This is a genomic window from Streptomyces sp. NPDC052023 (genome assembly GCF_044548465.1).
In the GTDB taxonomy this organism is placed as follows: domain Bacteria; phylum Actinomycetota; class Actinomycetes; order Streptomycetales; family Streptomycetaceae; genus Streptomyces.
Window position 1 is genome coordinate 217010 of sequence record NZ_JBIUBW010000008.1, and the last position, 80889, is coordinate 297898.

Annotated in this window: 62 protein-coding genes, 1 rRNA gene, 1 other RNA gene and 1 pseudogene; 22 read left to right on the forward strand and 43 right to left on the reverse strand. The window is 71.6% G+C overall.

Annotation, left to right across the window (positions count from 1 at the left end; all coding sequences use genetic code 11):
• The 9 genes from ACIHCM_RS19090 to ACIHCM_RS19130 form a co-directional block, all read right to left on the reverse strand.
• Nucleotides 1-2251, reverse strand: a 2251-nt coding sequence (locus tag ACIHCM_RS19090) for a xanthine dehydrogenase family protein molybdopterin-binding subunit (protein ID WP_399897006.1), incomplete at its 3' end; no start/stop codon positions are given.
• Nucleotides 2248-3885, reverse strand: a complete 1638-nt coding sequence (locus ACIHCM_RS19095) for a 2Fe-2S iron-sulfur cluster-binding protein (protein ID WP_399897009.1) — start codon at nt 3883-3885, stop codon at nt 2248-2250. The genes ACIHCM_RS19095 and ACIHCM_RS19090, both read right to left, overlap by 4 nt.
• Nucleotides 3882-4775 carry an FAD binding domain-containing protein gene (locus tag ACIHCM_RS19100; protein ID WP_399897012.1) on the reverse strand — a complete coding sequence of 298 codons (894 nt, stop codon included), beginning with the start codon at nt 4773-4775 and terminating at the stop codon, nt 3882-3884. The genes ACIHCM_RS19095 and ACIHCM_RS19100 overlap by 4 nt, the downstream gene beginning before the upstream one ends.
• 309 nt (nt 4776-5084) lie before the next feature.
• Complete coding sequence (locus ACIHCM_RS19105) at nt 5085-6719, reverse strand: beta-N-acetylhexosaminidase (protein WP_399897015.1); 1635 nt, start codon at nt 6717-6719, stop codon at nt 5085-5087.
• A 1-nt stretch (nt 6720) separates the two neighbouring features.
• Nucleotides 6721-7566: a carbohydrate ABC transporter permease gene (locus ACIHCM_RS19110; protein ID WP_399897018.1), complete on the reverse strand. Its 846-nt coding sequence runs from the start codon at nt 7564-7566 to the stop codon at nt 6721-6723.
• Complete coding sequence (locus tag ACIHCM_RS19115; protein WP_399897021.1) at nt 7563-8519, reverse strand: carbohydrate ABC transporter permease; 957 nt, start codon at nt 8517-8519, stop codon at nt 7563-7565. Before ACIHCM_RS19115 ends, ACIHCM_RS19110 begins: the two co-directional genes overlap by 4 nt.
• Before the next feature lie 5 nt (nt 8520-8524).
• Nucleotides 8525-9817 carry an extracellular solute-binding protein gene (locus ACIHCM_RS19120; protein ID WP_399897024.1) on the reverse strand — a complete coding sequence of 431 codons (1293 nt, stop codon included), beginning with the start codon at nt 9815-9817 and terminating at the stop codon, nt 8525-8527.
• Between the two features lie 216 nt (nt 9818-10033).
• Entirely contained in the window at nt 10034-10327 is a 294-nt protein-coding gene (locus tag ACIHCM_RS19125) for a DUF3039 domain-containing protein (RefSeq protein ID WP_399897027.1), read from the reverse strand.
• Nucleotides 10328-10378: 51 nt separating this feature from the next.
• Entirely contained in the window at nt 10379-10951 is a 573-nt protein-coding gene (locus tag ACIHCM_RS19130; RefSeq protein ID WP_399897030.1) for a YqgE/AlgH family protein, read from the reverse strand.
• A 318-nt stretch (nt 10952-11269) separates the two neighbouring features.
• Between ACIHCM_RS19130 and murA the strand changes: the two genes are divergently transcribed.
• Nucleotides 11270-12610 carry a UDP-N-acetylglucosamine 1-carboxyvinyltransferase gene (murA, locus tag ACIHCM_RS19135; protein ID WP_399897033.1) on the forward strand — a complete coding sequence of 447 codons (1341 nt, stop codon included), beginning with the start codon at nt 11270-11272 and terminating at the stop codon, nt 12608-12610.
• Nucleotides 12611-12772: 162 nt separating this feature from the next.
• Here the strand turns inward: murA and ACIHCM_RS19140 are convergent, their stop codons facing one another.
• From ACIHCM_RS19140 to ACIHCM_RS19185, 10 genes are all read right to left on the reverse strand, one after another.
• Nucleotides 12773-13054, reverse strand: a complete 282-nt coding sequence (locus tag ACIHCM_RS19140) for an HU family DNA-binding protein (protein WP_393104614.1) — start codon at nt 13052-13054, stop codon at nt 12773-12775.
• A 367-nt stretch (nt 13055-13421) separates the two neighbouring features.
• The gene (locus tag ACIHCM_RS19145; protein ID WP_399897038.1) at nt 13422-14855 is read right to left on the reverse strand and encodes an NAD-dependent malic enzyme; all 1434 of its coding nucleotides are present in this window, start codon (nt 14853-14855) and stop codon (nt 13422-13424) included.
• 412 nt (nt 14856-15267) lie between these two features.
• Nucleotides 15268-17565 carry a HelD family protein gene (locus tag ACIHCM_RS19150; protein WP_399897041.1) on the reverse strand — a complete coding sequence of 766 codons (2298 nt, stop codon included), beginning with the start codon at nt 17563-17565 and terminating at the stop codon, nt 15268-15270.
• Between the two features lie 139 nt (nt 17566-17704).
• Nucleotides 17705-18475 (reverse strand): anti-sigma factor family protein, encoded by a 771-nt coding sequence (locus tag ACIHCM_RS19155; RefSeq protein WP_399897044.1) that lies wholly within the window; start codon nt 18473-18475, stop codon nt 17705-17707.
• A 50-nt stretch (nt 18476-18525) separates the two neighbouring features.
• A complete protein-coding gene (locus ACIHCM_RS19160; RefSeq protein ID WP_196462372.1) occupies nt 18526-19110 on the reverse strand; it encodes a sigma-70 family RNA polymerase sigma factor in 585 nt (194 codons plus the stop codon).
• A 269-nt stretch (nt 19111-19379) separates the two neighbouring features.
• Complete coding sequence (locus tag ACIHCM_RS19165) at nt 19380-19973, reverse strand: CGNR zinc finger domain-containing protein (RefSeq protein WP_399897047.1); 594 nt, start codon at nt 19971-19973, stop codon at nt 19380-19382.
• Nucleotides 19974-20395: 422 nt separating this feature from the next.
• On the reverse strand, nt 20396-21568 hold the full coding sequence (locus ACIHCM_RS19170) for a uroporphyrinogen-III synthase (protein WP_399897050.1): 1173 nt from the start codon (nt 21566-21568) through the stop codon (nt 20396-20398).
• 121 nt (nt 21569-21689) lie between these two features.
• Entirely contained in the window at nt 21690-23066 is a 1377-nt protein-coding gene (locus ACIHCM_RS19175; RefSeq protein WP_399897053.1) for a nitrate/nitrite transporter, read from the reverse strand.
• Between the two features lie 155 nt (nt 23067-23221).
• Complete coding sequence (locus ACIHCM_RS19180) at nt 23222-24061, reverse strand: hypothetical protein (protein ID WP_399897056.1); 840 nt, start codon at nt 24059-24061, stop codon at nt 23222-23224.
• Nucleotides 24062-24175: 114 nt separating this feature from the next.
• Entirely contained in the window at nt 24176-25141 is a 966-nt protein-coding gene (locus ACIHCM_RS19185; RefSeq protein ID WP_399897059.1) for a LysR family transcriptional regulator, read from the reverse strand.
• Nucleotides 25142-25224: 83 nt separating this feature from the next.
• Here ACIHCM_RS19185 and ACIHCM_RS19190 point away from each other — a divergent pair, with 83 nt between their 5' ends.
• Entirely contained in the window at nt 25225-26466 is a 1242-nt protein-coding gene (locus tag ACIHCM_RS19190; protein WP_399897063.1) for an MFS transporter, read from the forward strand.
• Here ACIHCM_RS19190 and ACIHCM_RS19195 read toward each other — a convergent pair.
• The 6 genes from ACIHCM_RS19195 to ftsE all read right to left on the reverse strand — a co-directional run bounded on the left by ACIHCM_RS19195 (nt 26433) and on the right by ftsE (nt 31425).
• Entirely contained in the window at nt 26433-27416 is a 984-nt protein-coding gene (locus ACIHCM_RS19195; protein ID WP_399897066.1) for an alpha/beta hydrolase family esterase, read from the reverse strand. The genes ACIHCM_RS19190 and ACIHCM_RS19195 overlap by 34 nt on opposite strands.
• Nucleotides 27417-27523: 107 nt before the next feature.
• Nucleotides 27524-27892, reverse strand: a transfer-messenger RNA (tmRNA) gene (ssrA, locus tag ACIHCM_RS19200).
• 115 nt (nt 27893-28007) lie between these two features.
• The gene (gene smpB / locus ACIHCM_RS19205) at nt 28008-28487 is read right to left on the reverse strand and encodes an SsrA-binding protein SmpB (protein WP_399897069.1); all 480 of its coding nucleotides are present in this window, start codon (nt 28485-28487) and stop codon (nt 28008-28010) included.
• A gap of 59 nt (nt 28488-28546) precedes the next feature.
• Entirely contained in the window at nt 28547-29710 is a 1164-nt protein-coding gene (locus tag ACIHCM_RS19210) for a S41 family peptidase (protein ID WP_399897072.1), read from the reverse strand.
• Nucleotides 29711-29777: 67 nt separating this feature from the next.
• Nucleotides 29778-30695: a permease-like cell division protein FtsX gene (gene ftsX / locus ACIHCM_RS19215; RefSeq protein WP_399897075.1), complete on the reverse strand. Its 918-nt coding sequence runs from the start codon at nt 30693-30695 to the stop codon at nt 29778-29780.
• Between the two features lie 40 nt (nt 30696-30735).
• Nucleotides 30736-31425 carry a cell division ATP-binding protein FtsE gene (gene ftsE, locus ACIHCM_RS19220; protein ID WP_189699163.1) on the reverse strand — a complete coding sequence of 230 codons (690 nt, stop codon included), beginning with the start codon at nt 31423-31425 and terminating at the stop codon, nt 30736-30738.
• 228 nt (nt 31426-31653) lie between these two features.
• Here ftsE and ACIHCM_RS19225 point away from each other — a divergent pair, with 228 nt between their 5' ends.
• Complete coding sequence (locus ACIHCM_RS19225; protein WP_399897079.1) at nt 31654-31845, forward strand: hypothetical protein; 192 nt, start codon at nt 31654-31656, stop codon at nt 31843-31845.
• A gap of 72 nt (nt 31846-31917) precedes the next feature.
• Here ACIHCM_RS19225 and ACIHCM_RS19230 read toward each other — a convergent pair whose 3' ends face one another.
• From ACIHCM_RS19230 to ACIHCM_RS19245, 4 genes are all read right to left on the reverse strand, one after another.
• A complete protein-coding gene (locus ACIHCM_RS19230) occupies nt 31918-32529 on the reverse strand; it encodes an LPXTG cell wall anchor domain-containing protein (RefSeq protein ID WP_399897082.1) in 612 nt (203 codons plus the stop codon).
• Between the two features lie 298 nt (nt 32530-32827).
• A complete protein-coding gene (gene prfB, locus ACIHCM_RS19235; RefSeq protein WP_399897085.1) occupies nt 32828-33934 on the reverse strand; it encodes a peptide chain release factor 2 in 1107 nt (368 codons plus the stop codon).
• Between the two features lie 123 nt (nt 33935-34057).
• Complete coding sequence (locus tag ACIHCM_RS19240) at nt 34058-35293, reverse strand: serine/threonine-protein kinase (protein WP_399897087.1); 1236 nt, start codon at nt 35291-35293, stop codon at nt 34058-34060.
• Nucleotides 35294-35401: 108 nt separating this feature from the next.
• The gene (locus ACIHCM_RS19245; RefSeq protein WP_399897090.1) at nt 35402-37087 is read right to left on the reverse strand and encodes a protein kinase; all 1686 of its coding nucleotides are present in this window, start codon (nt 37085-37087) and stop codon (nt 35402-35404) included.
• A 376-nt stretch (nt 37088-37463) separates the two neighbouring features.
• Here ACIHCM_RS19245 and ACIHCM_RS19250 point away from each other — a divergent pair, with 376 nt between their 5' ends.
• From ACIHCM_RS19250 to ACIHCM_RS19270, 5 genes and pseudogenes are all read left to right on the forward strand, one after another.
• Nucleotides 37464-41078: an FHA domain-containing protein gene (locus ACIHCM_RS19250; protein WP_399897189.1), complete on the forward strand. Its 3615-nt coding sequence runs from the start codon at nt 37464-37466 to the stop codon at nt 41076-41078.
• A 153-nt stretch (nt 41079-41231) separates the two neighbouring features.
• Nucleotides 41232-42614, forward strand: coding sequence for an ABC transporter substrate-binding protein (locus tag ACIHCM_RS19255; RefSeq protein ID WP_399897093.1), 1383 nt, complete (start codon nt 41232-41234; stop codon nt 42612-42614).
• Nucleotides 42615-42621: 7 nt separating this feature from the next.
• Complete coding sequence (locus tag ACIHCM_RS19260; RefSeq protein ID WP_399897096.1) at nt 42622-43971, forward strand: carbohydrate ABC transporter permease; 1350 nt, start codon at nt 42622-42624, stop codon at nt 43969-43971.
• Nucleotides 43968-44843, forward strand: a complete 876-nt coding sequence (locus ACIHCM_RS19265) for a carbohydrate ABC transporter permease (RefSeq protein ID WP_399897099.1) — start codon at nt 43968-43970, stop codon at nt 44841-44843. Before ACIHCM_RS19260 ends, ACIHCM_RS19265 begins: the two co-directional genes overlap by 4 nt.
• Before the next feature lie 424 nt (nt 44844-45267).
• Nucleotides 45268-45762, forward strand: a pseudogene (locus tag ACIHCM_RS19270) (glycosyltransferase family 2 protein); the annotation flags it as partial.
• Nucleotides 45763-46320: 558 nt separating this feature from the next.
• Here ACIHCM_RS19270 and ACIHCM_RS19275 read toward each other — a convergent pair.
• Complete coding sequence (locus ACIHCM_RS19275; RefSeq protein WP_393105131.1) at nt 46321-46734, reverse strand: organic hydroperoxide resistance protein; 414 nt, start codon at nt 46732-46734, stop codon at nt 46321-46323.
• 119 nt (nt 46735-46853) lie between these two features.
• Between ACIHCM_RS19275 and ACIHCM_RS19280 the strand changes: the two genes are divergently transcribed.
• The 3 genes from ACIHCM_RS19280 (at nt 46854) to ACIHCM_RS19290 (ending at nt 49396) form a co-directional block, all read left to right on the forward strand.
• A complete protein-coding gene (locus tag ACIHCM_RS19280; protein ID WP_399897102.1) occupies nt 46854-47321 on the forward strand; it encodes a MarR family winged helix-turn-helix transcriptional regulator in 468 nt (155 codons plus the stop codon).
• 145 nt (nt 47322-47466) lie between these two features.
• On the forward strand, nt 47467-48447 hold the full coding sequence (galE, locus tag ACIHCM_RS19285) for a UDP-glucose 4-epimerase GalE (RefSeq protein WP_399897105.1): 981 nt from the start codon (nt 47467-47469) through the stop codon (nt 48445-48447).
• A gap of 10 nt (nt 48448-48457) precedes the next feature.
• Nucleotides 48458-49396, forward strand: coding sequence for an ADP-ribosylglycohydrolase family protein (locus ACIHCM_RS19290; RefSeq protein ID WP_399897108.1), 939 nt, complete (start codon nt 48458-48460; stop codon nt 49394-49396).
• A 33-nt stretch (nt 49397-49429) separates the two neighbouring features.
• Here ACIHCM_RS19290 and ACIHCM_RS19295 read toward each other — a convergent pair whose 3' ends face one another.
• Nucleotides 49430-50056, reverse strand: coding sequence for a TetR/AcrR family transcriptional regulator (locus ACIHCM_RS19295; RefSeq protein WP_399897111.1), 627 nt, complete (start codon nt 50054-50056; stop codon nt 49430-49432).
• A gap of 189 nt (nt 50057-50245) precedes the next feature.
• On the opposite strand from ACIHCM_RS19295, the gene ACIHCM_RS19300 reads away from it, so the two are divergent.
• Both ACIHCM_RS19300 and ACIHCM_RS19305 read left to right on the forward strand, forming a co-directional pair.
• Nucleotides 50246-51175 (forward strand): ABC transporter permease, encoded by a 930-nt coding sequence (locus ACIHCM_RS19300; RefSeq protein ID WP_399897113.1) that lies wholly within the window; start codon nt 50246-50248, stop codon nt 51173-51175.
• Entirely contained in the window at nt 51150-52025 is an 876-nt protein-coding gene (locus ACIHCM_RS19305) for an ABC transporter ATP-binding protein (RefSeq protein ID WP_399897192.1), read from the forward strand. Before ACIHCM_RS19300 ends, ACIHCM_RS19305 begins: the two co-directional genes overlap by 26 nt.
• A gap of 72 nt (nt 52026-52097) precedes the next feature.
• Here the strand turns inward: ACIHCM_RS19305 and ACIHCM_RS19310 are convergent, their stop codons facing one another.
• The gene (locus tag ACIHCM_RS19310) at nt 52098-57023 is read right to left on the reverse strand and encodes an NAD-glutamate dehydrogenase (RefSeq protein WP_399897116.1); all 4926 of its coding nucleotides are present in this window, start codon (nt 57021-57023) and stop codon (nt 52098-52100) included.
• A 619-nt stretch (nt 57024-57642) separates the two neighbouring features.
• Here ACIHCM_RS19310 and ACIHCM_RS19315 point away from each other — a divergent pair.
• On the forward strand, nt 57643-58209 hold the full coding sequence (locus ACIHCM_RS19315) for a DJ-1/PfpI family protein (protein ID WP_399897119.1): 567 nt from the start codon (nt 57643-57645) through the stop codon (nt 58207-58209).
• A 128-nt stretch (nt 58210-58337) separates the two neighbouring features.
• On the opposite strand, the gene ACIHCM_RS19320 is transcribed toward ACIHCM_RS19315, so the two are convergent.
• Together ACIHCM_RS19320 and ACIHCM_RS19325 are read right to left on the reverse strand one after the other, a co-directional pair.
• The gene (locus tag ACIHCM_RS19320; RefSeq protein ID WP_399897122.1) at nt 58338-59003 is read right to left on the reverse strand and encodes an HAD family hydrolase; all 666 of its coding nucleotides are present in this window, start codon (nt 59001-59003) and stop codon (nt 58338-58340) included.
• 97 nt (nt 59004-59100) lie between these two features.
• Complete coding sequence (locus tag ACIHCM_RS19325) at nt 59101-59616, reverse strand: DUF6912 family protein (protein WP_399897125.1); 516 nt, start codon at nt 59614-59616, stop codon at nt 59101-59103.
• 328 nt (nt 59617-59944) lie between these two features.
• Here ACIHCM_RS19325 and ACIHCM_RS19330 point away from each other — a divergent pair, with 328 nt between their 5' ends.
• Nucleotides 59945-60442 carry an Rv3235 family protein gene (locus ACIHCM_RS19330; protein WP_399897128.1) on the forward strand — a complete coding sequence of 166 codons (498 nt, stop codon included), beginning with the start codon at nt 59945-59947 and terminating at the stop codon, nt 60440-60442.
• 110 nt (nt 60443-60552) lie between these two features.
• On the opposite strand, the gene secA is transcribed toward ACIHCM_RS19330, so the two are convergent.
• A complete protein-coding gene (gene secA, locus ACIHCM_RS19335; protein WP_399897131.1) occupies nt 60553-63363 on the reverse strand; it encodes a preprotein translocase subunit SecA in 2811 nt (936 codons plus the stop codon).
• Nucleotides 63364-63703: 340 nt separating this feature from the next.
• On the opposite strand from secA, the gene ACIHCM_RS19340 reads away from it, so the two are divergent.
• Together ACIHCM_RS19340 and ACIHCM_RS19345 are read left to right on the forward strand one after the other, a co-directional pair.
• Complete coding sequence (locus ACIHCM_RS19340) at nt 63704-64282, forward strand: GNAT family N-acetyltransferase (RefSeq protein WP_399897134.1); 579 nt, start codon at nt 63704-63706, stop codon at nt 64280-64282.
• A gap of 73 nt (nt 64283-64355) precedes the next feature.
• Nucleotides 64356-65552 carry a winged helix-turn-helix domain-containing protein gene (locus ACIHCM_RS19345; RefSeq protein WP_399897137.1) on the forward strand — a complete coding sequence of 399 codons (1197 nt, stop codon included), beginning with the start codon at nt 64356-64358 and terminating at the stop codon, nt 65550-65552.
• Nucleotides 65553-65589: 37 nt separating this feature from the next.
• Here the strand turns inward: ACIHCM_RS19345 and ACIHCM_RS19350 are convergent, their stop codons facing one another.
• From ACIHCM_RS19350 to mtnA, 7 genes are all read right to left on the reverse strand, one after another.
• Nucleotides 65590-66336, reverse strand: a complete 747-nt coding sequence (locus tag ACIHCM_RS19350; protein WP_393104541.1) for a response regulator — start codon at nt 66334-66336, stop codon at nt 65590-65592.
• A gap of 209 nt (nt 66337-66545) precedes the next feature.
• Nucleotides 66546-67238 carry a ribosome hibernation-promoting factor, HPF/YfiA family gene (gene hpf / locus ACIHCM_RS19355; protein WP_399897140.1) on the reverse strand — a complete coding sequence of 231 codons (693 nt, stop codon included), beginning with the start codon at nt 67236-67238 and terminating at the stop codon, nt 66546-66548.
• Between the two features lie 312 nt (nt 67239-67550).
• Nucleotides 67551-68420, reverse strand: coding sequence for a ComF family protein (locus ACIHCM_RS19360; RefSeq protein ID WP_399897143.1), 870 nt, complete (start codon nt 68418-68420; stop codon nt 67551-67553).
• A gap of 473 nt (nt 68421-68893) precedes the next feature.
• Nucleotides 68894-70732, reverse strand: a complete 1839-nt coding sequence (locus ACIHCM_RS19365) for an LpqB family beta-propeller domain-containing protein (protein ID WP_399897147.1) — start codon at nt 70730-70732, stop codon at nt 68894-68896.
• Nucleotides 70722-72791, reverse strand: a complete 2070-nt coding sequence (gene mtrB, locus ACIHCM_RS19370) for an MtrAB system histidine kinase MtrB (RefSeq protein ID WP_399897150.1) — start codon at nt 72789-72791, stop codon at nt 70722-70724. The genes ACIHCM_RS19365 and mtrB overlap by 11 nt, the downstream gene beginning before the upstream one ends.
• A 1-nt stretch (nt 72792) precedes the next feature.
• Nucleotides 72793-73482, reverse strand: coding sequence for a two-component system response regulator MtrA (gene mtrA, locus ACIHCM_RS19375; protein ID WP_187281934.1), 690 nt, complete (start codon nt 73480-73482; stop codon nt 72793-72795).
• Between the two features lie 280 nt (nt 73483-73762).
• Nucleotides 73763-74902: an S-methyl-5-thioribose-1-phosphate isomerase gene (gene mtnA / locus ACIHCM_RS19380; protein WP_399897153.1), complete on the reverse strand. Its 1140-nt coding sequence runs from the start codon at nt 74900-74902 to the stop codon at nt 73763-73765.
• A gap of 140 nt (nt 74903-75042) precedes the next feature.
• Here mtnA and ACIHCM_RS19385 point away from each other — a divergent pair, with 140 nt between their 5' ends.
• From ACIHCM_RS19385 to ACIHCM_RS19405, 5 genes are read left to right on the forward strand one after another with little or no spacing between them, the layout of a single operon-like run.
• Nucleotides 75043-76389 (forward strand): glycerophosphoryl diester phosphodiesterase membrane domain-containing protein, encoded by a 1347-nt coding sequence (locus ACIHCM_RS19385; RefSeq protein WP_399897156.1) that lies wholly within the window; start codon nt 75043-75045, stop codon nt 76387-76389.
• 4 nt (nt 76390-76393) lie between these two features.
• Nucleotides 76394-77206 (forward strand): DUF4129 domain-containing protein, encoded by an 813-nt coding sequence (locus tag ACIHCM_RS19390; protein ID WP_399897159.1) that lies wholly within the window; start codon nt 76394-76396, stop codon nt 77204-77206.
• A complete protein-coding gene (locus ACIHCM_RS19395; RefSeq protein WP_399897162.1) occupies nt 77203-78393 on the forward strand; it encodes a DUF4350 domain-containing protein in 1191 nt (396 codons plus the stop codon). Before ACIHCM_RS19390 ends, ACIHCM_RS19395 begins: the two co-directional genes overlap by 4 nt.
• The gene (locus ACIHCM_RS19400; protein ID WP_399897195.1) at nt 78393-79382 is read left to right on the forward strand and encodes an AAA family ATPase; all 990 of its coding nucleotides are present in this window, start codon (nt 78393-78395) and stop codon (nt 79380-79382) included. Before ACIHCM_RS19395 ends, ACIHCM_RS19400 begins: the two co-directional genes overlap by 1 nt.
• Nucleotides 79382-80692, forward strand: coding sequence for a DUF58 domain-containing protein (locus tag ACIHCM_RS19405; protein ID WP_399897165.1), 1311 nt, complete (start codon nt 79382-79384; stop codon nt 80690-80692). The genes ACIHCM_RS19400 and ACIHCM_RS19405 overlap by 1 nt, the downstream gene beginning before the upstream one ends.
• A 102-nt stretch (nt 80693-80794) precedes the next feature.
• Here the strand turns inward: ACIHCM_RS19405 and rrf are convergent.
• Nucleotides 80795-80889: ribosomal RNA gene (gene rrf / locus ACIHCM_RS19410) — 5S ribosomal RNA — on the reverse strand; the annotation flags it as partial.

Consider the following 80889-nt stretch of genomic DNA (forward strand, 5'->3'; position numbering starts at 1 on the left):
CCGTCGCCGCCCGCACCGCGGACGCGATCGCCGCCGGCGACGCCACCACCGGCGCCGCGCTGACCGCCTTCGCGCCGAACGGCGCGACCACGTCCCGCTCCTCGACCAGCTTGACGATCCGGATGTCGGGCGCGTCCAGCGCCGTCGGCAGGGCATACCCGGTGAGGTCGGGGTGCCGTATCACGCCACGCGGCGTGCGCAGGTTCTCCGTGAGGGCGATGCCGACGCCCTGCGTGACGCCCGCCTCGATCCGTGCCGCCAGCTGCGCCGGGTTCAGCACCCGGCCGACGTCCTGCGCGACGGCCAGCTCCACCACCCGTACCGAGCCGATCTCGATGTCGACGTCCACCACCGCGCGCACGGCGCAGAACGCGAGCCCCACGAAGGCGTCGCCCTGCCCGCTCGCGTCCAGCGGCTCGGTGGGGTGGGGCCGGCACTGCGCGGTCGCCCACAGCTCCTTGCCGTCCAGCGCCTCGGTGACGGTCGTCGACAGCACGCCGTCGTAGGACGTGATCTTGCCGTCGGTGATCTGGAGCAGCTCGGTGGACATGCCGAACTTGTGCGCCAGCGGCTGGAGCAGTTGCGTACGGACCATCTTCGCCGCGCGTTCCACGGCGCCGCCGGACACCCAGGTGTGCCGGCCGCGGCAGCCCGCGCCGGCGGGCGGCTGGTCGGTGTCGACGGGCGCCACGTGCACCTCGTCGACACCGAGGGTCTCCTGGACGATCTGCCGGGCCAGCGTGGCGAAGCCCTGCCCGGTCTCGACGGCCGCGCAGAGCACGGTCGCCACGCCGTCCTGGACCTTCACGGTCGCCGTGGACACCTCGTCGGCGCCCTCCGCGCCGAGCATGTGCACCATGCCGATGCCGTAGCCGACGCCCCGGCGCACCGCGCCCGGTTCGCCCGCGCCCTCGGGGCCGCCGGGCAGCAGCCACTCGTCGGCCGGCGTGTCCTTGGGGAGCTTGGGGAGCGGGAAGTCCCGTACCGCCTGGAGGAGTTCCGCGACCGGGGCCGGGCACGTCACCGTCTGGCCGGTGGGCAGCACGTCCCCGGTCGCCATGACGTTGCGCAGGCGCAGTTCGGCCGGTTCGAGACCGAGCTTCTTGGCCAGCTTGTCCATCTGCGCCTCGTAGGCGGCGCACACCTGCATCGCGCCCTCACCGCGCGCATGGCCGGAGGGCGGGTTGTTGGTGCGGACGGCCCAGCCCTCTATGAAGGCGTTCGGGACGACGTAGGGGCCGCAGGCGAAGGCCACCGCCGCGGCCAGTGCCTCCGCCGAGGTGTCGGCGTACGCGCCCGCGTCGAGCAGGATCTGCGCCTCGACCTTGACCAGCCTGCCCTCGGCGTCGGCGTGGTGGCGGTAGCGCAGCAGCGTGGGGTGGCGGTGCGTGTGGCCCAGGAAGGACTCCTCGCGCGTCGCCGCGAGCTTCACCGGGCAGCCGGTCTTCAGCGCCAGCAGGCCCAGCGGGAGCTGGAAGCCCGGGTCTTCACGGTCGGCGGTGGCCCCGGGCACGCCGGTGACGACGACCTTGACGCGTTCGGGCTCCAGTCCGAAGCAGGCGGCGGCCCGGTCGCGGTCGGCGTGCGGGTCCGTGGACGCCAGGTACAGCTCGACGCCGCCGTCGGGACGCGGCACGGCGAGGCCCGCCTCGGCGCCGATGGGGGCCGGGTCCTGACGGCCGATGCGGTACAGGCCCTCGACGACGACCTCGCCCTGCACCTCGGGGTCACCGTGCAGCAGCGGGATGTGCCGGATCAGGTTGCCGTCCGGGTGCAGCGGCTCGGCCTCGAAGGCCTGCTCGGGATCGGTCACCGGGTCGAGCACCTCGTACTCGACGATGACGGCGGCGGCCGCCATCCGCGCGGTGTCCGGGTGGTCGGCCGCGACGGCGGCGATGGGCTCACCGTGGTGGCGTACGACCTCGGAGGCGAACACCGGGCGGTCGGCCTTGCCCCGTCCGTGCAACGGGGTGCCCGGGACGTCCTCGTGGGTGACGACGGCCCGTACGCCGGGCATCTCGCGCGCGTGGGTGGTGTCGATCGACACGATGCGCGCGTGCGGGTGCGGTGAGCGCAGCACGGCCGCCCAGAGCAGGCCCTCGGCCCACAGGTCGGCGGCGTACGGGAAGGTGCCCTCGGCCTTCGCGCGGGAGTCCGCGGCGGCCAGGGAGGCGCCGAGGCCGTGCGGGAGCGGTTCCGCGGCGGGCACGGCCTCCGCGGTGGTGGTCGCGGTGGCGGCTTCGTTGCTCACGCCTGGCCTCCGTCCTGGCCCTGTCCGTACGGCTGGTCATGCGGTCCGGGCGGTGTCCCGGGGGACTCGAACGCCGACGGGTTGACGCCGCCGGCTCCCGGGCCCGCCTGGTGCGGGATACGCGGCTGGTCGGCGCCGGGTTCGGGCGCCTCGGCCGCGGCGTGCGCCTCGCGTTCGGCCACGACGTCCTTGACGGCCTCCAGCACGGCCCGGTAGCCCGAGCAGCGGCACAGGTTCCCGCACAGCGCCTGGCGGGTCTCCAGCTCGGTCGGCGCCGGGTTGCCCTCCAGCAGGTCGTGCACGGTCATCGCCATGCCGGGCACGCAGAAACCGCACTGCACCGCACCGCACTTGGCGAGCGCCCGCTGCACGTCCGAGGGCTGCCCGTCGTCGGCCAGGCCCTCCACCGTGCGCACCTCGCTGCCGGCCGCGGTGACCCCGGGCACCAGGCAGGAGGCGACGAGCCGCCCGTCGACCTGGACGTTGCAGGCCCCGCACTCGCCCTGGGAGCAGCCGTCCTTGGCGCCCGCGAGGCCGAGCCGCTCCCGCAGCACGTAGAGCAGCGACTCGCCGATCCACGCGTCGGTGACGGGGCGGTCGGCGCCGTTGACGCGCAGCACGTAGGAGGCGAGGGGGTGGTCGTCGTGCGAGGAAGCGGCGGACGGTCCGGCCGCGCCGTCCGGCTCGCCGTCGGCGGTGGCGGGGGCCTGCTCCTCGGCGCGCTCCGGCCCGGCCTCGGCGTCCGCGAGCGGCACGGGCCCTTCGGCAGGGCTCTCAGGCCCCTTGGACGGGCCCTCAGGGGCGTCTGCGGAGCCGGGCGTGCCCGGCACGGCCTTGCGCGCCTCGGCGGCCCTCCCGGCCGCCTCCACGGCCTCCTGGGCGCCGGGCGGCCCGTAACCGCCTCCGGCCCCCTCGACGCCCTCGGGAGCGCCGTCCGACGGGTGCTCCGCGGGTGCGCCGGCAGGGAACTGCTGCCCGTCGGGGTGTTCCCAGTGCTGTTCGGCCGGGCCGGTGGCCCAGGGCGCTGCCGCGCCGCCGGGGAGCGTGGCCGGGGGCGTGCCGCCCCACTGCTCGACCAGGGCCGATGTCGTGAACTCGCCCGACTCGTCCGGAAGATCGCCGTTCGCGACGGGAATCGACCACTGTCCGGTCACGTCGTGACCCGGCGCGGGGGCCGCCTGCGGCGGCCCGGCCTGGGGGTGGCCCGGGTGCGCGTGCCCGGCCCCGGGGTGCCCGGCACCAGGGTCGCCGGCGTCCTGGTGAGCAGCCTCCGGCCGGGCGTTCCCCTCGAAGTTCCACTGCCCGGTCGCCCCGGAGTCGTACGAGAACCGGTCCTGTCCGCCGCCCTGGGGCATCCCGTTCGGGTCGGGCCACTGCGCGCCCCCGGAGGGCACGCCCCAGGCGCCGGTGGCCGCGGGGTCGGTGCCGGTGGCGGGCGTGACCGTTATCGGCGGCGGGACGTAACCGTGGCCGGGCGCGGCGAGCGGGCTGTCGGCGGCGGCCAGGAGCGCGTCGATGCCGCCCTCGGGGAGTTTCACGAAGGCGGTGGCGCCGTCGTCGTAGTCGCCCTGGGGCAGCGGGTCCCAGCGTCCACCGCCCTGGGGCGTGCCCTCTCCGTGCTGGTCGTCGGTCACGACAGCGCCCTCCCCAGTGCTCGTCGGGCCAGCGCGGCGACGGTGCGCCGCAGGTGCAGTACGGCAGGCGGAAGCTGCGGCACCGATCCGTCCTCGGCCGGTGGCGCGTCGGGGATGCAGGCCGCGGCGACGTACTCGCCGAAGGCGGTGAGCGCCTCGGGGACGATCGCGCGGTTGTTGTCCCAGTCGATGAGCTGCGCGACCCACTGCTCGGCCTCCAGGGGCCGCAGCGGCATCGGCGCTATGGCGCCCACGGCGCACCGCACGCCGCGCCGGGCCGGGTCGAGGACCAGCGCCACGGAGGCGACGGCCCGCCCGGGGCCGGTGCGGCCGGTCGCCTTGAGGAAGACCTGCGGGGCGTGCAGCAGCGGCACGCGCACGTACCCGATGAGTTCACCGGCGCGGAGCATCTCCACGCCCGCCAGCAGATGCGACACCGGGATCTCCCGGCGGGCTCCGCCCTGGCCGGCGATGACCAGCGTCGCCTCCAGGGCGGCCAGCACGGGCAGCGCGTCGCCCGTGGGGGCGGCGGTGGCGATGTTGCCGCCCAGGGTGCCGGCGTTGCGGATGTGCGGCGGGCCAGCGGCGCGCGCGGCGGCGGCGAGCGCCGGAATCAGGGCGGCGAAGTCGGGACGGCCCATACGCGCGTGCGTGAGGCCGGCGCCGAGCAGGGCGTGGCCGTCCTGGTATTGCCAGCCGCGGATCTCGCTGATCCGGCCGAGGCCGACCAGCGCGGCCGGCCTGAGCTGACCGGAGTTGACGGCGGCCATCAGATCGGTTCCGCCGGCCACGGGCACGGCGGCGGGCATGGCGGTGAGCGCCGCCACGGCCTCGTCCAGCGTTGCGGGCAGCGTGACGGACTGCGCCGCCTGCGGTGCGTGCGTGGTCAAACCGGCTGCCCCTTCCCGCTGCCCCACCTGGTCCCGCCTGTGTGGCCGTACGGTACGTGCCGACAGGGCGGACGTGGCAACTCTGGCACATCTTCGCAGGACCCGAGGACGGGGGTCCGCTAGGAGGCATTCGCCCACCTCATCAGGGAGATGGCCCGATTTGTACGTACATCGACGCGCATCAGCGGTCAGCAGGAATTGCCACTCTTCGGTGACCCTTGTCCGCTTTTTTTCCCGCCTGTTCGAGGCCTGCCCGCTTTCGCACCGGGGGACCTGCCTGCTCGGCGGCGCCCTTTCGCACCGGCGGGCCTACCTGCTCGGCGGCGCCCCCTCGATCGGGCGGCCGAGCACCCCGGGGCGACGTTGCCAGGGCCGTGGTCCGGTGGGTGGGCGGTAGCCGACGCCGAGGGCGTCAAGTCGCCGGTAGTGGGTGGCCATCCGGCGTTCGAAGCCTGCGAAGTCCCGTTCCGCCGGGGCAGGCAGCTCGCTCCAGGCGACCTCGGCGAAGGCGGCGAGCCTCGGAAAGGCCTGGTAGTCGACCCGGGCCTGGTCCTCCATCACCTCGGTCCACAGGTTGGCCTGGGTGCCCAGAACATGCCGGGCCTCGGCCTCGGTGAGCTGTGGGGGAACCGGCTCGAAACGGTAGACGTCCTCCAGGGTGCGCACATAGCCGATCGGTACGGGCTCGTCCGGGCCGCCGGCCTGGCGGTGGTCGAGGTAGACCTGCTGCTCGGGGCACATCACGACGTCGTGACCGGCCCGGGCGGCGGCGATGCCGCCCGCGTATCCGCGCCACGAGGACACCGTCGCCCCGGCGGCGAGCCCGCCCTCCAGGATCTCGTCCCAGCCGATGAGGCGGCGCCCGCGCGCGGAGAGCCAGGTGTCGAAGTGGCCGATGAACCACGACTGCAACGCGTCCTCACCGGCCAGTCCCAGTTCCCTGATCCGCGCCTGCGCGGAGGGGGACTGCCGCCACTGGTCCTTCGGGCATTCGTCGCCGCCGACGTGAATGAACTCCGAGGGAAACAGCTCGAGGACTTCCTCGAACACGCCTTCGTAGAAGCGCAGGGTGTTGTCGGTGGGGGCGAGTACGTTCGGTGAGACCCCCCAGTTGTCCCACACGGAGAGTCCGGTGCCCCGCGCCATGGATGCGGGGACGTCGGTGTTGCCGAGTTCCGGATACGCGGCGACGGCGGCCTGCGAGTGCCCCGGTACGTCGATTTCCGGGACGACGGTGATATGCCGCTCGGCGGCGTAGGCGACGATCTCCCGGATGTCGTCGTGGGTGTAGTGGCCACCGTGCGGCTTCTCCTCCCACAACGGCGAGGCCCGGTGGCCGAATTTGGTGCGGGACCGCCAGGAGCCCACCTCGGTCAGCCTCGGGTGCCGCTTGATCTCCAGACGCCAGCCCTGGTCGTCCGTCAGATGGAAGTGGAAGACGTTGAGTTTGTGCGCGGCCATCAGATCCAGATAGCGCAGCACACCGTCCTTGGGCATGAAGTGCCGCGCCACGTCGAGCATGAGACCGCGCCAGCGGAATCGGGGTGAGTCCTCGATGATCCCGTGCGGGACGCCGAGGGCGCGGTCCGGACGGACGGGCGCGCGCCGGAAGGCCTCCGGGCCCAGCAGCTGACGCAATGTCTGCGCGCCCCAGAAGACGCCCGCCGGGTCACCACCACGGATCTCCACGCCCCGCTCGGCGGCGACGCTCAGCCGGTACGCCTCCGGCCCCAGCGAGTCGTCGAGCAGCAGACGCACGCCCCCTCGGGCGTCGCGCGGGCCGGGGCGCAGCGGCAGCCCCAGGGCCGCGCCGAGCGTGGCCCGCAGCCAGCGTTCGGTCGTCCCGGTGCCCGGGGCCGCCCACAGGATGGTGTCCCCTTCCAGCAGGACCCCGCCCCGGTGGAGGCCCTCGACGGCGCGCGGCGCCGGAATCAGTTCGCTCATCTCAGTCCTTCACCGCTCCACCCAGCCCCGACACAAGCCGGCGCTGCACCAATACGAAGAACACCAGCACCGGAATCGTCATCACCGTGGACGCCGCCATCACGCCGCCCCAGTCCGGTTCCTCCGGCTTGTAGAAGACCAGCAGCGCCATCGGCAGCGTGGACTGCGACGTGTCGCTGATGATGAAGGACTTGGCGAACAGGAAGTCGTTCCAGGCGGAGATGAAGGAAAACACGCTCGTGGCCACCAGCCCCGGGAAGACCAGCGGGAAAAGGATCTGCCACAGGAATCGCGCCCGGCTCGCCCCGTCGATGTACGCCGCCTCCTCCAGCGCCTCGGGCACCGCTTTCACGAACCCCCGCAGCATCCAGATCGCGAAGGGCAGGGAGAAGGCGATGTGCGGAAGGATCAGCGAGCCCAGCGTGTTCAGCTGTCCGAAGTCCCGCATCAGGAAGAACAGGGGGATCGTCAGTGCCTCCACGGGCACCATCTGGGCCACCAGGAACATGATCAGCAGCGTGGTCCGGAAGCGGAACCGGAATCGCGTCACGGCCGTTGCCGCGAGAAACGCGATCAGTGCCGAGACGATCACGACGGTGCACGCGACGACGAGGCTGTTGACGAAGTACCGGCCGAATTCCTGCTGCCCGAAGACCCTCCGGAAGGAATCCAGGGACGGGGTGAGGGTCCATGGCCGAGGGGTCACCGACTCGATCTCCCCGGCCGGTTTGAAGGCGCTGAGGACCATCCAGTAGAGGGGGAAGGCGACCACCGCGGCGATCAGCAGCGCCGCCGCCTCGGCAGCGGTCCGCCACGGCCTGCGCGCCATGCCGCTCAGAAGATTCACAGCTCCTCCCCCTGCCTGCGCAGCAACCGCAGATACCCGAGCGTCACCACGAGCAGGATCAGCAGCATCACGACGCCGATCGCCGAGCCGAGGCCGTACTGCGAGGACGCGAACGCCTGCTGGTAGGCGTAGACGTTCAGGACGAGGTTCTGTCCCGCGATGCCGCCGCCGTTCGTCATGACGTAGATCTGGGTGAAGACCTTGAAGTCCCAGATGACCGACTGGATGGTGACGATCACCAGGATCGGGCGGAGCATCGGCGCCAGCACCGAACGCCAGATCCGCCACTGTGAGGCGCCGTCGAGCGCGGCGGCCTCCAGCACCTCCGCCGGTACGGCCCGGATGCCCGCGTACACCGTGACCATCACGAACGGGAAGGAGCACCAGACCACTTCGAGCAGGACGAGGCAGAAGGCGCTCAGCCGGCCGTAGGTCCAGGAGTGGTCGCCGAGCCCGAGGATGTGGTTGACCGGGCCGAAGTCCGGGTCGAACAGCAGCAGCCAGACCGTGGAGCCGGTGACCGCGGGGGTCGCCCACGCCCCCAGCGCCGCCAGCATCAACGCGAGCCGCGGCACCGCCCGCACACGCGTGAGCAGCACGGCCAGCGCACAGCCCACGGCGAGCGTGGCGACGACGCAGGCCGCCGCGAAGACCACGGTGGCCAGCAGCACCTGCCAGAACTGCTCGTCACCGAAGAGCCGCGTGTAGTTCCCGAACCCCTGGAAGGAGGTCGGTTCCCCTCCGCTGACCTGGGCCTGGGTGTACTCCAGGAAGGAGATCAGGCCCAGTTGCCAGACGGGGTAGACGAGCAGGCCACCGATGACGGCGAGAGCCGGGGCGAGGTACAGCCAGGGCGCACCCCGGCGCCGGGAGGGGCGCGGGGAACTGCGCGAAAGGCCCCCACGGACCCCGGGCCGCCCACGAGCCGCGGCCGCCGCGCTGTCGGGCGTCACCGGCGTCACCCGGCGGAGCCGAACGCGGCGTCCATCTTCTTCGCCGCGTCCCCCGCGGCGGCACCCACGTCCTTCTTGCCGCTGACGATCTCCTGGAACATCGTCGGCAGCACCAGCGAGGAGTCGATCTGTGCCCACGCGGGCGACGCCGGCACGAACTTCGTCCCCGCGGCCAGCGTCTCGACGAACGGCTTCACGAACGGCTCACGCTCCGCCACCTGGTCCCGCACGTCCGTGAAGGTCGGCAAGAAGCCCATGGCGTCGAAGAGTTCACCTTGTGTCTGCTTGGAGGCGAGCCGCCGCATCAGGTCGACGGCGAGGGTGCGGTGCGAGGTGCTCTTCAGTACGCCGATGTTGTTGCCGCCCGCGAACGCCGGTGCTGTCGAGCCGGGCGCCACCCCCGGCAGCGGCACCACCGCGTACTTGCCCTTCACCGACCCGGCCTCCACGGCCTGGTGGCTGAAGTCGCCGCCGATCGCCATGCCCGCCTTGCCCGACGCGAACGCGGTGACGGTGTCGTTGCCCGTCATGCCCGCGCACTTGGCGGCGGGGCAGTTGTCGTCGCCGAAGAGCGAGGTGTACGCGGTGATGCCCTTGCGCGCTTCCGGGCTGTCGATGGCGGAGGCGTAGGAGCCTCCCTTGCCGGTGGCCAGTTCACCGCCGTTGGCCCAGATGAACGGCATCGCGCCGTAGGTGTAGGCGCCGCCCACCGCCAGGCCGTACAGGCCGGGCTCGGCCGCGCGGATCCGCTTCGCCGTCTCGATCAGTTCGGCCTGCGACTTCGGTACGTCCAGCCCGAGTTCGCCGAAGACGTCGGTCCGGTAGTACAGGGCGCGCACGCCCACGAAGTAGGGGGCACCGTAGATCTTGCCGTCCACCGTCACCGACTGCCTGGCGGTCGGGTCGGTGTCCTTGGCCTCGCTCCAGGAGGTGAAGTCCTCCGTGACGTCCTCCAGGCCGCCGTCCTTCACATAGCCGGCGGTGTCGGTGTTGCCGTACTCGATGACGTCGGGAGCGCTCCCGGGGTCGTTGAAGGCGGCCTTGATGCGCTGGGCGCGGGTCTCGACCGGGATGTACTCGACCGTGACCTCGGTGCCCTCGTGCGCCTGCTCGAAGCCGTCGACCACGGACTGGACGACCTGCTCCTTCGGCTTGTTGTTGACCTCCTGGAAGAGCCAGACGCGCAGCGTGCCGGTCTGCTCGTCCTTGCCGGAGCCGGAGTCGCCGGATGTCTGCGGGGCGCAGGCGGCGGTGACCAGGACGGCCGCGACGGCGGCCAGTCGGACGGACAGCTTCATGGAGTGCCTCCACGGGGTGTCGCACCAAGCCGTTGCAACATGTGCAACGACAGTTTCGCTCTGCACAACAAGCCGGAGGCTATGAACTACATGAACATGTCCACAAGAGGTCTCCACCACTTCGTGACATGAAGAGAGCCGGAACGAAGAGGCCCCCGGGGCGCGCCGCAGCGCACCCCGGGGGCCTCCCGAGCCGGACGGAGAACGATCAGGCGGTCACTTGTCGCCGCCCTTGCCACCCTTGCCCTTGTCGTCCCCGCCGACGCCCATGGACTCGTAGATCTCCTTGCACATGGGGCACACGGGGTACTTCTTCGGATCGCGACCGGGCACCCAGACCTTGCCGCAGAGCGCGACGACGGGCGTACCGTCGAGGGCGCTCGCCATGATCTTGTCCTTCTGGACGTAGTGGGCGAAGCGCTCGTGGTCACCGTCGCCGTGGGAAGTCTGCGGCGTGGGCTCGACGAGGGTCCCCGTACCAGTCCCGCGCTCGGGCTCGAGAGTGCTCATAGGGCCAAGGGTACTGAAGCCCGCAGGCAACGGTTGCGCGAAGGGCGTCCGTCAGTTGAGGGAGGGGTCGTCGGGGTACGTGGCCACCATCGCCAGCTCGTTGCGCTGCCGGCGCAGCACCTCGCGCCAGAGCCGCTCGGGGAACGGCGAATAGACGTCGCCGGGCTCGGACTCCACGACGTACCAGGCGCCCTCGGCCAGTTCGTCCTCCAGCTGGCCGGGCCCCCAGCCGGCGTACCCGGCGAAGATCCGCAGCGAGCCGAGGGCCGAGGCCAGCAGCTCGGGCGGCGCCTCCAGGTCGACCAGGCCGATCGCGCCGTGCACCCGCCGCCAGCCGAGCGGGGCGACGTCGCCGGACGCGCCACCGGGGATGACCGCCACACCGAGGGCGGAGTCCAGCGAGACCGGGCCGCCCTGGAACACGACGCCGGGCTCCCCTGCCAGGTCCGCCCAGCCCTCCAGGATGTCGCCGACGTCCACCGGGGTCGGCCGGTTGAGTACGACGCCCAGCGAGCCCTCCTCGTCGTGGTCGAGAAGGAGCACGACCGCACGGTCGAAGTTCGGGTCCGCCAGGGCGGGGGTGGCCACGAGCAGCCGCCCTGTGAGCGAGGACACCTCGGTCATGCCAGACATGATCCCGCATCTTCGCCTCAGGTGGGGAGCCAATGCGGCGGGGGGAGTGAACGCGGCCATGATTCAAGGTGTGGCCTGGTGAGGCCTCGTTCGAGGGTGGTGGCGGGAGACGGGAGGGCGGACGGGAGCGCCCCCGGCGCACGGGCTCCGTTCCGGCGGCCCCCGTGACCCCATGTGCCCGATACCGAACGGTTCGTGTTGTGACAGAGCTATGACAGTGCTGAGCGGTCCTCGGGCTTACGGCAGGGGGGTCGGCGGCTATTAGTCTGTCTCTCCGGCCCTTGCCCAACTCATCGGAACGCGAGATACATGACCGTCAACGACGATGTCCTGCTTGTCCACGGCGGAACCCCGCTGGAGGGCGAGATCCGTGTCCGCGGTGCGAAGAACCTCGTACCGAAGGCCATGGTCGCCGCCCTGCTCGGCAGCGCGCCGAGCCGGCTGCGCAACGTCCCGGACATCCGTGACGTCCGCGTGGTCCGTGGGCTGCTCCAGCTGCACGGCGTGTCGGTGCGCCCGGGCGAGGAGCCGGGCGAACTGGTGCTCGACCCGACGCGGGTGGAGAGTGCCAACGTCGCCGACATCGATGCCCACGCGGGGTCGAGCCGCATCCCGATCCTCTTCTGCGGCCCGCTGCTGCACCGCCTCGGCCACGCGTTCATCCCCGGCCTCGGCGGCTGCGACATCGGCGGCCGGCCCATCGACTTCCACTTCGACGTGCTGCGGCAGTTCGGCGCGACGATCGAGAAGCGCGCGGACGGCCAGTACCTGGAGGCCCCGCAGCGGCTGCGCGGTACGAAGATCTCGCTGCCCTACCCGTCCGTGGGCGCGACCGAGCAGGTGCTGCTGACCGCCGTCCTCGCGGAGGGCGTCACGGAGCTCTCGAACGCGGCCGTGGAGCCGGAGATCGAGGACCTGATCTGCGTCCTGCAGAAGATGGGTGCCATCATCGCGATGGACACCGACCGGACGATCCGCATCACCGGTGTGGACCAGCTCGGCGGTTACACCCACCGCGCCCTGCCGGACCGGCTGGAAGCCGCCTCCTGGGCCTCCGCGGCCCTGGCGACCGAGGGCAACATCTACGTCCGGGGCGCGCAGCAGCGGTCCATGATGACGTTCCTCAACACCTACCGGAAGGTGGGCGGGGCCTTCGAGATCGACGACGAGGGCATCCGTTTCTGGCACCCCGGTGGCCAGTTGAAGTCCATCGCCCTGGAGACGGACGTGCACCCGGGCTTCCAGACGGACTGGCAGCAGCCGCTGGTCGTGGCCCTCACCCAGGCAACGGGCCTGTCCATCATCCACGAGACGGTCTACGAGTCCCGTCTCGGCTTCACCTCCGCGCTCAATCAGATGGGCGCCCACATCCAGCTCTACCGCGAGTGCCTCGGCGGCTCGAACTGCCGCTTCGGGCAGCGCAACTTCCTGCACTCGGCGGTCGTGAGCGGCCCCACCCGCCTCCAGGGCGCCGACCTGGTCATCCCCGACCTGCGCGGCGGCTTCTCGTACCTCATCGCCGCGCTGGCCGCCCAGGGCACGTCCCGGGTGCACGGCATCGACCTCATCAACCGCGGCTACGAGAACTTCATGGAGAAGCTCATGGAGCTGGGCGCGAAGGTGGAACTGCCGGGCAAGCCGCTCGGCTGACAGCGGGATCACACGAGTACGCCGATGGGGCGGCCACCCGGTTCCGGGTGGCCGCCCCATCGGCGTTGTGCTGCGACGCCCTGAGGGGCGCGGGGAAGCGCGCGACGAGCCACTGCGGACCCGCCGCCGTCCACGGCGCCGGTCCTGCGCGGCGCCGCTCGCTTACTTGCCCTTGGCCGATTCCTTGAGCTTCGAGCCCGCGGAGACCTTCACGCTGTAACCGGCCGGGATCTGGATCGGGTCACCGGTCTGCGGGTTGCGCGCGGTGCGAGCGGCACGGTGGGTGCGCTCGAAGGTCAGGAAGCCGGGGATGGTGACCTTCTCGTCGCCCTTGGAGACGATCTCGCCGACGACGTCGGCGAACGCGGCCAGCACGGCGTCGGCGTCCTTGCGGGTCACCTCGGCGCGGTCGGCCAGCGCGGCCACCAGCTCACTGCGGTTCATGTTGTTACTCCCGTGTTCTTCTTGCCATTGAGGCGTGCCACGCGGCGGAGCCGCATATCGGGCACAGCGAAGCCGATGCTGCCAGGGTCCTCGGACAGTCCCCGGACCCGGGTCCGTCGTCAGACGCTCGCGCCCAGGGACGCATCCTGCCCCCACCTGCGGCGGGAATGCCAATCCGGCACCCGCAGGAGTCGTGAGAACACCCTTGGGAGTCACACGAAAAGCGCCACTGACCAGGGGCCGGTCCTGCGGACCCTGGCTCCGGACAGGCCCTAGCCGCCCACCCTAGAGGGCGGCCAAGGGTACGAGGTCCCGCGACGCGCCGGTGATCAGCGCGGCCGTGGCGATCCTCACAGCCGGCGCCGGATCAGAGGGTGGACGAGTCGGCCGGGGCCGCCCCGACCGCCTTCGCGGCCTCCCGCACCGCGCCCGCGACCGCGCCCGCGACCTTGTCGTTGAACACGCTCGGGATGATGTAGTTCGGGTTGAGCTCGTCCTCGGTGACGACGTCCGCCAGCGCCTTCGCGGCGGCGATCATCATCTCCGTGTTGACGGTGCGGGACTGGGCGTCCAGCAGACCGCGGAAGACACCCGGGAAGACCAGCACGTTGTTGATCTGGTTCGGGAAGTCGGAGCGGCCGGTGGCCACAACTGCCGCGGTCTGGCGGGCGATTGCCGGGTCGACCTCGGGGTCGGGATTCGCGAGCGCGAATACGATCGCGTCGTCGGCCATGGCCGCCACGTCGTCGCCGTCCAGCACGTTCGGGGCGGAGACGCCGATGAAGACGTCCGCGCCGCGCACGGCCTCCTTCAGCGTGCCGGTGATGCCCTCGGGGTTGGTGTTGTCGGCGATCCAGCGCAGCGGCGAGTCGGGGGCGGCCGCGACGAGGTCCTCACGGCCGGCGTGCACGACACCGTGGATGTCGGCGACGACGGCGTGCTTCACACCGGCGGCGATCAGCAGCTTCAGGATCGCCGTACCGGCCGCGCCGGCGCCAGACATGACGACGCGGATGCTCTCGATCGTCTTGCCGGTGACGCGAAGTGCGTTGGTCAGCGCGGCGAGCACCACGATGGCCGTGCCGTGCTGGTCGTCGTGGAAGACGGGGATGTCGAGGGCCTCACGCAGCCGCGCCTCGATCTCGAAGCAGCGGGGCGCGGAGATGTCCTCCAGGTTGATGCCGGCGAAGCCCGGGGCGATCGCCTTGACGATCTCGACGATCGCGTCGGTGTCCTGGGTGTCCAGGCAGAGCGGCCAGGCGTCGATGCCGGCGAACCGCTTGAAGAGGGCCGCCTTGCCCTCCATGACCGGCAGCGCGGCCTTGGGGCCGATGTTGCCCAGGCCCAGCACGGCGGAGCCGTCCGTCACGACCGCAACGGAGTTGCGCTTGATCGTGAGGCGGCGCGCGTCCTCGGGGTTCTCGGCGATGGCCATGCAGACGCGGGCCACACCCGGCGTGTAGACCATGGACAGGTCGTCACGGTTGCGGATGGGGTGCTTGGACTGCATCTCGATCTTGCCGCCGAGGTGCATCAGGAACGTACGGTCCGAGACCTTGCCGAGCGTGACGCCCTCGATGCCGCGCAGCTGCTGGACGATCTGGTCGGCGTGGGCGGTGGAGGAGGCCGCGATCGTGACGTCGATGCGGAGTTTCTCGTGCCCGGAGGCGGTGACGTCGAGGCCGGTCACCGAGCCTCCGGAGGACTCCACCGCGGTGGTGAGCTGCGAGACGGCGGTTCCGCTCGCGGGCACCTCCAACCGGATGGTCATCGAGTAGGAGACGCTGGGCGCCGTTGCCATGGCCGACTTCCTCTGCTTTCACCGTGTCGCGATTTGCCGTCCGATCGTCGCACCTACCGCCGAGTACGTGGTAGCCGCCCTGGATTGCGCTCATTTAGTTCACAGGCGGACAGCCCATGACGACCGGCAGGTCAGGCACTTTCGGAAAACTTCTTCCACCATACGAGAGAGGATCAGGCATGGAAAGAGGCCCACGTCACTTTCGACGTGGGCCTCTCCCGGCAGTTCAGTGACACCGACCCGCCATGCTCGCCTCGCGGCAAGTGGTCGCTCGTAGCGACGAAGGTTGGGCCCGGGGGCTTGGATCGGGCCGGTGCCACACCCAGGCTAACAAACAGATCCCGTACGGCCATTCCCGTCCCGCCGGTCCGTCCCGCGCAGCCCCCGAACGGCTCCGCCCCGGCCGCCGTGATCAGTCCCTGAGCAGGTCCGGCACCCCGGCCGCGTCCGGCTCGTCCCGCTCTCCGGAGACGATCGTGAGCTGCTGGGTCGCGCGGGTGAGTGCGACATACAGCACACGCAGCCCGGCGGGCGACTCGTCGGCGATCTCCGCGGGCGAGACGACGACGGTCGCGTCGTACTCCAGGCCCTTGGCCTCCAGACTGCCGAGCGCCACCACCCGGTCGCCGAGCCCGGCCAGCCAGCGGCGGGCCTCCTCGCGCCGGTTCATGGCCACGACGACGCCGATGGTGCCGTCGACGCGGTCGAGCAGCCGGGCCGCCTCCTCGCGCACGCTCTGCCCCAGGGAGGCGCCGGCGACGGCGAAGCGTGGCTCGACACCGGTGGAGCGCACGGCTCGCGGGGACTCGGAGCCGGGCATGGCCAGGGCCAGCACCCTGGCGGCCAGATCGGCGATCTCGGCCGGGTTGCGGTAGTTCACCGTGAGCTGGAAGCGGCGGCGCGGGCGGGTGCCGAGGGCCTCGTCGCGGGCCTCGGCCGCCTCGTCCGGGTCGGACCAGGAGGACTGGGCCGGGTCGCCGACGACCGTCCAGGTGGCGTGCCGGCCGCGGCGGCCGACCATGCGCCACTGCATCGGCGTCAGGTCCTGGGCCTCGTCGACGATGACGTGCGCGTACTCGGTGCGCTCCTGGGCCAGCCGCTCGGCCCGCTCCCACTGCGACTCCTCGCGCACCGGCATCAGCTCCTCCAGGCCGGTGAGCTGGTCCAGCGGGTCGAGTTCGCGCCGCTTCCTCGGGCGTGCGGGGGCACCGAGGATCGCCTGGAGCTCGTCGAGCAGGGCGATGTCGTGCACGGAGAAGCCGTCGCGCCTCAGCGACCGGGCGACCTTGCGCACCTCCCCGGGGTTCAGGATCCGCCGGGCCCAGCGGCCGAGGCGCCGCTCGTCGGCCATGGCCGCGAGGACCGCGCGCGGGGTCAGCTCCGGCCACCAGGCGTCGAGGAAGGCGAGGAAGTCGTCCTCGGAGGTGATGTCCTCGTCGAACGACGACCGCAGCTCGGCGGCCAGCTCCGGGTCGGAGTGCCGGCCGGCCGCGCCGGACCGCTCCCACAGGGCGTCGAGCAGCAGCTTGCGGGCGCGCGGGCGCAGCAGGTTGACGGGGGCCGTGCCGCCCAGCGCCGCGCGCCGGATCCGCTCCAGCTCGGCGGCCTCCAGTTCGAGCCGCCGGCCGAAGGCCACGACGCGCAGGCGCTGTGGTGAATCGTTCAGCTCCAGCGCTCCGCGGGCGGCCTTCCGCAGCACCTTGAGCATGCGGTGCGAGCCCTTGGCACGGGCCACGGACGGGGAGTCGTACAGCGCGGCCTCGGAGCCGTCGACGAGCGAGCCGATCGCCCGGATCGCGACCTGGCCCTCCTCGCCGAGGGAGGGCAGCACCCCCTCGGTGTACGCCACCAGCAGCGGCGTCGGCGAGACGATCAGAATGCCGCCCGCGTAGCGGCGCCGGTCCTGGTAGAGCAGGTACGCCGCCCGGTGCAGGGCGACGGCGGTCTTGCCGGTGCCGGGGCCGCCCTCGACGTAGGTCACGGAGGCGGCGGGGGCGCGGATGACCATGTCCTGCTCGGCCTGGATGGAGGCGACGATGTCGCGCATGGTGTGGCCGCGGGCCTGGCCGAGGGCGGCCATCAGGGCGCCGTCGCCGATGACGGCCAGCTCGTGGCCGTCGAGGGACGCCTTCAGCTCCGGGCGCATCAGGTCGTCCTCGACGCCGAGGACGCGGCGGCCCTTGGAGCGGATGACCCGGCGGCGCACGACGCGGCCGGGGTCGACCGGCGTGGAGCGGTAGAAGGGTGCGGCCGCGGGCGCACGCCAGTCGATGACCAGCGGTGCGTAGTCCGCGTCCAGGACACCGATGCGGCCGATGTGCAGGGTCTCGGCGATGTCGGCCGTGTTGTCCGGCCGCACGGCGCCCTCGGCCGGCTCCACCGCGGTGTAGGCGCCGTCCGGGCCCTTCTTGCCGTCCTTGCCGCGCAGCAGGTCGATACGGCCGAAGAGGAAGTCCTCGAACTCGTTGTTCAGCCGGCTCAGGTGGATGCCCGCCCGGAACACCTGCGCGTCGCGCTCGGCGAGCGCGCCGGGGGTGCCGACGTGGCCGCGCTGGGCCGCGTCGTGCATGAGGAACTCCGCCTCGTGGATCTTCTCCTCCAGGCGGCGGTACACCCGGTCGAGGTGCTCCTGCTCCGCGCCGATCTCCCGGTCGCGGTCGGAGTCCTGGGCGGGGTCGAGCGCGGTTTCCTGTTGAGCCTGAGCGGCCACCGGGCCCCCTTCTGACGTGCTGCGCAGCCGTCCACCGTACGCGAAAGGGACGCCTGAAGGCTACGCGTGAGCCCCGGGTCCGTCACCTGACGGCCCCGGGGCTCGGGTCGTAACCGCTTGCAGCAGTCGTCGTACCGCGCTACGCGTCGATCTCCACCAGCAGATCGCCGTCGAAGGTCATGACCTCGAAGTGGTCGATCTCGTTCGGGGAGAAGGCGGCGCCGCCCTGGATGTAGAGCGGGTTCTTGGCCTGCTCCGTGGTGGCGTTCGGCAGGCCGTAGCCCCAGTTCGGGACGGACCAGTTGCTGAGCGTCTCCCGCTCGCCGTTCTTGCCCACCGCGATCAGCGAGCACTTCTCGGGGCCCTTGACGTTCTTGAGCTCCAGGACCGCGTCGGTGCCCCAGGCCTTCTCCTGCATGGCCACGGTGGCGCTGACCTGGGTCTCGGGGTCGGTCGCCGCCACCCGGTCGGGCATCTCCTTGAAGGCCCGCTGGGCGGGGCTGGACGCCTGCACGGTGCGGTTGCCGCCGGTGCCGGACTCCTCGCCGCCGGTCGCCGCGACGGAGACCAGCGGGCCGCCGACGATCAGCGCGGCCGCTGCCGCCACCATGTACATGCTGCGGCGGCGCTTCTGGGCGCGGCGTTCGGCGACCTCGTCGACCAGCTTCTCCGCGAGCCGGGGGCTCGGCCTGGCGGACAGCGACTCGCCGATCGAGGGGGTGCCGGCGCCGGGCAGGTCGGCGAGCGCCGCCAGCATGGGCTCCATACCGGCCAGCTCGTCGAGCTGCTGGGCACACCACTCGCAGGTCGCGAGATGGGCCTCGAAAGCGGTTGCCTCGGCGTCGTCGAGGATCCCGAGGGCGTAGGCGCCGACGGTCTCGTGTTCGTTCGGGCCCGTTGATCCCTGCATGGGGCCAGACATACCCGGGCCCCCCGCTCCGAATCCCCCGTATGTGTTCATCACGCCGTCACCCCCCGCTCCTCCAGTGCCAGCTTCATCGAACGCAGGGCGTAGAACACCCGGGAGCGCACGGTGCCACTCGGTATGCCCAGGGTCTCTGCCGCCTCATTGACGGTACGCCCCTTGAAGTACGTCTCGACGAGCACCTCCCGGTGTGCCGGGGTCAGGTCGTCGAGCGCGTCAGACAGCGTCATCAGCCACAGCGCCTTGTCGATCTCGTCCTCCGCGGGGATGACCTCCAGCGGCGACGGGTCGACCTCCTGCGGCCGGGCCTGCCGGCTGCGGTGGCCGTCGATCACGATGCGGCGCGCGACCGTCACCAGCCAGGGGCGTACCGAACCGGTTGCCCGATTGAGCTGACCGGCGTTCTTCCAGGCACGGATGAGCGTTTCCTGCACGACGTCCTCGGCGCGCTGCCGGTCTCCGGCGACCAGCCTGAGGACATACGCGAGCAGAGGTCCGGCGTGCTCCTGGTACAGGGCACGCATCAGCTCCTCATCGGGTTCCGAGGGCTGTGAGGACATGCGATGTCGGGCCCTCGATCCACGTTCATTGGCCACGGCCGCATCCTTGCGCACGCCCACCTCCGGTGTCCGGGGGTTCCCCCAGTCGGTCGCTCGACACGGGGTACGTACAAGGGGCGTTGCGTGTTCAAAGCGAGGGGGCGGTTTTCTTCGGGGTGACGTGACGTGAGAGGACATGGGCGCACATTCCCCCCGCCGCACCTTCACATGTACGCCACAACGGCGGGTCCGCAGCCGCACGAAGGAGACCCCGCGCCCGGAACGGCGTGTTGCCGAGATCACTTGAGTGGCGCGGAACGACTGCTGCACACAAGCCGCATAACGGGCCGTCAGGCTCGGGACACAGCCGTACGCCGACGGTGCCGGGCCACCCGCTCCCGGTTCCCGCACACCTCACTGGAGCACCAGCGCCTGCGCCGCCCCCGGGAGGAGTCGAGGTACACGAGCGCGCAGTTGTCCCCCGCGCACTGGCGCAGGCCGGCCCGCGCGGCGGGGTCGGTCAGCAACTCGACGGCGTCCCGGGCGATCGCGCCGAGCAGCGCGGCACACTCCGGCGGGCCGTCCAGTCCCCGCACGAGCGTGCCGTCCCGGCCGCGCAGGGCCCGGGGTGCCGGCGGCGCCGCGAGGGCGGCGGCGTTGACCCGGGCGAGCGGGAGGTCGTACGGCGCGGGCTCGGCGGCCAGCGTGGCACGCACCAACTGGTCCACGTGCGTCCGCAGTTCGCGGAAGGCGGTGAGCCAGGAGGCGTCCGCCCGGGCGAGCACGGTGCCCGGCGGGACGAGTCCGGAGCCGGTGATCCAGGCGTGCAGCACCGCCACGGAGCAGAGCCGTTCCTCGGGGTGCGCGGTCGCCAGCAGATCGAGGCAGACCCGCCCGGCGCCGAACCGCAGGTCGTAGGGGGCCGTGCCGATACCCGATGCCATGTGCGCGTCACCGCCTGAGCGCTCCGCCGTGGGGCCGCGTGCCGTCGTCCCGTCCACGGCGCCGTCCTGGCCGGCCGCGCAGGCCCTTCCGGACGCGCGGCAACCGCGGACCTCACCATGTGCCTGCCCCCGTACGGCGATCGGTACCCCTCGTCGCCGGACACGGGCGCCCTCGTCCCCACCGACGCCGAGGCGCCCACGCCCTGTGCGGCCACAAGTGCCTGTCGTACGACGGCCGGTAGCCCTCGTGCGCACCACCGCCGAGGCCCACACCCTGCCGGAGCCGCCGTCGGAGCCTTGCCCCACGCCGTGTCCCGCCCGGGGCGCTCACTGTTCACGCAAGTCTGTTCCCGTCCTCGGAGGCGTCGTGGCCGGTCCCGCCGTTCGCCGCCTCCCTGCTCGGGCAAGCCGGTGCGGTCGTTTCAGGCGTCGGCGTACTTGGCGTCCGCCGCCGGGTCGAGGGCGAGCCGGTAGCCGCGCTTGACCACGGTCTGGATCAGCTTCGGCGTTCCCAGCGCCGTGCGCAGGCGGGCCATCGCCGTCTCCACGGCGTGCTCGTCCCGGCCGGTACCGGGCAGCGCCCGCAGCAGCTCGGACCGGGCCACCACCCAGCCGGGACGGCGGGACAGGGCGCGCAGCAGCGACATACCGGCCGGCGGTACGGGTTTGAGGTCGCCGTCCACCAGGACCGCGTGGCCACGGATCTCCACCCGGTGCCCGGCGACGGGCAACGAGCGTGCCCGGGCGGGCAGTTCCTGGCAGAGGAGCTGAACGAGCGGGCCGAGCCGAAAGCGTTCGGGCTGGACCGTGTCGATGCCATGGGCCTGCAACGGCAGCGCGGTGACCGGACCGACGCACGCGGGCAGCACGTCGTGGTGGAGCGCGGCGAGCAGCTCCGCGCCCAGCCCGCGTTCCTCGGCGCGGGACAGCAGGGACGCGGCGGCGGGCGCGCTGGTGAAGGTCAGCGCGTCGACGCCGCGCGCGACGACGGCGTCCAGCAGCCGGTCCACAGGCGTGAGGTCCTCCGGCGGCATCCAGCGGTAGACCGGCACGCCGACCACCTCGGCGCCGCCCGCCCGCAGCGACTCCACGAACCCGGGCAACGGCTCGCCGTGCAGCTGCACGGCGACGCGACGCCCGTCGACCCCTTCCTCCAGCAGCCGGTCGAGCACCTCGGCCATCGACTCGGAGCACGGCGACCAGTCCTCGGTCAGCCCGGCGGCCCGGATCGCGCCCTTCACCTTCGGCCCGCGGGCGAGCAGTTCCACACCGCGCAGCCGGTCGAGCAGTGCCTCCCCGAGACCCCATCCGTCGGCCGCCTCGATCCAGCCACGGAAGCCGATGGCGGTCGTCGCCACGACCACGTCCGGCACCCGGTCGAGAAGTTCCCGGGTGGCGGTGAGCAGTTCACCGTCGTCGGCGAGCGGCACGATCCGCAGGGCGGGCGCGTGCAGCACGGTGGCACCGCGCCGCTTCAGCAGCGCCCCGAGCTCGTCGGCCCGGCGCGCGGCCGTCACGCCCACGGTGAACCCGGCGAGGGGCCCGTGCTCCGCCCCTTGCTCCGCCCGTTCCGGTCGCTGCTGCTGCTCGTACATCACTAACTCTCGTCCCGCACTCGAGTCGTTCCCACCCACAAGTCGTTCCGCCTGGATGCCGAACCGAGCCTGTCAACGGCGCGTGACAGGCTCGGTTCGGCGCTGTGTCGGCGGTGTTACGTCACACCTCGGCATAGCTGAGCTGCGGCTTCGCCTCCGCGGCGGACCGGGTCACCGGGGCCTGGGCGTCCGGGCGGCGAAGGTATACGGCCCAGGTGACCACGAAGCAGAGGCCGTAGAAGGCCAGGAAGGCGACGAAGGCACCGGTGCCGGAGCCCGCGGTGAGGAACGACTGCCGGAAGGCCAGGTTGATGCCCAGCCCGCCGAGCGCGCCCACCGCGCCGATCAGCCCCATGGACGCGCCGGACAGCCGCCGTCCGTAGGCCGCGGCCTCCTCCCCCCGGAGTCCCATGGCGAGGGCCTTGTTCTGGAAGATGCCGGGGATCATCTTGTACGTCGACCCGTTGCCGAGGCCGCTCAGCACGAACAGCGCGATGAACGCGGCCGTGAACAGCGGCAGCGACTCCCTCATGCTCGCCGCGACGACCACGGCGGTGGCGGCGGCCATGGCGACGTAGTTCCACAGCGTGATCCGCGCGCCGCCGTACCGGTCGGCGAGCGCGCCGCCCACCGGCCGGATCAGCGAGCCGAGCAGCGGGCCTATGAAGGTGACGTACGCGGCCTGGAGCGGCGTACGGCCGAACTGGGTCTGGAGCACCAGCCCGAAGGCGAAGCTGTAGCCGATGAACGAGCCGAAGGTGCCGACGTAGAGCAGGGCCATGACCCAGGTGTGGCCGGCCCGTACGGCCTCCTTGGCGGCGCCGGAGTCGTTCCGGAGCGACGCGATGTTGTCCATGTGGAGCGCGGCGAGCACGGCGGCGACGACGATCAGCGGGATGTAGATCCCGAGCAGCAACCGCGGCCCGCCTCCCGCGCCGATCACGGCCAGCCCGGCGAGCTGCACCACCGGCACACCGATGTTGCCCCCGCCGGCGTTCAGGCCGAGGGCCCAGCCCTTCCTGCGCAGCGGGAAGAAGGCGTTGATGTTGGTCATGGAGGAGGCGAAGTTGCCGCCGCCGACACCGGCGAGCATCGCGCAGACCAGGAAGGTGGTGTACGAGGTCCCCGGCTCCATGACGACGAAGGCGGCGATCGTCGGGACCAGGAGGAGACTCGCCGAGACGACCGTCCAGTTGCGGCCGCCGAAGATCGCGACGGCGAAGGTGTAGGGGACGCGGACGACGGCGCCGACCAGCGTGGCCATCGACACCAGGACGAACTTGTCGGCCGGGGTGAGGCCGTACTCCGGGCCCATGAACAGCACCATCACCGACCACACGGTCCAGACGGAGAACCCGATGTGCTCGGAGAGCACGGACAGGAGCAGGTTCCGGCGCGCGACCCGCTCCCCGGTCTGCTTCCAGAAGGTCCCGTCCTCGGGATCCCAGTGCTCGATCCAGCGGCCTCCCCTGCGGGGGGCGGTACTCGGGGCTGTCATGACGCCTCCACGGTGCTCCGGGCTCGGTGGTGCCGCGCTTCAGTGGCTGAGTCCCGAAGGTAGGCAGGGCGCGTTTCCGGGCTGTGGCGGTGGGTGACCGGAAGGGAACTTCGCTCTCACCCCCGGGCCGGGCGGGATGAGAGGTCGCCGGTTCGTCAGCCCTGCGGGGGCTGCCGGTGGGGGGCCTGCTGGGGGGTGTACGGGGCCGGGGGCCGGGGCGGGACACCGGGATCCGGAGCCGACGGCGGGAACTGCGGACCCGGGGCCGGCTGTCCGCCGTACGAGCCCGGGACGGGCGGCGGCACGTGCTGCCCCGGTCCCGCCGGTGGGCCGTAGGGTCCGATCGGGGCCCCGCCCGGCGTCGCCCCGTAGGGCCCGCTCGCGAACGGCTGTCCCGGCATCGGTGTACCCGGCGGCAGGTACCGCAGCCGCCCGTCCGGGTCCCTCAGCGGTGCGAACCCGGCGGCCTGGAGGCGGGCGGCGTACTTGGCGTTGCGGCGGCGGTTCACGGCGAAGGCGCCGGCGAGGAGCGCCATGCAGGCGGCCCACATGATCCCGCCGACGAGGAAGGCGCTGTCGCCCCCGATCTTCACCCCGACGACCAGGCTGCCGACGGTGACGGCGAGCGCGGCGTACCCCAGCCGCTGCTGCTCGGAGTGCCGGCCGGTGAGGTCGAAGTTGATGCGGGCCTTGAGCAGTTCGAGGGCGTCGGGCACGGCGGGCGGCAGGCTGACGCCGTCGCCGGCGTTCGGGTACTGCGCCCGGTTCTGGGCGGCACGCGTGCGGGCGACGGGGCTGGGGTCCGGCATGATCAGCATCACCAGCGCGTTGTTGCGCGACCCGGCCTGGCGTACGTCGATGTACTCGTACCCGAACTGCTGGGCCACGAAGGCGAGTCGCGCGAGCTTCTTCACGGACGCCATCGGACTCGTGAGTTCGACCGGTCCCCCACTCGCCATCAGCCGCAGCATCTTCTGCGTCCGCCGCTTGCTCACCGAAAGTCCCCCGATCACTCTCTTCCCCTGGGCAAGGCGATCGGCAGTCTTTCACGGCAGCGCGATCGGCGGACTCTCCGAGCAGCGCGACGCCGCCCCCGCGCCGGGCGCGCCTCAGGGCGCGCAGGCCCATCGGTCCGGCTCCGGCAGCCATGCCCCCTCCGGCACCCGCGACCACCCCTCCTGCTGGCCCACCTCGCCGGCCGCCCGCCGCAGCGCTTGCAGTCCCGGATGTGTCAGTCCCTTCCGCCACACCAGCGACACCGGCGACAGGGGAACGGGGTCCACCAGCGGCCGTCGTACCGTCCCGGGCATGGCCGGGAAGTCCACCACGGCGAGTACCGGGCACCGTGCCCTGGCCATCACCCGCTGGAACTCCTCGTCGCCCACCGCCGGCGGCAGGGGCGCCGCGACCTCGATCCCCCGCCCCTCGAACAGCCGCCGGGCGAGGTCGGTCCACTCCGGTGTCCGCGGATTCCCGGCCCCGGCGTACACGGTCTCCCCGGCCAGCGAGGCCAGCGGCACCCGCGCGTGGGACGCCAGCCGGTGGTCCTCCGGCAGCACGACCGCCATCGGCTCGTACCGGACGATCCGGTGTTCCAGCTGCCTGCGCAACCCGGGGTCCAGCCCCGCGAACCGCCCGAACGACACATCGATCCGCCCCGCCAGCAGCTCCCCCGCCGCGCCCGTGAGCCCACTCTCGTAGCGGGCCATCAGCTCGCAGTCCGGGGCGAGTTCGCGGGCCCGGTGCAGCACCCGGCGCGGCGTGCCGAGGCCGGGTGAGTTCAGGTCGACGAGCAGGGGCCTGACCTGCCCGAACGCCGCGAACAGCGCCTCCTGCGCCGCGAGCACCCGGCGTGCGTGGGGCACCAGCCGCTCCCCGTCCGCCGTCAGCGTCACCTGCCGCGTGGTCCGGACGAACAGCTCGGTGCCCAACTCCCGCTCCAGCCGCCGCACATCCCGGCTCAGCGCCTGCTGGGCGACGTAGAGCCGGGCCGCGGCGCGGGTGAAGTGCAGTTCCTCGGCGACCGTGACGAAGGCGCGCAGGAGACGAGGGTCGAGGTGGGCGGGTGCGGGCATGGCGGAAACTTACAACAGCGGTGCGTGAATCGGTGCGGAGAAGGTGTTGGACCCCTTGACCGGCCGCGGGCGACGGTTACCTCATGCCGCAACCGCACCTCACCCGCCGGCCCGGCCCCTACCGCCGCCTGTTCGCCCGCCCCGGCACCCGCGCCTTCACGCTGGGCAACCTGGTCGCCCGGCTCCCCATGGGCATGTTCGGCGTGAGCGCCGTCGTGATGATCGCCGGTTCCCGCGGCTCGTACGCCCTCGCCGGCGCCGTCACCGCGACCGGCCTCGCCGCGACCGCGCTGGTCGCCCCCTGGATCGCCCGCCTCGTCGACCGGTACGGCCAGGCCCGCGTCGCCGTCCCCGCCACCCTCACGGCGGCACTGGGCAGCCTGGCCCTCGTCCTCTGCCTGCACCACGACGCCCCGGACTGGACGCTGTTCGCCGCCTACGCCGCCACCGCGACCACGCCCAACACCGGCGGCATGTCCCGCGCCCGCTGGGCCCATCTCCTCCAGGGTGACTCCGACGCCCTGCACACCGCCAACTCCTTCGAACAGGCCGCCGACGAGCTGTGCTTCATGCTGGGCCCGGTGCTCGCGGCCTTCCTCTGCGGGACGTTCTTCCCGGAGGCGGGCACGCTGACCGGGAGCGTCCTGCTGCTCACCGGCATGCTCCTGTTCACCGCCCAGCGCGCCACGGAACCGCCCGTCGCACCGCGCTCGAAGGCCCGCTCGCCGCTGCGCTCCCCCGGCATGCCGGCGCTGCTCGCGGCCTTCCTGGCCACGGGCGGGGTGTTCGGCGCGACGGAGGTGGTCACGATCGCGTTCGCCGACGGCCAGGGCCATCGCACGGCGGCGGGCGTCCTGCTCGGACTCCAGGCGGCGGGCTCCTGCGCGGCGGGCCTGATCTTCGGCACGCTGAAGCTCAGGGCACCGGCCGACCGCCGCCTTCCCTGGTGCACGGCCGCGATGGCGGCGCTGCTGACCCTCCCGCTGCTGGCCGCCACGCTCGCCCCCTCCCTCCTCGTCCTCGCCCCCGCCCTGCTCCTCGCCGGGATGGCGACCGCACCGACGATGGTCACCGGCATGGCGCTCGTCCAGCAGCGCACCCCCGCCGACCGTCTCAACGAGGGCATGACCCTCGCCGTGACCGCCCTCCTCGCAGGCATCGCGGGCGGGAGCGCGCTCGGCGGCTGGACGGTGGAGCGGGCGTCGGCGGCCACCGGCTTCGGCATACCGGTCGCCGCCGCGGCTCTCGCCCTCCTCATCACGCTGCTCTCCCGCGTGGCGCGCGGTGTGTCTCAGCCGAGCCCCCAGGCGTGCCCCAGCCGGTAGGCGGCGCACAGGTTCACGTCGAGCATGTAGGCCCCAGCGGCCCCGCACTGCTCATCGCCGCTGCCGGGGTCGACGGGCTGCCCGTGCCCCATCCCCGTCAGCGCGTACGTCTCGACGACCGCGCGCCCGCCGGCGTCCCGGAAGACCTGGTGCGGATGGCCGGAGACCGAGTCGGTCACGTCGGCGGTCTGGTCGGTGCCGTGCACATCGGTCCACTGCTTCACGAGGTCGGTCATGTTGACGGGCTTGACGGTGTAGTCGGCCGTGCCGTGCAGAACGGTGAGCACCGGCCAGGGCCCGCCGTACCCGGGCCGCGCGGCCCGCACCCGGTCGCCCCACTGCTTCGGGGTCTGCGTGGCTCCGACGTACATGCACACGTACGGCGACCCGGCGGCCTGCGCGCACCCGTAGGGCAGGCCCGCGACGACGCCGCCCGCGGCGAACTTCTCCGGGTAGGCGGCCATCATCACGGCGGTCATCGCCCCGCCCGCGGACAACCCGGTGACGTACACCCGCGCGCGGTCGCCGGAGACGTCGGCGAGCTGCCGGTCCACCATCTGGGCGAGGGAGGCGGCCTCGCCCTGACCGCGGGCGATGTCGCCGGTCTGGAACCAGTTGAAGCAGGACGAGAGGTTGTTGGCGCTCTGCTGCTGCGGCAGCACGACGGAGAAGCCCCACCGGTCCGCGAGCTGCGTCCAGCCGCTCTGGGTGCCGTACCCGGAGGCGTTCTGCGTGCAGCCGTGCAGCGCGACGACGACGGGCCGCCCGGCGGGCAGTCCGTCGGGCACGTACCGGTACATCTTCAGCGCCCCGGGGTTGCTTCCGAACCCGGTGACCTCCTGGAGCGAGGCGGCCACCGCCCGCCCCGGCGTGAGGACGGCGGCGATCAGGGCGACCAACAGGGTCACCAGGACGGCGATGCGAGGCTGTGCGGCTCTGGTCTGTGTCATGGGGAGGGACCGTAGAACCGTGAACGACCCCTCGATATGGAGCCGGACCCCACAAAAACGACAAGAGCCCGGTGGTCGAACACCACCCGGCTCTTGTCACATGGAGATTGTGGAGATGGCGGGAATCGAACCCGCGTCCAACGGTGTGGAATCAGGGCTTCTCCGTGTGCAGTCCGCTGTGCTTTTCTCGGCCCCGGAGATCACGCGGACAAGTCTCCGACGGGCTCAGTCACTGTTTGGTTTCCCTCTTCACCCCGTGACCGGGATCAAGGTTTAGTCCCCTAGCTGATGCCAGGATCCGGGTCGGGAACAGCCCCGGGCTGACACTTCGCAAGTCGCTACTTAGGCAGCGAGGGCGAAGGAATCGCGCTTGGTGTTGGCGATTATTGGTTTCGGCCTGTGGTTTACGAGATCATGGCCGCTTCCTCGACACGCTTCCCCTGCTTCGACAGCCGCTGTCGAAACCGATCATCCCCATGTTGATTTTTCAACCCCTCCGTGGAGGGGGCGCGCACCCGCTGTGAGGTGCAGTGCCATCGTACGTGACCAACGCAGGTCGGTGCCAGCGTATTCCCGGCGCCCCGGCGGGTCTCAGGCCCGCTGCCGGCGCCGTACCGCCGAGATGGCGCGCTCGGTCTCACGGCGGTCCTGCTTCTCGCGCAGGGTCTGCCGCTTGTCGTACTCCTTCTTGCCCCTGGCCAGCGCGATCTCCACCTTGGCCCGGCCGTCCTTGAAGTACAGGGCGAGCGGCACGACGGTGTGACCCGTCTCTCCCGACTTGGACTCCAGCTTGTCGATCTCCTCGCGGTGCAGGAGCAGCTTGCGCTTGCGCCGGGCACTGTGGTTGGTCCAGGTGCCCTGGCTGTACTCCGGCACGTGCACGTTGTACAGCCACGCCTCGTTCCCGTCCATCTGGACGAAGCCGTCGGCCAGCGAGGCGCGGCCCTGGCGCAGTGACTTCACCTCGGTGCCCGTGAGGACCAGACCGGCCTCGTAGGTGTCGAGGATGTGGTAGTCGTGCCGCGCCTTCTTGTTCTGCGCGATCAGCTTGCGCCCTTTTTCCTTAGCCATAGTGCCGACCATTTTCGCACCAAGAAGGGGGTGTGAGGGAAGCCGATTATCGCCCGGGGCTACCGGCCCAGCCCGGCGAGCACGGTCTGCGCCCGTTCCAGGGCCCGCTCGCCGGCCTCCAGGTCGGGGGTGATGCCGCGACCGTCGACGCCGCGGCCGGAGGGGGTGCGGTAATGGCCGACGGTCAGTTCGGCGACGGAGCCGTCGGGCAGCCGGCTGGGCATCTGGACCGAGCCCTTGCCGAAGGTGCGGGACCCCACGACGACCGCGCGACCGCGGTCCTGCAGAGCGCCGGTGAGCAGCTCGGCCGCGCTCATCGTCCCGCCGTCGACGAGCGCGACCAGGGGTCTGGCGGTGTCACCACCGGACTCGGCGTGCAGGGCGAGCTGCTCGCGGTCGATGTCGTAGGTGGCGACCAGGCCGCCGTCGAGGAAGGCGGAGGCGGCGGTGACGGCCTCGGTGACCAGGCCGCCCGTGTTGCCGCGCAGGTCGAGGACCATCCCGGAGGCGGCCGGGGCCCGCCGTACGGCCTCGCGGACCACCTTCCCGGAACCCTTGGTGAAGGCGGCGATCCTGATCACGGTGGTGCCGTCGCCGAGTGTGCGCACCGTCACTGAGTCGGTGGACAGCCGGGCCCGGCGCAGGGTCTCGGTCCACGCGCGCGTGCCGCGCTCCATCCCGAGGCGGACGGTCGTACCGGCGTCCGCGTCGGTGGCGTCGCCGCGCAGCAAGGAGACGACCTCGGTGACCGGACGCCCGTCGACCTTCCGTCCGTCGACGCTGCCCAGCCGGTCCCCGGCGCGGATCCCGGCCCGGGCGGCCGGCGAACCGGCGGCCACCGCCGTCACCTCGATACGTCCGTCCCGCTCCCGGCGGGCGGACAGGCCGACGCCGGTGTACTCGCCGTCGAGGGCCTCCTGGAACTCCTCGTACTCCCCCCGGGAGTAGACGGCGTCCCAGCGGTTGCCGCTGCGGCTCACGGCGCGCTGCGCCGCCTCGATGGGGGACTTGCCCTCGGCCATGGCCTCGGCGGCGGCGCGCGCGACCTCCTGCTGGCTGCCGACGGGGGCCGCGGAGGGCGTCGTACCGGATGCGGCACCGGGCGCGTCGCCCGGCAGCGAGCCGGTGGCTGCACCGGCGACGAGCACGCTCGCGAACACCAAGGTCAGGGCGGCCCCGCGGCCGTAGCGGCGGGGCTGACAGAACAGGTCACGACCTGACATGCCGGTGAGTCTAGGACAACGCGGAGGGCCGTACGGTCGGTTGACCGTACGGCCCTCTTGGCATGCGTCACACCTTCAGGTACTTGCGCAACGCGAAGAAAGCGGCCAACGCGGGCATCAGCAGGCTGGTCGCGAGGATGAGCGGCAGCTTCGTCAGGACGGCGTCCCAGCCGATGAAGTTGATCAGGTTCAGCTTCTCGGACAGGGCCAGGCCGTGGTCGATGATGAAGTACCGCCCGAGCAACAGGAAGCCGCACGCGAGCGTGCCGCCGATCAGTCCGGCGACCGCGGCCTCCATGATGAACGGCGCCTGGATGTAGAAGCCCGAGGCGCCGACCAGGCGCATGATGCCGGTCTCACGCCGCCGGCTGAACGCCGAGACGCGCACGGTGTTGACGATCAGCATCAGCGCCACCACCAGCATCAGGGCCATCACCGCGCGCGCGGCCCAGTTCATGCCGTTCAGCAGCTCGAAGAGGTTGTCCAGGATGCCCTTCTGGTCCTGCACCGACTGCACGCCGTCGCGCCCGTTGAAGGCGGTCGCGATGACCTGGTACTTCTCCGGGTCGGCCAGCTTGATGCGGTACGACTCCTGCATCTGGTCCGGCGTGAGCGAGCTGGCCAGCGGGGAGTCGCCGAACTGCTCCTTGTAGTGCTTGTACGCCTGGTCCTGCGACTCGTACGTCACCGTGTCGACGACCGACATCTTCTTGAGGTCGGTGAGGATCTGCTCCTTCTGATCCTCGGTGACCGCGCCCTTGGCGCAGTTGGGGTCCGACTCGGCGTCGCTCTTGTTGCAGAGGAAGATCGAGACGTTGACCTTGTCGTACCAGTAGCCCTTCATGGTGTTCACCTGGTCGCTCATCAGCAGTGAACCGCCGAACAGGGCCAGGGACAGGGCGACCGAGACGATGACCGCGAAGGTCATCGTCAGATTGCGGCGGAGACCGACACCGATCTCCGACAGAACGAACTGGGCGCGCATGGCGTCTGCTTCAAGCCTTTCCGTGGATCTCGCTGCTGTCTCAGTGCTGGTAGCCGTAGACGCCGCGGGCCTGGTCGCGGACGAGGCGGCCCTTCTCCAGCTCGATGACGCGCTTGCGCATCTGGTCCACGATGTTCTGGTCGTGCGTGGCCATCACCACGGTGGTGCCCGTCCGGTTGATCCGGTCGAGCAGCTTCATGATGCCGACGGAGGTCTGCGGGTCGAGGTTGCCGGTGGGCTCGTCGGCGATCAGCAGCTTGGGCCGGTTGACGAAGGCCCGCGCGATGGCGACGCGCTGCTGCTCACCGCCGGACAGCTCGCCCGGCATCCGGTCCTCCTTGCCGCCGAGCCCGACCAGTTCGAGCACCTGCGGCACGGACTTGCGGATCTCGCCGCGCGACTTGCCGATGACCTCCTGCGCGAACGCGACGTTCTCGCCGACGGTCTTGTTCGGCAGCAGCCGGAAGTCCTGGAAGACCGTCCCCAACTGGCGCCGCATCTGCGGCACCTTCCAGTTGGAGAGGCGCGCGAGGTCCTTGCCCAGAACGTGCACCTGACCGTGGCTGCACCGCTCCTCGCGGAGGATCAGCCGCAGGAAGGTGGACTTTCCGGAGCCGGAGGACCCGACAAGAAAGACGAACTCACCCTTTTCCACCTCAAGGGAGACATCCCTGAGGGCGGGGCGGGTCTGCTTGGGGTAGACCTTGGACACGTTGTCGAATCGGATCACGGATGCACCACGGGTCGCCGGGGGTAGATGTGCGTGACCATACGCGAAGCGGGTACGCAAGCGCAGGCACAGGTTGCGGTTGAGCAATGCTTGTGCGCTTTTGTCCATCACAACGTTCTGAGAGCGCCCGCGCCCTTTCCGGAGGAACCTGGCACAGTGGAGGGGGAACGTTTGCGTTCCCCCGGGCGTTGTAAGCACGAACCGGTACCGGTGCAAGGAGGCGAGCACATGACGTACGACCGACTGGTGTGCGCGAACTGTGCCGCGCCCGTGAACGAGGGCCGCTGCCCCGTGTGCCGGGCCAACCGCGAGCGGCTCCAGCAGGAGAACCCCTTCGCGGCCCTCAACCCCATGACTCTGATCGCCCTGCTGGTGATGCTGATCGCAGCGGTGGCGCTCCTCGCGCACCAGACCGCGTAGGAAACGCGGAGAGTACGCCGAAGGGCCCGGAGCGGTTGCTCCGGGCCCTTCGGCGATCACGCTCGGCCACCGTCAGGCGGCGGCACCGCCACGGCCGCTCACCAGGCGCGGCAGCACCCGGAAGCCGACGCCGCCGGCGATCATCGTCGCGGCGCCGATCAGCAGGAACGTGGTCTGCGCGGCACCCGTCTCGGCGAGCTCGTCGCCGCCGCCCTGGGCGGAGGTGTCGGCCGCCGGGATCTCCGAGCCGGTGTCCGTGAGGGACGAGGAACCCTCGCCCTGCGGGGAGGTGCCACCGTCGGGGTCGGTGTTGTCCTCGTCACCGGTGCCGGGGGCGGTGGTCTCGTCGTCCGAGGGCTCCTCGGACGGGTCCCCGGTGGGCTCCTCGGGCTCGGTGGGCTCCTCCGGCTCCGTGGGCTCCTGGGTCGGGTCGGTCGGGTCACCCGTCGGGTCGGTCGGGTCACCCGTCGGGAGGGTCGGGTCGCCGGTCGGGTCGGTCGGGTCACCGGTCGGGATGGTGGGCTCCGGGTCCGGGCTCGGCGAGCGCTCCTCGCACAGGAGGCCCACGAAGCAGCCGTCGCCCTCGGTGGCGGAGGCGGCGCCCGCGGCGGTCAGCGAGGCACCGGCCGCGATCACGGCGCCGGCCGCGAGGCGCGCGACACGTATGCGCGTCTTGTTGGTCATGTGTTTGCTACCCCCAGTAGCTGATCGTCATTAGGCGGCGCTCGGGGCCGTGATCGACGGGGATAGCCGATGCGATGAAGCCCCCCGGTTCACATGCGCCCCAGAGATACGCATGCCACGCTTCACCCTTCCCATTTTTCAAAGCAACGTCAAGGTCGTTGCGTACGCGATGTCCAGGTACGGGTTCTTTGCCAGGCGTTGAAGTGTGTGAGTGTGATGTAGAACCCAGACATCCAGGCACGGAAAAGGCAACTGCCGCCGGAGGGGCGGCAGTTGCCTTGTCGACAAAACGCTTCTCCTACTTCTCCTGCTGCTTGCGCCAGCGAATTCCGGCCTCCAGGAACCCGTCGATCTCACCGTTGAACACGGCCTCAGGGTTGCCGACTTCGTGCTCGGTGCGCAGGTCCTTGACCATCTGGTACGGGTGCAGGACGTACGAACGCATCTGGTTGCCCCAGGAGTTGCCGCCGTCGCCCTTGAGGGCGTCCATCTTGGCCTGCTCCTCCTGGCGGCGCCGCTCCAGCAGCTTGGCCTGGAGGACGTTCATGGCGGTGGCCTTGTTCTGGATCTGCGAGCGCTCGTTCTGGCAGGAGACGACGATGCCGGTCGGGATGTGCGTGATGCGCACGGCCGAGTCGGTCGTGTTGACGCCCTGGCCGCCGGGGCCGGAGGACCGGTAGACGTCGATGCGCAGCTCCGACTCGTCGATCTCGACGTGGTCGGACTGCTCGACGACGGGGAGCACCTCGACACCGGCGAAGGAGGTCTGCCGGCGCCCCTGGTTGTCGAAGGGCGAGATACGCACCAGGCGGTGCGTGCCCTGCTCGACGGAGAGGGTGCCGTAGGCGTATGGCACCTGCACCGCGAAGGTGGTGGACTTGATGCCCGCCTCCTCCGCGTACGAGGTCTCGTAGATCTCGGTCTTGTAGCCGTGCTGCTCGGCCCAGCGCAGGTACATGCGCTGGAGGCGCTCGGCGAAGTCGGCGGCGTCGACGCCACCGGCCTCGGCGCGGATGTTCACGAGCGCTTCCCGGGAGTCGTACTCACCGCTGAGAAGCGTCCGCACCTCCATCTCGTCCAGGGCCTTGCGGACGGCGGCGAGCTCGGACTCCGCCTCGGAGCGGGTGTCCGGGTCGTCCTCCTCCTCGGCCATCTCGAACAGCACCGCGAGATCGTCGATCCGCCCGCGCAGCGCCTCCGCCTTCCTGACCTCGGCCTGGAGGTGGGAGAGCTTGCTGGTGATCTTCTGCGCCTCGTCCGGGTTGTCCCAGAGGGACGGCGCGGCCGCCTGCTCCTCGAGCACGGCGATGTCTGCCCTCATCCTGTCGAGGTCCAGGACGGCCTCGATCGACTCCATGGTCGAGGAGAGGGACTTGAGCTCTTCGGATACATCGACGACTGCCACGCTCCCAGCGTAACGGCTCCGCCGGGAACCCAGTGCCGGGTGAGCGCCGGGCCCCGGCGCACCGGGCGCCGGCGCGTGCCTCGCCGGGGGATCCGCCCCCGGGCCCCCGCTTCGGCGCCCGGCTCAGGGAGACGCCGGGGCCGTGTTGTTCAGGTCGGGCGGGGTCGCGCCCGCGTCGTCCTGCGACGTCGCCAGCCACGCGCCGGTGCCCGCTGCCGCGGCCAGGGCCACCGCCGCGCCGGCCAGGACGAGGCGGCGGCGCCGGGTGGTGGAGCGGTGCCGGGCCGAGCCGGGTCGTGGGGTGCCCGCGGTGCGGGGGGCCCGGGCGGTGCCGCGCGCGCCGCCCGCCAGCTCGTCGGGGGCCGGGACCCTCATCGACGTATGGGTGTCACGGTTGGAGTCGGGTTTCGCGCCGGGGACCAGCGGAACCGCGCCCCGGCGTACCCGTACCGGCGGCTGCGGCTGCCCCGGCGACGGCGGCTCGGCGGGCTCCTCCGGCTCCGTGTCCGGTTCGTCCACGTCGAGCGGCGGCATCCCGCGCAGTACCGGGAGCTGCTCCCGCAGCCGTGCGGCCAGCTCGGACGCCCGCAGCCGCGACGCCGGCGCCTTCGCCAGGCACTGCACCAGCAGCTGCCACAGCTCCTCGGGAATGCCGGGCAGGGGTACGACGGTCTCCGTGACGTGGCGGCGCAGGACCGCGCCGGGGTGGCCGCCACCGAAGGGGGTGAAGCCGGCCAGCAGCTCGTAGAGCACGGTCGCGAGCGCGTAGATGTCCACCGAGGCCCGGGGCGGGAGGCCCTCCACGATCTCCGGCGCGAGATAGTCCGGCGTGCCGATGATCTTCGTGGCCCGGGTCCGGCGCGGGGAGTCGATCAGTTTGGCGATGCCGAAGTCCGTCAGCAGCGCGCGGTGCGAGCCGCCGGGACCGAGCGGGCCCTGCATGTCCAGCAGGACGTTCTCCGGCTTCACGTCCCGGTGCACGACTCCCGCCGCGTGTGCCGCCGCCAGCCCCTCCGCGACGTCCGCCGCGATCGCGACCGCCGCCTCGGGCGCCAGCCGCCGCTCCCGGTCCAGCCGGGTGCGCAGGTCCGTGCCCCGGACCAGGTCCATGACGAGCGCGAGATCGTTGCCGTCCACGACCAGGTCGCGTACGGAGACGACGTTCGGGTGTTCGAGGCCGAGCAGGGCGGTCCGCTCCTGGACGAAGCGCCCGACGAGCTCCTGGTCGGAGGCGAGATCCTCACGCAGCAGCTTGACGGCGACGGGCCCCTCGGGTCCCTCGCCCAGCCACACCGTGCCGGCGCTGCCCCGCCCCAGGATCTGGTGTGCGGTGTACCGGCTGCCGATCTTCCGTGCCAAGGCTGCTCCTACAGACGCGTGTTGTCGCTAAAACTACGCGTCCGGGGAGCCAACCTTCACCGCGGAGGCGGAAATCACCCGCCAGGTGTCGACAAATCAACTCACCCGCTACTGGGTGGACGTACCGGAGCCTCCGGTGCCCCCGGAGCCACCGAGGTCCCCGATCCACCCGGTGACCGTGCTGAACCAGTCCGTGAGCTGGTCCCAGTAGCTCTTGCCGGTGCCGATCCACTCCTGCAGCGGGCTCAGCTCCCAGATCAGCCAGCCGGCCACGAACAGGATGAGAATCGTGAACAGACATCCCTTCAGGCAGCCGAGTCCCGGGATCCGCATCGGATTGGCGCTGCGCTGCCGCGGCTGCCTCGGCTCGCGCACCGGCCGCTGAGGCTCGGGCGTGGGCGGCGGGGCGTACCGCTGCGGCTGCGGGCGCTGCGGGGCGTACTGCTGCGGCTGCTGCTGCTGCTGCTGCTGCGGGTAGCCGTAGCCCGGCGGCGGTCCCTGCGGGGGGCGCTGCTGCTGGCGCTGCTGGGGCCGCTGCTGCTGCTGCGGCCGGGCGACCTGCCGCTGCGGGCGGCGGCGCAGCGGGTCCTCGTCGGGGCCGAGGTACTGGACCTGCGTCTGCTCGTTGCGGTCGCGCGCGGCGCGCAGCTGGCTCTGCCAGGGGTGCGGCTGCTCGGGCTGCTGCCCCTGCGGCAGCACCTGGGTCGGGTCGGCACCCCCGGGACCGGTGTTCGGCAGTACGGCGGTGGGGTCGGCGGCGCCCGCCGGGCCCCCGGTGTGCGGCAGCACACTGGTCGCCGCGTTCGGGTCGTACCCCGGCGTGCCGTGCGGCAGCACCTGCGTCGGGTCGGCCGCTCCGGGCGTGCCGGGCACGGTCGCCGGGGCCGGGTCGGGCGCGAGCAGCGCGGCGACGCCCTCGGCGGCGGCGATCTGCGCGGAGTTCGCGTGCACGCCGACGCCCTCGGCGGCGACCCTCAGCCCGCGCGCGAGGTTCTCGGCGCTGGGCCGCTCCGCGGGGTTCTTGCGCAGACAGCGCTCGATGACCGTCCACAGCGGTTCGGGAACGGTGGAGGGGCGGCGGGGCTCGGCGCTCAGGTGCTGGTGCAGGACCTCCAGGGCCGAGCTGCCGGAGAACGGCGGCCGGCCGGTGACCAGCTCGTACAGCAGGATGCCGGCGCCGTAGATGTCGACGGCGGAGGTCTGGGGGCGGCCCTCGGCGGACTCCGGCGCGACGTACGCGGGCGTGCCGACGAATTCGTGGGTGCGGGTCAGGCCGGGCGAGTCCGCGAGGCGGGCGATGCCGAAGTCGGTCAGCATCGGGTGCATCTGGCCGCCGTCCTGCTTGAGCAGCACGTTCGCCGGCTTGAGGTCGCGGTGCACGACGCCGTCGGCATGGCTGGCGGCCAGCGCGTCGGCGATCTGCGCCGTGAGCAGCGCGGCGGCGACGGGCGTGAGGGGGCCGTTCTCGCGCAGGTAGCGATGCAGGTCGGGACCGTTGACGAGGTCCATGACCAGGGCCAGCAGATCGCCCTCGACGACCAGGTCACGGACCCGCACGATGTTCGGATGCGTCAGGCGGAGCAGCACGGAGCGCTCACGCAGGAACCGCATCACGATGTCGGGGTCGCTCGCGAGCTCCTCCTTGAGGACCTTGATCGCGACGGTCTCACCGGGCTGCCCGGGCACGGCCGCCTCGGCCCCGGCCGTCTCCCGCTGGCGGGCTCGCCAGACGGTGCCTGTGGCGCCGCGCCCCAGCGGCTCCTCAAGGAGGTACTTGCTCCCTACCGGCCGCACGTCATGGCTCCCTGCTGCTTGCTTGCATGGTCCGACCCACTGTAGTGCCGCGATGGGCGGGGGCGGGCGGTCGTCCGCCGTGCTTCCCGCGTACTTGTTCCCGCACGCGTTCGGTACGTGTTCCCGCACGCGTTCGAAGGAAAGACGCTCGCCTCTGTCCTGTGGTTGCCGGAAGCGGACGTGACCGATCTCAACCGATCGCCGGTGCCGCCCTGGGCAGGCACTTTTACGGGCAGAGCCGACCAATCAAGATCACTTGTTCCGGAGCGGCGGGCGAGTTGTCAGTGGCAGGTGCGAGGATGCGTGCAGTACTGGCCGACGTGCTCGTGTGGGGTGGGGGACCTCCGCGCCCGTGCAGAAGGGACCGCTGACGGCGATGCAGATCCGGCTGACCGTCGTAGACCCGCTGGGCCCGCCCGCCCCCGAGCTCTCGGCCTCGCCGGAGCAGGGGGGACCACCGGCGCCGCGCGGCCGGGGAGCGGCCCGCGACGTGCTGGTCACGGCGCCCGCCGGCACGGCCCTGTCCGCGGTGGCCTCGGGGCTCGCCGCGGCGGCCTGCGGCGACGTCCCGTCGGGACCCGTGGTGCTGTACGCCGGTGCGGAGCGCCTCGATGCGCAGCGGTGCACCCTGGGCGAGCCACCGCTGCTCGACGGCGCGGTGCTGTCCGTGGGCGGCCCTGCGGCCCCGGAGCCCCATCCCGAGCTGGACGACGCCCCGGCCCGCCTCGACGTGATCGCCGGGCCGGACGCCGGCGGCGTCCATCTGCTGCACGGCGGCGAGATCCGCGTCGGCCGCTCCGCGGAGGCCGACGTCCCGCTCGACGACCCCGACGTCTCCCGCGTCCACTGCGCGGTGACCCTGAGCGCGGACGGCCGCGTCGCGGTCACCGACCTCGAATCCACCAACGGCACGACGCTCGACGGCACACGGGTGGGCGGCCGTCCGGTGCGCTTCACCCCCGGGGCGCTGCTGCGGATCGGGGAGTCCACGCTGCGGCTGGCACCGGCCGGAGGGCCGGGCCGGCGGGTGGGCACCACGCCCGACGGGGAGGGATGTGTGCGGGTCGGGACGAGCGACGGGCCGTCCCCGGCCGGAGCTCCGGGTGTGCGGGCAGGCGGGCCCTCCGCAAGCACCGGGCATGCCTACGGGGCTGCCGGGGGCTGGGGGGTCCCCGGGACCGGCCCGGCCGGCGTGCGGGGCGCCGCACCGCAGGACCGAGGAGCCGATACACCGGGCACGGCTGACGACCTGACTCCCCATGACCAGGACGCACAACGGGCAGGGACCCCCTCCCCCCACGACCCGCGCCCCGGGGCGCCCGGCCCCGAGCCCCGAGCCAGGGAGCACTCGCCGGTGGCGCAGCCCCTCGTGCCCGAGCAGGGCAAGGCACCCCGCATCGAGAGCCGCGGCGCGGGTCCGCGGCACCCGGGCCCCGGCCCCGCCGCGCCCTCCGGTGACGGGACACACGGCGGACGGCTCGGCCCCGACCTGCCCGACGCCCCCGCCGACGCCGGTGGCACGGGCCACCGCAAAGGAACGCCGCTGCGCGGCACCGACGTACCGCAGGGGGTGCGCAGGCGCGGTGGGCTCACGGCGTGGGCACGGCGGCTGGCCGGCGGACGCGGCGCCGAGCAGGAGCCGGCCGGGCAGGAGACGTACGACGACGAGCCGCCCGGCGCGGCCGTGCACCCACCCGTCCGTGCCGACGCCCAGGAGACCTGGCCGGACCCGGCCGCCCTGTTGCTGACGGCGCTGGGGCCCGGTCCCCGGCTGTGGGAGCGCGGACCGGGTCACCCCGAGGCGCTCACCGTGCGGCTCGGTACGGCCGACCGGGTGGCACCGGACGGTTCGGGGCTGCTGCCCGCGGTGCCGGTCACCGCCGATCTGCGTGAGGCCGGTGCCCTGGGTCTGGCCGGTCCGCGGCCCCGCCTGGCCGGGCTCGCGCGCGCGGTGGTGGCGCAGCTCGCCGCGCTGCACTCCCCCGACGTCCTGGAAATCGTCCTGATCAGCACGGACCGGGCCCGCCCCCTGGAGGAGCGCACCGCCGAGTGGTCCTGGCTCGGCTGGCTCCCGCATCTGCGCCCGGCCCACGGCCAGGACTGCCGCCTGCTCCTCGCCCACGACCGCGAACAGGCCGCGGCCCGCACCGACGAGCTCCTGCGCCGCCTGGACGACCACCTGATGGAGCGGGGCGGCGCCGCCGCGTCCACGGGCGCACGGCACCCCGACGGCGGCGGGACACCGGACCACGCCCCGGCCGCCGCGCCCCGCCGCCCTTCCTGGGCCCGCCCCGACGACTCGCCAGCCGACTCCGTGGACCCCGCCGGCTTCCCCGGCCCCTGCACCGTCCTCGTCGTGGACGGCGACCCCGGTGGCGCCGGTCTCCGCGAGGCCGTGGCACGGCTGGCCCTGGAGGGCCCGCGGGCCGGCATCCATGTCATCTGCCTGGCCGAGACCGCCGCCGCTTCCCCTGCCTCCCCGGTCACCGAGACCTTCGAGGCCGCCTGCGCCTCGGCCCCGGCGTTCCGTGAGTGCGGAGCCGTAGCCCTGCTCAGCGGCGATGTGGCGACCGCGCTCCGCCTGCTCCGCATCGCCCGAGCCGGAACCGGACCAGGGACCGGGGCCGGGAAAGGGACCGGCGCAGAAGCCCCGGCCGGGCCGCGGTCCGGGTCCGGATCCGCACCAGGTGCCGTCACCTCCCACCCCGCCCCCGTCGGCCACGGCACGGTCGGCACCGTGGACGCCGTGTCCCCCGCCTGGGCCGAGCGGTTCGCCCGTGCCCTCGCCCCGCTGCGCACCGAGGCGTCCGGCACCGGCACCCGCCTCGCCCGCGTCAGTGCCCCCCTCCCCCAAGCCGCCCGGCTGCTCGACGAGTTGGGCCTGGCGCGGGCCACCCCCGCCTCCCTCATGGCTCGTTGGGCCGACGCCGCGGACGACACCGACGCCCTGGGCGGCCGGGCGCACGCCGTCCTCGGCGCCGGCCCGCGCGGTCCGGTGGCCGCCGACCTCGTGGGCGAGGGACCGCACCTGCTGATCGAGGGCCCGCCCGGCAGCGGGCGTACGGAACTGCTGCGGGCCGTCGTCGCCTCGCTCGCCGCCGCCGAGCGGCCCGACCGGCTGAGCCTGGTGCTGATGGACGGCCGGGACAGCGTGGGCGAGGGCAGCGGGCACGGCGACGGGCTGCACCTGTGCATGGACATCCCGCACGTCACCACGCACCTGCTCGCCAACGACCCGGTCCGCATGCGGGAGTTCGCCCAGTCCCTGTCGGCGGAGCTGAAGCGCCGCGCCGAGCTGCTGGGCCGCTCGCACTTCGCCGAGTGGCACACCGGGCGCGAGGTGTCGGGCCGGATGGTCAGCCAGCGCACGGCGCACACCGCCGGTGGCGATGTCGGGGCCGGTGACCTGGACACCCCGCCCAGTGCCACCCTGCGGCTGCGCCCGGCCGCGCCCCGTCGCCCAACGGACGACGTGCCCCCGCTGCCCCGCCTCGTCGTGGTCGTCGACGACCTCGACGCCCTCGTCTCGCCCCCGCTGGGCTCCCCGGGCCGGCCCGCCGCCGGGTCCGTGACCCGTGCGCTGGAGGCGGTCGCCCGCGAGGGTGACCGGCTCGGCGTGCACCTGGTGGCCGCCGCGGGACAGGGTGGCCGTACGGCGGAGACCGAGCCCGTCCGGCGGGCCTCGCTGCGCGTCACCCTCGACGCGCCCGCGCCCGGACCCGACGAACCGGCGCCCGGCCGGGGCCGGCTGACGCATCCCGACGGACGGATCACGCCGTTCCAGGGCGGCCGGGTCACCGGTCGCATCCCGCGTACGGCGACCCTGCGGCCCACCGTCGTCCCGCTGGAGTGGCACCGCATGGGCGACCCGCCCGCCCGCCGCCCGGTCCGCGAACTGGGCAACGGGCCCACGGACCTGGCCCTCCTGGCGAGCGCGCTGGAGCGGGCGGCCCGGGAGGTGTCCGCCTCCCAGGTGCCGTCGCTGCTGTAGGCACACCGCCCGCCCTGCCCGCTGACAGTCACGACGCGGTCACGATCACCGTCTTGACACGGCAGGCGCTCTTGCCGACCCCACGGACCCGGCGTAGACCAGTCCCACGGGACAGCGCTCGAACGTTCGACGAGGACGAAGAACGGGGCCGTAATGCACAGGAGCATCACCACCAGCCGCACCCGGACACGCAGGACCACCCGCGCCGCCGCGGCCGCACTCGCGGGAGCGCTCGCGCTCTCGCTCAGCGCCTGCGGAGGCGACGACGGGGGCGGAAACGAGGGCAACGGCGGTACGGACGAGACCGCCACCACCGTCACACTCCCCAAACTGGACGGCGAGACCCTGGAGGTCGCCGCCGTCTGGACCGGCCCCGAGCAGGCCAACTTCAAGAAGGTGCTTCAGGAGTTCGAGAAGCGGACCGGCGCCAAGGTGACCTTCGTGCCGGCGCAGGACCCGATCATCAACTTCCTCGGCTCGAAGATCGCGGGCGGCGCGCCGCCGGACATCGCGATGCTCCCCCAGGTCGGCGCCATCCAGCAGGCCGTGGACAAGGGCTGGGCCAAACCGGTCGGGACCGAGGCCCAGGAGCAGCTCGGCAAGAACTACTCGCAGGGCTGGCAGGACCTCGGCAAGGTCGACGGCAAGCAGTACGGCGTCTACTACAAGGCCGCCAACAAGTCCCTGATCTGGTACAACACCCAGGTCTTCGAGAACGCCGGAGCCGAGGAGCCCAAGACCTGGGAGGACCTGCTCACCACCGCCCAGACGATCTACGACTCCGGTGTCACGCCGTTCTCGGTCGGCGGCGCCGACGGCTGGACGCTGACCGACTGGTTCGAGAACGTCTACCTCTCACAGGCCGGGCCCGAGAAGTACGACCAGCTGGCCAAGCACGAGATCAAGTGGACGGACCCGTCCGTCACCGAGGCCCTGACCACGCTGGCGCAGATCTGGGGCAAGGCCGACTACATCGCGGGCGGCGCGAACGGCGCGCTCCAGACCGAGTTCCCGGCCTCCGTCACACAGACCTTCACCGGTGGCGACCAGCCGAAGGCCGGCATGGTCTACGAGGGCGACTTCGTCCAGGTCAACATCGCCGAGACGGAAGCGGAGGTGGGCACCGACGCCAAGGTGTTCGCGTTCCCGAAGGTCGGCGAGACCGAGCCGGTCGTCTCCGGTGGTGACGCGGCGGTGATCCTGGAGGACTCGAAGGCCGCGCAGGCCCTGGCCACGTTCCTCGCCTCGCCGGACGCGGCGACCATCCAGGCGAAGCTCGGCGGCTATCTGTCGCCGAACAAGAACGTGGACCCGAAGGCGTACCCGAACGCGGTGCAGCAGGAGATGGCGAAGGCGCTGGTCGCGGCCGGTGACGACTTCCGCTTCGACATGTCCGACCAGGCCCCGCAGGCCTTCGGCGGCACGCCCGGAAAAGGTGAGTGGAAGGCGTTGCAGGACTTCCTGAAGAACCCGAAGGACGTCAAGGGCACGCAGGAACAGCTGGAGGCCGACGCGGCCGCGGCGTACGGAGACTGAGCCGGCCATGGCTCCGGCATCCACGGCAGGGGTCCCGCCCACCAAGGCCGGGACCCCTCCCCGTAGTCGCAAGAGCGTGACCGGCACCCGCAGGACCGTGGCAGCGCTGTTCCTGCTGCCCGCCCTGGTGCTGCTCGGCGCGCTCGTGGTCTACCCGATCGGGTACTCGGTCGTCCGCAGCTTCTACGACCAGTCCGGCGACGGCTTCGCCGGATTCGACAACTACCAGGCCCTGTTCACCGACGACGGCATCCGTACGGCGCTGAAGAACAACATCATCTGGGTGGTGTTCGCGCCTACGGTGGCGACCGCGCTCGGGCTGATCTTCGCGGTCCTGACCGAACGGGTGCGCTGGGGCACGGCGTTCAAGCTGGTCGTCTTCATGCCGATGGCGATCTCGATGCTCGCGGCGGGCATCATCTTCCGTCTCGTCTACGACCAGGACCCGGACAAGGGCGTGGCCAACGCGGTGTGGGTGGGCGTGCACGACACGTTCGCCCAGTCGTCGGCGTTCCCGAAGGCGCACCCCGGCCGGGAGTCGCCGCTGACGGCGGACGACGGCGGTTTCGTCACCAAGGAGCCGGTCCGCCTCGGCGAGCCGGTGGTCCTGCCCCTGGTGGGTGTCGCCCCCGACCAGATGCCCGACGACGCCGCGAAGGCGGTGGCGGCGCAGGCCGATCCGGGCAAGGTCACCGGCACCACCTGGCAGGACTTCACGCGCGGCGAGGGCGTCGGCACCCTCGGCGCCCCCGACCCCTCCGAACTGGGCTATCCCGGCATGCGGATCGAGGCGGTCAAGGACGGCAAGGTCGTCGCCACGGCCACGGCGGCCGGCGACGGCACCTTCACGCTCCCGGCCGCCGCCGACGGAGCCCAGCTGCGGCTGCCCGCCGACAACTTCAAGGAGCCGTACAACGGCCTGGACTGGCTCGGCCCCTCGCTGGTCACACCGGCCATCATCGGGTCGTACATCTGGATGTGGGCCGGCTTCGCGATGGTGCTGATCGCCGCCGGGCTGGCGGGGATGCCGCGTGAGCTGCTGGAGGCGGCGCGGGTCGACGGGGCCAACGAGTGGCAGGTGTTCCGGCGGGTCACCGTGCCGCTGCTCGCGCCCGTCCTCGCGGTCGTCGCCGTCACCCTGATGATCAACGTCCTGAAGGTCTTCGACCTGGTCTTCATCATCGCTCCGGGCTCCTCCCAGGACGACGCGAACGTGCTCGCGCTGGAGCTGTACCGCAAGGGCTTCTCCGAGGACCAGCCGGGTGTCGCGAGCGCCATCGCGGTGTTCCTGCTGCTCCTGGTGATTCCGGTGATGTGGTTCAACATCCGCAGGCTCAGGCGGGAGGTGCGGCGATGACCACGCAGTCCGTGAAGGGCAGGGCGTCCCTCGGCTCACGCCTGGCGGAGGGCGTCGGCGGCGGTCTGATGCGGGTCTTCCTGATCGTCGTCGGCCTGTTCTGGCTGGTGCCGACCATCGGCCTGCTGCTCTCGTCGCTGCGCACTCCTGCGGACATGAACGAGAGCGGCTGGTGGACGGTGTTCACCGAGCCGGCCCAGCTCACCTTCGAGAGCTACGACAAGCTGCTGAGCAACGGCGACATCACCGACTCGCTGCTGAACACGGTCCTGATCACGGTCCCGGCGACCGTGCTGGTCGTGGTCATCGGCTCGCTCGCCGGGTACGCGTTCGCGTGGATGGAGTTCCCGGGCCGGGACTGGTGGTTCCTGGGCGTGGTCGGCCTGCTGGTCGTCCCGGTGCAGGTGGCCCTGATCCCGATCGCCGAACTCTTCGGTGGCATCGGGCTGTTCGGCTCCATGCTCGGCGTGATCCTGTTCCACGTCGGCTTCGGACTGCCCTTCGCGGTGTTCCTGCTGCGGAACTTCTTCGCGGAGATCCCGCGCGAGCTGCTGGAGGCGGCGCGGCTGGACGGCGCCGGAGAGCTGCGGCTGTTCACCCGGGTGGTGATGCCGCTCGGCGGGCCCGCGATCGCGAGCCTCGGCATCTTCCAGTTCCTGTGGGTGTGGAACGACATGCTGGTGGCGCTGGTGTTCACCGACTCCGGCAGCCAGCCGATCACGGTGGCCCTGCAGACGCAGGTACGGCAGTTCGGGAACAACATCGACGTGCTCGCGCCCGGCGCGTTCATCTCGATGGTGATTCCGCTGGCCGTCTTCTTCGCGTTCCAGCGGCAGTTCGTGTCCGGTGTGATGGCGGGTGCGGTGAAGTAGCGGCACCGTCAACGTCCTTGGGGCGGGCCGGGCAACGGCCCGCCCCTTCGCGTTCCCGGCGAAATACCCCGCATGCTGTACACAACGTAACCAATTCGGCCCATCTGCCGTTCCCGGGCAGAACACCCTTTCCCTCACGAACGCCGTCCGCCGCCGCACCTGAGGCCATCGTCCGGCAGCCACCGTTCCGCAACCTTCTGGTCACCTGACCGTCACTGAAAGCCACTGACGGCCGTTCACCTACCGGGAGTCCCCATGCCCCGCAGTTCGTCGCGACCCACCCCGTCGCGGCCGTCCACCTGGCGGCCGTCCGGGCGACCCGGCCGTTTCTCGCCCGGTCCGCGGCGGGCCGCCCGACGGGACCTCCACGGCCCGAGGCGCGCGCCTCCCGCCGGGCAAGGATGACGAAAACGGAAAGAGTTCCATGCCCCGTTTCAGCATCATCGTCCCCTCGCACGGGGTCGGGGGCCTGCTGGCCCGGGCCCTGGAGTCGGTGCTGGCCCAGTCCTTCGGCGACTTCGAGCTGCTCACGGTGTGCGACGAACCGGAGGCTCCCGCGGCGGACCTGACCGCCTGGTACGCCGCGCGGGACCGCCGGCTCAGACCGGCGTACTCACCGCCCTCGGCCGGTCTGGGCGCGGCCCGCACGACCGGACTGAGGGCGGCGTCGGGCTCCTACGTGCTGTTCCTCGACGGCGACGACGTCCTCGCCCCAGGGGCGCTGGCGGCGCTGGACGCCCGGCTGCGGCAGACGGGGCCGGTGGACGTACTGCACTTCGCGCACGAGCGGGTGACCGGCCGGACCGTGCGGGAACCGCCGGCCGCCTCTACTGCGGCCTGCGCGGCGACGCAGGAACGGTGGGCCACCCGGGCGGAGCAGGAACGGTGGGCCGCCCGGCTCGTCGCCCCGCCGCCCTCCCCCGCAGGAACCTTCCACCCCGACGCGGCACCCTGGCTCACGGTGGTGAACCGGCCGGTGTGGAGCGCCGCCTACCGGCGAGGGTTCCTGGCGGTGCACCAACTCGCCTTCCCCTACGGCCACTTCACCGACCTCGGCTGGGGCGGCGTGGTGACGGTACTGGCGGAGCGGGTGGCCGTGCTGCCGTCGGTGGTCGTACGGCATCTGGTGCGGGCGCGCGGGAGCCTGCTCGACGCTGCCGGCGAGCGCCGGCTCGATCTGCTGGACCAGATCGAGCCGGCGCTGTTCCAGGCGGGCGCGGCGCGGGTGTCGGAGGCGCGGTCCCGGGCGCTGTTCGACCAGCTCTTCGCGGTGGTGGTGGAGGTGGCCGCCGATGCACGGCGGCTGCCTCCGCACCGGCGGCGGGCCTTCTTCCGGCAGGCGGGTGTGCTGTACCGGCGCTACCGGCCCGCCGGGCACCGGCCTCCTGGACTGCGGATGCGGCTGCTGGAGGCCGGCGCCTACACGGCGTTCCGCGCGGTGCAGGCCTCACCCGCCCTGAGACTCCGCGGCCGGCCGCTACTCGACGACCAGCTCGACCGGGATGTTGCCGCGGGTGGCGTTGGAGTACGGGCAGACCTGGTGGGCCTGCTCGACGAGCTTGCGGCCGGTCGCTGCGTCCACGGCGTCGGGCAGCTCGACACGGAGGGTGACGGCGAGCCCGAAGCCCTCGCCCTGCTTGCCGATGCCGACCTCGGCGGTGACGGCGGCGTCGCTCAGGTCGACCTTGGCCATCCGGCCGACCACGCCGAGGGCGCCGGCGAAACAGGCGGAGTACCCGGCCGCGAAGAGCTGCTCGGGGTTGGTGCCCTGACCGTTGCCCCCCATCTCCGTCGGGACGGCCATCTGCAGGTCGAGCCGGCCGTCGGAGGAGACGGAACGCCCCTCGCGGCCGTGGGTGGAGGTGGCGACAGCGGTGTACAGCACGTCCATGGAAAGACCATCCCTCTCAGGTGATGTACCGGCGATCCGTCCTGCCGGTCCGACACCAGAAGTAGAGCACACAATTCAATTGCGCACAACTAAGTGACGGACGGGGCTACCCTGGAGGCATGACCACGACGTCTGCTGCGGAGTGGCTCCGCCTCGACCGACAGATCTGCTTCACCCTGAACGCGGCCTCACGCGCCTTCGGCGGGATGTACCGCGTGGTCTTGAAGGACCTCGGGCTCACCTATCCGCAGTACCTGGTGATGCTGGTGCTCTGGGAGGACGGAGAGGTGCCGGTGAAGAGACTGGGCGAGCGGCTGCGCCTGGACTCCGGCACTCTGTCGCCGCTGCTCAAGCGCCTGGAGGCGGCCGGCCTGGTACGGCGCGAGCGCAGCGCGCGCGACGAGCGCTCGGTTCAGGTGCGGCTGACCGAGGAGGGGGACGCGCTGCGGGAGCGGGCACTTCGGGTGCCGCAGCGGATCGCGGCGGCGACCGGGTTCGATGTCGACGAGATCCGCGACCTGGGGGCCCGCCTGGACCGGCTGACAGCGGCGCTCGACGCGGCGGCTCAGGCCGAGTCGGAGGCGTAGGCCATGGAGTCCCGCCGCGCCGACCGGACCGCCGTGCCGTTGTGTCACGTTCGTACGAAAGGTGACATGTGTACGGCGGACGTCCGGTCACCTGCTTCACTGTGGGGCGGACACACACGGGCAACGGACGAGGAGACGGCCGCAGATGACCTGGCTGATCACCGGCGGCGCCGGTTACATCGGTGCACACGTGGTACGGGCGATGACCGAGGCGGGCGAACGGGCGGTGGTGTACGACGACCTGTCCACCGGCATCGCGGAACGCGTCCCGGACGACGTCCCCCTGGTGACCGGCTCCACCCTGGACGGTGCGCTGCTGAGCCGCGTCCTGGCGGACCACCAGATCACCGGGGTCGTCCACCTGGCGGCGAAGAAGCAGGTCGGGGAGTCGGTGGGACGGCCCCTGCACTACTACCGGGAGAACGTCGAGGGGCTGCGCGTCCTGCTGGAAGCGGTCACCACGGCGGGGGTCGCCTCCTTCGTCTTCTCCTCCTCGGCGGCGGTCTACGGCATGCCGGACGTGGACCTCGTCACGGAGGAGACGCCGTGCCTGCCGATGAGCCCGTACGGCGAGACGAAGCTGGCCGGCGAGTGGCTGGTCAGGGCCACGGGCCGGGCGACGGGCCTTGCCACGGCTTCCCTGCGCTACTTCAACGTGGCGGGCACGGCGAGCCCGGAACTCGCCGACGTGGGCGTCTTCAACCTCGTGCCCATGGTCTTCGAGAAGCTCACCGAGGGCGCGGCCCCGCGCATCTTCGGCGACGACTACCCGACCCCCGACGGCACCTGCGTCCGTGACTACATCCACGTCGTCGACCTGGCCGAGGCCCATGTGGCCGCCGCCCGCGCCCTCCAGGCCGCCCCCGGCCGCGACCTCACCCTCAACATCGGCCGCGGCGAGGGCGTCTCGGTCCGCGACATGATCACCCGCATCAACCGGACCACCGGCCACCACCGCCCCCCGACGATCGCCCCCCGCCGCCCCGGCGACCCCGCCCGCGTCGTCGCCTCCGCCGACCGCATCACCACGGAGCTGGGCTGGAAGGCCCGTTACGACGTCCAGGACATGATCACGACGGCCTGGGCGGGCTGGCTGCACAGCCACCCGGGGGCGGCGCAGGGCTAGGGCCTGCCGGATGAACGACGCACGTCGCCTGAACCGTGCGCTGGGTGCCGTCGTCGGCTCGGCCGTCGGCGACGCCCTGGGCGCGCCCTTCGAGTTCGGCCCCGAAGGCGCCTTCTCCGCCCGCTTCCCGGCGCCCGGGCAGGGCGCCGGGATGTGCGGGGGCGGCGGCTGGGATCCGGGCGAGGCGACCGACGACACGCAGATGGCCGTGCTCACCGGTGAGTCCCTGCTGGTACGCGGCGGACTGGACCTGCCGGACGTCTACGGCCGGTTCCAGCGGTGGGCCGCCGCCGGGCCGAAGGACGTCGGCCTGCAGACCGAGGCCGTGCTGACCAGCGGCGACCCCTGGGACACGGCCGCCGCGCTGCACTTCCAGACGAACCAGCGGGCCGCGGGCAACGGAGCGCTGATGCGGGCCGCTCCGTCCGCCGTGTACTTCGCGCCCCACGGCAGGGAAACCACCATGGACGCCGCCCGCCGTCTGGCCGCCCTGACGCACGGCGACCGGGCGGCATGGGAGGGCACGGCGGTCTTCCACGAACTGGTGCGGATCGCGCTCGACGGTGGCGACCCGCTGAAGGCCGTAGGGGAGACCCTCACGCACGTCCATCCCGCGCACCGGGAGCGGTACGCGGTCGTGTGCGGCTCCGACTGGCATCCCGACCTGGCGACCGAGTTCAACGGAGCCGTGTGGCCCTGCCTCGGCTCCGCCCTGTGGGCCGTACGGACCACGTCGTCGTACGAGGACGCCGTGCGCGCGGCGATCGACCTCGGCGGCGACACGGACACGGTCGCGGCCGTCACGGGTGGGCTCGCCGGGGCGGTGTACGGCGCCGACTCGATCCCCGGCCGCTGGACCGACGGCCTGCACGTGCCGCTGCCCGGCTTCGGCGAGCGGGTGCTACGGGCGCCGGAGCTGACGGAACTGGCTCGGCGGCTGGCCGGCTGAGTCCGGGACGCAGGGCGTGAGAGGCCCTCGGGGTCACAGTGCCTTGAGTGCCGCCGCCGTCGAGCGGGCCAGGGATGCCAGGTAGCCCTTGGGGAGTCTCGGGCTGCGGATGACCACCGAGCGCCAGTACAGCGGGCCGGAGACGAGGTCGAGGGCGAGGTTCGGGTCGTAGCCCGGGCCCACCTCGCCGCGTTTCTCCGCCGCGGCCACGATCTTGCTGGCGACGCCCTCCTGCCCCTCACGCAATGCCTTCTGGAGGGCGTCGGCGATCTCGGGGTTGCGGGCCGCCTCCGCCTGGAGGTCGGGGATGATCTGCGAGGCGACGGGGTGCCGCAGCGCCCGGGACGTCACCTCGTACAGCAGCCGGAGGTCCGCCTCCAGAGAGCCGGTGTCCGGGGCGGGCAGCCCCTGCACGGCGATCGCCGAGACGACGTCCAGCACGAGGTGCAGCTTGGAGCGCCAGCGCCGGTACACCGCGGTCTTGCCGACCCCGGCCCGGCGGGCGATGCCCTCGATCGACATCCGCGCGTAGCCGACGGCCGCGAGTTCCTCGAAGACCGCCGCCCGGATGGCCTCCGTGACGTCCGCCCGGAGCACGGCCGCCCCGGCCGGGGTCCGGCGGCGCGTTCGCGGCTGGGGCCCGTCGGCGTTCGTCGTCATGCGGACAGCATAGGGGCGTTACGACGAAACGGTTGCGTTCCGACGCTCGAAAGCCCTACGCTCGCGTTGCGACGATACGGTCCCGTCCCGACGTACGAGAACGTCCTGCGACGCACAGGAGAACACCGAGGGGCGCTTCGCCCGGATCGCCCGTCGCACCCCCCACCCCCTCGACCGAAAGCAGCGGATGTGAGCCAGGTCCTCGACGCACCGCCCCCGGCGACGGCCCGCACCACGACCCCGGCCGACGACGACTTCGCGGCCCTCGCCGCCCGCCACGGCCTCACGGTCAGCGGTGCCCGCCCCTCCCTGCCCCAGTACGTCCGCGGGCTGTGGGCCCGCCGCCACTTCATCGCGGCGTTCTCGACGGCCAAGCTCACCGCCCAGTACAGCCAGGCGAAGCTCGGCCAGGTCTGGCAGGTCATGACCCCGCTGCTGAACGCGGCCGTCTACTACCTGATCTTCGGGGTGCTGCTGCAGACCAAGGAGGGCGTGCCGGACTACGTCCCGTTCCTGGTCACGGGCGTGTTCATCTGGACCTTCTCGCAGAGTTCGATCCTGGCCGGCACCCGCGCCATCTCCGGCAACCTCGGCCTCGTGCGCGCCCTGCACTTCCCGCGCGCGGCCCTGCCGATCTCCTTCTGCCTCCAGCAGCTCCAGCAGCTGCTGTTCTCCATGGCCGCCCTGGTCGTCATCCTCCTCGTCTTCGGTGTCCCGGTCGCCGTCTCCTGGGTGCTGGCGATCCCGGCCCTGATCCTGCAGTTCACGTTCAACGCGGGCGTCTCGATGATCATGGCCCGGCTGGGCGCCAAGACACCGGACATCGCCCAGCTGATGCCGTTCGTGCTGCGCACCTGGATGTACGTCTCCGGCGTGATGTGGAGCATCGACCACCTGCTCAGCCGCCACAACGACCTGCCAGGCTGGGTCGGCCCGGTGCTCCAGGCCAACCCCGCGGCCGTCTACATCGACCTGATGCGCTTCGCGCTGATCGACAGCTTCCAGGCGAGCCAGCTGCCCGACCATGTCTGGATGCTCGCCACCGGCTGGGCCCTGCTCGCCGGCATCGGCGGCTTCATCTACTTCTGGAAGGCTGAGGAGACGTACGGCCGTGGCTGAGAACCCCACCGGGAGCACTCCCGACCAGATCCCCACCGTCATCGCCGACCACGTCGACATCGTCTACCGGGTCAACGGCACCGGAGGCGGCCGCGGCTCCGCCACCGCCGCCCTCAACCGCATGCTGCGTCGTCAGAAGGCCGAGAAGGCGGCCGGCGTCCGCACCGTGCACGCCGTCCGCGACGTCTCCTTCGTCGCGTACAAGGGCGAGGCCATCGGCCTGATCGGCACCAACGGCTCCGGCAAGTCGACCCTGCTCAAGGCCGTCGCCGGCCTGCTCCCCGTGGAGAGAGGCCGGATCTACACAGGCGGCCAGCCCTCCCTGCTCGGCGTCAACGCCGCCCTGATGAACGACCTCACCGGCGAGCGCAACGTCCACCTCGGCGGCCTCGCGATGGGCATGTCCCGCGAGCAGGTCAAGGAGCGCTACCAGGACATCGTCGACTTCTCCGGCATCAACGAGAAGGGCGACTTCATCACCCTGCCCATGCGGACGTACTCCTCCGGCATGGCCGCCCGTCTGCGGTTCTCCATCGCCGCCGCCAAGGACCACGACGTCCTGCTCATCGACGAGGCCCTCGCCACCGGCGACCGCTCCTTCCAGAAGCGCTCCGAGGCCCGCATCCGCGAACTGCGCAAGCACGCCGGCACGGTCTTCCTGGTCAGCCACAACAACAAGTCCATCCGCGACACCTGCGAGCGGGTGCTGTGGCTGGAACGCGGTGAACTGCGCATGGACGGGCCGACGGAGGAGGTCATGAAGGAGTACGAGGCCTTCACCGGGGACAACAAGCCGAAACCCAAGCCGAAACCCAAGCCCAAGGCGGCGCCGGTGCCTCAGCCGTCCTGACCGCCGTACGCACAAAAGGGCGCCCCGAGCCGATCCCGGCCCGGGGCGCCCTCCTCATATGCCCGCGGAGATCTACGAGTGCGTCCGCAGCAGCGTCCGCATCGTCCGCATCGCCACCGACAGGTTCGCCAGGTCGAACGAGTCGGAGCCCTGGATCTCCTCCAGCGTGGTGCGCGCCCGGCCGAGGATCGCCGCGTTCTTCTGCTCCCACACCTTGAACCGCTGCTCCGGCGTCGCCGTGCCGTTGCCCACCGCCAGGACGTCCGCGGTGACGGCCGCGTGAGCCGCGTACAGGTCCTCGCGGATGGCCGCGCGGGCCATGGACTGCCAGCGGTCGGCGCGGGGCAGCTCGATAATGCGGTCCATGAGCTGGGTGATGCCGAGCCGGTCGGCGAGGTCGTAGTAGACCTCGGCGACGTCCAGCGGCTCCTTGCCCATGCGGTCGGCCACCGAGACGATGTCGAGCGTCGGGAAGGCGGAGGAGAACCCGGCCACCGGGGTGGCGAGTTCGTCCGGCACACCGGCGGCGGTCAGCTCGTCGTAGATCTTCTGCCACCACTCCAGGTCCGCGCCGCGCATCAGCTTGGGCAGCTGCGACCAGACCTGCTCGACGCGCTCGGCGAAGAAGTCGACCGTCTCGGCGAGCTGGAGCGGCTGCGGCCGGTTGTTCAGCAGCCAGCGCGTGCCACGCTCCACCAGACGGCGGGAGTGCAGCCGGATCCGGGTCTGGACGGTCGCGTCGACCTTGTTGTCGAGTGCCTCGACCGCGTCCCACACCGGCGACGAACGGAAGATCGCGCGAGCCGCGGTCTGGGCCCGGACGATCTCCTCCAGCGACGCACCGGTCTCCTCGCGCAGCCGGTGCAGATATGTCGTACCACCGGTGTTGACCGTGTCGTTGACCAGCACGGTCGTGGTGATCTCGCGGCGCAGCGGGTGGCTCTCGATGTGCTGCGGGAACTGGTCGCGCAGCGCGCTCGGGAAGTACGCGTACAGCAGGCCGTGCAAGTACGGGTCGTCGGGCAGCGAGGTGTGCAGCAGCTCCTCGGCGACCGTGATCTTCGTGTACGCCAGCAGGACGGCCGTCTCCGGGCTGGTCAGGCCCTGCCCCTGGGCGAGCCGCTCGCGGATCTGGCGGTCGGTGGGCAGGAACTCCAGCGCCCGGTCGAGGTCGCCCTCGCGCACCAGGTGGCGCATGAAGCGCTGCTGGGCGTGGAGCATGTCCTTGGACTGGGCGAGGGCGTTCGCGATCGCCGTGTTCTGCGCGTAGTTGTTGCGCAGGACCAGGTGGCCGACCTCGTCGGTCATCTCGGCGAGCAGCCGGTTGCGCTGCTTGACGGTCATGTCGCCGTCGGTGACCAGGCTGTTCAGCAGGATCTTGATGTTCACCTCGTGGTCGGAGGTGTCCACGCCCGCGCTGTTGTCGATGGCGTCGGTGTTGATCCGCCCGCCGTGCAGCGCGAACTCGATCCGGCCCAGCTGGGTCAGGCCCAGGTTGCCGCCCTCCCCGACGACCTTGACCCGCAGGTCCGCGCCGTCGACGCGGATGGCGTCGTTGGCCTTGTCGCCGACGTCCGCGTGGGTCTCGGTGGAGGCCTTGACGTACGTACCGATGCCGCCGTTCCACAGCAGGTCCACCGGCGCCTTCAGGATCGCCCGCATCAGGTCGGCCGGGGTCAGCTTGGTGACCTTCTCCTCGATGCCGAGGGCCGCGCGGATGTGCGCGTTGACCGGGATGGCCTTGGCGCTGCGCGGGAAGATGCCGCCGCCCGCCGACAGCAGATCGGTGTTGTAGTCCTCCCAGGACGAGCGCGGCAGCTCGAACAGGCGGCGGCGCTCCGCGTACGAGGTGGCCGCGTCCGGGTCCGGGTCGAGGAAGATGTGCCGGTGGTCGAAGGCGGCGACCAGGCGGATGTGCTCGCTGAGCAGCATGCCGTTGCCGAAGACGTCACCCGACATGTCGCCGATGCCGACGACCGTGAAGTCCTCGGTCTGCGTGTCGACGCCGAGCTCCCGGAAGTGCCGCTTGACGGACTCCCAGGCACCGCGGGCGGTGATGCCCATGCCCTTGTGGTCGTACCCCGCGCTGCCACCGGAGGCGAAGGCGTCGCCGAGCCAGAAGTTGTACTGCTGGGCGACCTCGTTGGCGATGTCCGAGAACGTCGCGGTGCCCTTGTCGGCGGCGACCACGAGGTACGTGTCGTCCTCGTCGTGCCGGACGACGTCGGCGGGCGGGACGACCTCGCCGGCCACCATGTTGTCGGTGATGTCGAGCAGCGCCGAGATGAAGGTGCGGTAGCTGGCGATGCCCTCCGCCAGCCACGCGTCGCGGTCCACCGACGGGTCCGGCAGCTGCTTGGCGACGAAGCCGCCCTTGGCGCCGACCGGCACGATGACGGTGTTCTTCACCATCTGCGCCTTGACCAGGCCGAGGATCTCCGTGCGGAAGTCCTCACGGCGGTCCGACCAGCGCAGGCCACCGCGCGCGACCTTGCCGAAGCGCAGGTGCACGCCCTCGACGCGCGGCGAGTAGACCCAGATCTCGAACGCCGGGCGCGGTGCCGGCAGGTCCGGGATGGCCTGCGGGTCGAACTTCATCGACACGTACTCGTGCGGCCGGCCGCCCCACGCCTCCTGGAAGAAGTTCGTACGCAGGGTCGCCTTGATGACGGTGAGGAAGGACCGCAGGATCCGGTCCTCGTCCAGGCTCGCGACCTGGTCGAGGGCGGCTTCCAGCTCCTCCAGCAGGGCGTCCACGATCTCGTGCCCGGCGCGCTGCCGCTCCGGCGACATCCGCGCCTCGAACAGGGAGACGAGCAGCCGCGTGGTGTGGACGTTGTTGCGGAGGGTGTCCTCCATGTAGTCCTGGCTGAACGTCGAGCCCGCCTGGCGCAGGTACTTCGCGTACGCCCGCAGCACCATCGCCTGGCGCCAGGTCAGCCCGGCGCTCAGCACGAGGGCGTTGAAGCCGTCGTTCTCCGCCTTGCCGGTCCAGCTCGCGGCGAACGCCTCCTGGAACCGCTCACGGGCGTCGTCGCCGTGGTAGTCCGCGCCGGTCTGCGCCTTGGGCATGCGCAGACCGAAGTCGTAGATCCAGGCGACGCTGCGGTCCGCGCAGCGCAGCTCGTAGGGCCGCTCGTCCATCACCTCGACGCCGAGCCGGTTGAGCACCGGCAGGACGCGGGACAGGGAGACGGCGTCACCCTTGCGGTAGATCTTGAAACGGCGCTCGTCGGGGCCTGCGCCCACCGGCTCGTACAGGCTGAGCGCGAAGTTGTTCTCCTCGTCCAGCCGGTCGAGATGGCCCAGGTCGGCGACCGCGGCGCGCGGGCTGTGGTCGGCCTTGTAGCCCTCGGGGAAGGCGTTGTGGTAGCTGCGCAGCATCTCGGCCGCGCGCTCCTCGCCGACCTCGGCGTTCAGCGCCTCCGAGAACCCGTCCAGCCAGGAGCGGGCGGCCTCGACCAGGCGGGCCTCGATGCGCTCCTTGTCGGCGTCGGAGAGCTGCGGCAGCTCGGTGCCCTGCGGGACGCGGATGACGAAGTGCAGCCGGGAGAGGATCGACTCGGTGTTCCAGGCGGTGAAGTCGACGCTGGTGCCGCCGAGCTCCTCCTTCAGGATGTCGATGATCCGCAGCCGGACGCCGGTGGTGTAGCGGTCGCGGGGGAGGTAGACGAGGGCCGAGTAGTAGCGGCCGTACTCGTCCTGGCGCAGGTAGAGCCGCAGCCGGCGCCGCTCCTGGAGATAGAGCACCGACGTGACGATGGCCTGCAGTTCGTCGACCGGGGTCTGGAACAGCTCGTCGCGCGGGTACGTCTCCAGGATCTGCAGCAGGTCGCGGCCGTCGTGGCTGTTCGGCGAGAACCCGGCCCGGCTCAGCACGTCCTCGACCTTGCGGCGGATGACGGGCACCCGGCGGACGGACTCGGTGTAGGCGGCGGAGGAGAACAGGCCCAGGAAGCGCCGCTCACCGACGACGTTGCCCTGCTCGTCGAACTTCTTGACGCCGATGTAGTCCAGGTACGACGGCCGGTGCACGGTCGCCCGGCTGTTCGCCTTGGTCAGCACGAGCAGCTTGTGCTCCCGGGCCTTGGCGCGGGCGTCGGCGGGCAGCCGCTCGAAGGACGGGCTGACCGGGTGGCTCTCGCCTGCCTCGTGGTGCGGGTCCGCACGCAGTATGCCGAGGCCCGTGCCGGGGACGGCGCCGAGCGAGTCGTCGCGCAGCTCGTACTCGCGGTAGCCGAGGAACGTGAAGTGATCGGCGGCCAGCCAGCGCAGCAGCTCGCGGGCCTCCTCGATCTCCTGCGGCGGCAGATCACCGGCGACCGGCTCGTCGGGCAGCCCCTCGGCGATCCGCAGCGCCCCGTCCCGCATCTTGCCCCAGTCCTCGACGGCCTCACGGACGTCGGACAGGACGCGCACCAGGTCGGTGGTGATCTGCTTCAGGTCCGAGCGGTCGGTCTCGCGGTCGATCTCGACGTGGATCCAGGACTCGACGTGCGCGTCGTGCGGGAGGTCACCGGTGGGCGGGGTGGCGAGCACCTCGATGAGCCGGCCGGTGACATCGCGGCGCACCACCATCTGCGGGTGGATCACCACATGGATGCCCCGGCCCTGCCGGGTCAGCTCGTTGGTGACGGAGTCGACCAGGAACGGCATGTCGTCGGTGACGACCTCGACCACGGAGTGGCTGCACGTCCAGCCGTTCTCCTCGACCGTCGGGGTGTGCACCCGGACGTTCGCCGTGCCCTGAGGGCGGTTCTCGGCCAGTCGGTAGTGCGAGTAGGCGGCTCCGAAGACGTCGACCGGGTCGCGGTCGGAAAGGTCCTCCGGGGCGGTGTGCAGGTAGTAGCGCTGGAGGAACGCGAGTACGGCGGCCCGGTCCGGGGTGCCGTGCTCCGTCGTCCCAGTCGGTAGGTGCCCCCCGACCGGGCTGTTCTCAGCTACCCGGGCGGCCCGATCGAGCAGCTCGGCCTTGGCTTCGTCCAGCTTGGTCTGCATTGTCCTCTGGCTCCTGTCGCGCGCCGTTGCGTGACGTAGAAGGAAGTACGGTCTCCGGCCTTCCGACGCGACGTCGTGACGCGGGGTGTCCGGTCTGTTCCGACGCTATGCCGCAAGGTGAGATGAGCGGGGGGATATCAGCCATTTCCCACGCGCCCGGGGCATGTGGCGCCGCTCTCGACGACAGCCGCTCCCGGGGTGTGCGCGGAACGCCGGGCCTCTCGAAAGCCCCGCCCCGCCCGCGAGGACCAGCGACCGCCGCCCGGACACGGATGTCTTCCATGCTCTCCGGGCGCAGGGCAGGGACACGGAGGCCCCCGCGAACTATCGCGCTGATCACGCCACAAGGCTATCGCTCCTTACCCGGGGTCCGTCATGAGCCGTATGTGTACAAAACCGGGGGTGGAACTTTGACAGTCTGCACAGGGGCGGGGTGCGGGGCGTCGTCGTATCAGCCACAACCACTCCACTCCGGCGCACTCCACTCCACTCCGGCACAACCGCCGCGGTGGGGACGGCCGAGTCCGAAAACCGGCGCGTCCCCTAGGCAAGCCCCCGCCCGCGAGGCACGTTGGCAGTGAGTCCGCACGCAAAGCCACCTCAAAGGGGAGCAACCCCCATGACCGCCAAGATCCTCATCCTCACGGGCGACGCGGCAGAGTCCCTCGAAGTCCTCTACCCCTACCAACGCCTCCGCGAAGAAGGCTACGAGGTCCACATCGCCGCCCCCGCCCGCAAGAAACTCCAGTTCGTGGTCCACGACTTCGAACCCGGCTTCGACACCTACACCGAGAAGCCCGGCTACACCTGGGACGCCGATCTCGCCTTCTCCGAGGTCGACCCCGGCCAGTACGCCGCCGTGGTCATCCCCGGCGGCCGCGCCCCGGAGTACCTCCGCAACGACCCCGAACTCCGCAAGATCCTCAAGTCCTTCTTCGACGCCGACAAGCCCGTGGCCCAGATCTGCCACGGCCCCCTCCTCACCGCCGCGGTCGACAGTCTCCGCGGCCGACGCGTCACCGCGTACCCCGCGCTGGAACTCGACATGCAGGCAGCGGGCGCCACCTTCCAGGACGCCGAGGCCGTCGTCGACGGCACGCTCGTGTCGTCCCGTGCGTGGCCGGACCACCCTGCATGGATGCGCGAGTTCCTCACGGTGCTCCGGGCCAAGGCGCCGGTGACCTGACGCCGGGGCCGGCCGCCGGGGTACCCGTCACCGGGGTCTCCCGCGCCGTCGAAGCGGGCGGTGTCACGCCGGACGCCGCACCGCTCCGTCCTCGCCCCGGCTGCCGTGGCCTGCCGTCGCCTGCCCGGCTAGGCGGCTATCTCCTGGGCCAGCGCAACGGCCTCCGCCAGCGAATCCACCACCGGCACCCCCGCCTCCTCGAGGCTGTCCCGGCCATGGGAGCCCCCGGTGTAGAGCACGGCCTTCGCCCCCACATGCAGCGCCGCCACCGCGTCGTCCGCGGCGTCCCCGATCACCACGGTGCGGGAGGGGTCCACTCCCGCCAGCGCGGCCAGATGCCGCACCATGTGCTCGGCCTTGCTGCCCCCGGACGGACCGGTCCGTCCGTCGACCCGTACGAAGTGGGCCTCGATCCCGAACCCCCGGACCAACGGCACGAGTTCCTCGTGCCCGTACATGCTCAGGATGGACTGGCTGCGACCGCCCGCCACCCACTCCACGAGCAGTCGCTCGGCTCCCTCGGTGAGCGCGCACCGCACCCGGTGCTCGGCGTAGTACCGGTGGAAGGTCTCGTCCATCACCAGCCACTCGGCGTCGGTCGGCAGCCGCCCTATCAGCCGCTCGTAGAACTTCGGCACCGGCACGCAGTACAGCGACCGGTACTGCTCCATCGTGATCGGTTCCAGCCCCAGCTCGGCGAACGCCGCGTTCGTCGCCCCGATGATCGCGTCATTGTCGTGGAACAGCGTGCCGTTCCAGTCCCACACAATGTGCGAAGCTCCCTGCATCCCCATGCCCGAAAACGTTACCCGCCCCCACTGACAATCGGGAGATCCGCAGGTCAGCGCGGTGGGAAGGAGATGTTCGGGAGAGCGGGCGGGGTACGGCTCCTCAGTCCCTCGACCCCACCAGATTCGGGATCTCCTGGGTCGCGTACCACAGCAGTTCGTGGTCCTCGGCCCCGTCCACGACGAACTGGGCGTCGTCGTCCCCGCCGTCCGCCGCCTGCAACGCTCCCGCCGCCGCGGCCACGTCCTCCTCGGCATCGGCCGAGTCGACGTGCACCGACGCGACCTTGGCCAGCGCCACGGCGCCGGCGACCCGCACCTCACCCGGCGTCCCCGGGTCGGGTCCCCGGCCGGCATCGCCGCTCACCTGCCCGTCGGGCACGTCGACGGCGACCACGACCCGCCGTCGCGGCGCGCCCGGGTCCTGCGCGAGCAACCGCAGCGAGGCCAGCGACGCCCGGCCCAGCGCCGCGTACTCCAGCTCCTCGACGTCCTCGGAGAGGTACCACTCGCGCAGCGCGGGCGTGACGGCGTACGCGACGAGCGGCCCGGCCCCCACCTCGCCCGCCTTGTACGCCTCGGCGAGACCGGGGAGGGTCAGAGGGACGTAGACGCGCATGGCTGGCCGCTTTCGTGTTCGGAGGGCTCAGGGGGCGAAGAGGCTCCGCAAGCCCGCGTTGAGGGCCTTCAGGATACGTGCGGGGTCCCCTTTCGAGTCCCTCCCCGCGCCTCGCACGGCGTCCACCCCGCGCCGGCAATTCACCCGGACCTTCCCCGTGCCCGCAGGCTTCCACCCCCGTCCATCACCCGGATAAGTGAACCTTCCGGGTCTCCATAGCCGCGCCCCGCCGGCTTGCCGCCCCTCGAACCAGCGCCGTACAAGATCCCCAACAGAAAGTTACTGCCCGGTACGACAGCGCCGCCGGGCCGACCGAAACGGGGTTCCCATGAACAAGGTCATGACCAGGACCGTCCAGCGCCACCCCGCCTCCCGTCCCCCCACCCGGCACGACACACGCCGCCCGGGCGGCAGCCCACCCCGCTCCCCGGCCGCCGGCCCGACCCGCACGGCGCCCTCCCCCACGCGGCACGCGGCCGTCCCGCAACCCCGCCCCACCGACCTCTTCGCCGACCGCCTGCTGCTCGTCCTCAGCGGCCGGCGCCCCGTCCACGCCATGCTCCGCCACACCGCCGGCCCCGCCTACGACGAACTGGCCCACCTCGCCGAACACGGCCCGCTGCGCGCCCGCGGCCTGCGCCCCGTCATCCGCGACATCGGCTACTGCGAGCCCCGCCCCGGCGCCATCGAGGCCTTCGTCCGCATCGCCACCGGCGACCGCCTGCGCGCCATGGCCTTCCGCCTGGAACTGGGCCGCGACCACCGCTGGCGCTGCACGGCAGTGGAACTCGGCGGTGCCCGCCCCGGGCCCTCGCGCCAGGACTAGCCAGGCCACCGCCGGGCAGCCCCACCCATGCCGAAGGGCCGGGCACCCCTCGGATGCTCCGGCCCTTCGCCCTACTGCGACGCCACGGGGCTACGAGGCCCCGCGCGCCGTCACTTCTTCCGGCGCCGCCCGGCCTTGGCCTGCTTGCGGCGCTCCGCGCGCGTCAGGCCGTCGGCCTCCGAGCGCACGGGCTCGCCGTCCTCGCTGAACTCGCCCTCGACGGTGCCGCCCTCGCCGTCCACGGTCGGCGCGGTGAAGTGCAGGTTCCGCCGCTGCGGGGCCTCCAGGCCCTTGGCGCGGATCTCGGGACGGGGCCCGGCCTGCGCGGGCACCGCGTCCTGCTTCTCCAGGGTGGGCTTGGCGTCCTCGACCGGGACCTCCTCGACCTGCTGCTCGACCTGGACCTCCAGGTTGAACAGGTAGCCGACGGACTCCTCCTTGATGCCCTCCATCATGGCGGTGAACATGTCGAAGCCCTCGCGCTGGTACTCGACCAGCGGGTCCTTCTGCGCCATCGCGCGCAGGCCGATGCCCTCCTGGAGGTAGTCCATCTCGTAGAGGTGCTCGCGCCACTTGCGGTCCAGGACCGACAGCACAACCCGGCGCTCGAGCTCACGCATGATCTCGGAGCCGAGCTGCGCCTCCCGCGCCTCGTACTGCTCGTGGATGTCGTCCTTGATGGACTCCGAGATGAAGTCGGCGGTGAGTCCGGCGCGGTCGCCGGCCGCCTCCTCCAGCTCCTCAATGGTGATCTTCACCGGGTAGAGCTGCTTGAAGGCGCCCCACAGCCGGTCCAGGTCCCACTCCTCGGCGAAGCCCTCGGCGGTCTCCGCGGCGATGTAGGCGTCGATCGTGTCGTCCATGAAGTGCTGGACCTGCTCGTGCAGGTCCTCGCCCTCCAGGACGCGGCGCCGCTCGCCGTAGATGACCTCGCGCTGCCGGTTGAGGACCTCGTCGTACTTCAGGACGTTCTTACGGGTCTCGAAGTTCTGCTGCTCGACCTGCGACTGGGCGGACGCGATCGCGCGCGTGACCATCTTGTTCTCGATCGGCACGTCGTCCGGGACGTTCGCCATCGACATCACGCGCTCGACCATCTGCGCCTTGAACAGCCGCATCAGGTCGTCACCGAGGGACAGGTAGAAGCGGGACTCACCCGGGTCGCCCTGACGGCCGGAACGACCGCGCAACTGGTTGTCGATACGGCGGGACTCGTGCCGCTCGGTGCCCAGGACGTACAGCCCGCCGAGGTCCTTGACCTCCTCGAACTCGGTCCGCACCGCCTTCTCGGCCCGCTCCAGCGCGGCGGGCAGCGCGGCGGCCCACTCCTCGATGTGCTCCTCCGGGTCGAGACCGCGCTGGCGCAGCTCGGCCTCGGCGAGGTCGTCGGGGTTGCCACCGAGCTTGATGTCCGTACCACGGCCGGCCATGTTGGTCGCCACGGTCACGGCGCCCTTGCGGCCGGCCTGGGCGACGATCTGCGCCTCACGGTCGTGCTGCTTCGCGTTGAGCACCTCGTGCTGGATGCCGCGCTTGCTGAGCTGCTGCGAGAGGTACTCGGACTTCTCGACCGAGGTGGTGCCGACCAGGATCGGCTGGCCCTTCTCGTGCTTCTCGGCGATGTCGTCGACGACCGCGTCGAACTTGGCGACCTCGGTGCGGTAGATCAGGTCCGACTGGTCCTTGCGGACCATCGGCCTGTTGGTCGGGATCGGGACCACGCCGAGCTTGTAGATCTGGTGGAACTCGGCGGCCTCGGTCATCGCCGTACCGGTCATGCCGGAGAGCTTGCCGTAGAGACGGAAGAAGTTCTGGAGGGTGATCGTGGCGAGCGTCTGGTTCTCGTCCTTGATCGGCACCCCTTCCTTCGCCTCGATCGCCTGGTGCATGCCCTCGTTGTAGCGGCGGCCGGCGAGGATACGGCCGGTGTGCTCGTCGACGATCATGACTTCGCCGTCGATGACGACGTAGTCCTTGTCCTTCTTGAAGAGCTCCTTCGCCTTGATGGCGTTGTTGAGGTAGCCCACCAGCGGCGTGTTCACCGACTCGTAGAGATTGTCGATGCCCAGCCAGTCCTCGACCTTGGAGACACCGGCCTCGTGGATGGCGACCGTGCGCTTCTTCTCGTCGACGTCGTAGTCGCCGGTCTCCTCGATGCCCTTGAGCGGCTGGCCGGCCTCACCGCGCTTGAGGCGCACGACGAGCTTGGCGAAGTCGCCGTACCACTTGGTGGCCTGGTCGGCCGGGCCGGAGATGATCAGCGGCGTCCGGGCCTCGTCGATGAGGATGGAGTCGACCTCGTCGACGATGGCGAAGTTGTGGCCGCGCTGGACCAGTTCCTCCTTCGACCACGCCATGTTGTCGCGCAGGTAGTCGAAGCCGAACTCGTTGTTCGTGCCGTAGGTGATGTCGCAGCCGTACTGCTCGCGGCGCTGGGCCGGCGTCATGTTGGCCAGGATGCAGCCGACGGACAGCCCCAGGAACTTGTGGACGCGGCCCATCATCTCGGAGTCGCGCTCGGCCAGGTAGTCGTTGACCGTGATGAGGTGGACGCCGTCGCCCGACAGTGCGTTCAGATAGGCGGGGAGCGTGCCCACCAGAGTCTTGCCCTCACCGGTCTTCATCTCGGCGACAAAGCCGAGGTGCAGGGCGGCACCGCCCATGATCTGCACGTCGTAGTGCCGCTGGCCGAGGACGCGCTTGGCGGCCTCACGCACCGTGGCGAACGCTTCGGGCAGCAGGTCGTCCAGGCTCTCACCATCGGCGTACCGCTGCTTGTACTCATCGGTGAGGGCCCGCAGCTCGGCGTCGGAGAGGTCGACGAAGTCCTCTTCGATGGAGTTGACCTGGTCCGCGATGCGGTGCAGCTTGCGCAGGATCTTGCCTTCGCCTGCACGCATGATCTTCGAGAGGACGGACACGGGGGTTGGTCTCCTTGCCGGTCGGGCCTGGGACGGTCGGTTTTTCCTTCTACGTACTGAGCAACGGCCATCGTATGCGAGGACCCGCCCACGCCGGGAGGCCTGCCGGACCAAGACGTCCGCCGTCGCGCATCGGTGTCGGGTCCGCCGTCGAACTCCTACGAAAAACTGCCTTCGATCTGCCTTCGGATCCTGCTTCGAATCTGCCTTCACCCGGGACAACGGACGGGGGTCCCGGATGGTGCCGCGGCAGACCGACGAATTGTGCGAATCGTGATCGCACGCTCACGAAGGGCGAAAGCCTTGGCGCTCCGCCCGCTGTCACGAGCAGAATCGGCCGATGGAGCCCGTCACGATTCCCACCGCCCGCCTCCGGCTGCGCACCGTCGGCCCGGACGACACCGACGCCGTGTACGCCGCGTGCCAGGACCCCGACATCCAGCGCTGGACGACGATCCCCACGCCGTACCTGCCCGAGCACGCCCGGAACTTCACCGAGCACGACGTCCCCGACGGCTGGGCGAACGGCTCGATGTTCACCTTCGGCCTCTTCCTGCCCGGCGGGGAACTGACCGGCATGCTCGGGATCAGCATGCGCTCCCTCGGCGTCGCGGAGATCGGCTTCTGGACCACCCCGCACCATCGCGGCAACGGCTATATGACGGAGGCCACGCGCGCGGCCGCCCGCTGGGCGTTCCACCACCTGTGCATCGACCGCCTGGAATGGCGCGCCGAGGTGGGCAACGCCGCCTCCCGCGCGGTGGCCGAGAGCGCCGGATTCACGCTGGAGGGCACCCTGCGAGCGGCCCTGAACAACAACGGTGTACGCCGCGACTGCTGGGTGGGCTCCCTGCTGCCCTCGGATTTCGGACTGCCATCGACGGCCCCGTACCTGCCGGCCCGGGCGCCGTCCGCCTGAGCCCACCCGGCGCCCCTGCACAAATCCCCAGCTCAGCCCTGACTGTCAGTGCCACCCCCTATCGTTCGAAGACATGACGACCCCGCGCCCCGTGGAACTCTCCGCAGCCGAAGCCCGCCGCATCGCCCTTCGCGCCCAGGGCTTCCTCGGCACGCCCGACCGCAAGGCCGGCGTCCGCGGCATACTCCGCCACCTGGGCGCGGTCCAGCTCGACACCATCTCGGTCCTCGCCCGCTCCCACGAGCTCGTCCCGTACGCCCGCCTCGGCGCGGTCGGCCGCAGGACCGTGGAGGACGCCTACTGGAAGCCCGCGGCCTCAGGCGCGACTGCGGCACAGCCCCATGCCTTCGAGTACTGGTCGCACGCGGCGTGCATCCTCCCCGTCGAGGAGTGGCCCCACTTCGCCTTCCGCCGCCGCGCCTACCGAGGCCGCCCTCACTGGAACCACGAACTCCCCGACGGCGCCTACGACCAGGTCGTCAAACAGCTCCGCGCCGAGGGCCCGCTCACCGCTACGGAACTGGGCGGCGCCAAGCGCACCAGCGAGTGGTGGGACTGGTCGGGCACGAAGGTCGCCGTCGAACGCGCCCTGATGTACGGCGAGGTGGTCTGTGTGGAGCGCCGCGGCTGGAAGCGCGTCTACGACCTCGCCGAGCGCGCGGTCCCCGGGGCTCTGCTGCACGACGAACTCGACGACACCGAGTGCCTGCGCCGCCTGGTCCGGCTGGCCGGCCAGTCGCTCGGCGTCGGCACGCGCGCCGACATCGCCGACTACCACCGCCTCAAGGGCGAGCAGGTCGACTCGGTGATCGCCGACTCGGGCCTCGTCCCGGTCACCGTCGAAGGCTGGGGCAAGCCGGCCTGGGCGGACCCGGCAGCCCTTCAGACGCCCCCGCGCGGCCGCCACCGCACCACACTGCTGTCCCCCTTCGACTCCTTGATCTGGGAGCGGGCCCGCACCGAGCGCCTCTTCGGCTTCACCCACCGTCTGGAGGCCTACGTCCCCAAGCCGAAGCGGGTGTACGGCTATTTCGCGATGCCCGTCCTCGCCGGTGGCCGCCTCGTGGGCCGCGTCGACCCGGCCCGCGAGGGCCGCACGCTCGTGGCCAAGCAGGTCACCCTGGACGGCCCGAAGGCGGTCCCGGCGGTGGCCCAGGCGCTGATCGAGGCAGCCGGCTGGGTGGACTGCACGAACGTGCGCGTGGAACGCGTGGACGCGCCGGACCTGCGCGAGCCCCTCGCCAGGGAGCTCGCCCGAGCACTGGCCTGACCCGCCCAGCACGTATGCACGTCATCGGGACCGCGGGTCAGCGGATCTCGAGGATCTTCTCCCGCATCGCGTAGACCACCGCCTCCATCCTGGAGTGCAGTTGCAGCTTCTCCAGGATGTTGCGCACATGGTTCTTCACGGTGTTCTCGGAGATGAACAACTCCTTGGCGATGTCCCTGTTGTTCATCCCCGTGGCGACCAGCTTGAGCACCTCCAGCTCGCGGTCGGTCAGCCGTGGGGCGGGCACCAGGCGCCGTTCGTCCGTGCGCTGGATCATCGACTTGAACTCGGTGAGCAGCTTCGACGCCATGGACGGGCTGATCTGCGACTGCCCGTCGGCCACGGCACGGATCGCCGTGGCCACCTCGTCCGTCGAGATCTCCTTGAGGAGATATCCGGTCGCACCGGCCTTGATGGCGTCGTAGAGGTCCGCTTCCTCGTCGCTGATCGTCAGCATGATGATCTTGGCGCTGGGGGCCACCTCCTTGATGGAGGTGCAGGCTTCGATCCCGCCCCGCTTCGGCATGCGCACGTCCATCAGGATGATGTCGGGCAGCAGATCGGCGGCCTTCTCCACAGCCTCGGCGCCGTCACCCGCCTCACCCACGACCTGGATGTCCTCCTCGGCCGCGAGCACGATCTCCAGGCCACGACGGAAGAGGGCGTGGTCGTCCACCACCAGGACGCGAATCGGTTCTTGGCGTGAGGAGCCCTCGTCCGGGCCCATGCCGACGACGCCGTCGTCGGCGTCCTCGTCCTGCATCGGTCCGAAGCTGTGCGCCATCGTTCCTCCCCCTGAAGGCTGTGGCCTGTGATCCTGTGCCATCGCCAACCCAAGGCAACGGTCCACCGGTTGGGCCGTTGCGGCCATGATTTCATGCCCGGACGACGCTCAGGTGACGAAGCGGTGGGTCGAGTGGTCGCACACAGGTGCCCCTGGGAGCGCACACGCGCGCTCCAGGGGCACCCGGATCAGCTGTCGTCCGGATCAGGTCAGCCGCCCAGCGGACCTCCCGCGTCGGGAGAGGGCGTCTGGGTGACCATGGTGTCCGTGCTGAGGTGGATCACGCCGTAGTCGTATGCGTGCCGCCGGTAGACGACACTGGGATCCTTCGTCTCGGAGTCGACGAACAGATAGAAGTCGTGCCCGACCAGTTCCATCTCGTAGAGCGCCTGGTCGAGGGTCATGGGTGCTGCGACGTGAGTCTTCTCGCGGACCACGAGGGGGCCGTCGCCCTGTACTTCCAGCGAGCCGATCTTCTTGGTGGGCACCGAGTCCGGCTCGTCCGCCTCGAAGGCGCTTCCGCTGCCGTTGAGCGTCGCCGCGCCCGGAACGTGATCCGCGACCTCGGCCGCCGTCAGCCGGCGCACCCCCCGGCGCGTGTGACGCTTGTCGTGCTGCCTGCGCAGCCGGGCGTCCAGCTTCTCCGCGGCGAGGTCGAGTGCCGCGTACGGGTCGCTGGCCGCCGCCTCCGCCCGGATCACCGGACCGCGGGAGCGGAGAGTGATCTCCACCCGGTCACAGCGGTCGGCCTGTCGGGGGTTGGGCTCCTTGGACACCTCGACGTCGAGGCTGATCACCTTGCCGTCGAGCTTCTGGATCTTGTCCAGCTTCAGCTTCTCGGCCACGTGCTTTCGGAACCGCTCGGGCACCTCGGTCTTGCGGCCCTTGACGACGATGTCCACGCAGAACTCCGTTCCCGGATCGCTCCGCTTCGGTGGCGGAGCATCTCCCTTGTGCACCAGGTCCCGGTGAGCCCCGGGACCGCGGACTCGGTGACGTCCACCTCCTCCCCCATGGCAAGATCTCCACCCGGCCGGCCCGGGTGATTGCGGAAAACCCGCGGCACGGCATTCGGATAACCGAGGTGTGGCCTGCGGCCTTTCCCTCACAACCGAACATATCTCGCCCGGACGGATGTCGTCACCCTCTACTGCCGCGTACCTCCATTCCGGTGAATTGACCCTCTCACTACCTGCAACGATGCAACTTCGCAGTCAGTTCCGGTTTATTTCGAAAGAATCCGGCGGCGCAGCGACCACCGCGGCGCAGATCGTTTCCTGGACGCTCTTCATCTTTCCCTGCACGGCCCACTCACGGTCCGTGCTCCCTTCCATTGATCCCGTCATCCGTTCTCCACTCCTTTCCCCGATCACTCCTCCGTACACGGCCCTCGCCACATCCGCGCGCGTCGCCGCTGCCCCACCCCTGTAACCTGCCGTTTCCCCCGTCAACGCCACCCGGACGGCCCGAGCCGCCTCGGACAGCGAGGCGCCCGTCGTCATCAAGTCGTCCACCAGCACCACCCGTCCCTCACGCAACAGCCCCGCGCCACCGGAGGCAACCGACAGCGCGCCGGTGAGGTTCTCCAGGCGCTGCTGGGCGGCGAGCCCCGCCTGGTCGGCGACCGGCCGCCGCTGCCGCAGTACGGCGAGCACGCGCGCGGGCGTCCCGGCACGGCGCAGCTCGGCCGCCGCCGCGAGAGCGATCCGCCGGGCCGGATCATGCCCCCGCGCCCGCACGGCCCCGCGCCCCGACGGCACGGGAACGAGCAGCGCCGCCCGGTCGGGCGCCCCCGACAACGCCGCTCGCACGGCCCCGGCGAGAGCCGCGCCCAGCGGCCGGGCGAGCGGCAGCGCACCCCGCTCCTTGTGGGCCAGGAGCACGGCCCGCACCTCGTCCGCGTACGGTGCCGCCGCGTGGACGGACGGCAACCCCGGCGGCTCCGGCACGGGACGCACCCGGCTCGGCACGGCCCCGCCCAGGGCGGCACGGCACTCCGCGCAGAGCACCGTGCGTGGCCTGCCGCAGCCCCCGCACTCGGCCGGCAGCACCAGGTCGGTGAGGTCCTGCCACCACCCCCGCATGTCCCCACTGTGCCAACGTGGCTCCGGCCTCACCACCCCTGTGGACAACCGCCTGTGGATAACTCCACGCAGGCCCATGACAAGCAGGAACGGCCGCCTCGCCAGGACTACGCCCGGCGAAGGCGACCGTGTGCAGTGACCGTGTGCAGCGACCGTCCGGAGGGCAACTGCCTCTCAGAGGGACGGCAGTTACCAGTCGGGGACTGAGGGGCGGTCGGCCGTCGGGGAGCGCTGGTGGACGGCCGTCCGCCTGGGCCGCCGAGTCACAGCTGCTCTCGCCGTATGGCGTAGTGGCCAGCGGCGGACAGCCATGCCTCAAGCCCAGGTGTTCGCCCTGCGGCGGCACGCGGCGAACAGCCGCCTCCGACCCCACGCATTCACCGTGTGGCGCACGCGGCGAACAGCCGCCCCCCCACCCCCACGGTGAAACCCCGCCCCTCACCACCCCACGACGCCGAAGGCCCAACCCTCACTCACCCCGGATAGACCGGCGCGGACCCGTCCTTCACCACCGTCTGCCACTGCGCCCCGTCCGGCAACCGCACGATCCCGTCCACCGAGTAAGCCACCAGCGGCAACCCGTCGTCCTCCGAGGCGGCGATCTCCTTCACCCCGGTCAGCGCGTCGGGCGCCGGCACCTCCGGCATGGAGCCGTCGACCTGGACGTACCGCATCTGCTGTACGCCCCCCTCCTCGCGCCCCACCACCACGAGCCGCCCGTCACCGGCCCAGGACATCGTGGTGACCTCCTCCAACTGCGGTGCGGCGGAGCGCAGTTCCAGTACCGAGGTCCCCGTCGCGCCGGTCACCTGGTCCTTGTCCCCCCGCTCGATCCGCCCGACCTGCAAGGACTGCTTGCCGTCCTTCTCCACGACCAGCGCGATCCGGACGCCGTCCGCCGCGACCCGCACGGACTGGATCCGCCCGCTCAGCCGCGGCACCTCCACCTCGACCGGCTCCCCCTTGCCCTCCGGGAACATGAGCAGCCGCGAGTCGTCCGGGTTGCGGTCGGCCACCCACAGATCGCCTCGCGCGTCCCAACTGGGCGTGGTCAACCGGTCCTTCTCGGTCCGGCCCGTACTGCGCACCAGCGGCTCCCCGAGCGAACCGCCCGACGCGAGCGAACCGACGTACAGCGCCTTGCCGTCCAGAGCGACGCCGGCCGCCGTGTCCTCCTCACGCGACACCGCCGCCGAGCGCAGTGCCCGCACGCCCTCGCCCAGCTCTCCCGGTACCGGTTCGGCGCTGGCGCTCTGGCTGCCGGCCGGGATCCGGACCAGCCGGTGCTCGGCGTCGACGAAGTACAGATAGTCGGTGCGCCCGGCGGACCCGCGGGCGGCGACGGTCGCGGCCCCGTCCTCGTTGAGCACGCACAACTGCGTGTCCCCCGCCTGCAGCTCGATCTCGTCCACCGCGGGTGTGAGGTTCTGCAGGGTGAACAGCAACTGGGCGGCCATCTCGTTGCACTTGGCCGGCCCGACCCGGGCCGCCTTGTCGTTGAGCGGCACGGTCAGCCGGTTCTGGTCGTCGGGTGTCAGCGCGCCGACGCCCTTACGCAGCGTCGTACCGGTGGGGAAACTCGACCTGACGACCGGCCCCAGCCAGGTCGTCGGCCCGTTGAGCAGGGAGCGCACGATCTGCGTCATGGGGTCCACGCGCCGGCGCACATAGACCGGGTCGGCGACCGCCGCGGGCTGGGAGGCAGCGCCCACCGCCGCGTCGGAGGCGAAGTAGTACTTGTTGACGGACATGTAGTTGCGCTGGAAGTCCGACTGGCCCATGACGACGCCCTGCGGCAGCCCGTCGATGCGCCACTGCCCGCTCTTCTTGTCCCGTGTGAGGTGCACCGGCCTGCTGTAGGAGCCCTCGGTCGGCGTGTACGACTGCTGCGCGTCCACCAGGGCGACCTTGGCGCCGGTCAGCGCGAACGAGAAGTCGGCCCCGTCGTCCCGGGTCCCCACGGAGTTCGCCTCGGTGTCCGGCCCGTCCGCGAGCACCGTGGTGGACAGCTCGGGCTGCCATGTCTTGGCGGCCGCCGCCGTCAGATACTGCTTCGCCGTCGCATAGTGCGGATCATCGCTGGTCAGCGCCTCCAGAAAACCCTGCACGATCTCCGAGGGCGTCGCGTCCTCGCGCGGCGGCATCGGGAAGACCCGCACCTGCGTCTCCTGGCGCGGAGTCGACTCCACACCCCTCAGGTCCCCGCTGTCGGGCATCGAGGCGCACCCCGACAGCAGTACGGCGCCACACGCGACGTACGCCACCGCGCGTCCCGGCGTGCGCCGGGAGTCCCCCTCGCGGTCAGCGCCCACGAAATGCCTCCCCTTGATCGTTCAACTCCTCCGGCCCGGCATCCACCCCACCGGTCGCGGCCGTACTGCGTGCCGTCTCCACGACCGGTTGTTCGTCCGGCACCCGCGCCCCTCCTGAGGGCCGGGGCACGACACGCGCGCCGCTGCCGGGCAGCGCCGTCGGGTCGGCCGTCGGGGCCACGGCGGCCAGCCGGGGTGCGATCGGGTCACGCGCGGTCATCTGACCGCTGCCCGTGGGCTGGGCCGGCACGGTCGCGGTCTTCTCCCCGCCACGCGGCAGCCCGGCATCGTCGAGGCCCCGGTTCCGCCGGGAGTCCTTGGGCTCCAGCGGTATGGGCGAGCCTCTGAGCGGCTCGTCCGCGGTACGCGGCAACGTCAGCCGGAACTGCGAGCCGCCACCAGGCTCACCCCACGCCTGCAGCCAGCCCCCGTGCAGGCGGGCGTCCTCCAGGGCGATGGACAGCCCCAGGCCGGTACCGCCGGTGGTACGCGCGCGTGCCGGGTCCGCCCGCCAGAAACGGTTGAAGACACGGGTCGCCTCACCGGGCTTGAGCCCGACGCCGTAGTCACGCACCGCGACCGCGACCGCCCCGCCCGCCGAGGCGAGCTTGACGACGACGTCCTTGCCCTCGCCGTGCTCCACCGCGTTGACGACGAGATTGCGCAGCACCCGTTCCAACCGCCTGGCGTCGGCCTCGGCGACGACGGGCTGCTGATCACCCACCACGCGTATGTGCGTGCCCTTGCGCTCGGCGAGCGGCTCGGCCCCGCTGACCACTCGCCGGACGACCTCCCTGAGGTCTATCGGCTCGGCCTCCAGCGCCGCCGCACCCGCGTCGAAGCGGCTGATCTCCAGCAGATCCGCAAGCAGCGACTCGAACCGGTCCAGCTGATCGGCGAGCAGCTCCGCCGAGCGCGCGGTCACCGGGTCGAAGTCCTCACGCGCCTCATGGATGACGTCGGCGGCCATCCGGACGGTCGTCAGCGGCGTCCGCAGCTCGTGCGACACGTCGGACACGAACCGCCGCTGCATCCGCGACAGGTCCTCCAGCTGCTGGATCTTCAGCTGAAGGTTCTGCGCCATCTTGTTGAAGGCCTCGCCGAGCCGCGCGATGTCGTCCTCACCGGTGACCTTCATCCGCTCCTGCAGCCGCCCGGCGGACAGCCGCTCGGCGATCCCGGCCGCCATCCGCACCGGCGTCACGACCTGCCGCACCACCAGCCAGGCGATGGCCCCGAGGAGTACGACGACGAAGAGGCCGGCCGTCGCGAGGGTGCCCTTGACCAGGCTCAGCGACTTCTCCTCCTGCGTGAGCGGGAAGAGGTAGTACAGCTGGTACGGATCACCGTTGGGGTCGTTGACCTCCTTGCCGATGACCAGTGCGGGCTGGGAGCCCTTGTCGCCGCTGTAGATGATCCGGGTGTAGCTCTGCGCGGCCGTCGTACTGCCGTCGACCCGGGCGCGCAGGTCCTCCGGCACGCTCGTGTTGGGGTCGACGCCGCCGGAGGCACGCGGACCGCGCCCACTGCCGCTGTTGTCACCCGCGGGCAGCGTCACCACGTCGAACGCGCCCTGCCCACCGCTGGAGAGCGAGGAGACGAGGTCGCTCATCCACTGGATGACGTTCTGCGAGGACCCGTCCACCGTGGACGGGTCCTCGCCGGTGCCGCTCGCGGCCTCGTCGGCCCGCTGCTTGGCCACCGCGAACCCGCCCGTGGCCTGGCTCTGCGACGCCTTCACCTTGGCGTCCAGCAGACCGTTGCGCACCTGGCCGATCACGACGAAGCCGAGCAGCAGCACGACACCCAGCGACATCAGCAGGGTCGTGACCACGACCTTGAGCTGGATATTGCGCCGCCACAGCCGCATGACGGGCAGCAGCGGACGCCGCACCCAGCGCATGAACAGGCGAAGGACCGGGCTGCCCTGGACTCCGCCCTGGAGCAGCCCGCTCTCCAGGAGTCGTCCCCAGCGGGAGCCCGCCGCCTTCCGGCCGACAGGCCGCCCCGCGCGGGCCCCGGACCTGCCGGGCGCCGAAGCGGCACTGTCCCTGGACATGTCAGCTCGGCCCGGCCTTGTAACCGACACCGCGGACGGTCACCACGATCTCCGGCCGCTCCGGATCCTTCTCGACCTTGGAGCGCAGCCGCTGCACATGGACGTTGACCAGGCGGGTGTCCGCCGCGTGCCGGTAACCCCACACCTGCTCCAGGAGCACCTCGCGGGTGAACACCTGCCACGGCTTGCGGGCCAGCGCGACCAGCAGGTCGAACTCCAGCGGCGTCAGCGCGATCGACTGGCCCTCGCGCTTCACCGAGTGCCCCGCCACATCGATGACCAGGTCACCGATGGCGAGCTGCTCGGGCGCGGGCTCCTCCGACCGGCGAAGCCGTGCCCGGATCCGGGCCACGAGCTCCTTGGGCTTGAACGGCTTGACGATGTAGTCGTCGGCTCCGGACTCGAGCCCCACGACGACGTCGACCGTGTCGCTCTTCGCGGTGAGCATCACGATCGGCACTCCGGACTCCGCCCGGATCAGCCTGCAGACCTCGATGCCGTCCCGTCCGGGCAGCATCAGATCGAGGAGCACCAGGTCGGGCTTGGCCTCCCGGAACGCGGCCAGCGCCTTGTCGCCGTCGGCTACGAAAGACGGCTCAAAACCTTCACCACGCAGCACAATGCCGAGCATCTCGGCCAGTGCGGTGTCGTCGTCGACGACAAGGACTCGTCCCTTCATAAACGACATCATCCCATTCTCATAACGGTGAAGGAGGCGCAGGTGAGCAGGCTCACTGGCCTGTGACGATAGTCGTATGGGGCCACTACTGTCTGCCCTCGATCAGATGTCACCGGCCCCTCCAGCCACAAAGCACCGCGACGACGGGGCCGAGCCCCGGGCGAGATCAGGCCGAGATCGGTCCGACCGTCGCCCGGGACCACGCAGACCTCGCCGTCCGAGATCAAGCAGACCTCGTCGTCCGAGCTCAAGCGCCCCCGTCACCCGCGCCCATCCCCCATCCCCCATCCCCTCAGCTGACGGCCGCGCCCCGCGACCTCTCACACATCTCTGCCAGCGCCTCAGCAGTCACAGGTGACACCACACCCTCCTCCGTCACAATCGCCGTGATCAGCTCCGGCGGTGTCACGTCGAACGCCGGGTTGTACGCCTGCGTCCCCAGAGGCGCCACCGGCACCCCACCGCCCGCGCCCGTCACCGGCACATGGGGCGCCGCGACCTCCGTCACCTCGTACCCGGGCCGCTGCTCGACCTCGATGGACGCCCCGTCCGTGGTCTCCTGGTCCACCGTCGTCACCGGCGCCACCACGATGAACGGCACATGGTGATAGCGCGCCAGAACGGCGAGCGGATAGCTCCCCACCTTGTTCGCCACCGAGCCGTCGGCCGCGATGCGGTCCGCCCCGATCAGCACCGCGTCCACCTCCCCCGCAGCGAACAGCGAACCCGCCGCGTTGTCCGTGAGCAGCGTGTACGCCATGCCGCTGCGGGCCGCCTCGTACGCCGTGAGCCGGGCCCCCTGCAACAGGGGGCGCGTCTCGTCCACCCACAGCCGCCGCAGCCGTCCCACCCGATGCGCGGCGAGCGCCACGGCGAACGCCGTACCCTCCCCGCCCGACACCAGCGACCCACTGTTGCAGTGGGTGAGAATCCGGTGCCCACCGCCCGGGAGCAGCTCGTCCAGCAGTGCCAGCCCGTGCTCGGCCATCCGCGCACTCGCCTCGGCATCCTCCCGGTGCAGCTGCCGGGCAGCCGCCAGGGCGGCCGCGGCGGCCTGCTCGGTGCCGGCCCCGCGGGCGAGCGCGGCGTCGTACGCGGCCCGTGCCCGGCGTACACCCACGGAGAGGTTCACCGCGGTGGGCCGGGCGCCGGTCAGCGCGACCGCGGCCTCTTCCACGTCGAAGCCGCGCGCGGCGGCGAGCGCGACGCCGTACGCGCCCGCGATGCCGAGCAGCGGCGCTCCCCGCACGGCGAGCGAATTGATCGCCTCCACCAGGGCGGGGGCGTCGGTACAGACCAGTTCGACCTCCTCGGCGGGCAACCGCGTCTGATCGAGAAGGACCACGACAGGGCCTTCGGGGGGTTCGTCCCAGCGGATCGCCGGACTACCGGTGGACTTGTCCTCGCCGGATTGCGCGTACTGATCAGCCATGCGGTCAGTCTGCCCGCTCCACGACGGACAATTGAAGGTGTGGCACCCATACCTCGGCCGGTCCCTGGGTGAACGCCCCATGGCACGATGTCTGCCAACCTGCCGCCGCGACAGCGGTCGGGCACCGTGAAGGAGCGACGATGAACGACACTCCGGGCTGGGCCTCGCCCGGATCCGCCCCGTCCGACGGGCAGGAGCCCGGCACGTCCGGCCCTGCCGAGCCGGCCGACCGGCCCCGCCCCGCGCAGCCGTCGCAGCCCGAGGACCAGCCAGGCCCTCAGGGGCCTGACTCCGGCGCTAAGTGGTCCAAGGAGCAGCCGCCACCCGCCCAGTGGTCCGCCCCCACCGGCCCGCCGCCCCCCGGCCAGGCTCCCCCGCCCCCACCGCCCGGCCCGGGCTGGGGCGGCCACCAGCCCCCCGGCGGCCACGGCGGCGGGTACGGCAACTGGCAGGGCCCCGCAGGCGGTTGGGGCGGCCAGTGGGGCGGCCCGCCGCCCGCGGCCAAGCCCGGCGTGATCCCGCTGCGCCCGCTCGGCGTCGGCGAGATCCTCGACGGTGCCGTCTCCACCATGCGCACCTACTGGCGCACGGTGCTCGGCATCGCCCTCACCGTCGCGATCGCCACGGAGGTCGTCGTCATCCTGCTCCAGGGCCTCGTCCTGGACCAGCGGGCCGGCACCGATGCCCTCGAAGACCCCAACGCCACCCTCGACGAACTCACCCGCGCCCTCGGCGACGCGCTGCTCAGCTCCGGGGTCATCTTTCTGATCTCCCTGATCGGCACCGTCGCGGCGACCGCGCTGCTCACCACCGTCACCAGCCGCGCCGTCCTCGGCAAGCCCGTCACCACAGGTGAGGCCTGGCGCGACGCCCGTCCGCGCGTGCTGAAGCTGTTCGGCCTGATCTTCCTGCTGCTCCTGATCGCCCTGGGCGTCGCCTTCGCGGGCGCCGTGCCCGGCATCCTCGTGACCCTGGCGGGCGGTGGCGCCGCCGGCGCCGCACTCACCGTCCTGGGCAGCCTGTGCACCGCCGTCGTCGCCCTGTGGCTGATGGTCCGCTTCTCCCTGGCCTCCCCGGCGCTGATGCTGGAGAAGCAGGGCATCCGCAAGTCGATGAGCCGCTCCGCGAAACTCGTCCGCGGCTCCTGGTGGCGCGTCTTCGGCATCCAGCTGCTCGCCACGATCATCGCGAACATCGTCGCGGCGATCGTCGTCATCCCCTTCACCTTCCTCGCCGCGGCCTTCGGCGGCGACGGCATCAGCGGATTCCTCGACGGCACCGGCGACTTCGGCTGGACCTTCCTGATCATCAGCGGCGTCGGCTCCGTGATCGGATCCATGATCACGTTCCCGATCTCGGCCGGTGTCACCGTGCTCCTCTACGTCGACCAGCGCATCCGCCGCGAGGCCCTCGACCTCGATCTGGCCCGTGCCGCCGGCGTCCAGGGCTACGGTCCCGGCACCTCCAACCCCTCGCCGGGGAGCTGATGCGGTGAGCCTGGCCGGGGGGGTCCTCACAGCCGTGCCACTGCCGCGCGCCCACGAAGCCGTCGTACGCGCCTTGTTGCGTGCCGGCGATCTCAGCGCGCGACCGCCGCACCGCACCGGCGGCACCTCCGTGCTGTCGCTGCCCGGCTCCGACGACGAACCGCCGCTGACGATCCCCCGCGACCCGGCGAGGGAGGCAGCCCGCCACGAGCTGTCGAAGCGCATGTACCACGAGGACGACCCCGGCCTCTTCCAGCGCCTCCTCGACACCTTCTGGGAGTGGCTCGGCAAACTGCTCCGCCTCGCGTCCGACGCGACCCCCGGGGGCACGCTCGGCCTCCTCGTCATCATCGTCGCCGTCCTCGCGGTCCTGGGCGCCCTGTGGTGGCGCCTGGGCACCCCGCGACGCCGCCCCACCTCCTCCGCCGCCCTGTTCGACGACCGGCCGCGCAGCGCCGCCGAACACCGTGCGGCCGCCGAGGCCCACGCCGCCCAGGGCCACTGGAGCCAAGCCCTCCAGGAACGCATGCGCGCCATCGTCCGCTCGCTGGAAGAACGCGCGCTCCTCGACGCCCGCCCCGGCCGCACCGCCGACGAGGCAGCAGCCGAAGCCGGCCGCACCCTTCCCTCCCACGCGGACCGACTGCGCGCCGCCGCCCGGGACTTCGACGACGTCACGTACGGCGGACGCGTCGCCGCCGAGCCGTCGTACCGCCGCATCGCCGAGCTCGACCACGACCTGGAACGCGCCAAACCACAGCTCACCAGCAGCACCCGCAACGCGGACCACAACAGCCGCCAGGGAGCCGCCGGATGACCACGCAGGCCACGCTCCCCACCACCTCGGTCGCGCGCACCCCCCGCCAGGTGTGGACCCGCACGCGAGGCATCGCGCTCGCCCTCGTCCTCCTCCTGGCCGGGGCCGTCGTGATCGCCCTGGTCCGCTCCGACGCGCACCGCGGCAGCCTCGACCCGCGCTCCGCCGCTCCCGAAGGCAGCCGCGCCGTCGCCGTGCTCCTCGCCGACCGCGGCGTGTCCACCCGCGTGGTCACCACACTGGCGGCAGCGCGCGCCGCAGCCGCCCCCGACACCACCCTCCTGGTCGCCGTCCCCGACCTGCTGACGGAACCGCAGCAGACGCAGCTGCGCTCCACCATGGCCGAATCCGGTGGCCGCACGATCCTCGTCGCCGCCGGCAGCGCCTCTGTCGAGCAGCTCGCCCCCGGCGTCACCGCGGACCCCGCCACCAGCCTCCGGTCCACGCTCGAACCGGACTGCGACTTCCTCCCCGCCCGCCGCGCCGGCGCCGCCGACACGGGCGGCCTCCGCTACACCGCCCTGCACCCCGAAGCCGACAAGTGCTACCCGAGCCAGCGCCTGGCCAGCCTCATCCGCATCCCCGAGGCGCCCGGAGGCGGCGACACCGTCGTCCTCGGCGCACCGGACATCCTCTTCAACGACCGCCTCGGCGAGCACGGCAACGCCTCGCTCGCCCTCCAACTGCTCGGCTCCCGCCCCCATCTGGTCTGGTACCTCCCCTCACTGGCCGACACCACCGCCCAGGACGAGGAACGCAGCTTCCTCGACCTGCTCCCCTCGGGCTGGCTCTGGGGCACCCTGCAGCTCTTCATCGCCGCAGCCCTCGCCGCCCTCTGGAGGGCACGCCGACTCGGCCCCCTCGTGCCCGAAAAACTCCCCGTGGCGATCCGTGCCTCCGAAACCGTCGAAGGCCGCGCCCGCCTCTACCGCAAGGCCAACGCCCGCGACCGCGCGGCCGCCGCTCTTCGCTCCACCACCCGCACCCGCCTCGCCCCCCTCGTAGGCGTCCCCGTGGCCCAGGCACACGCGCCCGAAGCCCTGCTCCCCGCGCTGTCCGCCCACCTCCACGGCGACGGACACTCCCTGCAACCTCTCCTCTTCGGCGCGCCGCCAGGCGACGACGCAGCCCTCATCTCCCTCGCCGACCAACTCGACGCCCTCGAAAGAGAGGTACGCCGTCCATGATGGACCCGACCACTGACAACGCCGGGCAGACCGGGGACCCGGGCACCGCCCGAGCCGCCCTGGAGGCCCTGCGCGCCGAGATCGCCAAGGCCGTGGTCGGCCAGGATCCCGCCGTGACCGGCCTCGTCGTCGCCCTGCTCTGCCGCGGACACGTCCTCCTCGAAGGAGTCCCCGGAGTCGCCAAGACGCTGCTCGTCCGCGCCCTCGCCTCCGCACTCGAGCTCGACACCAAGCGCGTCCAGTTCACCCCCGACCTCATGCCGAGCGACGTCACCGGCTCCCTGGTCTACGACGCCCGCACCGCCGAGTTCTCCTTCCAGCCCGGCCCGGTCTTCACCAACCTCCTCCTCGCGGACGAGATCAACCGCACGCCCCCGAAGACCCAGTCGTCCCTCCTGGAAGCAATGGAGGAACGCCAGGTCACGGTGGACGGCACCCCGCGCCCGCTCCCCGAGCCGTTCCTGGTCGCCGCGACCCAGAACCCGGTCGAGTACGAGGGCACCTACCCCCTCCCCGAAGCCCAGCTCGACCGTTTCCTCCTCAAGCTCACCATCCCCCTCCCCTCCCGGCAGGACGAGATCAACGTCCTCACCCGCCACGCGGAGGGCTTCAATCCCCGCGACCTGCGCGCCGCAGGCGTACGCCCCGTAGCGGGCGCCGCCGTCCTGGAGGCCGCCCGCACGGCCGTCGCCAAGACCACGGTCTCCCCCGAGATCACGGCCTACGTCGTCGACATCTGCCGGGCCACCCGCGAATCGCCGTCCCTCACCCTGGGCGTGTCCCCGCGCGGCGCCACCGCCCTGCTCGCCACCTCCCGAGCCTGGGCATGGCTCACCGGCCGCGACTACGTCACTCCCGACGACGTCAAGGCCCTGGCCCTGCCCACCCTCCGCCACCGCGTCCAGCTCCGCCCGGAGGCCGAAATGGAGGGCGTGACGGCCGACTCCGTCATCAACGCCGTCCTCACCCACGTCCCCGTCCCCCGCTGATGGCACTCACCGGACGCGCCGCACTCCTCGCGGCCCTCGGAGCACTCCCCGTAGGCCTGTGGGAGCCCAGCTGGACAGGAATCCTGGCCGTCAACGGCCCCCTGGCCCTCGCCTGCGCCTGCGACTACGCCCTCGCAGCCCCGGTGCGGCACCTGGGCCTGACCCGTTCAGGCGACACCTCCGCACGTCTGGGCGAAACAGCGGACGTCACGCTCACCCTCACCAACCCCTCCCGTCGCACCCTGCGCGCCCAACTGCGCGACGCCTGGCCCCCCAGCGCCTGGCAGCCGGGCACCGAGGTCGCGTCCTCCCGGCACCGCCTGACTGTCCCCGCCGGCGAACGCCGCCGCCTCACCACCCGCTTGCGCCCCACCCGCCGCGGCGACCGTCAAGCCGACCGCGTGACGATTCGCTCGTACGGCCCTCTGGGCCTCCTCACCCGCCAAGGCACCCACAAGGTGCCCTGGACGGTACGCGTCCTGCCGCCCTTCACCAGCCGCAAGCACCTCCCTTCGAAACTCGCCCGCCTCCGCGAACTCGACGGGCGCACAAGCGTCCTCCAGCGAGGCGAGGGCACAGAATTCGACAGCCTGCGCGAGTACGTCCCCGGCGACGACACCCGCTCGATCGACTGGCGCGCCACAGCCCGCCAGACCACGGTCGCCGTACGCACCTGGCGCCCCGAACGCGACCGCCACATCCTCTTGGTGCTCGACACCGGGCGGACCTCGGCCGGCCGCGTGGGTGACGTACCCCGTCTCGACGCCTCCATCGATGCCGCGCTGCTCCTGGCCGCCCTGGCCTCCCGCGCGGGTGACCGCGTCGACCTCCTCGCCTACGACCGCCGAGTACGCGCCTCGGTCCAGGGCCGCACGGCAGGCGACGTACTGCCCGCCCTGGTGAACGCCATGGCGACACTCGAACCGGAACTCATCGAGACGGACGCCCGCGGCCTCGCGGCCACAGCACTCAGAACGGCTCCGCGCCGCTCCCTGATCGTCCTGCTCACGACCCTCGACGCGGCCCCGGTGGAAGAGGGCCTGCTCCCGGTCCTCCCCCAGCTCACGCAACGCCACACCATCCTCGTGGCCTCGGTTGCAGACCCTCACATCGCCGGCATGGCGACCTCCCGCGGAGACGCGGAGTCGGTCTACGACGCCGCAGCCGCGGCCCAGGCCCAAGCCGAACGCCACCGCACAGCCGAACAACTCCGCCGACATGGCGTGACGGTGGTGGACGCGACGCCGGACGAATTGGCGTCAGCGCTGGCAGACGCGTATCTGGCGCTCAAGACAACGGGCCGTCTGTGATCTGACGGAGCCTTCAGGGAAAGTCACTGAGGCCTTTTCCTTTCCAGGCCCCTGAACGCAGAAAACCCCGCATCCGAAGATGCGGGGTTTCCCTCAATATTTGTTCGGCGGCGTCCTACTCTCCCACAGGGTCCCCCCTGCAGTACCATCGGCGCTGTAAGGCTTAGCTTCCGGGTTCGAAATGTAACCGGGCGTTT

Coding starts and splice junctions, on each gene's coding strand:
- ACIHCM_RS19105 (WP_399897015.1), bottom strand. CDS start 6,719: ATGAGCGAACTGATTCCGGCGCCGCGCGCCGTCGAGGGCCTCCACCGG.
- ACIHCM_RS19120 (WP_399897024.1), bottom strand. CDS start 9,817: ATGAAGCTGTCCGTCCGACTGGCCGCCGTCGCGGCCGTCCTGGTCACC.
- ACIHCM_RS19125 (WP_399897027.1), bottom strand. CDS start 10,327: ATGAGCACTCTCGAGCCCGAGCGCGGGACTGGTACGGGGACCCTCGTC.
- ACIHCM_RS19130 (WP_399897030.1), bottom strand. CDS start 10,951: ATGACCGAGGTGTCCTCGCTCACAGGGCGGCTGCTCGTGGCCACCCCC.
- murA (WP_399897033.1), top strand. CDS start 11,270: ATGACCGTCAACGACGATGTCCTGCTTGTCCACGGCGGAACCCCGCTG.
- ACIHCM_RS19140 (WP_393104614.1), bottom strand. CDS start 13,054: ATGAACCGCAGTGAGCTGGTGGCCGCGCTGGCCGACCGCGCCGAGGTG.
- ACIHCM_RS19145 (WP_399897038.1), bottom strand. CDS start 14,855: ATGGCAACGGCGCCCAGCGTCTCCTACTCGATGACCATCCGGTTGGAG.
- ACIHCM_RS19155 (WP_399897044.1), bottom strand. CDS start 18,475: ATGCAGGGATCAACGGGCCCGAACGAACACGAGACCGTCGGCGCCTAC.
- ACIHCM_RS19165 (WP_399897047.1), bottom strand. CDS start 19,973: ATGGCATCGGGTATCGGCACGGCCCCCTACGACCTGCGGTTCGGCGCC.
- ACIHCM_RS19170 (WP_399897050.1), bottom strand. CDS start 21,568: ATGTACGAGCAGCAGCAGCGACCGGAACGGGCGGAGCAAGGGGCGGAG.
- ACIHCM_RS19175 (WP_399897053.1), bottom strand. CDS start 23,066: ATGACAGCCCCGAGTACCGCCCCCCGCAGGGGAGGCCGCTGGATCGAG.
- ACIHCM_RS19185 (WP_399897059.1), bottom strand. CDS start 25,141: ATGCCCGCACCCGCCCACCTCGACCCTCGTCTCCTGCGCGCCTTCGTC.
- ACIHCM_RS19190 (WP_399897063.1), top strand. CDS start 25,225: ATGCCGCAACCGCACCTCACCCGCCGGCCCGGCCCCTACCGCCGCCTG.
- ACIHCM_RS19195 (WP_399897066.1), bottom strand. CDS start 27,416: ATGACACAGACCAGAGCCGCACAGCCTCGCATCGCCGTCCTGGTGACC.
- smpB (WP_399897069.1), bottom strand. CDS start 28,487: ATGGCTAAGGAAAAAGGGCGCAAGCTGATCGCGCAGAACAAGAAGGCG.
- ACIHCM_RS19210 (WP_399897072.1), bottom strand. CDS start 29,710: ATGTCAGGTCGTGACCTGTTCTGTCAGCCCCGCCGCTACGGCCGCGGG.
- ftsX (WP_399897075.1), bottom strand. CDS start 30,695: ATGCGCGCCCAGTTCGTTCTGTCGGAGATCGGTGTCGGTCTCCGCCGC.
- ACIHCM_RS19225 (WP_399897079.1), top strand. CDS start 31,654: ATGACGTACGACCGACTGGTGTGCGCGAACTGTGCCGCGCCCGTGAAC.
- ACIHCM_RS19230 (WP_399897082.1), bottom strand. CDS start 32,529: ATGACCAACAAGACGCGCATACGTGTCGCGCGCCTCGCGGCCGGCGCC.
- ACIHCM_RS19250 (WP_399897189.1), top strand. CDS start 37,464: ATGCAGATCCGGCTGACCGTCGTAGACCCGCTGGGCCCGCCCGCCCCC.
- ACIHCM_RS19255 (WP_399897093.1), top strand. CDS start 41,232: ATGCACAGGAGCATCACCACCAGCCGCACCCGGACACGCAGGACCACC.
- ACIHCM_RS19260 (WP_399897096.1), top strand. CDS start 42,622: ATGGCTCCGGCATCCACGGCAGGGGTCCCGCCCACCAAGGCCGGGACC.
- ACIHCM_RS19265 (WP_399897099.1), top strand. CDS start 43,968: ATGACCACGCAGTCCGTGAAGGGCAGGGCGTCCCTCGGCTCACGCCTG.
- ACIHCM_RS19275 (WP_393105131.1), bottom strand. CDS start 46,734: ATGGACGTGCTGTACACCGCTGTCGCCACCTCCACCCACGGCCGCGAG.
- ACIHCM_RS19280 (WP_399897102.1), top strand. CDS start 46,854: ATGACCACGACGTCTGCTGCGGAGTGGCTCCGCCTCGACCGACAGATC.
- galE (WP_399897105.1), top strand. CDS start 47,467: ATGACCTGGCTGATCACCGGCGGCGCCGGTTACATCGGTGCACACGTG.
- ACIHCM_RS19290 (WP_399897108.1), top strand. CDS start 48,458: ATGAACGACGCACGTCGCCTGAACCGTGCGCTGGGTGCCGTCGTCGGC.
- ACIHCM_RS19295 (WP_399897111.1), bottom strand. CDS start 50,056: ATGACGACGAACGCCGACGGGCCCCAGCCGCGAACGCGCCGCCGGACC.
- ACIHCM_RS19310 (WP_399897116.1), bottom strand. CDS start 57,023: ATGCAGACCAAGCTGGACGAAGCCAAGGCCGAGCTGCTCGATCGGGCC.
- ACIHCM_RS19315 (WP_399897119.1), top strand. CDS start 57,643: ATGACCGCCAAGATCCTCATCCTCACGGGCGACGCGGCAGAGTCCCTC.
- ACIHCM_RS19320 (WP_399897122.1), bottom strand. CDS start 59,003: ATGGGGATGCAGGGAGCTTCGCACATTGTGTGGGACTGGAACGGCACG.
- ACIHCM_RS19325 (WP_399897125.1), bottom strand. CDS start 59,616: ATGCGCGTCTACGTCCCTCTGACCCTCCCCGGTCTCGCCGAGGCGTAC.
- ACIHCM_RS19330 (WP_399897128.1), top strand. CDS start 59,945: ATGAACAAGGTCATGACCAGGACCGTCCAGCGCCACCCCGCCTCCCGT.
- ACIHCM_RS19340 (WP_399897134.1), top strand. CDS start 63,704: ATGGAGCCCGTCACGATTCCCACCGCCCGCCTCCGGCTGCGCACCGTC.
- ACIHCM_RS19345 (WP_399897137.1), top strand. CDS start 64,356: ATGACGACCCCGCGCCCCGTGGAACTCTCCGCAGCCGAAGCCCGCCGC.
- ACIHCM_RS19350 (WP_393104541.1), bottom strand. CDS start 66,336: ATGGCGCACAGCTTCGGACCGATGCAGGACGAGGACGCCGACGACGGC.
- ACIHCM_RS19360 (WP_399897143.1), bottom strand. CDS start 68,420: ATGCGGGGGTGGTGGCAGGACCTCACCGACCTGGTGCTGCCGGCCGAG.
- mtrB (WP_399897150.1), bottom strand. CDS start 72,791: ATGTCCAGGGACAGTGCCGCTTCGGCGCCCGGCAGGTCCGGGGCCCGC.
- mtrA (WP_187281934.1), bottom strand. CDS start 73,482: ATGATGTCGTTTATGAAGGGACGAGTCCTTGTCGTCGACGACGACACC.
- mtnA (WP_399897153.1), bottom strand. CDS start 74,902: ATGGCTGATCAGTACGCGCAATCCGGCGAGGACAAGTCCACCGGTAGT.
- ACIHCM_RS19385 (WP_399897156.1), top strand. CDS start 75,043: ATGAACGACACTCCGGGCTGGGCCTCGCCCGGATCCGCCCCGTCCGAC.
- ACIHCM_RS19395 (WP_399897162.1), top strand. CDS start 77,203: ATGACCACGCAGGCCACGCTCCCCACCACCTCGGTCGCGCGCACCCCC.
- ACIHCM_RS19400 (WP_399897195.1), top strand. CDS start 78,393: ATGGACCCGACCACTGACAACGCCGGGCAGACCGGGGACCCGGGCACC.
- ACIHCM_RS19405 (WP_399897165.1), top strand. CDS start 79,382: ATGGCACTCACCGGACGCGCCGCACTCCTCGCGGCCCTCGGAGCACTC.